Below are 115,343 nucleotides of genomic sequence, written 5' to 3' on the forward strand. Positions count from 1 at the left end.
TGAAATAAACAGCAGCCCTTCTTAGCTGACGAACAGGTACTACCTCATCAATCATACCGAGGCTTTTAGCTTTTGCAGCAGGTATTGCACTACCGGTTAATATGACTTGTGATAAAGCTTTAAAACCACCTATTAACTGAGGCAAACGCACAGTACCGCCCCACCCTGGATGAATACCCAGCATTACTTCAGGCAAACCAATACGTGTGTCTTTGTCATCCGTTGCGATTCGGTAGGTGCAGGCTAAAGCTAACTCATAACCACCGCCCATGCAAAAACCATCGATCATTGCGACACTTGGAATTGATAAAGCTTGCAACCGAGCAAATACAGTTTGTCCTTTCTGCAAAAAATCAACCGCTTGTGAAGAGCTCTCAAATTGTGAAAAAGCGTTAACATCAGCACCCGCAATAAACCCTTTTTCCTTGAGCGAATAAATAATTAATCCCATTGCTTTTTTATCATGCGATATTTCATGCAGCAAGCTGTTTAACTCATCCAGGACTTCTTCATTAATGCTATTAACAGCAGCATCCCTTCTATTTAATCCAAGCCACAGAATGGCGTCTTTATCTCGTTGTAAATCCCAATGTTTATAATTATTCATGTCCTTTCACCTCAGTAACTCGTTCAAGATACATAGCTCCTCCCTGACCACCTCCGATACAAATTGCTGCCATACCTCGCGACTCATTTCTTTGCTCTAAAGATTTAAGAACGTGCAATACAATACGAGCCCCACTGGCACCAATAGGATGACCTAACGCAATTGCTCCTCCATCCCGATTGAGTCGCTCCAGCGATGGCGCTCCAATTGCCTCCTTAAGGCCAAGCTGTGTTTTGCAGTATTCTTCATCGTTCCATGCAGCCAAACACCCTAAGACTTGAGCGGCAAAGGCCTCATTGATTTCCCAACAATCCAAATCTTGTGGCTTTAAATTATGTCTTTCTAATATAGGGGTTGCCGCGTGAACAGGACCCAAACCCATTTGAGAGGGATCTAGAGCAGCCCATTGTGAATCAACTATTCGACCTAATACCGGTAAAGCATATTTTTTTACAGCCTCAGCGCTGGCCAATAGCAACATACAGGCACCATCAGTTATCTGTGAACTGTTGCCTGGGGTGACCATGCCATATTTTTTGTCAAAAAAAGGTTTTAGTTTTGACAATTTTTCCACTGTGGAATCTGCCCTAATCCCATCATCTTGAGGATATATACAACCTTTATAATCTATAATTGGGGCAACTTCAGACATTCTATTTTCAGCATAAGCTTGAGCTATTCTTAAATGGCTTTGAGCTGCGAATTCATCCATTTGCTCTCTTGTGATGTTAAATCGATAAGCTACTTTTTCAGCTGTTTGTCCCATATTCAATCCTACTATAGGATCAGTCAGGCCTCTGAGCAAAGCGATTACCGGTGCCAGATAAGAAGGTTTAAACTTTGTAATTAAAGCCAGCTTTTGCCCCATACTTTTAGCTGCAAACCAGTTTGCAAGCCAGGAAGCCATTTTTTCATTAAATAACAACGGTGCATGACTCATGGCATCTGTTCCACCAGCAAGGACCAAATTACTGCGCCCTGTAGCAATTTGGATTGCGGCATTATCCAATGCCTGCATGCCTGACGCACAATTTCTCATTACAGTAAATGCAGGCACCTTATCACCACATCCCAAACGCAGAGCAACCACGCGAGCGATATTGGCCTCGTCTGGTCCAGGCATAGCGCTACCAATAATGACCTCATCAAGCTCGTCCGGAGAAAATGGTTGACGATTTAGCAAAGTTGTTCCTGCAGCAACTGCCAAATCTGAACCACAGAATGGACCTACTCCTTTTGCTTTAAGAAAAGGCGTTCGACTTCCATCGACAACATAAACGTTACGACCACTTAAATTCGACTGGTGTTTCATTAGTCCTCCTTGTTAGGGCCTCTGCATAAGAATCTATATTAAAATCAACAGATTCAAAGATTAGCAGTATTCTTGATATTTTGGAAATCTTAAGATGATTTTTTGATGACATTAAATTACGTAAATCATTCTGGAGGTGTTTATTCTTTAAGCCTTACTCTGTTAAAGCTTTCTTACGCATACCTTTTCACTTTGCAAATCATTTCTAAGCAAAATCAATTCATCTTTACGACTCTCTATATTAATTTTAGCTAATTCATGAAAAATTGCTTCTGCTGTTAAAAGATCTCCCCTCAATATTCTTTGCACTATTTCATTTACCTCTTTGGTGTAGCCACAATGATTTTTTGCTGAAAAAAATGAACTTTTCTTATTGGATCCTCTAAAGACATAGTTTTCCAATTTTTCACAAATATTCACTATTTCTGGATTGTGCCTGGGCTGGTGGTCAAGTTTTAAACTTGGAACAAGCACGAGATTTATCTTTGATATACTGGAAGGTTGTGTTTTAGGAGAGAAATTATGACTTAATTTTTTTAATTCTCTTTTGAGTGAAAATATCAAGGCATCGAACAAATCATCCTTGCCTTTATAAGGTAGAAGATATTGGTACAGTCCAGAGACTATAACTTGCTGATTTTGTACACGATTTAATAAATCATTTAGCATGTCGGCTATTTTTTCTGTCTGGATTTTTACTGAGAAATTCAGATAGGCAAGTGTATGGTTTTCCAAATCCTTCAGTAGATCTATCTTGGCTAATTCACCTATCTTTTTGTATATTTCGAAAGGATTTGCTACATCTTTTTGATCAACAAATGGAGTGACCTCCGGGTTTGTTCTTTTTTTCTTTAAATAATCTTTTCTAATCGCAGCTAATTCCCCTTCAATTTTTAATTCTTGTAAAATGGTCTTATCTGATAAGATATATGTAAAATCAGAACAATAAATGGATAGATCGTCTGATATTTTGGAAAATACCATAATTAATCCCATACAATATTTCCCAAATTCATCTAAGGTGACGTTTTGATTCTCATGACTTATTGAATAGTTATAAAGAGCGACCATCACACCAAAAATAAACTCCGGTTCAAAATTTTCTCCAAAATCAGAGTTTTCTTTTAATAATTTGAATAAATGGCTTATAAATAGCCTGGCTTTTTCTTTGTTTGATGGACAAATTGTTTCACTTAAATATTCCAATAGAGTGTCATACCACATAATAATCCTTTAAATCCCTTTAATAGGTAGTGTCATAACATAAATACATTTAAAAAAAAATCTGCTGATATTTTTATATGCATTAATGATATTTATTATGCTCAATTTTGAATTTCATCACTTTATGCAATAAGAATTATTGACGCATGTTAAATACCTGATATACTCCGCAACCATTGATTGGAGAGATGGCCGAGTGGTCGAAGGCGCTCCCCTGCTAAGGGAGTATGGGAGAAATCCCATCGAGGGTTCGAATCCCTCTCTCTCCGCCAATCAACGCGCCCGTAGCTCAGTTGGATAGAGTATCTGGCTACGAACCAGGGGGTCGGAGGTTCGAATCCTTCCGGGCGCGCCATTTTTAATCGGTCTATTCCGAAGGCATCGCTTATAAATTCATATAAACCTATTCAGCCGAGAATATTCTTGACAATACGTTCTGTTACTTCATCCGGGAGTAACTTTTGCACTTCACGCGCGAACCTGAGGTTGTTGCTGGCCACAAAAAAGGAAGCTAAACCAGCTAAAGACAGGGGAGACACCCCAACAAAGCCCAACCGCCGATATACATTGGCATCGCCCAAGCTTAATGAAGGGTTTAACTCCCTACCCTCCATGTTATTAACTAGAATAACTTGCTCCGCCCTGGGAAAACGCCTTTGAATCGTCTGACGTTGCTCGCTGCTCATCTCAGTTAACTCCTCAAGCGATAATTTAATCGTCGCTATATTGGCTGGCAATGCATTAAAAATAAGATGCAAATCTTCTGTTGTTCTGTTATTTAAATAGCTATCATTTAAACCAAGATGAATTAATCTGGAGTCTTTAAAGACTTGGAATATAGCTGCTAACTCCTCAGCGGTCATCAACTCCAGACTATTCTCGCCTAAATCAAGATGAGTCACCCCTGTACACTGGAGTGAACAAAACATCGCTGTCATTTGAAACATGTCCAGATGCCCAATGCCATTACGGCATAAATTGAGATGGGTGACGGAGGAGTCTTTTAGAGCATCAAATAGAGTCTCAAAAGCAGCAGCAACCATTAGATGCAATCCATTATCACTTAAATCGAGGTGAGTGACTGGAGAATCTTTTATGGCACTCAACAGGGATGAAAATTCGGCACCTGTCCTTTGATAAAGATCATTATTACGTAAACCAAGATGGCTAATTGAAGATACTTTCAATGCACGGAACATTTCCGACAACACGATCCCCGATTTTTTACCAAGATCATTATTGGTCAAGTCAAGATCAATGATTGGAGTACTACTCCATGCCTTAAATAGTTCGATTAGTTCAGCGTCTTGTCTTTGTCCCAGCCAATTGCAGCTTAAATCAAGCTGAATGATATCTGAATCGCTTAAAGCGGTTAACAAGGTGGCTAATTCCGTCCCGGTCTTTTGGTAAAGCTCATTAGCACTTAAACTAAGACGGCTGATTCCAGAGTCCTTAAGAATCTTAAACAGGGCTACCAATTCAGTTCCAGTCTTTTGCCCAAGGTTATTGAAATGCAAATTAAGATAAGTGACTCCAAAAGCCTTGAGCATACTGAGCAGAACTGCCAAGTCAGTGAATTTTTTCTCACTCAGTCGGTTTTTTGACAAATTGAGTTGGACAATCCACAAGCCTTTTAGTTGACTCAATTTGACAATGATTTTTTTAATGGATGGATTAAATAGTTCAACGCGCATGGATGCTTCTTATATTACTTTGCAAGGCTAAAAAAAGCGAATACGAGCTGATTTACAAAAGCTATGTCTTTTCACCTTAATCTGTCCTAATCTTTCTCGCCGTGCAATATTGTACTATATCACCCATCCATATCCATAATATCTTATGGACTATAATTTTCAAAACTTCAAAGCCGCATAAGCAGTCGTTGAATCAACTAGAAATTTTGTATAATTCATATATAAATAATCGATTTCCTTTCAGTTAATTAATTAGATGAAAAATATTTCAAAAGATATCATTCAAGCTTATATTGCTCTTGTCTTTTAACAGTAGGCAAAATATTCATTAAAAGGCTGCTTATTTTTTAACACTGAAAATTCTGGGTCATAATTAAAAACTTGAGGGTTGAGTATAAAATAATCTAATATCATCAAGTTACTCAACAATGTCTTGTTGTGAGCCAACAATTCAAGGAGCGTTATGATTGTTATCTTCGTCCATGGCTGGAGTGTCACGCATACCAATACTTATGGGGAACTTCCTCAATGGCTTGAAAATCAGAGTAAACAGGGAAAGCTGGATATTCAAGTCGGCAATATTTATCTTGGGCGCTATATTAGTTTTGATGATACGGTGACGGTTGACGATATAGCACGCGCATTTGATCAAGCGGTACGTGATGAAATTGCTGCTAAAGTAAAAGATGGGCAGCGTTTTGCTTGTATCACTCACTCTACTGGTGGACCTATTGTCCGCAAATGGATGGATTTATACTTTAAAAATAATCTTGCAAAATGTCCGTTGAGTCACCTTATCATGCTGGCTCCTGCCAACCACGGTTCTGCTCTTGCTCAACTTGGTAAATCCCGGCTAGGCCGCATAAAGAGTTTTTTTGAAGGCATTGAACCGGGAAAGTGTGTACTTGATTGGCTTGAACTCGGAAGCGATATGAGCTGGCAACTTAATGAAAGCTGGCTTGATTATGATTGTACTGCCAATGGTGTCTATTCCTTTGTACTTACTGGCCAGAAAATTGATCGCCAACTTTATGATGCAGTGAACTCCTACACAGGAGAATCCGGATCCGATGGGGTGGTACGCGTTGCTGCAACAAATATGAATTATAGCTTATTGAAATTACATCAGGAGGGGGATAACGGTGAAAGCCTTGTTGTCGCCAAAATGACACGAACACAGCCAATGGCATTTGGAGTTCTACCTGGACTTTCACATTCCGGTAAAAATATCGGTATCATCCGTAGTATTACTATGGCCAATGCAGCCACTCACCCCACGGCGATATGGGTCTTGCGATGTCTGCAAGTAAAAAGTCGTGACTCCTATAATAAATTAGTAAAAGAGTTGGACAATATTACTAAAGAGACTCAGAAAAATGAGCATAAGGAGTTTGTGAAAACACTTGTCTTTACGCGTGAGTATATAACCAATCGTTACTCTATGATTATTTTCCGGCTTATTGATGACCGCGGCAATCACCTTATCGATTATGATCTTTACCTAACTGCCGGACCTCAATATAGCGAGCAGGCGCTTCCTGCAGGTTTTTTTGTAGATCGTCAGCGAAATCTCAATAATCGAGGTAAACTGACTTATTTTCTTGACTACGATATCATGGAAGGTGGAATTAATACCCCAAAAATGCAGGGTAATCTTGGGTTCCGTGTTAAAGCATATCCTGAATCAAGTGAGCAAGCCCTTGCCTATTACAGGTTACTTGATTTTCATTCATCGCTTGCTGACATTCACAAAATACTTCATCCGAATGAAACCGTAATGGTTGAAATCATGCTGCAAAGACGAGTAGATAAGACAGTTTTCCGTATCAACAACAACCTTACTCCGGCAAAAATCAGTGGAAAGCCAACTGGGAAAAAGATAGATTGATACCTCTTTCGTTTAATGCATTTGCATCATTAATGAGAAAGTCATCTAGCCACAATTTGGGAAAAATATCTTAAATATTGGTAATTTTACTTTCTTTATAAATATCTGAAATTTTTTCACCATCCCAAATATATCTTAAATGGCATCCTTGTATCGGTATAGTGAGCGCGGGAGGTCTTAATACAGCCACACATAAGCCATTTAAATCTCTTACACTTGGATATAGCAAGCCCCATTCCTTCTTTTCACAAATTTTCTTGCCAAATTCCTGACTTTTACTATAACAAGCAGGATCAGGATTAAACAAGTCTTTATAACTTTTATCTGTAATATCTATTAATGGTTTTTTTATATTAGCTACATACTCTCTCATTGAGATGGAGCAAGGTTTTTCATTTGATGCGCTATAAAACCGTTCTCGATGAAAGCAAGTTTCCTTTATTGCTGTCTCAAGAGATGAAGCGGCATAATAAATACCAAAACTGCCATCACTAAATCTTGATTCAAATCCAGTATGTGTAAAAGCAGCCATAATTGGAGTAGATCCAGGACCACCAATCCAATCCTCTTGATCTATCAAATTTATTTTACCTAACTCTGCAAGTATCCTTTCATTGGTTAAGCCTTCAAGTAGCGCTATTTGTTCGAGCTCTTCTGCAGAATCTGCCCAATCGAATAAAGTCACGGGAGGGAATTTAGAAGGTATTAGTCTATGCACTTTATCATTAAAATCTATATAGGAATACATCCTAATAACCTCGCCAAAAGTCCAGAAACTTCCTTACATCTGCAAGACGAACCATCCCCCCTTCCAGCATATATTCTTTGGGTGTTAAACCTTTAAACGGAGGTAAATCGTTTTTACGATTAATCCAAGTTCTGGCTTGTTCCCCATCTTCAAACAATATACGTAAAGACTTATAAATTCCTAAAAGATAGGAGACTCGTTCTTTTTGATCCCTGTTTAGTTTCGCTTTATGGGAAGTGTACGTAGAGCGTGGCATATCCCCCATCAAAATACGGGCTTCACTTTCTTTTAAATCAAAACGTTCTACAAGATTGGTTAAAGACTTCCATACCACCTCATCTGGTATGCTTTGTAAAGACCTTGTATTAGTTTGCATACTAAACTCCTGACTGCTTTCTACTATAGTATAGTCTCCAAAGAGACAACTGTCTACAAAAAGACATATTAAGTGAATTAAATGCTCATTTAATGAAAAATACATTGATCTGACATGCAGAATATGAAATAAATTTCAAAAATCAATTAACAGTGCAACAAGCAAGGGAATAAGGTGCTTTAAAACCATAGTTAAGAGAAAATAATTTCAATATGATTGATACAATACAGAGCGAACCAAAAATAAATTTTACTTATAATTACAAACAACCTGACGACTACCATTTCAGTCTTGATTCAATTCATCTGGCTAAATTTGTTGCAAAACAATTGGAATCCTATCCAGATCTTGGTTCATTAAGAGTATTAGATCTCTGTGCAGGCTGTGGAGTAATTGGAATTGAACTGTCATGGTATCTTCAAGCAATCCGGCAGATTGATTTTATTGAGATCCAGGATATTTATACTGAATGTTTTTATCAAAACATAGCTAACGTTAATCGACCTGAGCTGCAATTTCGCTGGCATCTCTTAAATTATGATGAACTACATAAAAAAAAATGGGAAGACAAATTCGATTTGATTATCAGTAATCCACCCTATTTCCAACCAGGTCACGGAATGCTTTCCCCTTCAAAATTTAAAAATCGGTGCAGATTTTATTTAGATAGCTCTTTTCAGAGTTATATTCAAGCGCTGGGAAATTCACTTGCAAACAGAGGTAAAGCTTATTTTTTATTACGTCCATTAAAACACCATGGTCTTGATTTATTTTCTGACATACAAAAAATCCTGCAGGAAACATCAGTAACAGCAACAAAAATATCGCATATCCGTGGTACAGATATTATTTTATTGGAAAAGCTGAAATGAATAGTAGTATTCTTTATAGGACATTGATTTTGGTCTGCCTTAAAAAATAAAAATATTTTTCAACACAAATTAAGTATATTAAAATTGCATACCAAAGTATTCTTGAATGGTTGTGCCAAAATCCTTTGAGAATCAACTAGAGAAGTAGACAATGAAGTATTTACTGCATCAGAGTTAGATAACCAACAGACGGCATTCCCCTACAGAATAAACCATTCGGATAAAATGGAGTTTTCGATGAAAGAAAATGTGTCCCACCTGCCAAGAGAGCTCAGCCGTATGGTTTTCTGGTCACTTACCTGTTTAAAGAAAGCCATTGCAGAAGTCTATGGAAAAGAAACATATGAAAGAATCGAGCAAATTCGACTATCCATGCAAGACACGATCGGAAGTGAGTCGTTTTCACTTGGGAAAGCTCTTCATAGTCTTCAAATCGAGCTTTCCAAACTTGAGAAAAAACAGTTATATCAAATAGCTCATGGTTTTTCCCTTATGATGGAGCTGATTAATACCTGTGAAAATGCCTACCGCATTTTTCGTATCAACCAAAGAAAAGAACAAGTTTATTCTGATATGCCTCAAGGTATTCATTATGTATTGACAGCACACCCAACAGAGGCTCGTACCAATGAATTTTTAAAGCTTTTCAAAGAAATTCGTGACTATCTTATAGAAGTTCTTAAATCCCCCTATCTGATGAATGAATCTCATCTTGATCAAATGCTTAAAATCTCACTTCAAATTAATATTTCCTATCATGAAAAACCAAGCGTGGAAGACGAGGCTCAATACATCTATCAGTACGCACTCCATCCACTCAACATCAAACTGTATCATTCATTTTTAGCAAAAGGGGTCCCTATTCAATTACGCACCTGGGTAGGAGGTGATAAGGATGGGCACTCTGGTGTTAATGAAAAAATCATGCTTAAAAGCCTAGAGCTTTCTCGTTCTTTTTTTATTGCCTATATTCAGGAATGCTTAGAAGAAGTGCTGGAAATCATTAAGCTTTCAACTGCATTAGGTAAAAACAAATCCTTGGCAGATCAGATTAATCAGCTTGTTAAAAAAGCGTATGGTCTTAAAAAGATACAATCAAAAGATCATGAAAAAATATCGGCGTTCAAAAATGAATTGACTGCTACACAGATAAATGCACTAAAATTTTTAAATTTCGAACCTGAGCAATTCTCCATCATCTCCAGTATTTTTCATCTGTATCCCGCTTTGGTCATGCCTATAGAGCTTAGAGAGGACTCAGCCGTTGTAAAAGAGAGTTTAACAAGCATAAAAAAAACAACAATTACTAAAATGCTTGAACAGGTACACTCTATAACTCATGGGACTGATCCTAAAAACTATATACGCGGTTTTATCCTTAGTATGGTTGAATCAGCCGAGGATATAAAAAATGGAATTAATCTGGTTAAAAAAGTTTTTAAAAGCTATGCCTTGCCAGTTGTGCCCTTGTTTGAAAATCAACTTGCCCTCACTAACGCAGATACAATATTAAATAATTCAATCACTGAGGATATCAGACAGAAGCATCTCAAACAGTGGGAAGGAAACTATGAAGTTATGTTGGGTTACTCCGACTCGTCCAAAGAAAATGGAGTACTGCCCTCTCGGCTTATGATTGCGAAAAGTTTAAAAAACATTCAGTCTACCCTGGAAAATAAAAACCTTCGTCCTATCTTTTTTCATGGTTCGGGCGGTAGTATTGAGCGAGGAGGCGGGGATATCAAAGAACAAACTGCTTCCTGGTCGAAGGAAATGATGTCTAATTATAAAGTCACTGTCCAGGGAGAAATGGTAGCAAGACTCTTTGGTTCCAGTTCCATACTCAAAAGTCAGATTGATAAATTTCTTGATATCTATTCGCAGAAAGGCAAAAGCAATAACAATGATTATCCGGAAGAGTTGTCCTTGTTTTCGACAAGAGTTAGCCAGAAATATAAAACACTTATCCAAAGTGACTGGTTTTGGCAAATAGTAGAACAAGCCTCCCCTTATCATTTTCTGAAAGAATTGAAAATTGGCTCTCGTCCAACCAAACGAAAATCAGGCCCTGATCAACGAAAGCTTCGCGCCATCCCATGGATTCTGTGCTGGACTCAAACACGGCTTCTTTTTCCAACCTGGTGGGGTATAGGTTCCACTTGGTCAGAGCTAAATGGCATTGAAAAAAACAGACTTAAGGCTCTTTATAAAGAAAATGCTCTTTTTGCTGCTTTTGTAAAGCAATTAGGTGTAACCCTCTCCAAGGTTTATCTACCCGTCTGGGAACAGTACCTGCTTCAATTGACTGGCTCTATTGAATACCTAAGGCCTTTTCAATCAGAACTAGAGTCAACTATCCAGTTCTTCTATCAAATAACCGATGAGAAAGATTTCTGTTTTCACCAACCCTGGCTTGGGGAAAGTATTCAATTACGATCAACATTGATTCATCCTTTAAATCTTATTCAGATTGAAGCCATGAAAAGGAAAGACTTACCTCTTTTAAGAAAAACAGTCACAGGCATTTCTTGTGGTATGTTGACAACAGGATAATAGAAGCAAACAGCGTTATTGATGCCACTCTAATAGAGTGGCGATGTTATTGTAAAACTAATGAAATTTGAACTTAAAAGATATCCAGTGCTCGTCATGGCAAGTATTCTGTAAAGAATAGGGATAAGTTGAGAAATATAAAATATACAATAAATGAGTTTCAGTATGAAGATAAAAAATATCCCTTATTATGTCGCTACCCGTGTCGTGAAACGAATACAGTCATGGTTGGGATTGAATACTCTGGGTGCACGAGCAATAGTGACGAATGCAGAGGGACACGTGTTATTGGTAAAACATACCTACCAACCTCATTGGTATTTACCGGGAGGCGGAGTAAAAAAAGGAGAATCAACCAAGGCTGCAGTAATCCGTGAACTGCACGAAGAAGTTGGTCTTGTTGTTGCAGAACAAGACGTGATTTTATTCGGCATTTATCACCACAAATATCTTGGAGTTAATGATTATCCAGTAATTTATATTGTTAAAAACTTTACAAGTCATGTAACTCACTCGGGGGAAATTGAGCAGATAGGATGGTTTTCCCTTGATGCATTACCGGAAATGGTGAGCCCGGGAACCAAACGCAGACTCGGTGAATATTTTGATAACAATCCAATATCAGAAAAGTGGTGATTATTGCAGTTGTCATTGTTGGGTGGGGTGCTGAGAAAATATGGTTATGCTCAATCTCTAATTTGTCCCGTCCCTCTTATCACCCATTTGTAGCTTGTTAAAGCCTCTAGTCCCATGGGTCCTCTTGCATGAACTTTTTGCGTACTAATTCCAATTTCAGCCCCTAATCCGAATTCCCCGCCATCTGTAAACGCAGTAGAAGCGTTGGCATAGACAGCTGCTGCATCCACTTCAGTTAGAAATTTATCAATTGCAGACTCATCTTCTGCAATAACAGCCTCACTATGATGGGAACTGAATTGTTGAATATGATCAATAGCTGCTTTTATATTGGGTACTGTTTTTATTGCTAATTTATAGTCTAGAAATTCATGGCCAAAGTCTTGTGGTTTTGCCTTAATTAAAAGTTGTTCAGGATAATTCTTATCTAAAACATGATATGCATCCTGGTCGGCATAGATAATCACATTCTTTTGAGACAAGGTCTCCACAAGTTCTGGCAAATCTTTTAAACGATCAGCATGAATAATCAAAGTATCCAGCGCATTGCAAACACTTACTCTTCTGGTTTTAGCATTGTTAATAATTTTTTTACCTTTTCCCAAATCTCCACTTTTATCAAAATAGGTATGCACGATACCTGCCCCTGTTTCAATGACAGGTATTTTGGCATTGTCTCTGACAAAATTTATTAAATTCTGGCTCCCTCTTGGAATGCATAAATCAACAAGACCTGTGGCATTTAATAATTGAGTCATCAATGCTCTTTCTGGTGGTAATAAACAAACAATATCTGTGTTTATATTAAAATTCTTTAATGTATTTTTAATTAATAAAAGCAGATAACTGTTAGTAAAATGTGCTTCTTTTCCACCTTTTAAAATACAAACGTTTCCAGATTTAAAGCATAGGCTGAATATATCAATAGTTACATTAGGTCTTGACTCATAAATGACTGCGATGACACCTAAAGGTACTGTGATTTTCTTAATACTCAAACCATTTGGCATTGATTTTTCAAAGAGATTAACTCCTAATGGGTTAGGTAAATTGGCTACTTTTCTCACATCATTCACCAATGACAAAATTCTCTCTTTATTTAACAATAAACGATCATATCTGGGATCTTGCTCAAGCATTAAACTTAAATCTTTTTGATTTTCTTGTATTATGTTTTCAATGTGCTTCTCTAAATTAGCCGCTAATGTTTTCAAAATTATTGTTCGGGTATCACTTTGTATTAAGTTAAGATCAGTAGTTGCTTTTTTAGCGGCCCTTAATTGGTTAGCAATATTAGTATTCATTTTGATACCTATAGAATATGCAATTGATCGTAATGTATAAATGCAGGCTTATTTTGAAGTCTAAGATAGTCCTTTAATCTTAAGAAATCATACCTGGCGATTCCAACTCCTATCTTTTCATTGTTGGAATTAAGGATATCAATTAAATCCCCTTTTTTGCATTCTCCACGAAAATCTTCTATCCCTATTGGTAAAATGCTCATTACACGATTACCATTTCGTAATAAGGTAATTAAATTATCATTAATTACTATAGATGGTAAGGAAGTTCTATGACTAAAAGCAATCCATCTCTTTATACTGGATTTTCTTTTACTAGCAAGAATTATGGTTCCAACTGCTTCCCTATTTAGAATTTTTGGAACAATGGATTCTACATTTACATTTGCGATCACTGTATTGATACCTAAACCAGCCATTTTTCTGGCAGTATCCAGTTTGGATACCATACCACCTCGGCCTAATTTTGATTTTACAGCAGAGACATTGGGCCAACCTGAATTGGGGTCAATTGTATTAATGAGTTTTGATTCAGGATCATTGGGATGAGATGTAAACACACCATCGACATTGGTTAAGAGTATTAGATAATCAGCATTAATTTGAGCTGCAATAAGTCCTGCTAATTCATCATTATCGGTAAACATTAATTCTTCAATGGCTACCGAATCATTTTCATTAACAATAGGGATAATATTTTGATGCTTTAGCAATTCTGTTAATAAACGGGCAATATTTAAATAATGCTGTCTAGTATGGAAGTCTTGTTTGGTAAGTAATAACTGAGATACTAAAATGTTTTCATTTTTAAACAAGCTAGAATAGAGATTCATCAGTTCGGGTTGGCCTATTGAAGCCAAGAGTTGCTTCTCTCCCACTGTATCGCCATATGTTTTTCCCAGAGAGTTCTTAGCTATTTTTCGACCAGAGCCCACAGCCCCAGAGCTTACTAAAATGACCTGATGCCCCAGGTTCTTTAAATAAATAATTTGATTTACAAGATTATTGAGTACGGAATAGATTGGACTTCCGTCGACCGATAAAATACTTTGTGTTCCGACTTTTATAATAATTTTCATTTCATATTTCTAAACAAGCTTTTCTTAATATCAAGAATATCAGTATGCTTTAAATTTGTCTTTCCAATAATCATAAAGATCCCATAATACTTATTCTGGGCAAAAACCATTTTTTTTATCGCTATGGGTATATACTATTTTAGTTACCTTCAAACATGACCACACCAGATTCAAACTAAGGTTTATTAAGGGCATTACAAGATCTGCAACAAGTTCTAATTGATAATTCATTTATAACTTTTCCTTAAAATATTAAATTATGGCATTAAACAGAAGTTTGAAAATCATGGTTTATTGTGTCTATAGCAATTAAATTTATTTAGAGACGATTGGTCTGCCTAAGATGCTAAATCAATTAATAATTGAAGGTATCAAATCAAGTTGAATGGATCGGTAAAACAATACCGATCCAACAGTGTTATTGATATTTTTAGGAATCTAAAATATTTCTAAGCCAGGCTTTTGCCTCAGGGCTAACCTGATCGTCATTTAAAGCGATTTCATATATGACATTTTTTCGTGACGATTCCTCACCATACATATCAACCAGCATTTCATTCCAAAGATCTAATACGCTTGCTGAAGGAGCTTTTCCTACTTGATCAAGAATCCCATAGATTCGGTCTCTCCAGTAAGCATCCATCGCTTTATCCATCCAGGATACGATTTGTGGTGTTAATCCAACCTCATCAAGACCTTTTCCTTCCCCAAAACCCTGTTCAAATTTTTTGGTTCTTAAATGGGCATATTTTTTACCGTAGACCCCATTAACCCAATCCATAATCTTTTTTCCTAAATAAATTCCTATTTTTGAATCTGGATCTTGCTTTAGATTATTTTTTACCTCATCAACCAGCTGGGACCAATTGTTTTCCATAGCTGCTTTTTGCTCAGGCGTGGCATTGGCTTTCATTTCTTTTTCAAACTCAGCGTACTGCTTTAATTCATCCGGCGTGAATATTTCCTTTACCCAGCCATGCTCAAGATGTTCTGTCATTTTATATACCTCTATAAGTTGAATAATGGTTTCCCATGGGATAGATTGATTTTTGTCAACAGAGTCAATGATGCGCCTCAAAGTTTTAGCTCCATCAAGTAAAGTGGATGCTTTTTGTTCTAACACCCGAGCTTGGCTGTTAAAATGATTGAGCGCATTACCTTCTTCAGCGAGTAAGGTTTTGATTTGTGACAACTCAAAACCGAAAAACTTCAAAGCAATAATCTGTTGTAATTTCAATAAATCCTTCTCAGAGTAAACACGGTACCCATTGGCAAGTCGTAATGAAGGCTTTAGCAATCCTATACGGTCATAGTGATGTAACGTTTGCACTGATACACTAGTTAATTGGCTTAAATCTTTTACGAACCATTGTGTCATTGTGTTTCCCCCTTCAAGACAAAGGTAATGCCTATAGCAACAATAGGGTCAAGCAGTTTTTAAAATTTCTTGAATCATTATTTTTCTAACCTACCAAGAGATTAATTATTAAGCAAAAAACTCACAAAAGCTCCTGGTTTGGAACAACATGATAAGCTGGTATGCATAAATCAGTATTATTTCTGCTAACACGCACAATGCTCTCAATCCAATATATATAGGGCTGATAAGACGCAGCCCTTCTCTCAGCTTAATCAAGGTTCTTGTTTGCATAAAACAGCATCCCTTCAATAATGAATTCGAGTAGATCAGGATGCTGCCGCTCATAAAGCTTTCTAAACTCAGGAGTCAAATATCTTTGGCTTAACCCAATATACCCTTCCTTGTTTGGGTTCCAACCTACCCAAGCATGGTGCCTATGGATAATGGCTTGTACTTCTGGAGAAGCAGGCTTAAGTTGATTATTAATAGCCAAAATCAGTGCCTGATTGATATCTTTACCCTCCCGAATAAATCGGTCTTTATCAGCCTGAGTCCATTGACTTGTTTTTTTCTTGTAGTTATTCATCCAATCCTGGCTAACCACGCCTTCTTTAACTAATTCCTTTTCGTATTGTTTTTGCCGCAGTGAATCAAAGCCATAATATAATTCTTCATTAGACATCTTATGCTTACCTTTTAAATGTTGAATGGTTTTATCAATCGTTACAATCAATTGATTTTTTCGATTGATATCGCTTTCCAAAACCTGTTTATGCGCTCTCAATGCTTTGATGTGGTCAAAATCATTTTGCATAAGCAGTTTTTGAATATCATTCAAGGGGAATCCCAGCTCTCTGAAGAATAAAATTTGCTGTAATTTTAAGCACTGCTTTTCTTCATAATAACGATAGCCATTAGCACCTTGATAGGCTGGTTTTAATAAGCCTATTTCATCATACCAATGTAAAGTGCGCACACTTACATTCGATATTTTTGCTAATTGTTTTACCGTATAAGCCATTAAACTGTCCTCTCAAATGATTCCATTTAAAGATAAGTGCTCACGTAACGTAAGGGTCAAGCATTTCATCTTAATTTTTTTGTAAACCATAAAATGAGATCATCATCTAAAGGATAGATCTGCCCTGGAACAGTTGGCTTATAACTATAAGTGACACCTAAACCATCAGGGATATAACCTCGATTGACATAAAGCCGTTGAGCTTGCCCATATCCTCCATCATGGCCGCCATATAAACCAACGCCAATCCCCACAACATCACTTTCGCCTGCTGCTTTTTCTTCAGCGGCTTGCAGTAAAGCAGTCCCCACTCCCTGTTTACGAAAAGAGGGCAATACATTTAAATCCATAATTTCTGGAATTTTTTGATGTGCGAACGGCTGATATTGCGATATCCATTTTAGAGTAACGTAACCAGCAATTTGGTCTTGAGAATAAGCCAACCATACTATCCGAAGAGACTTTCGCTGTTCCTGGTAATAGGCTTCAAACAATGAAGCGGGTTTTTCCCAATTTGCTTTCTGAAATGCATCAACCAGAATGGGGATGTCGGATAGCTCCAGTGTTTTAATGACAATTTCTATTTGAATCATAATATTTTTCCTACTGCAGTATCCCGTGGATCACCTTCATAGCCATCGGGATCATCAAAAGGCATATCGATATAACCATTATTTCGATAAAATTTCAGAGCATCTGGTGACGACTCGACATGCAAACTTTGATAGCCCTGACTTTTGAGCCATTTTTCACATAATGCCAAAAAACGGGTACCGTATTGATGGTTTCTTTTAAGCTCATCGATAACGATAATCCTTAGTGCTGCTCTGTTATGAGACCATAATTGCAGATGAGCATAACCTGTGATTTCGCTTCCTTGAAATAAAACAAAATGAACATGCGCATTATGCTCAAAAGTCCAGGTATAAGGATCAGAAAGCCCTGCTTTGTCAAAAAAATAAAATTGTCTGAAATGACGCACCTTATCCCATTCACGTGTTGTTAGTGCCTTAACCATTCTTAATCCATTAAACCCGGCTTTTTTATCAATTGTTGCAATAAAATCTTCTTTACCCAGGCAATAGGCGGTAATGTCATCCGAATATCGGCGCGCCAACTCTTGTTTTAAACGTGCATAAGCTTCTCTATCTTTCGGGTGCATTCTCATCCAATCCCTAAACTTTAAGTGGCGCTCGATTTCGGGGTTTCCAAGCTCAAAAACATGAGCATGATGCGTTAGTCGATTATCTCCCTTTTGGAAATAACGGCGAAAGGGAATACCGTATTCTCCTTTTGCTTCATAGCCAAGTGCTCGTATGGCAGCATTAGCTCCATCTACTTTGCTAATATCTAATACAACTGGAATCATATCGATGACTGGTTTTGCAACCAAATCAGGTACTGAAGTGGAACCAATATGATGAATTTCAATGCAGTTACTGCCTAACGCTTTTTTAATCCGCTCTGCTTCCTGTTCAAATTGCACAGGCCAATTCGAATCATAAGAAACCACTTTAATGAGACACTGCTCTTGCTTGACTGACATTACTTATTCTCCTTTTTCATTCTGTTGATCTGGCAAAAAACCACCAACTTGAGCATCCCACAAGGTTTTGTACAAACCGCCACGATTCAATAGTTCAGTGTGCGTACCGTCTTCGATAATATGGCCTTTATCGAAGACTAAAATTCGGTCCATATGCAGGAGGGTAGACAAGCGATGAGCAACTACCAGGGTTGTTTTTCCCTGCATTAAATCCCAGAGACTCTCTTGAATATTGGATTCGGTAATGGAATCAAGCTGAGATGTGGCTTCATCCAGCATTAAAATCGGAGCATTTTTTAAGATGGCTCGGGCAATCGCAATGCGCTGGCGCTGACCACCTGATAGTTTAACCCCACGCTCCCCTACCAGGGTTTTATAGCCTTCTGGCAAAAGACTTATGAATTCATGTGAATGAGCTTTCCTGGAGGCTAATATCACTTCCTCATCCGTTGCATCCGTTCTGCCATAGCGTATGTTGTCCATTAAGCTTCGATGAAAAAGAGTTGGGTCTTGAGGAATCATAGCAATAGCTTGCCTTAAACTTTCTTGCGTGACTTCGGCAAGGTTTTGACCATCAATGAGAATCTGTCCATCCACAACCTCATAAAGTCGTAAAATCAGATTCACAAAAGTCGATTTACCACTGCCTGAATAGCCTACTAAACCCACTTTTTGACCTGGTTCAATCGTTACAGACTTATTTTGGAACAGAGAATAACCGCCTTGGTAATGAAATTTTACCTTTGAAAATTCAATTCGTCCTTGGGTAACTACTAATTGAGATGCGTTACTTTTATCTTTAATGTCATGAGGGATCACCAATGCATTCAAACTTTGCCTTGCTTTGCCTAAGGCTTGGTTAAATTGATCCACTTGGTACATGGTGTACCACATCATATGACCCAATTCCATGGACAGTCCGAGAATCAAGGCAAAATCACCAATGCTCACAAGACCTTTACCATACAAATAGATTAAAGTAATCGATGCCAAACCCATCATGACTGCAATCATTCCTCCTTGTGCACAACATAACAAAACAATAAAAAGCTCTTTTCTTTGAAAAGCCTGTTGTACCAAGCGAAAGAAAGTGTTCATACGTTTCACTTCGTAGATTTTTCGTGAAAAGATACGAATGTTGGATTGATTCGCCAGGCTATCTACCAACTGCCCGGAAAGCTGTGATTCAGAACTTGCGTGATCATCAGACAACTGGACTAATCGCGCTGACATCCAAATACTAAATGAGGCAAAGGCGACGAACCAGAGAAACAAAATATAAAAGAACAAGACATTAACAAAATAGGCTGTAATAAATGAAACCACTAATAATGAAGCGCCACGAAGAAAATCTACAGACACACGATGCAAAATAATCTCAAGATTATCAGCAAGGGTCGTGATTTGATCGGCAATTCGCCCGGATAGATTATCCTGAAAAAATTGCGTGCTTCCTCCTAACACATACTCAAATGTTTGGCTAATGATTTGGTTTTTAATGATCGCTTGATATTTATAGTTCAAGTACCCAAGTGTTCGCCAGGTTATATTGTCAAAAACAATAAAGTTCAATACCAATAATCCAGCAATCCAATACAAAGAAGATAGGTCCTGACTTGTTTTTTCAGCCAAAGTGTTAATGAAAGACTTAATCAATAAGCTATTGAATGGTCCCCAAAACCCGGCCAATAGAGCAAACAGGATAAATAATATCACTATGCCTCGATATGGTTTTAAAAAATGCCACATAAAAGAGCCCAAGTGATTGGGCAAACGATTAGTCATGATGCACTACCTCTAATTGTTTCTCATTGAAATGATGTATCTTCCCTTGATGAATCTGATACCTGGTTTCAATGTGAATGGATTCTAAAAAGTCATAGTCATGAGAAATAACCAGCATTGCACCTTGGAATTCACGCAGCACCTGAATGATATGAGTGCGTGTTTCCAAATCTACATTGTTCGTGATCTCATCTAAAATAAGTAGTTTAGGTGGATTTGCAGCAATCAATGCCATCGATAACCTTGCCTTTTCACCACCAGAAAGATTTTTGACCTTAATTTCTACTTCTTCATTTTTGCGAAATAAAAAATCATTTAAATGAGCACGAATTTCTGTATGAAATGCATGGGGCATACTGGAGCGCATTAAATCCAGGACTGTTTCATTGAAGTTCAAATGTTGATAATGTTGATCGATATAGCCTATTGTATTGCAATCAGGCACAGCCCATTCCCCTGTTCTCTTAATTTGACTTTCCCCCAAAATCGCTTTGACAAAGGTCGACTTACCTGATGCATTCTTGCCATATAATGCCGCTCGTTCGCAACCGCTAAGGTGAAAATGAATATTTTCAAGAATCACAACAGCCTCATAGGCAACAGAAGCGTCTTGAATCCTGATTAAGGGTTTATGGTGCCCAAGTCCCTTTAACCTAAATTTGGGCTTAATTACCTCCGGATAGTTTAGAGAAGAAAGCTCCTCGAGTAATTGTTGTTTTTTATAGTTAATGTGACTTAATCGTTTATTGCCTGTTGTAATTGCTGAACCGAGCTTTGTATGAGATCGAATCGTTGGCCATTTGCGTTGGGTTATCTTCTTTTCACCCTGAACACGCGCACGTTTATTACGCTCCTGCTCTTTCATCAAAGCAAGATGTGATTCTTTTTTCTGTCGTACAATCCTTGATAACTCCTGTTCAATCGATGCTTTCTTGTCTTCAAGAATTTGTTGATAATCAAAATAAGTTCCTCTGAATACAGTCACTTGACCTAAATCAATATGCCATAGAGTATCTGTGACTGTATTGATGAGTTCTATATCATGAGAGGCTATAATCAATGTCCCAGGATAATGCTCAAGCATGCGCATTAAAGAACAACGATTACGTCTGTCCAGATGATTTGTGGGCTCATCTAACAACAATACATTAGGCTCATACGACAGTATTTTGCTTAATACTCGGTTTAATCGCTGACCGCCACTTAAATCAGGACAATTTTCAAGCACTTGAGGTAAATGACCAAAGCGAACATCATGGGGTATTTTAATTTCGCCCGCAGGGGCTAAAAAAAGACCACAAAGCATCTTGAGTAGCGTTGATTTTCCTGAGCCATTACGGCCAATCAGTGCAATGCGATCAGCGAAATGGATTTCACCACTAAAGTCTTGAAAACAGGTTTTATGCGGATAGATAAGACTGAGGTCTTTAAATTGAATCGGTTTATGGTTCATGATTTACTCTTAAGCATGTCTGCCAGGACAGTAAAAAACTAAAAGTCACAAAGGACTTTGTTTACTTTGCCCTATAGTTGGGCGCACTTAAGATGTAATTTTCATGACGGCCTAAACCTACCTTTTAACTGGTAAAAAATTACAGGGAATATAAATTAAAATAGTTGAAGATGTCAATATTATATTCAAAATTATTTTTTCCTGGCTTATCTTTTCCTTTTATACTCTATATATAAATGACTTTATCAACCGGGAAATATCACTTGGAAGTGCTTCTATTATAAACCATAATAACTAGTGTCAGGATAGAAAAAATCTGAATTGTTTTCAAAAAACAAGAAGGACTTATGGATAAGAACCTAAAATTAATGTTTCTACTGGTTTATGTAATTAGCCTTGTATTACTTTCAGCATGTTGTTTTGGGGCACCCAATTCAATAGAAAAACAACTTAAAATAATTATTGCAAATAAGGCATATACGCTGTCAGATCTTAAAAAACAGTTTAAAACCATACGTGTTAGCATCCCCTTTAATCCTGCTTATAATAATGTGAAAAAAGTATATTATGCTTTTGATATGAATCAGATTTTAACAAAATTGTTGGCAGTAGATTTACAAAAGAACAATGTAGACCAGGTATTATTAGCTCAAACAGCAGATAACTATATGTCTCAAACCCCCCTGTTGTATTTTACGACAAAAGGTCAAGCCTATCTTGCTTATCAAGAAGCGCCCGAAACAATTTCTGACAAGGACATCACCAAAGATGGTCGCTGGAGTTATATTAATCAACACGGTAAAAAAGATAATCCCGGCCCTTTCTATATTGTATGGGATAATACAAGCACCTACCCTGCCGGTTGGCCATACCAGGTTATTTCGATTCAAATAGTGAATAAAAAAGACCTTGCTTTTTCTCGTTTCTTAAATCCTTTGCATGAATCAGAGTCTATAAAAAATGGTCATCATATTTTTAATAATATGTGCTCCACTTGCCACTCTATATTTTACAAGGGTGCTCAAGGACGCGCACCAGACTTAGGCAAAGTGACGAGCTACTTAACACCTTCTGATATCAGTAAGCTTGTAAAGCATGGACGAGGATACATGCCACCGATAGGCAAAAACCTCTCTACGGAAGAAATTAATGATCTCATTAAATTTTTAATCTGGGTTAACAGACAATCATCCAAACTAAAATGCGAAATTAATGACTAAGGATATAATTTAGGACTTTGTAGCTACCGATGACAAGCAGCAGCAACTCCTGGAATGTGTGTGACTATAGTTGGCAGATTTGGGTAATCGGAACAGAATAATCCTGCTCCGACAATGTCTTAGATTATTTCTCCAACTCATTAATGAGGTTAAACAATTGAATCAGAGCATCATTTTTCGCTCTAAAACTGGCAAAAGTGTTATTCTCTTTACTATCTGCAATATGCTTTGCAAAGGTAATTACACGCTCATCCTTCTCAATCCAACCTACGAACCATCCATGTTGCAAAGGCAATTTTTGGCTTTTATCTTTTGTTAACTGCCGACCAGTTCCTGTTTTTCCATAAAGCTTCCACCCACCAGGCAACTCCTGGATGTACATGATATTTTTAGTCATGATATAAGCTTTTTGACTCACCGGTAGTTTCTTGTAGATTATTTTTTGTAGAAATTGAATTTGCTCTGTGGGTGAGATAGAAAGTGAGCTGGAAAGCCAGGCATGGGTTAAGCCGTTATTTTGACCTCTGTCTCCCGAAACATCCTGATTACCGTAGTGAAATGCGTCGACATACCCTTTAAACCGTTTCATGCCCAATTGTCGAGTTAATGCCTGTGAATACCAAACACAGGAATCTCTGATCCAGGTATGCGGGTTTTGAGGGTACTTCCATACATTCAGATAAAGTTCATATTCTTTTTTGTATGGCCATTCAGGATGCAACTCATCCTTTAATATTCCAGAATCAAAGCCCATGAGGCTAAGGGCAATTTTAAAAGTTGATGCTGGCGAATAGCGTTGATCGCAATCATTGCCCTCACGTTTTAAAACAGTTTGATTTTCTTTTGCTAAAAAACAGGTGCCTTGAGCCCAAGTAGAGACGCAAAATAATAATCCTGTACACAAAAATATAATTATTTTCTTCATAACAACCTCAACATTTTTGAATATATGGATATGCAAACCCATAAGCTAGTTATCGATTTGCACTGCTCAGAGCATCCATTGCGACATTTCGGAATACCGGTGCGGCCAATTCTCCTCCCGAAACTAATGTCTTTCCATTTTTACTGAAATAACCCTCTTCAATCACGACTAATAAAACATAACGCGGATTATCAGCTGGCACATACCCGGCAAACAAAGCAAGATATTTATCATTATTTTCAATTACAGTTCCTGTCTTACCAGCTACAGAAACACCAGGAATAACTGCGAGTTTTCCAGTGCCATTTGTAACAGCATTTTCAAGCATATGATTTATTGAGTTAGTGCTTGTTTCTGAAATAATGGCACTATTTCCCCTGTCAAATGAATGTCCTTTGTTAGCAAGAATGGCATAAGATTTTATTAGCGATTCGATTGTGACAGGGATATTCTCTCCAAGTGCAGCCATTGCCAGTTGTAAATCGTCACTTTGATCCGCTTGCCACCAACTGTTCATGTCAAAACCAAATTCAGTGAGCTTTTTACGGATTACCGGCACTCCAGCCTCTTGAGAAACTCTGATAAGGCATACATTGATAGATTTTGCGATGGCATCTGCTAAGGAAGCTGATTCAACATTGGAATTATAATTTGTAAATGTTTTGCCTGCTATGTAATAAGGTGAATGACAATCATAATTTTTTGTTTCAGAGCTATTCCCAGAGTTGATTGCAGCTGCTGCAATAAAAGGTTTTATAGTAGATCCGGGTGAAAAAATACGTGATTTCCAGCTCTCTAGCCCCTTATTTTTACTTGATTCAGCAAATGCAATGATATTGCCTGTTTGGGGATCAGCTATTGCAATTACTCCAGATTTTGCATGATATTGTTTGACGGCTGTCGTAATTTGTTTCTCCACAATCTGCTGCATTCTGGGATCTAAATGAGAAATATCAACTTCTTTTGCCCTGGAACTCGTCAAAGATCCTGCTGTTGAATAGGCAACGCAGATTGGAGACAGGATAGAAAATCCTGCAAAGACTATCCCTAATAGCAAAGGTCTGGATGCATTGGGTGAATAAGCAGTTAGCATTGAAATTCTCCTTATTATAAATTTGCAGTCTTCGTTTTCTTTGTTCAAAGCCATACCCACCGTGCATGCAATTTCCCGGTTAGATGCCAGAGAGCATTGGGATACTGCCTCTGCCACTTGCAATAGACAGTGACCATAGTCATGTGCCGAAATTTTTTGATGTCCAACCAATACTTCATCACATGACAATTCCTGTAAATCTGCTAAAACACGAAACCATTGAGTTACACCCGGGTTTCCAAAGAAGATAATGCGTATGATTTCGATAAAATAGGCCCATGAACAATCTCCATTACGATGGTGTTGCCCTTCATGAGCAATAGCAATCCTCACATTCATGGCAGAAGAAAATATGGATACTGGCAATACGATGTAGGCTTTATTAAATAGCAATATTGAGAAAGGAACATGGCAGTGGTGAGAAACCTTAATAACTAATTTTCCGGAAGTTCGATATGGGATTGCTTCAGTCAACATCAATTTCAAGCGACCTAAACCTGATAACAAGTGATAACTACGAAACAAGACGATTAAAAAAAACATCACGCTTAAGAGTTGACAGTAGTTCACATTCATTGATGTAAAGGCAGAAGACGATCCATGATTAAATTTTGAAGATTCTGTCTTAAATATGGATTGCTTTGCATACTGTTGCAAAGCATCAAATGATACATAGTTTTGTCGTTCAGGCTTTTGATCAGAGTCTACACAATGAACTATTATTGGTGAAATAATGCAACTGGCCAATAAAAAACGGAGTAATTTCAATTTAAATGATGGTTTATTTGCTAGCCAGGCACGCCCTATAAATAGTGAACTGAGAAGAAGCAGGCAATGAATAGTCAATACGATTTCTATTAATAACATTACATCACCTCTGGCTGTTTTTCACCAGCGTTTAATTGTTTAAGTGCTTCTTCAATGGCTTGAATGTCATCATGCTGTAACTTTCTGGCTAACAAAAGTCTTTGGACAAGTGCTCGGGGCTCCCCATCAAAAACATTGGCAACCATATGATCAATACAAGTGCTTTCATAATCTGACTTTGTAACTATAGGTGTAAAAACATGAGCATAGGAATTTTTTTGACACTCAAGAAATCCCTTTTGTTCCAGCACTTTTAGTACTGTTGCCACGGTTGTATAAGCCAAAGGCCTTTCCTTAGGCAGATGTGAAACAACCTCCTTAATAGTTACCTTATCAAGGCTCCAGATAATATTCATTAATTCAAGCTCTACTTCTGTAAGAAGTCGATCATGAGTTATCGATTTTTTTTTTGCCGACATGTTTCTCTCCAATAACCACATACGCTACTACTATTTTTATAGTAGTATCCTACTATAAAAATAGTAGAGTTAAAATAGTCATGGGGAAAATACTTCTCTACACGTGAGAACAGTTTACTCAAGGCGCAATCGTGTTGATATCTAATATCAACACGATCGGCTTACAGACAATATTTGCTAATTCAGGAGGTTAGTTTATTTTAAGTTTTTGCGATAATCCATTGGTAGAATCACGCTCTGATACCTTGGGGCTAGAACTAAAGAAGCTATAAAGCCCATAACCTAAACCCACAATACTGGATACAACAGTAGTAGCTAATGCCTCTTCAGCCAGACTGTTTCCGGGATCATATTGGCCAGATAATATGGCTATCCCCATTAAAGTTATTAGCGCAGAAGAGGTACCAACTACAGAAGCACCTACCTTTAAAAGGAAGTTGCAATTGGGAATATCTGTATTCTCGTTTTTCAAATTAGTATCAATTTGGCTAAGGCTGTTTATTTCGGAAAGGCTTTCAATTAATGCAATAAAAGGATCTTCATCCAAATGACCTTTGGGGCAAGTAGCTCGAACCAATAAGGAAGAAACAGGTTTATCGGAGTGTGCAAGGATTTCACTTCTATCTCTTTTATATTGAGCATAACTTCTTTCATATTCTTCTAACTCTTTTTCCGTTTCCTCTGTTTTTAAAAGAAAATAATGCCCTTGAAGAGCATCAATAGCCACTTCAAAATCAGGTAAATTGACCTTTGGGTTGACATACTCGGCTACAATTGAGGAAGTAGAACGATCATATATTGTAAGTGGCTGATTGATGACCTTCATCATGGTCATAATTTCAATATAAGATAATTTAACCTGAGGTTTCGCCAAATGTTGACAATATAATGTATACCCTTCTGCGTCCCAATAATTTTTAATTGCCTCTTCATCTGAGGACGAGCCAACAAAATATTTTTCAAAAGGTGAATCCTTATTTATTAAAGTACTTTCAGAGCGATTATAAAAATACTCTAAAAAAGCCTCGTTCGCTTCATATAACGCACCAAATTCCGTTGATTTTAATTCTTCCTTCGACATAAATGAGCGATACTCTTTATAATTTTTAAAAGCACTGAATACCCCTTTCTCACCTTCCAGCATTTCCGCTTTAACTGCTGAATTATTAACAAGTTGAGTTGGGAACCATTCCCTAAGCAGAAATCCTAAAATCAAGCTCTTTTCAAAGAGATAACCAGAGGGTTCAGAAACATCATTTTCCTTATCTAATATAGAAAATAAATTCAATGATTCCGGGTTATGAAAAAATTCAAATAATTGTTCTGCCTTACTATTTCTATTAATGATTGATTTGAAGTGAAATAAATCATCAGGAAGTGGTAAATTATTCGTTAACAGGTAAAGTGCGAAATTATGGAAAAAGCAGTTATCAAAAGCCCCCGAAACATCAACTGCATTTTCTACTCTTTCTTGAAGTGATATTACTTTTTTATCCTTTTTTGTGTGCATAATTTATTCTATCTCTTTGTTATTTGAAACAATTACATTGATTTTTGATTATAAAGAATCATTATTAAGCAAATATTAAGAGATAAAATATAATAATAGATTAAATTGGATACATCTTATCATCTGGAATAGACTTTTTTATACCCGATAATGATCAATAAAAGTGCCAGGATAAATGGTGTCACAAATAACATCATCAAAGGCCATAAATTAGAACCCGCATATAACGCATAAAGCGTATACAACAGCAAAGGTACGCTAAATAATAAAGGGAAACACGCCAATTTTTTCCATCTCCCCGTCCAATTAAAAATAACAATAATTTGCAAAAACCAATACAAAAGAATTAGTAAAAAAAGGAGTTGAATAAACAGGGCATTACCAGAGGAGACAGGAGTTTGTGACTGAGTAAAAACACTGGATTGCTGTTGTTGATTCAGTCTTTGAACCCAGGGGGCTGCTGCTTGATTGTTTCTGCCATTCTCATTTTGCCAGACTGCAGACACAGGAATTGATTTGGTTTGCAAAGTCCTCCAATTGGCATCATAGATTGTGACAGTAATGGAATCAATTTCTGTGGTATTATCGTAAGCTACCCAGGCAATAGCCTCACCTTCTCCGGCTGGGTACGCTTGTGATGGGTTAAATCTGGCGCTATCCATTATTTTTTGCCGCAGATTTTCCCCAATAGCCTGGAATCGCAAAGGTTGGTCACTCTTATATCGAATAAGCACATACAAAGCCTCATCCTGGTTTAATGTAACAGGAGATTTAGGACTGGTTTCGATAAGCTCCACACTCAATGCCATGGATGGAGTTGAATAAATAGCCAGGATCACTAGCCAAAAAAAAGGGTTCATCCTTTGAACCAGATTCATGAATGTGTCCTTCAATTAAATAAACATTTCTCTTTATTATGGCATAACATCAAACATAGTGATTAATTCATCAATTCAATTAAAAATAATTACTCCACATTGACTAAAGTGCTATTCAAGTGCAAACAAAGCTTAATATTGAACCAATTCACGTAATACCACTGTCGCGTAAGCACCAGCCGGCAAGACAAACGAAAGCTCAACTGTACCTTGGTTTATCCTATATTCAATCTGCTCTGCATAAAGGATATTTGCACGCCAGGCTTCTTCCAAACCATTTTTTTCTAACCCATCAAGCCAGGCAGACCACTCTTCATAAACGTCGTTTATTATTTGCAAAGCTGTCCCTTTTACAAGATTCTTACTCCTGCCAGGCAGAGGGCTTGCTGGAGAAACATCTTTGTCACCGATTCGTTGCAATAATTGCTCATCCATGCTTTTATCATTAACAAATATACTGTTTGATCCAACAAGCTGTATGACATCCCCCAATAAGGGCAAATTCCATGATGATTCCTTTACACGGCGAGACAGGATCAAATTATATAGCCATGATCGGGCTGCGGAAAAATACATTCCTTTTAAAAATCTATCCTTTACTTTGCGCCCCTGTACTAGTATTTCCTCTGCTTTAATTAAATTTCCACCATCTCGACCAAAACGCTGCTCACCGAAATAATTTGGAACACCTTTGAATTTAATTTGTTCAATACGATGCACTAGATCACTCTCATCAGAGACATTTCTTAAAGTGATTATAAAATGATTGCCCGATAAAAAACCTGGTTTGAGTTTTTTGTTATGACGTGTGCACTCCAGTATTCTCCAACCTGGTGCTTCAAGTGTTTCTATGCCATCGATTATCTCCCCGGGTGCATGAACACTAAGCCATTGCGTTGTTAATGCCTGTTTGTCTTTTAATCCAGCGTAACTGATAAGTTTTATAGGTTTGTTAATTAGCCTGGCCAATGATTTGACAACTTCTTCCGTGGTTAATCCTCTTTTTTCAATTTTAAGAACTATGTGTTCTCCTTCACCGCTAAACTGTCCTTCAAACAATTCATTCACTTGAAAATCTTCCGGAAACAACTTAAAAGTAGCTGTAGAATTTGGAATACCATAGGCACGTGGCCAATCTAAAGAGTACATCAAGATCTCCTTCAATAAAAAGGGTTCTAAACTAAATCTACAAATTCACTATGATATCAAGAGATTCAGAACTTATTGGTTTAGCTGATACATTATTTATCTTAACATCGTTTGATATAGCGACTATAAAACATTATGATGCAAGATTACCAACAATGATTGGTTTCAATTATTGATTGACTATAATTTAAGTAAGTATTTTTTTGCTACTTCTAATCTTGGTCTAATTTATCCGGATAGAGTTCGATTTTTTATTTTCAGGCTATTAATATGATTGTAAACAGTTCATTTAGACCCCTGTGGTGGCTAAGAAACAAGCATGCGCAAACTTTATATCCTACTTTGGTAAAAAAGCGGCTAAAACCACCAATTGATTTTCATGAGCGTCTGGAGTTACCTGATGGTGATTTTATTGATCTGGCCTGGTCTGTTAATGACTTAAATAAAAATACACCCTTAGTCATATTACTCCATGGTTTGGGTGGAGGTATTAACTCTATTTATGTCAGTGGATTAATGCAAGCGTTTGCCAATGCTGGGTTTCGTTGTGTTTTAATGCATTTTCGCGGAGCCAGTGAAGAACCTAATCGGATTTTGCGTACCTATCATTCCGGCGACACGGCTGATTTTGCCTATTTTCTTGAAATTTTGGCAAATAGAGAGCCTGCGACAAAAAAAGCGGTCGTCGGCATATCTTTGGGGGGCAATGTTCTGCTGAAATGGTTGGGCGAGACAGCATCATCTTTATGGATAGATGCAGCTGTTGCTGTTTCAGTTCCATTTCAATTAAATTCAGTGGCTGACAGGATGAATCAGGGCTTTTCTCGCCTCTATCAAGCTTACTTATTAAGTCGACTACGTCGTATTTTTCTAAAAAAATTAAATCACTTAAATAATTCACCATTTTCAAAAAGTGACTTACTTTCCTTAAAAACCTTCTGGGATTTTGATGAGCGAATTACAGCACCGATTAACGGATTTAAAAATGCCCACGAATACTACCAAAAAGCAAGCTCAAGACAATACCTTAAGAATATCACCACACCAACTTTGATTATTCATGCACAAGATGATCCATTCATGACACCAGATGCCATCCCAGCATCGAAGGAACTATCTTCTCAAACCACTCTGGAATTAAGCGAATATGGAGGGCATGTAGGTTTTATTGCCGGTACAGGAAAAAACTCAAGCCAACCTGTGTATTGGCTTGAACAGCGAATTCCTGAGTTTTTGCTAGAGTATTTGTCTTAAAAATCAATTGGAATGTATTGGTTTTAGCTGTTTTTTGATACAACCAGTCCTACTGTTGCAGCGGCTGCTAAAGCCACAATACCTAATCCAATATTTTTAATTGAGAAAAAGTTATAACGATTCGCTTTTTCTATGTCTATGCTTTCCTTGGATTTATAAAAAACTGGATTATTGTAAATAACCATACCCGCTGGTGTTACCGATTTTCCCGTTATTGCTGTTGCTTCAATTTCTGAATAACCTTCTTCCATCAATTGGGCAATACTCTCATCCAATTTGTTTTTATAAGGCGTTGAAGCAGTGCCTATTTTAAGAAATTTTTCATCAATCTGCCCTTCGTTTTGATTATCATTCCATGTGACTCTTTTTTTCTTATCTGATTGAATGAGTTCTTTTACTTCTTTCTCATTTTGCATGCAAACCTCTCTATTGATAACCAAAATTTGAGCAATTTTAACAAGAAATACTTAAGAAAATATGAACTCAAATGATCATTTAAAAATAGCGGGTAATTCAAAACTCAGGTGAAATAGAGTTGATTAATGGAATTCTATATTGCACTATAACTTGTTGTTTATTAATAAATTTATTTTCAATTAGTATAACCAGGAATCATTGCACGAGATTAAAGCACTTTACCAAAATATTTTATTTACAGATTTACAATGTAACTCGTCGCAACCTTAGGGCATTAACGATGACTGACACGGAAGAAAGTGCCATAGCTCCCGCAGCAATCACTGGATTTAAAAGCAGGCCTGTTAGTGGGTAGAAAATACCTGCTGCTAGCGGAACACCCAGCATATTATAAATAAAAGCAAAGAAGAGATTTTGACGTATGTTATTCATTGTGCTTTCTGATAAATATCTGGCCTTGGCAATACCACTCAAATCTCCATGTAGCAAGGTAACACCAGCACTCTCAATAGCAACATCAGTCCCTGTACCCATAGCAATACCAACGTCTGCTTTTGCCAGTGCAGGAGCATCATTTACTCCATCGCCAGCCATCGCGACAATTAAACCATTTCCTTTTAATTCGCTGACAATACGACCCTTATCTTCAGGCATTATTTCTGCTATGACATTTTTTATGCCCAGAGTAGCTGCCACAGCTTCTGCGGTTTTCTTGCTATCACCAGTCAGCATGTAAATCTCAATACCCTTTTTCTGAAGTGCATGAATGGTTTCTGCGGTAGTAGATTTAATAGGATCTTCTACAACTAAAAACGCTACTGTTTTACCGTCGACTGCCATAAACATAACAGAAGAACCTTTTGCCCGAAATTTATCAGCTTTTTCAAAAAGAGAAGTATCGTCGCTTCCATACTCATGCATTAATTTTGCATTACCGATAGCTACATGATGGCTATTTACTCTACCTACTACCCCCCTCCCGGTTGGCGCTTCAAAATTTTGAACTGAGATAAAAGCTATTTGCATTTCTTGTGCTGCTTTCACAATCGCGCTAGCCAGGGGATGTTCACTGTGATATTCCAGAGAAGCAGCTAATAGCAATGCTTGTCTCTCATCCCAATCTTCGCTGGTTTCAATATGGGTAAGTTTCGGGTGCCCTTCCGTAAGTGTGCCCGTTTTATCTACGATGAGCGTATTTACCTTTTCCATTCGTTCAAGTGCTTCAGCGTTTTTGATTAATACTCCATTTTGCGCGCCTTTTCCCACACCTACCATGATAGACATTGGTGTTGCCAAACCCAACGCACATGGGCAAGCAATAATGAGAACTGATACAGCAGCAATTAAGCCATAACCAAGAGATGGCTGGGGACCTAATAGCCCCCATGTAATAAAAGACAGTACCGCTACCAAAATCACTGCGGGAACAAACCAGGCCGAGACAGTATCCGCCACACGCTGAATTGGAGCACGGCTTCGTTGAGCGTCACTCACCATTTGAACAATACGTGCCAGCATGGTATCTGCACCAACATGCAATGCTTTCATAATGAAGCTACCTGTTTGGTTAATTGTAGCGCCAATAACCTTGTCTCCAATTCCTTTAGCAACAGGCATAGGTTCACCCGTTACCATAGATTCATCTATAAAACTACGTCCTTCTTGTATTTCACCGTCCACAGGTATTTTTTCACCTGGCCGTACACGCAGCGAATCACCGACCTCTACTTGATTGAGTGCTATTTCCTCTTCACTACCGTCTTCCTTGATGCGATGCGCATTTTCTGGTGCTAATTTCAGTAAAGCACGAATGGCACTACCTGTTTGCTCTCGAGCCTTTAATTCAAGTACTTGCCCCAGCAGTACAAGTGTGGCTATCACAGCGGCTGCTTCAAAATACACAGAGACCACCCCTTCCTGACTTCGAAACGCAGCGGGGAATAATCCGGGGAAAAAAACCGCCACCACACTATAAATCCATGCGACACCAATACCCATCGCTATCAAAGTAAACATATTTAATCGGCGTGTTTTGAGTGACTGCCAACCACGCAGGAAAAAAGGCCAACCGCACCATAGCACCACGGGTGTTGCGAACAACAATTGAATCCAATTTGAAATACCTGTCGAAACAAAATGCTGGAATCCATGCCCAGCCATTTCCAAGATTACTACAGGCAAAGTCAATATCAACGCCACCCAAAATCGGTGCTTCATATCAAGGTATTCCGGATTTGTTGCTTCACCAATGGAAATTGCTTCTGGTTCTAATGCCATTCCACAAAGTGGACAAATCCCCGGGGTAGCCTGGCGAACTTCGGGATGCATGGGGCAAGTATAGAAAATTGTTCCATCTGAAATAATTTGCGGTTTATGTGCATTATCTTTCTTGTGGCAACAAAGGTGTTCATTATGAACATGGGAATGACCTTCATGGTGGTTGTGTGCCATTATTCACCTATCCGTAGTTTTATTCTGCCTGGAATTTATAACCATTTAAATTAGCTCATGATACCCTGTTATACTGGTTTATATCTACAAGGTCATAATAAATAATGCATTTCTTACCCTGTAAGAATCAGCTACTTTCAGTTATAATTCATCGTTGACAGAAGAAAAATTTAGCTTGGCAATAAAAAATTACGGAGATCATTGTATTGTGAAAAAAATTCTCATCACGCTAATTGGCTTTTTATTCATGAACACCTGTCATCATTTGCTCTATGCCGATAATTCCCATCATCACACGGTGAAAGATCTTTCAACGCCTTCCTCTAAATTGGAGAATACACCCACAATACAATTGGAAGTCCAGAAGATAATTGATAAAAAGGATAAGAAACTGGTATTTGTCAAACTCACTGATATAAAATCGAATAAACCAATTACTTTCAATGATCTTACTGAGATACATACAAAAAAATTTCATTTACTGATCATTGATAATCATCTTATTGACTATAGTCATGTTCATCCCGCAGAAACTGCTACTCCGGGGATTTATCAATTTGAATGGCAACCCAATTTCAAGAATGCCACCTATCGGGCATGGGCTGATCTGTTACCAACCAATACCAATAAACAGGAGTATGCCACTGCTGATCTAACATCTCCCCAGACAGTAACAAGAACAATGAATCCTATACATCATCGAACAGTATTAGAGAGTACAGTGAATGGATATCAATTCAAATTAACTTTCAATAAAATGCCTCTACTAGCAGGTAAACCTGCGATGGGTGAAATCGATGTGACTGATTCTAAAGGGCATCCAGTCCGTACACTAGAACCAATTATGGGGGCCTATGCACACATTGTCGGCTTTAATGAAGATTTTAAAACCGTTATCCATGTCCACCCCATGGGCAAAGAGCCTGCAAATAGCACTGAACGTGGAGGACCTCAATTACAGTTCCATATTGAGCCTAATAAAGCAGGTTTCATTAAAATGTTTGCCCAGGTGCAAATTGATGGGAAAGTACTCTACGCGCCATTTGCATTCACAGTAAAAAAGGCTTAACGACTAAATTAAGAGCCTGTCTTTTACAGACGCAAATATTATTGTAAGCTCCTGGCTTGTGTTGTGCAAAGCAAACCAGTTCTTTGTACCCGCTTATTCTGTTTTAGGGCAGTATAGTGAGCGGACCCTTCTGCGTTTCACACCAGGTTGACTTTTATCGTAGAGCTCCCAGTTCCATTGGGGTAATTCGCAATTTTTATAGATAAAAAGTTGATTCAAATGTTCAATGAATTGATTTTTATTGCTTATTTCGGGTGATATCTGAATTGTAAATTGGGTTAATGTCTGCTGGCAAATTAAATAATCTTCAAAACTTACACCACTGCTAATCATATGCTGTCGAATAACATCTGCAAAAATGGGAACTATTTCTTGCCCTCTTTTCCCATAACAAACATCACCTAAACGACCTTCAATATTCTTTAACTCAGTAAATACACCATTCGATCTTTCAGTCACCAAAACGTCATCAAGACGGTAACGAATAATTGGTTGAGTAGACCTGTACAAGTCAGTAATAATTGGCACGAATCGCTCTTCATCCAACCATTCCTTTTCAATAATAAGAAACTCTTCATTCATCAATAAGCGATTGGTCTTACGTTCACTAATAGCCAGAAAACCTTCTGTACATTGATAAATTTGTGATATGGTACAACCAAATGCTCTGGTTAAAATCTCTTCTTCATTTGGTTCGAGTACTTCGGCTACAGAAAATATTTTTTTTGGTGTAATTTTTAAAATATCTTGTTGACTAGCAAGCATTAAAAGCACACTGGCTGGAGCTGAAATAATAGTCGGTTGAATGGCATTTAATCTCTGGATATGAGTATCAAAATCAGCAAAAAGATCAAAAAAATGGAATTGTATTGTTCTGCTTTTATTTAAAGTGGTATACAACTGGTTATTTGCTCTTAGAAAAAAAGCAATTCGTTCTCGCGAACGCAAACCGTTTGGCATAGCCTTGGCAAGGATTATTCCGGCCCAGGCATCACGTTCCTGTTCACTTACTAAAAACAAGCCTCTGCTCCCTGAAGTCCCTGAAGATAAACCAACAGCAATATTATTTATCATTGGGGAAAAATCACGTGTATGCTCAGCACGTAAAGCAATTTCCAATGCCTCAGTTTTTTTGACATTTACTGTATTAACATCATCAAAGTGTTCCATCATGATTTTTTTATTAACAATTGGCCATTGTTCCAAAGGAGTTTTTAGATAATCTCTATAGAATGCGGATTGATGCAAACAATTTTTTATAAGTTTTTTAAATTGTTTTGCTTGATGAAGCTTTAATTTTGCCGGGGTAGTAATAGTTTTATTAAGATAAAGTGTATTGAAATAGTGAAATAGAATACGTGCTAACATAATGGGTTCCCAATTCTCGAGCGCAATTGTTGGCAGTGAGAAGGAATAATTTCAATAGTCTTGTTTCTCTGATGTAGTTCGTGCAATTTTTGAATTGTCTTTAAATAGGCACGCTTGTCATGATGAATCAAATAGGTCAAAGCGCTCGGATAAATGAGTTCTTTAAAAGTTTCCTGGTGCCAGCAACTGTCCGCAACCAGGAAAATGTCGCCAGGCGCTTTAAAATATAAGCCGATTTGTCCTTTAGCGTGTCCCGGTAAAGGAATAGCAATCAATGAGTTGTCACCCAATACATCAAAACCATCAGAAAAAGGTAAAAGATGCTCGTCAAGTTGGATTGTTTTTTGAAGTGGTAATAAACGCTCAAAGAAATCTTCAGGTATCAGTCCAGGTAAAAAACCTTTCAATAACGCTTTCAACCCCTTTGTATGCTGAATATCGTCTATCGCATCAGAATGACATATAAAATGAGCATTAGGAAAATCGCATAATCCTCCAATGTGATCAGCATGAAAATGCGAAATCACAATATAATTGATATCTTCGGGTTTTATATGAATTTCTAGCAACTGTTCTTTTAAGGATTTTACAAGTGTCATAGGAGTTAAATGACGATATATAGAGGCTGGAAATTTTTGGGTTAAGCAGGTAAAACGGTCAGAATATCCTGTGTCAAATAAAATATATCCGTGACTTGGGTGTTTTATAAGAGCACAGAAGGATGGATATTCACGCTGTCTGATTTTCCCATTTTTTAAAGTCATGCGTTCGCAATGTTTGCAATAGCCAGCTTCAAATAACTGATACTCTATATGCATGAACAATACCATTCAGCAAATTTCATTATACCCTCATCAATGCTATAAATTGGCTTATACTTTAAATCTTTTTTTGCCTCTTCAATATTTAATGTTTGTCCAAAAGCCAACACTCCGACACCATACTCTGTAATCTTTGGTTCTGTTTTCAGATAAAGCAACCGATGCAAAAACTCAAGAAACTTTGCGACAAATCTTGCGTGATTATAAGGAATGCTTCTGGTTTTTAATGGTTTATTAAGAGCAGAAAACATCCTTGAAATGATATCAATAAAAGTCCGAGGTTCATCATTAGTGATATTATATTTTTTCCCTGAATAGCATTTATCTGCCAAAGCAGCCAAAATCAGGCTTTCCACTACATTCTCTACAAAAGTAATATCAATCAAATGATTACCTGAACCAATGATTGGAAGCACCCCTTGGCGCTCTGCTTTCAATAAACGGGGGAAAATAGCGCGATCATATGGTCCAAAAATTCCTCTGGGACGTATGGTAATCACATCCAGATCATGCTGTAGTTGAGCTTTATCTACGATGGATTCAGCAATTAATTTGGTTTGCACATAATAATTGACCGGTTTTGCTGGTAAAAGTGCATTTTCTTTAATATTGTGCTTCTCGGTAAAATCAAAATAAATACTAGGAGTGGAGACATAAACAAGTCGAGCCTGACTGGGAGTTGCCTGAACGACATTGTGAGTCCCTATGACATTAGCCTGATAAAAATCTTTATATTTTCCCCAGGGGCTTGATAAAGCTGCGCAATGAAATATGAAATCCGCATTTTGACTTATCAAAGACAAAGACTCCAGATCCTTTAAATCGAGTGGAACAAATGTTGCTCCTATTTGGCTTATTATTTCACCCAACTGCAAATTGCGTCCTAATGCAATGACTGCATGGCCTTCCTTAATCAAGCGTCTTGTAAGATTTAAACCTAAACATCCTGTAGCGCCGGTTACAACTGAAATCATACTAATACTCCAGTATCATTCCAGCAGCTGACAATCCAGCGCCAGTACCTAATAAATAAACCAACTGCCCGCGTTCTAAATTATGATTATGGATCAAATGACACAATGCGGAAGGCAGAGAAGCAGCCATTTGATTGCCATGCGTCGTGTAAATATCAACAAATTTTTCACCAGGGATGCCAAGCTTTTTACGTATATGATGCATAGCAAGCAAGCTGGCTTGATGTGGGACAACCCAATCAACATCATTTAGAGTTATACTAGCTTTAGCAAATAACTCCTCTTGCATGGGTCCAATCATTTGGCTGGCCAGTTTGAATACACGCTTTCCATCCATTTTAAATAAACCGTATTTCTTATCGTACTCACTTGCAGGCGGCATGAATGTTCCTCCAGCCTGGACCTGGCAAAAGTCAGCACCAAAACTGTATGTTTTCATATGAGCAGCAAGAATTCGACTATAGTCATTGCTTCTTTCAACAACACAAGCAGCTGCCCCGTCACCAAAAATCGTACAGGTTTCCAAGTCGCTCCAATCCAGGCCAAATGAAGGGATATCACTTGATACAATAAGTATACGATTAAATCTGCCCCCTGAGAGCATATATGATGCCGCATCGAGTGCAGTGAGAAAACTAAGACAGGTACTGTTAATATCAAAACAGGCGATTCCTGAATTATCTAATCCCAATTGTTTTTGAACCAGAACCGCCGTACATGGTATAGGTTGCTCTCCGGCTCCACACGCCCCAATAATGGCATCAATTTCAGCTAAAGTAATTCCTGCTTGTTCCACAGCGTGTAATGCAGCTTGACTTGCCATATAGGAGGTTGTTTCACTGACTCTGGCAAAATGCCTGGAAACTAATCCGGACTTCTTCTGAACACTGCCTTCAGGAAGATTGAGTTTTTTATCCAGATCAGATGAAAACACTATGTTTGCGGGTAAATATTTTCCCATTCCGATGATTTTTGCTGACGACATAGAACTGACTTGTTAAAGGATGGAGCAATTATTGTACTATAAGGCCTATTATAGTCAAAGAGAACTTTTTAAAGGTTGGTTGGTAAATAATTGCCGTGCATTTGTATAAATGATAATCTATCTAATCTTATATGTTATCTAAAATATGCATGAAAATCCTGACTGTACTGGACAGCTATCCTCCCGACTTAAATGGTGGTGCTTATTTTACTCACCGTTTGGCAAAATTCTTACAAGCCAAAGGGCATGAAGTTCTTGTGATATGCCCCTCTCGAAGCCTGAAGCAAGGTTATACAAGCTATGAAGGAGTCAATCTCTATGGAGTACGATCATGGCCAGCCCTTGGTTACAAAAACTTTCGTGTTTGCTGGCCTTTCTTCATCAAGAAGGGTATTTTAAAAGCAATAACAGACTTTAATCCTGATGTCGTTCATTTGCAGGGAAAATTTTTCTTAGGTGGAATTTGCTATCGAGCCTGTCGTAAAAAGGGTATCCCGTTAATGGCTACTAATCATTTTATGCCAGAAAATTTTTTTCATTATACTCACCTTCCCAAGTATTTTGAAAAATGGTTTCATCGCACCACATGGAATATTGTGATTGACATGCTAAATCATGTAAAGATAGTCACTACTCCTACCCACACTGCAGCTAACTTACTTAAAGAAGTACACATACAAAAAGAAATTCATGTTGTTTCTTGTGGAGTGGATCTACAAAAATTTCAACCAAAACAAAATGCCAATCTCATTAGACAACGTTATAAAATCCCTGATAAGCCAATTCTATTGTATGCTGGTCGTTTGGATAAAGAAAAAAATTTATCAATAGCCATAAAAGCATTTTATAAAGCAAGACAATCCATTGATGCTCATTTTGTTTTAACCGGTCGTGGTGCGGAATTACAAAGATTAAAAAAACTGGTTCAGACACTGAATCTCACTGAGCATGTCACTTTTACAGGATATCTATCAGACGCGGAATATCCGCTGGTATATAGTTTAGCAAATTGTTTTGTAAACCCGGGAACTGCTGAATTACAAAGTATTGTTGCCTTGGAAGCAATTGCTTCTGGATTGCCTCTTTTGGCTGCAAAAGCGATGGCTTTACCTGAACTTGTTAAAGAAGGAGTAAATGGTTATCTCTTTGACCCTAATGACGTTGAGACATTGTCTTGTTATATGGTCAAGATTCTTAGTGATAGGACTTTCAGTGAACAAATGGGAAGGGAGAGCAGAAAATTATCTCAAGAGCATGATATCAAACGAACTATCGAACAATATGAAACACTCTATCAATCGATGGTGAGTTAATGAAAGCAGTCGCAAATCGCTACTATGTTCTTTGTCAGGAAAAAGTATTCATAAGAAGTCTGCTTAGTGGCTTTTTTTTGCTTTTTATAAGTTTTCTCATTATGAATTTTGCAGGAAAATATGCTTCACTTATGGCCGGTAATCCGGTAAATGATTTAATTCTTGATAATTTACCTCTGCGTGATGTAACTCTTTTTCATGTTAATGCGGCTATTATCTTTTGGACAATTTTTACTATTTATACCCTGTTAAATCCAGCCTTCATTCCTTTTATCACTAAAAGTGCCGCGCTGTTTATATTGATACGTTGTGCCTTTATTAGTATGACCCATCTCGGTGCACCTCCTAATCAACTGTCTATTCCAGATAATTTTTCATCTCTTGTTTTATTTGATGGAGATTTATTTTTTTCTGGACATGTCGGAGGCCCTTTTTTAATGATGCTTATCTTTTGGAATAAGACAACATTACGTTATATTTGCCTTGCTGCTGCAGTTTTTTTCGCTTATACGGTGCTGATTGGTCATATTCATTATAGTATTGATGTTTTTGCAGCCCCATTTATTACTTATGGAATATTTCATATAGGCCAATTCCTGTTTGCATCAGATTATCAACGACTAAAATCAGAACTGACATCATCAACTGGAAATTGATAACAGTTGCACCATGCTGCAGGATTAACCCGCATGAGAAAGTAATTCGGTAAATATTTGGCTGAGATAATCAATTCCAGCTTATACCTACTCAAATAATCCCAGTAATATTTCAACAGGGTGAGAAGCTTTTAAACCAGTTAATCGTTTGACTTGTGCTCGACATGAATAGCCATCGACTAAAGTATTAGCTAAACCAGTACTGTCTTCAAAATAATTCTTCCATGATAAATCAAACAAGCCATGGGAATTAAATTGATGGATTGACTCATGTCCATAAGCTCCAGCCATACCACAACACCCTGTTTTTTCAGCAACTAGAGTCAAACCAAAAAATTGAAAGACTTTCTGCCACTGCATTAAAGCTTCACTGCAATTTGCCTGTTCTGTGCAATGACTTAGCAATAAATACTGATTAAGTTTTTCATTAGCTTTTATTGGTAACTCGTTGACTTTTTCACTACCCAGTATTTGCGAGAGCCACTCTTGAATCAACAGGATTTTACTAGTGTAATTTTCGTGTAAATATTCAGAATATTCATATCGATAGGTTAATACCATAGCTGGATCTAGTCCTATCATGGTTAATCGATGATCTGATAGCTTTTGAAGCATTAAATCATTTTTTCTGGTAATTTTTGCAAATGACTGAAGCATTCCATTGTCGTGCAGAGTTTTACCATTTTCAAACCAAGGTAATACATAAACCTGGAACCCCAGTTTTTTTATTAACTGACAAGCTTTCAGCACAAGTTCAGCTTCATAAAAACTGGTCACCCAATCCTGTATATAAATTACAGTTTTCTCACTGACAGGTAAATGGTTTAAATCAAGCCATGGAATATTATTTGCCTTTAAGAGTGACTTCAGATTTGGACTACTAAACAAAGGGAGATCAACCAACCCTGTGTATTTATGTAAACAATATTTTACTAATTTATTTGAGAGACAGAAATTAGCTAATTCTGGAAACAGGCTTTGAAAATATCCAACACGTTCACTGTAAGCAATAAGATAATCTTTTATTGAGCGAGAATATCGTGTGTGATAGGTTTGCAAAAATTTTGCTTTAAACGAAGGAACATTGATATTAACCGGACATTGAGAACGACATGCATGGCATCCCAGACATCCTTCTAGCGCAGTATAAACTTCATGGGAAAAATCATATTGGCCGTGATTCCTTTTGTAAGTATTTAATCGCTTTTTCAACGGCCATGTTAATTCTCGCTTTCCTGTCAAAGCACTTAATTGCCTTAACCATTCCCTAACCAAGCTGGCTCTTCCTTTAGGAGAATGAATTCTATCCCTGCTTATTTTATAAGAAGGGCACATCACATCTTGTAATTTATAATCGAAACACGCTCCATTTCCATTGCAGTTTAAAGGTAATTGATAAGAATCTCTATACTGGTAGTTAATTTGACTGTCTACATCTGCTCTGGTTTTTTCCGAACGGATGCTGGCAAGTGAATCATGGCTACCTAAGGGGACAGCAATTTTTCCAGGATTTAATTGGTTGAAAGGATCACAGCTTGATTTAATTTTCCTGAGCTCATTGTAGAGTTCCTCTCCAAAAAATACAGGCACGAATTCACTTCGAAATCCTTTACCGTGCTCGCCCCACAATACCCCACCGTATTTATGGGCAAGTTGCGCCACCTTTTCTATTATTTCGTAATAGATTTCCCTATCTTTTGCATCCATCAAGTTCAATTCAGGGCGAACATGTAAACACCCTACATCAACATGACCAAACATCCCATAACTAACCCCATGAGAATCAAGTAACTCACGAAATTCCTTGACATAGTCAGCCAAATACTCTGGAGGAACAACAGTATCCTCAACACCCGATATGGGTTTTCTTACACCCTTTACTTTACCTAAAAGCCCAACACTGCGCTTTCTTAACTCCCAAAGATTGATAATATCCTCATTATTAGTAACAAAATGAAAATCCGTACCTTTTAAACTTTTCTTCAATAATTGCGCATGGTGTAGTAACACTTTTTCATCGTTTGCCACAAATTCAATCAAATTAATTGCATCAACTTGGATGTTGTTTCCAGAGCTCAGAAAAGATTTCAGAGAATGATAAATAATATCTGTCTTGGCCAATTTCAAAATAGTGCTATCCATTGTTTCAATGGCTTCTGGATCAAATGCCACCAAATGCTTTGCATGCTCAAGAGCATCACTAAATGTAGGATACAAAACAACAAACAGGCATTTGTATTTGGGTATATTCGTTAATTTTAACTTGATTTTAGTGACATAGGCCAAAGTTCCTTCAGAACCTGCGAGAATATAATTGGCATTGAATCTCTTGCCATCATTTGAGTAAATTTTTGCCAAATTGTAACCGGAGACAAATCGATGCAATTTAGGTAATTGCCTATCAATTGTCTCTCGATGTTCCTGGACAGTTTTATCCAATTGCTTATAAAACTGCCCTACCTGCCCAGGCAATTTTTTCATATTATCAAGAAGACTGACATCTATCTCTTCACTGGTATGGACCTCTCCTCCAAGATAGACAGCTGTCAATGCAAGTATGTATTGACTGGTTTTTCCATACAATCTTGAGCCTTTGCCACTGGCATCTGTATTAACCATACCTCCAATGGTAGCGCGATTACTTGGGGATAAAGCAGGTGCAAAGAATTTGTTATAAGGCTTCAGGTATTCATTTAATTGATCAAGAACTACTCCAGCTTCAACCAAAACCCAGTCTTCATCAGAGTTTATCTCCACAATATGATTCATGAAACGAGAACAATCGATGATTATTCCAGCATTTAGTGATTGGCCATTAGTTCCAGTGCCGCCACCCCTGGGGGTGAAAGTTAAATCACGAAATTGCCCACTACTGGCTAATTTAAAAATATGAGATATATCATTTTCACTTTTAGGGAAAATGATGGCTTCAGGAATAATTTGATAAACACTATTATCCGTTGATAAAACAATTCGGCTACTTAAAGCTTCATCAATCTCACCATGAAAATCGGGTATTTTCTCAAGTTGCTGTAAAAATAACCTGATTTTTCTGGGTGTTGCGGTGGAAGAGGTCAAACGCGGGATCATAATTTTTTCCTAGCTTTTCCTCCATTAATCTTCTCATTATAGACTACCAGATAATTAGGGCTAAATCATAAAGACGACTACTATTCAATCAGAAAAAATAGTCTTTTTAGTCTAAATTAAGGATACAGACATCTTTTTAAAGGATTAAAATGATATGAACACAATAACAGAAGATTCTCTGACTGAAGAACAAAAATACATGGTTCAAGTATGGGAAAATCATACCCATTATGAATTTGACACTAAAAATGTTGCAGATACTATGAAAACCATGGAAGACAATCCCTATGTCAATAACATACCTACCATGATAGGCGGATTTGGACAAGAAGAAGTCAAACAATTTTACAGCCAATTGTTTATACCCCAAAAACCAGATGATACTGAGGTTGAACTGATTTCAAGAACAGTAGGGACTCATCAAATTGTAGATGAACTCATTTTTAAATTTACTCATAATATCAGGATGGATTGGATATTAAATGGCATCGAGCCTACTGGAAAACGTGTAGAAATTCCTCTAATTGCGATTGTCAGATTTCATAATAGAAAAATCATAAGCGAACATATTTATTGGGATCAGGCATCCGTTCTTGTACAACTCGGTTTACTCAATTCAGATAAACTACCCATTCATGGAGTAGAAGCCACCAATAAGATAAGGGAACTGATATCACGAAGTCTGACTAAGTAAGAAAAAACGCTTACTTATAACTATAATTATTTTTAAAGAATACAGGGATCGTCATGATAAAAGATTATCTTATAGAAACCATGAATCAGGATGAGGTGAATCTTGCTATAACGTGGGCTGCCCAGGAAGGTTGGAATCCAGGAATTCATGATGCAACATGCTTTTATCAAACTGATCCTCATGGTTTTTTTGCAGGTAAGCTGAATGGAAAAACGATAGCCATTGGTTCTGCTGTTATCTATGATGATTTTTTTGCTTTTTGCGGTTTCTATATTGTTGATAAGTCCTATAGGGATCAAGGTTATGGCTTGGAATTAACCAAAGCAAGGCTAGCTTATATTGGTAACAGAAACGCGGGAATTGATGGTGTGATCAACATGCTGGATAAATATGCCCGCATTGGTTATCAATTAGCACATAATAACGCCAGATATTGTCTTAATAAGACAATAAAACCAATATCATCTGAACCTCATATTGTTCCATTAAATCAAATCGATTTTTCGCAGTTATCATCCTATGACCGCTTACATTTTCCAGCACCTCGTCCTCAATTTTTAAAATGCTGGATAAATCAGCCACAAAGCTTGGCTCTGGCTTATTTAATTGATGGCCAAATTAAGGGTTATGGTGTTATCAGGACCTGTCATAAAGGATTTAAGATTGGGCCACTATTTGCGGGTACTCCGGAAATTGCACACCAACTTTTCAGTAATTTGGTCCCATATGCTAAGGGTCAATTGATATTTCTGGATATTCCAGAGAATAACCCTTTAGCAATTGAGCTGGTCAGTCAATATCAAATGAAGAAGGTATTCGCTACAGCACGTATGTATTTAAAAGGAGAACCCCCGGTTAAAAAAGAAAGTATTTATGGAATTACTACTTTTGAATTAGGATAAACCATGACCCGAGATCTCACTGGATATGGATCAGAACAAATTAATTTGACCTGGCCCAATAAGGCTAAAATCGCTATTAATTTTGTTATTAATTATGAAGAAGGAGCAGAGTTAACTCCACTTAACGGTGATACAAAGGCTGAATTTTACGGAAGTGATTTTCCTTTCGTTCCTAAAGGAAATGCAGAAAGGAATTATAGTATCGAATCTATTTATGAATACGGAAGTCGAGTTGGGATTTGGCGTTTAATCCGTCTTTTTGACAAGCATTCCATCCCCTTGACTTTTTTCGTAACAGGTTATGCTTTAATATTAAATCCTGAATTCTCAGTCTATCTTGCAAGTCATAACCATGAAGTTGCTGGACATGGATGGCGATGGATAGATTATTCAAAAGAAAGTAAGGCAACGGAAAAAAAACACATCTCTCGCTGTATTGATACCTTGCAGGAACTCACTGGACAAAGGCCATTGGGCTGGTACACTGGAAGAAGAAGCCCATTTACCCGCGATCTGCTAACTCAAATTGGTGGGTTTGTTTATGATTCAGATAGTTACGCCGATGAACTCCCCTATTTCATTAACAAGCATCTTGTAATCCCATACTCATTAGACTGTAATGATTTTCGTTTCACAATTTCTCCCGGCTTTGTCACGGCACAGGATTTCTATCAACGTCTTAAAAATACTTTTGATTACATTTATCAAGAAAATCGATTATCTATCATGACTATTGGTTTACATCCGCGATTAAGCGGCAAACCCGATCGTTGCCATGCCCTTAATGAATTTCTAAGCTATATTCGACAATTTCAAAATATATGGATAGCAAAGAGAATAGATATTGCACTGTACTGGTTAACCAAACACACCCAGATTAAGCAGGATTTATGAAATACCCAATCTCATTGTTAGGAAATGTTTTTAATTCAGTCGTTTAGTTTATCTAAGATTCTTCGTTAAAACATTTTTTGCCTTGATCGTGAGGTTTTTCGTAATGCTCTTATAGTCTGATCTTATTAATTTCTGTACTGTTTCATCAAAAGAGCTTAAAATTCATATCTCAAAATCTTTATAATTCACCCCACTATAATTTACAGATTGCCAATATGAGTCATTTACTAGATTTATCCATCCTTAAAAAAAATCGCGACTTTACCTTGCTTTATTTGGGCCAATTCATTTCATTCATAGGCACAATGATTACCAGTGTCGCCCTTCCCTATCAAATTTATCATTTGACCGAATCGACCATGATGGTAGGATTACTCAGCTTGGCACAATTACTGCCTCTACTGATTACTGCATTGCTTGGTGGAGTGTTTGCTGATCGATATAGCCGACGCGGATTACTAATCATTAGTGAATTATTACTTGCTGTTGGTTGTCTTTTTCTGGCTTTCAATTCCAAACTGGTTAATCCAAGTGTTAGCTTGATATTTATAATAGCCTCATTAATGTCCGCCATTACAGGTTTACATAGGCCTGCTTTTGATAGTGTGATACAACAAATCGTGAAACCAGAGGATTACAAGAAAGTAGGCGCTCTTGGCAGCTTCAAATTCAGTTTTTGTATGATTATTGGACCAGCTGCTGCTGGCTTGATTATTGCGCAATATGGTATTGTAATCACTTATCTCATTGATTTATTAACCTTTATCATTTCACTTCTCAATTTGAGCTTAATGCACACCATACCCAAGCCTTTAGCCAAAGAGCATCCATCCATTATAGTTTCTTTGAAAGAAGGTATAGGTTTTGCTTTGCGCCGACAAGAGCTGATGGGTAGTTATTTCGTTGATTTCTTTGCGATGGTTTTTGCTATGCCAAATGCATTGTTGCCTGCTATTGCCCAACAATTTGGAGGAGCTAAAACACTAGGACTACTTTATGCTGCGCCAGCTATAGGGTCGCTGATTATTTCTTTTGTTAGTGGCTGGACCGCAAAAATTACTCATGATGGAAAAGCGATCGCAATTGCTGCTGCTTTGTGGGGAGTGGCAATTATCGGATTTGGTCTCACCACTTCTTTGTGGTTATCTCTCTTGTTTCTTGCTCTTGCAGGAGCATTTGATGCCATTAGTGGTATTTTCAGAAGCAGCTTATGGAATCATACCATCCCGCAAGAATTGAGAGGCCGCCTGTCTGGAATTGAAATGATTAGTTATTTGAGCGGCCCAAGATTGGGTGATACCAGAGCAGGCTTTGTTGCAGCAGGTTTAGGCATACCTGCTGCATTAATATCAGGCGGTATTTTATGTATTATTGGAGTGACTGTATGCTGCTATGCCTTGCCTAAATTTTGGAATTATCATTCAAAGTAATTAACCACTTTACTAATCTCCAATAATAGAGGCTTTTTTATGTTGTTGCTTGGTAGTCTCATCCAAACTGGCCGCTTCCGTTAATGCGGCTACATTTTCCTTGGTAAAAAACCCATCAAAATGGTGACATCTTTCAACATATTCAGTAATTAATATGGAATAAATGGAGTGTTTGGAGAAAATTTGCTTTAAATCAGGTGAATCCTCGCAAGCCCCAAATACTTTAGCTAAAAATTCAATATTTAATTTATCTCGAAGAGTTTCAACGACAAAATCAATATTCTTTTTACCAGAAGAGTGATCCCCATCTTTTACTTCATAAGCAATATGATGCATTCTTCTCCCGTAGTTACGCACAAAGGTTTCTGTGGGCATAGGGAGATTTTCAAAGGAATTCACCATGAACGGAGTGTTGTTAGCAGTAAACACTTTTGCCGGCGACTTGATGTCATGTCCGTGTGGATTTCTATTTACATTGGTAGAGGAGTTCATATCATAGATATTATAAGCACCCCAAAAATAATATTTGGATAAACATAAAAACTCTAAAATAGCATCCTCACGCTCACCAGCCAGGATTCGAGTAGCCATATGGTCAATGCCTTTGATCAAGTCTTTGATCCCATTATCGTGGCTTTCCTGATCTTTCGCGTCCAGCATCGCCTCTTGTTCTTTGGTTAAATAAAATCGTTGTCCCAATTCCAGAGAGTCAAAATCATAAATATTATCATCGGTATACCCAGCGCAATTGTAGGTGAAATCCGATAACCGGGTAAAATGTATATGTTTATTACAATAGAACTTGTTTTCAGTCATATCAGGATTATGAAAATTAAAATCATGGGAAACTAATATGTTACGCGTCTCATCCTTATTCTTGCATTTATAAATCTCACCTACATAACGAGCATTGAATTTAGCTCTTGAGTTGGGATACATCTTGTTTAATCTTGTGATATCGTCTTTAAAATTAGGATCCAGGGGCTCAAGCACCAGAAAAGCAGGAGAATTTTTGGTATTGAGTAAACAATAAATTTTATGTGTGTCACTAATATAACTTCGAGAATATCGATAAGGGGTCATTGAATAGAGTTCTTTAATATATGGAATAGCATCTCCCGTTTGTACCTGAACAACTACCCCACACATATCACCAAATAGATCCTCAAGTCCGGATGATAAACGCCTTTCGTAAATCTTGGTTTTATATTCATTAAAATAGTCTGAATTGACTTTATCCCCTTTGGGATGGTATTCAATTGGATTAATCATCATGTTCTCCCCAATTTGATTCACCGGCACATAATATTTTAAGTATATACCTGCCAATGAATTTTTATTTGAATTAATAACTGTTTCCTCTCTTTCATAGCAAAATAGAGGTATAATAATTTATTTTGAATCCTTACATACTTTCCAATGGAAGCTTTAATCGTATCACTTGGGGTGATTACCCTTGCAGAAATTGGCGATAAAACACAATTACTCGCCTTCCTTCTGGCAGCACAATTTAAAAAGCCATTGCCAATTATTTTGGGAATATTGACTGCTACTTTGATAAATCATTCTTTGGCTGGACTTATCGGGATCTGGATTACCACTTTATTAAAGCCGAATGTTTTGCGTTGGATACTTGGCATATCGTTTATTCTAATGGCAATATGGACGCTGATACCCGATGAAATTGAACAGGATGAGAAAAAAATATCCAAATATCTTGGTGTTTTTGGAGCAACGTTTATCACTTTCTTTCTGTCAGAAACAGGAGATAAAACACAAATTGCAACCATTGCCCTGGCAGCACACTACAGCTCCCCGATCCTGGTTATTGCCGGTTCAACCCTTGGAATGTTGCTTGCTGATTTACCAGCTGTTTATTTTGGAAATTTATTTTCCCATAAAATTCCCATGAAAATAATTCATGCTGTAGCTGCATGCGCTTTTTTAATTATTGGACTCATTACCATCTTGTTTTGACCGACTAGGCAGGATTGCTATTTAACATAAGCATCTAGCCAGTTGGTATATCTTTTTAATCTGTCGATGACAAAGCTTGGTTTCTCCAAAGTATGATATTCATTGGGGTAAATAACTAACTGTGTTGGCACATCTAGCGATTTCAAGGATTGGTATAATTGTTCTGACCCAACACAAGGGACATTAACATCCAAGCCACTGCACAAAAATAATGTAGGTGTTTTTATATTATTCGCTTTAAGAAAAGGGTAGCTTAATTTTAAATACAATTTAGGATTGGTCCAAGGCTTTCCCAATTCCAGCTCGTATTCCGGGGTGTATTGATCGACACCATAACCAGCTAAAATATTCGCTGCTCCAGCACCTGATATAGCCGCCTTGAAACGGCTATCTGTAGCTATGACATAATTGGTTAGCATTCCTCCGTAGCTCCATCCGCCTATTCCCAGACGATTTGGATCGACCATTCCCTTACCTATGACATAATCAACAGAAGCCAAGACGTCTTTTACATCCAAATTACCCCAATCTGCAAAAATTGCTTTGGCATAATGAAATCCCCTTCCGGAACTCCCTCTTGGATTAGGAGCAATAACGACATAATTATTAGCTACCAGCCACTGCATATCAAAGTTAAATTCATGGCTAAATTGATAGACTGGTCCTCCATGCAGATAGACAAAACCAGGAAATAAAATACCCGACTGGTATTCAGCTGGCTTCATTAATAATCCATCAACTCTTGTTCCATCAAAGCTATTGCACTGTATGTCTTCTGCGGGTTGAAATTTAACTTCATCCAATAGCTTTTTATTATGTTGTGTTAAAGGAATTAATCCGGAATTCAAAATAAATAATTCAGAGGGATGTGTATCATCTGTTGTTAACAAAATAATTTTCCCTTTGGCAAGTGAATAATCCATGTCATAGCGTAAGCCGCCTGTCAATTTTTTTATCTGGCCGGAATGAGTGTCTATGCGATTCAAATAGGTGTTTCTGCTTTCTTCTATTAATGCATAAATAAATTTGCCATCTTGAGACCATTTTGGCTTGTAATACCAATTATCCCGAGGTGCAATGATTTTCTCATCTTTAGTATTGATATCAATAATTGCCAATTGATTGGGCGAATAATAGGTCCATTGATGTTCATTACTGCGAAGATAAGCTATTTTTGAACTATCTGGGCTCCATGAAAGATTTGAATCGTAATCAGGATTCATATCACTACCGGAGAAATGAGTGAGTTGGCGCTCTTTTGCCCCAGACTTGGGTTCGATCAAATAAATATCATAATTAAAATGCCTATCCGGATCTTTTCCACGCTTTGTGACAAACGCGATGTATTTTCCATCAGGTGACCAAGCCGGTAAATATTCATCATGATTTCCATCGGTCAGTTGAGTAATAGCCTTACTCTTAAGTTCAACCAAATATAAATGATCTCTTCCCTTACCAAGATAACCGACACCATCAACCTTAAATTGATATCTATCTACAACTATGGGTTGTTCTTCCTCATTAGATGGAACACTCTTCTGAGCTATAAATGCAATCCTGTTAGAATCTGGAGACCATGTAAAATCGCTCACTTCGCCATCAATATGAGTTAATTGATGTTCTTTATTATCCTGGACAGATGCTATCCAAATTTGTGTCGTACCCTCTTTTCCGCCATCGGATAAATAAGCTAACCATTTACCATTAGGACTCCATTTGGGTAGCGAGCTTGATGAATCTTCTGCAAAGGTAATTCGTTGACTGGATTTACTATCCACTGATACTTTCCATACCTCAGTCGTGGAAATGTTATCTTTGGCATTTAATTGGGATACGGTATAGGCAACCCATTTTCCATCTGGTGACAGATCTGGCTCGCTGATATCTTGTATACGATAAAGATCATCAAGCTCTGGCAAACGCTTCCCAGCCCATCCATCATGAAATACAACAAGACAAATAATTAGACCCAGGCATACCCCCTTCATGACAATCATCCTTATTATGCTGAAAAATCAGAGATTTATAGTGCCTTAAAAAGTATAGAATAAATTTGTTATATATGATTTTTCCGGCAATCAGCAAACAAATTTTGAGTGGAATAAGTACAGTCTGGTGTCATTGATTTAGAATCGTAGCTGAAATTCTTCAGAAATAAAAAAATCCCCGTCTGTTCAACGAGGATCATAAAAAGGTTCTAATTTATTTCTGGTATACTTTTTACGGCATGATCCGCTTCTGTTCTTTGAACAAACTCTCTAAAGAAAGTCTGCGCGCTCTTACCTGATCGATTATGCAATGCATTCCAGTCTGAATTATGACCATTAGCATATTGTACATCAGTCTCCATTTTTCTGTCACTTTTGATTTTTTCCCTAGCTTGGACTAAAGCGTCTCTTGCATTAGCCAACCCTGGTTTCGCAAGAGGATCAGCTTTTCGAATGATATCATCCAGATTTGCAATTTCTTCATCAATCTCCGCCTTTTTCTTATGCCGCTCAGAAGCCAGTTCTTTATGGATAGATGCATAATGTGGAATCACAGCATCATCGATACGTTCGCCCCTTATCTCTTTTCTTGACCTAACCACTATGTAATCTTTATATGCTTCAGGAACACTCTTGAATGCACTGCCTGCATTAATTTCCCATTTAGCTAAAGCAACACCGAATTTAATGAAGGGCTTAGCCAACCATCCAAGTATTGTCCCTACTGTGCTGTCTTTATGACCTATTGCTCGACCAATTTCATCACGCTCTAAACGCATATGCCCTACTAAGAAATTAGTAATAGTAGAGAAAGAACGGCTATTAAATAGATTAATTGGCTGTCCAAGTTGATGAAAATGTTGCGCTACCAAGGAAGCCACGCCTGCACCAAGAGAATGACCTTTCAGGGTAATATTTTGTGGCGAAACACCTTGATCTAATAGTCTTTGCACTTGTGCAATACCATCTGCAACCAAATCCTCACTTGATTTGGCTTTGCCTGTACTTTGACCAACACCACGAAGATTAAAACCAATAACATTGGCCTTAAGAGCCTTCGAATCTTCTTTTATATCGTCAATGATATGTTCATAACACATACCATTCCCTACCAAATTGATAATATATTTTTGGTATTTGGGATCAATACTTTCTTGTGACCTATGCCTTACTTCAAATGTATCTAAATGCGCTCCATCATGAGTAATTACATCATGTTTCTCACAAATCAGATCGTCTTCATTATAATTACTTACAGTATCATCACTAATAGCTAAATCATCAAAATTTTCATTTTGTGCTGGCAGCACTAAACCACTAACCCATTCACCAAGCAGTTTATTGGCCCCAATTTTTATTAAATCCCATAATAAAACAGGGGGAAAAACCGTTCGAATTGCAATAAATTTAAACCATTCCCAACCACTATATTTAGGTTTTGGTGCATTATAAATTTTAGCCATGAGTCCAATCCTGTTTACATAAAATTGTTCATATTATATACAGTTAATATTAATTTAACCTTAAGCTGAATATTATAAACTTAAAAAATTGTCTTAATCTGTGAAGTAAAAATAAATAAAGGATGCGTGATCGCTCAATATTCTATCATTATGCTGACTTAGCTTATGAGTTTGAGCCAATCAAAGACGCTGGTGATAATTAACCAATGCTATTATGTTATATGCCATCACAACAATTTGCCTCTGTAATGGCCTTCATTCAACTAAGAAATGATACAAAGCATGATAGTTTGGCTCTATGATTGAATAATGTTGTTTTCTGCCTAAAAGGACCTTCAGCTGTTCCGGGACAGGAATTTCTTTTTTCAATAGTGGTTCTAATACCTCTTCAAATTTGGCCGGGTGCCCTGGTGCCACAATAACCCAGGGTTTGTCCTGATTGATTGTACTTAGACGATGATAAGCTGTGGCGGTATGAGGGCAAATTATATAATGATATTTATTGTAACAATGTAGGATAGCTTGCTTAATTTGCTCATCACTAACAGATTCTGCATTCATCTGTTTTTTACATTCAGAATAATTATTAAATAAAACGAATAAGCGGTCCAAATTGCTTGGCTCACCTACATCCATCGCTGTTGCCAATGTTTTAGTAACCGATTTGGCTTGATAAGCTCCAGTTAACAAAAATTCGCCCAGTGCACTATTAATATTATTAGCTATTAAAATTTGCTCAACCGGAAAACCCAGCATTTTTGCCCAATAACAAGCCGTAACATTCCCCAGGTTTCCGCCTGGAACTATAAAATTAACAGAATGATTATGTCTTAATGCCAATTGAATGCTGGTAAAAGCATAGAAAATAATCTGTGGTAATAATCTGGCTATATTCATGCTATTGGCTGTAGTCAATATTCCTTTATGTTCTCTTTTGGCAAATACCAGCTTCACCAGCTGTTGACATTGATCAAAACTGCCATTAACAGCCAATGCACGAATATTCTCTCCCCAACAAGTAATTTGAGATTGTTGTCTGAAAGTAAGTTTATCTTTAGGAAATAAAATGATTCCTTCCAGATCTCTTTTCCCATCCAAAGCATGAGCAATCGCAGCGCCAGTATCACCAGATGTTGCGACCAGAACTTTGGCGCTCTTGTTTTCTATCAGATGCAATAAACATTCACTGAAAAATTGAGTTCCTAAATCTTTAAAAGACAGGGTTGGGCCATGAAACAACTCCAGTACATAACTTTTCTTAAAAAGATGATGTAACGGAAAGGAGAAGGTGAGGAATTTTTGAAAAAAAGCATTATTTACATCAATTTTACTATCTGAAAAAAATGGCGAGAGTAAATTAACAGAAAAGTCGATTAAATTACCGTATTCATAAAATTTTTTTATTGTTAAATTGGGAAACCTGTCAGGTACAAATAACCCACCATCCCCTGCCAGGCCTGACAGTATCGCTTCGTCTATTGTGGAGACACATTGTCCTCTCGTACTCTTTATTCTAATTTTCATCTGCAGCCTTTGCACCTTCTGATGAAATATTATTAACCAGTAAGTCACTTTCAAAGACAACTTTTGCTTCGCGGTATATTGCTAACAGCTATACTTTAGTCAATCTAATTTAGAAGATAATGGAAGTTTAGTTTATTTTTTAGAAATTTATTAAGATTGACGTGAATGGCATCATGAAAAACGCCAATTCAAACCCAATTTGAATTGTTCTAAAATTGGATGCTTGGCGATTCTGGTCGTTTGATACCTATGATTATTAGAGTCCTTACCCTGTGTATCAAAAGTAAAATCTTGCAACCGATTCCAATCCCACTCTACACGGCAACGCCAATTTTGAGTTAACTCCAACTCGAGACCTGTACCTAATTGAACTCCATTCTTCTTTTTGGTATTTGAAAATCTTCCACTGAATGAGCCAAAAAGGCCACTCTGAGTAATGCTTCCGCTTAGGTTGACATCACTGATAATCCAGCCTACTCGTCCATAGATGATTCCCACAGAAGGCAAATAAATACCAGGGTGTATAGCTAGACCAGACTGCCATTTTTGTTTGAATGCACCATTTAATATTCTTGAATAAAGTTCATTGGAATCAAAAAAGTAGATTTTTCCTTCATTGGAACTACGGTTAAAAAAACCTTCTAAACTAAAATAATAATGTGTCCGGAAAAATTTTTCATAGCCTAAATAAATTTCTCCTCCAACTCCCGAACCATACCAGTCAAAATGATCAAAGTCAGTAAAATTAAGCTCTTGACTGGTTTCATTCCTTTTAAAATTGTAATGGGCTGTGTCTCTAATAACTGAAAATCCAAAATACATATCGGGTCTTAGAAAAAAATTGAGCTGTGTTTTTTCAGCCGCTACAACAAATAAAGGTGTAAAACTGAAAAAGATAAACAACAAGAATGACTGAACAGGCAAACTTAAATACACGAATAATTCCTTTTACTAAGTCAAAAAACAGCTATTATCTTATATGACACGTATCTGTTTTGCATCAGCGATTAAAATACTAATTTTACTTATCCTATGGACAAAACTCTATATTTTTGTGAAAAAACCCGGCCAATGCATGATGCCATGTAGTTTCTTAAAATTTGAAATAATTAAAATTATTTAACATTCCTCTACATATTATTGCTTGCATGTTAACCTTTAAATTATTTTTTCCGTGTAGCGCTTATTTTAAAGCGAACAATTACTGCATCCTGTATTTCATCAGTACTAGCCCATTCACCTTGTCCTACCCCAAATGTACTGCGTTTGATTGTTGAGCTACCTTCAACTAAAGCCTGATCGTTAGAAATTTGCTCCACAACAAACTTCAGAGTAACCGGAGCTGATTTATCTCTTATAGTTAGAATCCCTTCTGCTTCATAGGTTTTATCATCCAATTGATTAAATTTCGAAGCTTTAAATTCTGCATTAGGAAATGTCTTGACGTTGAACCAGTCAGGGGAGGCCAATGTCGTTACGATGTCCTCAAAAGGTGCTGCAATCGAATTCATATCAATAGTGATATCAATTGACCCTGTCTTGTAGTTTGAAGGATCAGCAAAAATTTGACCAGTAAATTTCTTAAATCGCCCTGTAACCGGGGCACCATTTTGAGTACCAGTAAAAGTAATCTCACTTTGTGCTGGCACGATTTCCCATTCAGGGAGTTTACTGGCGTAAATCAATGTATTCACAAAAAATATCAATACCCAAAGGGAAGATTTAATATAGACATTCACTATAACATTCTCCGTAATATATCATCCTTATTAATAAAATGATGTTTTAATGCCGCCGCTGCATGCAGGATTATGGCCATAATTAATGCATAACCCAACCATTCATGAATCAATTGGAACAAAATTCTTCTATTCTCATCGGGCGCAACAAGGTCAGGTAAAACAAATAAACCAAAAAAAGAAGCAGGCAATCCTGCAGCCGAGGTAATTAGCCATCCACTGATGGGCATAGCAAACATGAAAAAATAAAAAGCCCAGTGCATGCTGCGAGCTGCAATTTTCTCTAACAGGGGAATAGCTAATTCCGGTAATTGATTAGTCAAACGCCAAATCAATCTGAAAAAAGCCAAAAACAATACCAGAAATCCGTACTCCTTATGCCAACCATATAATTTTAATTTCTCAAGACTAATAGGGATCCTGACCATGTATAAACCCACTCCCAATAGCCCAATAATTAAAGCGGCCATAATCCAATGGAAAAAAATCGCAACCAGACCAAAGCTGGTTGAAGTATTTTTTAATTGCATAGATTATCCATATTTCTTATCAAGATAGGCTTCTGCTTCTATTTCTATTTCAACATCATCTCCTACTTCTGGTATTAAAGCTTTTATTCCATAATCAGAACGCTTTAATGAAGTGGTAGCACTAAACCCAGCTGTTTCTCTGTCATTTAATAAATTAATTCCTGCTTTATTTAATATCACGTTCAATATGATGGGTTTTGTGACGCCATGCAAAGTAAGCATTCCATATACTTTTGCTTTATTCTTTCCCATTACTTCCACTCTGTTACTAACAAAAGTTGCTGTTGGAAACTGCTTGGTATCAAAAAATAATTTACCTTTCAAATGTTTATCCAACTCGGGTATACCTGTGACGATATCATCGACCTTGATAGTAACATTCACTTTACTCTGCTGCGGGTTATCCTTATCAAGAACAAGTTGACCGCTTGCATACCATTTTCCAGCTTGAGTTGAGAAGCCTAAATGCTTGATCTTCCATAACACATAAGTATGCTGATTATCTAAGGTCAAGGTTTGTGGTTCTGCGTAGACATAAGACGACAATACAAAGACTGCCAATATTGGAGCAATAAAATGCCTGTAAATCCGTTTCATATTCAACTCCCAAATTAAATTAATGTTTTATTTACCCATATCCAATGATCCACCAACAAGTTTTTCGCAAATCCCTTTGGGTAATAAAATAAAAGCATCCTTTTGGCTATCCTTGGTTGAAGACCCAGCACAATCTGAAGTTGCTGTTGAACAATCATTCATCCCTTTTTTAACCACACCATAACATTTCTCCTTACTCAAATCCTCTGCTATTGCTGTGTTTGATGCAATGAGAACTAAAAAAGCACTTATGGCAGATTGTACCAATTTATCCTTCATTGACATGGATAATCTCCTTATTATAGTGAACTTAACCAGATCTCAGCCTATAAATAGATAACTCTTAAGCTTCCCTGGTATTTTTAATAAAGTAAATTTTATTAAATCTTCAATCATCAGCCTTTCTTTAATGAATAAATGAATGCAAATAATCATATGCTTTTTTGGCGTATTCCAAAGGATGTGCTTTTTCCGGATCCTGCTCCGCCTCCACTATCATCCATCCATTATAGCGATGTTTTTGCAGCCCTGCCCATATAGGTATGAAATCAATTGCTCCATCACCAGGCACAGTAAATACCCCTCTTCTTACTGCATCCATAAAGCTGAGTCTCTCCATTTCAACTCGTCTCAAGACCTCAGGGCGAATGTCTTTCAGATGAACATACAAAATACGATCACCGTACTTATCTATTAAATTAACCGGATCTATTCCTGAAAAGGCAGCATGTCCTGTATCAAGTAATAGAGAAACCAACTTTGGACTGGTATTGGTCATTAAAAAATCAATGTCTTTCTCCCAAAACACCCCAGTCCCTGCATGGTAATGATAAACGATCTTCATATTGAAGTCGTAAGCAATTCGGCCTAAGGTATGTAGCCCTTGAATCAATAAACTCCATTGCTCTTGAGTAAATTGAGGGATATGAGCACTTAATATCGGTAAATCAGTGCCTTGAATAGCATGACCGCATTCACAAACATTAATATACGATGCACCTAATGCGCGCATAAAGCTTAAGTGTTCAAGAAATCTTGATACGGTTTTTTCAAAAGCATTGGCCTCAGTAAAATAAGTGCTAAACCATGAACTGGATAATTGTAAACCTCGTTGTTCCAAAGCAGCCTTTAACGTTCTTACATCTCGTGGGTATTTATTCCCCAGCTCAGTGCCAGAATAACCTGCCATAGCCATTTCGTTAATACATTGCTCAAAACTAATGTCTTTACCTAAATTCGGATCATCATCATTGCACCAATTAATTGGTGCGATACCAAGTTGAATACTCATCTTCACTTCCATCTTCAATATTGTCTAACTGTTTCAATTTGCTCTCGCATCATTTGGTAAGCTTTACTCACTGATTCCGATTGAGATACCTCAGCAACTCCAACCCGCCACCAAGTCTTATATCCTTGACTCATGGTCTTTGGTAATACAGGAAGAACAATAACCGTACTATTTTCCTGTTTTTTTGCTGAGTCTAAAGTAGTCCGGAATTGCTCATAGGATTTAACAAAATAAGTAGCTGCCCCCAATCCCTCTGCGTACTTACAAAAATCTATGGGTAAATAATCGCCATTTAAAGCATTAGTAGTTGGCTCCCTATAACGAAATTCATTACCAAAACCCAGACTACCATTCCCTTCCTGTAAATTTCTAATGCACTGAAATCCATGGTTATCAAAAATGAGAATTGTAATTTTCTTGCGTTCCTGGATGGCAGTTAAAAGCTCTGAATGCATCATGACAAAACTGCCATCTCCAACTAAAACATAGACCTCTCCTTCCTGATTTTCTTTTGCAATACGTACTCCTAGACCCGCTGCAACCTCATATCCCATACAGGAATAAGCGTACTCCAAATGATAATCCTTTGCCTTTTTGGATTGCCAAATTCGATGCAAATCACCTGGCAAACTCCCCGCTGCACTAATTATCACATCCTCTTCAGTAACATACTGATTGAGCAGTCCCAAAACAGTAGTTTGGTGTAACCCAGCCTGCTCTGTAGAATAAGACTGAGTCAATTTATCTAACTCTTGAGCCCATTCATTTTGATAATGACGTATTAACTGCTGATAAGAGAGAGAGGTTTGATAATCTGCCAGCTCTTTCCCCAATTGCTCCAAACCAGCTTTAGCATCTCCTTTTAACATAACTCCATTCATTTTCATGGCATCAAGACGTGATACATTAAGATGAATGATTTGGCAGTCCTGGTTTTTAAAAGCCCATTTGGAAGCTGTCGTAAAATCCTGTAATCGAGACCCGATAACCAAAATAACATCAGCCTGAGCTGCCAGAGAATTCGCTATTTCAGATCCAGTAACACCTATTCCACCAACGTTCATGGGGTGTTTCGCTGTCAGGCTACTTTTTCCTGCTTGGGTTTCAGCAACAGGAATGCGATGTTTTAATGCAAACTCTGATAAAGTCTCCGTAGCCAGTGAATAATGTACACCACCACCTGCAATGATTAATGGTTGCTTAGCCGTTCTGATATGCCTTATGGCCTCTGTCAACATTGCATCACTTATCCTCTCTCTCTCAATACGCCATAAGCGCTTTTTAAAAAAAGATTCCTCATATTCATAAGCTTCAGACTGAACGTCTTGAGGCAAACATAAAGTAACAGTACCTGTTTCAACTGGATCGGTTAATACCCTCATAGCATGCATACACGCTGTCATTAACTGTTCAGGTCTGGTTATCCTGTCCCAAAACTTACTTACTGGTTTAAAGCAATCATTAACAGATATGGTGTAGTCATATGGCACCTCCAATTGTTGGAGAACCGGATCTGGTTGCCTGCAACTGAATACATCACCTGGCAACAACAGTAATGGAATTCTATTGGTTGTCGCTGTCGCCGCTGCAGTAATCATATTAGTAGCGCCAGGACCAATTGATGAAGTACAAGCCATTATCCCTAGCCGATTTTTTTGTTTGGCATAGGCGGTTGCTGCGTGAGCCATTCCTTGTTCATTATGTCCCTGATAATAAATTAAACCCTGAGCATCGTATTCCAATGCCTCACCTAATCCGGTTACATTACCATGGCCAAATATTCCAAATACACCATTGATGAAACGGTATTCATTATTATCCAGAACGACATACTGATTAGCTAAAAATCTTAATAGGGCCTGAGCCATAGTTAATTTAATCTTCATTTATTTGACTCTCAAAATCATACTGCAGATAAGGATTACTACTGTTTATGTTGCCATGTTCTTAAATTTGCCCTGCTTGTCCTTGTCCATTCATGGTCTTTTGTGAAGGTAGGCAAGGTATATGCGTTATTATTTAAATGCCGGATAAACCACAGTGTATAAAGTGCATAACCGGGCGCTGTACAATGAGCATGTTCCTGATTATTGGCAATCTGGTAGGTATCATAGTGTTCAATTCGCATCACCTCTTTACCATTTTCGCCAAAAGCATAGCCTTGAGGCTCTGAAAACCTGTAGTGGTAAATTTCAGGTTGTTGATGATAATGTGAAGGATAACTTGACCAACGCCCTTGAAACGTAATAATTTCCCCAACTACCAAATTAGATTCGGGTCTGTTTCGTTTATCAAATACCGTTCTGACAAGTCGATATGAAGTATTTTCAAGAACTCCTTCTCCCCTATTGTCTAACTCAAGCATATTAGATGCATCAAATAAAATCGGAGAAAATAAATTTTCGTTTTCCGTTTCCATTAATAAAATTTCACAATCAGTCAGAGCGATTACTGAACTTACTTCATTCTTTGAGCAGTGCAAGACATAGGGTGATTGAGAAAAATAATCTGTACGTTCAACCTCCTGGCTATAACAGCCATACTGGAAAACAACTTTTCCTGTCATTAAGAGGGCAGCAAATTCATAACTCGAGTTAAATTGGTGGCTTTGCCCCTTATTTAATTTAAGGGAACTAAAACTCATTGCTGTAGGTGAGTCTTGCATCGTTACAATCGAATTTAAACCATCGGCAAATCCACATGGATTTTTAATAAGCAACTGTGTCTTTCGATTTTTACTTAATTTCTCATGCAATTGTGTTAACTGGGAGCTGTTCCATATTTCAGGCTCATGATCATATTCTTGAATAAAATAGTTCAATTCTTCCTTGTATGGAATTGCAGGAGCGCAACCATGACGAGTCACGACCAAGGCGCCACAAGCATTAGCATAGGTTACTGCTTGCTCCCATGATTTTCCTTGCAGCAAACCAGCTAAAAGCCCGGACATAAAACCATCACCTGCTCCCAAAACATTCAATACTTCAACAGGAAAAGATTTTGCCTGTAATAGACCTTTGTCTGCTCCAAAATGAACACGAGCACCCTTCTCTCCTAATTTAACAACTATTGGCGCATCGGTTCGCTGCCTGATATTGATTAATGAAACTTCAATATCATTCGAACCGCCTGCAATACATATTTCCTCTTCAGTCCCAACAATCAAATCGCATAAAGGCAAAATTTGTTGATACACTTGAGTTACATATTCATTCTGGCAATAACGACTTTCCCCATTACCAATCACAGTTAACCGCCAAAGAACAGGTCTATAATCGAGATCAAAAACTATTGTCGTTTCTGCTTTTCGGGCTAAATGAACTACTTCCAGGGTAGTATTTTTCATTGATTCTGTGGATAAACCTGTTCCCGTTATCAATAATGACTTTGCATTTTTTAAATCAGTAAAACTAATTTGATCTGATTTAATCTGCATATCTGCGCAATCATTACGATAAAAAAGCAGAGGGAAATTGGAGGGAGGCTTAATACCCAAAAGTACAAGGCCAGTTAAATGATTATCTGTTTCCAATAATAACTCAATATTAACTCCCTCACGTTCCAGTTCTTCTTTCAGAAACTTACCTAACTCATCTGAGCCAACACAGGAAAACATCTGGCTTTTTAATCCTAATCGGGCAGCTCCAACGGCAATATTTCCTGCACAACCACCCAAATATTTTTTAAAGCTTGCAACATCCTTTAAATCCAATCCTATTTGCTCCGCGTAGAGATCAACTGCTACGCGTCCCATACAAATCAAATCGATTGCTCTATTCTTATCAAAATAAAATCCGGGAAACTGTTTCATAGCGGCCTCAACTCAATACTACTGGCAGATGCGTTTCTAAAGATTGTTTCGCTGCTTTTGCGATGCGCAAGGCTTGTAGTCCATCCAATCCTGAAACGGGACTTGTCTGATTATCATTCCAGGCACTATAAAACGCATTCAGTTCTGCCAGATAAGCTTGATGATAACGCTCAAGGAAAAAATATTGAGGTTTTGCGCCATCCGTTCCATTAGCCGAGTATCGAGATACCGTATGCTCAAACTGATTTTCAGCCAATAACATACCACCTGAACCGAATACTTCTATCCTTTGATCATACCCATAGATTGCTTGACGGCTGTTATCTATGACACCAAATGCGCCATTAGCGAACCGTAGTTGAATGATTGCTGTATCTACATCATCAAACTGCTCAAAATCAGGATTAATTAGAACAGCCCCTGTTGCATAAACCTCCACAACCTCGGATTGCATTAAAAAACGTGCCATATCAAAATCATGAATAGACATGTCCATAAATATTCCACCAGATGTCGCGCAATATTCTTTGGATGGACAAGCCGGATCACGAGAAGTAATTCGAAGAATATGAGGAGTGCCAATTTCACCAAACTGCACTCTTTTCTGAATGTTGGCAAAACCTGGATCAAATCGACGATTGAATCCAAGTTGCAATAAAGTATTATTGTTTTTGATTATGTTTAATGTTTTCTCTATCTCTTCTTCATTCAAACCAATTGGTTTTTCACAAAAAATCGCTTTCTCATGAATACTCGCTGTAATAATTTGTTCGAGATGTAAATGAGATGGTGACGCGATCAAGATGGCATCCAAGTCAGGGTGGCATAGCACATCTTCTGATTGAGTAGACGCGATTGCAATCCCTAATTTTTCTGCCCAATTCCTATCGATCTGGGGATCTGCTATGGCCACTAATTCAAATTGCGGTAAATGAAATAGAATATTTTCTGCGTGCAGTCTACCAATTCTTCCCGCACCTACTATCCCAATTCGACATATTTTCTTTTTCATGATTAATCCATAATTAAATTAAATTTTGCTATTTTTATATTTTTCGATACTGGTTGACCTATATCTCTTACTTTTTTTCCAGAGCTTAAATTTTCTTCCAGTTTTTCCAACGATACTGATGTAGTTTCCGGGACAAAATAATAAATAAACCAGCATGCCAACAAGCAAAAGGTAGCGAACATAGCAAAGGTAACTGTTTGACCTGAGAATTGATAAATGGGAAGAAACAAAAGTGATACAACAAAATTAGCGCCCCATTGAAACATAGTAGCAATGCTCATTGCCAAACCACGCACTGATAAGGGGTATATTTCGGATATTAAAACCCAGAACAGAGACCCCAGGCTAATACAATACCCCATCACATAAAATGATAAACCACCTAAAATCCAGAATTTATTGACAAATAAAGAGTGGCACGATAGTAAGCTAACAAAATATAAGCTAATTGATGCGATCAAAGTACCACTGATTAACAAAAACCTTCTGCCTAATTTATCAACATAAAAAAGGGTAACCACTGTAAAAATAAAATTGACCAGACCCAAAAAAAAGGTAGCGAGAATTGCATTTTTAACTGGAGAAAACCCAAATGATTCAAAGACAACAGGTCCATAATACATCAAAGCATTGATCCCGGAAAATTGCTGGAATAGTCCTAAACCAACTCCTAATAAGAGAACAAAAACAATTGGTTTTTTAAACATCTGGATATAGGCTGGTGCAGGATTAACTAAATTATTACTAATTTCAGTCAATTCCTGCTGAATATTATACCCAACTGGCCTAATTTGCTTTAAGGTCTTTAAAGTAGCATCAGCTCCATATTTAATCATTATCCAGCGGGGTGAATGAGGGACAAAATACATTCCTGAAAATAAAACGAGAGCAGGTAGACTTCCTATCCAAAATAAATATCTCCAACTCATTAAAGAATAGTCATGGAGAAAATAGCCAATTAAATAGGCGATAGCCTGACCAAACGTGATGGTTAGTCCATTAATCAATACTAAAGTTCCCCTCTGATGAGGCGGCGCGATTTCTGCAATGAATAAAGGAGCAATATAGGAGGCAATACCTATGCAAATGCCGATAATAAATCGACCGAGTAATATCGAAACGAAGCCGGGAGCCAAAGCACACAAACTACTCCCCAGTATAAAGCCTAAAGCTACAACTTTTAATAAGGATCGTCTGCTTAACTTATCTGCGACAAGACCACTTATGGGTATTCCCAATATACATCCCAATAAACTACTGCTGACAACTTGCGCCCATTGCCAGTCTGTTAATGCCAATTGGGAGATAACCTGATCTTTCACATCAGCTATGACGCTGGAATCAAATCCGAATAAAAAACCGCCAAATCCGGCAATTACCGCGATCAGGAATACAAATGCGTTCATTCCCTTGTTCATGTAACTATCTGTCCCTAATGAAAATTCTGTTCGTGCATGATGTTATCACGGCCAGGTTGCAAGAAAAATATCAAAGTGTAAATTATTGAAGATAAAATAATACTTTACCCCGATAATGGAGGTTTGCTGATTAAACAAACACTTTTTGGCGTGAAGAGGACACGCTTAGCCAACGTCCCAATTTAAATCACCATAAGTAGTTAATTCATGGAACAAAGGGCGCAACACCCTATGCCACGCAAATTCTTGCTGCACTGCAATCACAAGTTACAAGAATTAATTATACTTGAGATGCAGTGGTTTCTAAATTTGGTAGTTTTTTGCAATATTGCTGCAAAAGGCAAGGACCCTAAAATCCTACCTATCTGCCGTTTGAACACAAAAATAATTATCGTCACTCAACTAGCAACGTACTTATGGGCGCAAATCGACATCACAGTATTCCACATCCATTTCATTAGGGCTATGAAATGAATCCGATACCTGAAAAGCCTCTTGTGGCCTGTAATTAAAAAATCCCACCTCTGAAGCAGTGGCAATTACAGGAGTTTGAGCCTCTTTATAACAGGATGAAAATTGATCTTTTGTAGAGCTAGGTTTATTTTGTAAGTATCTTATATGTTGCGTTAGCTCCTGAACAATTTGCAGATCACTTTCTATAGGTGATTTAATTGTATTCAGGATTTTAATGGCTTGTTGATAGGTAGCTATTGCATCTGAAATCTTTTGATTTTGTATATAAGATTTGGCTAAATTTAGAACTTGCATTGCCATGCCGCGATAAGAGCTATCACTAGGCGTTACATTTACAAAAATCGGATTAAAAATAACTCGATCAACTCCAGAGACTGAATTAGGGGTTGGGGGTTCTGCTGCCAAAGACAATTGCGATAACATATTTTCTAAGCTACGATCAATTTGTTGTATTTCACTAATCGATATATTTTCAAACTGCTCAAAAAGTGCTTGCTCCTTCTGCCTTGCAACTTGCCCCTCTCCGAGCAGATATTCATGATTCATAAATTTTGCGGAGTTTAAATAAGACTTTGTTGATAGTTTTTTTTCATAAAAAATATGAAATTGTTTGAAATTAGCAACTGGATCCCCAATTTGTTGTTCTTCAAATGTTTTATTTTGAATCAATCCAAATGCTTTTAGTGCATTAGCCATTGCCTCATCCCCAGCAGATTGATTCATCAGCTCATAACACGCATCAGATAAATCAATATATAACTCTGTTAGAAGTCGGTAAGAGTCATCTTTGAGTGGGGTTTCTGTGAGGTGATTTATCGCCGCTTCATAATGTCTACCGGCGCTTAAATAATCTCTTCTATTAAAATACAGGTTCGCCAGATCATAATGTACATTAACTATTGCATTAATATCCTCAGGAGTTTTATTGGAAATTTGTAAAAATAAATCAATTGCTCTTAGATACTCGGTCATTGCTTCTTTTATGCAATATCTCTTTTCAAGCTCTTTGGCAGAGGCGACTTTCTGTCTGGCATGTATTCTCTTTACTTCATCCATCATTGACTCCTTTAATGCGAATTCAGACCCATATATAAAGACAACTTATTGTAAAATAATCCAACCCCCTTAAAACAAATAGGAATTTTCTTAATTGTCTGAAATTAAAAAAGAATTGGTTGTGAGCCGGAAAGTTGAATTAATATGATTATCTCTTTTTATCAGCAATCAGTATCGAAGTCACCTGAATTGCTGTATTTAATTTATGAGACCTATAACAGGACAAATCACTCCTACCTCTTTAAAAGCATTGATGACATCCTGCTTATTATATTGCCTGTCAATTGCCGCTTGGATAACACCACAAGAAGCTGCTTCAAATGAAGTCCCTGATGTCCAATATTTTATATTGGCATCTACCATCACTTGAAATGCCTTTCTCACTGACCAGTTCGGTTGATGGGCTAAAAGATAAAAAGCCCTGTTAAAGATCCCGCTGGTCAGATGAACATCCAAGTCATCATGATAATCATCGAAATGCTCAATAGAATGACCATCTTTCGTTGGATAGTCCATGTAGCGAATTGGCTCACCACTTATAGTAGCCTCACGCCCTATAGACCAATCTTCACCATCCCAATACCATGGAAAATCTTTACGCAAGTAATCCTGCATAGCAATCGATGCCATATCCGAGAATGCTTCATTGATTCCTCCGGATTGCCCATTATAGACCAGGTTAGAATGCAATCTGGTAAAATTATGAGACAACTCATGCGATAAAGTGCTCTGTGCCGGTGCTGTTAATTGAGTATCGCCATCACCAATCACAATTTGTTGATGCATTAAGTACAATCCTTTTATTTTAATAGAAGGCACAGCAAAGGCATTATCAAAATTTTTAATATGGGTATAGGCTCGCAAAGGCAAGTCGTCACCTAAAGGTTTTTCAACGCCATAATACTCTTTGTACATTTCCAGTGTGACTCCGGCAAAATACATAGCATCATTAATTGAAGAAAAACTGTAGTTTGCAGGTGATGTATCTCCATCATTAATATTGATATATTGTGATTCTTTGCTACAGGGGTAGGAAAATGCTGGTATATTTTTATAGATTTCCACAATGCTTAGAACGGGGAAGGATCTCTTGTCCAAATCAGTATACGCAGCATTAATGACCCTTACCTCAGGGCTTTCTACAACACAATTTTTCCCCTTGATCGTTACCTCAAATTTGCCGAGAGAAGGAATATCCTTCATCGAATCCCCATGTTGAAACAATCCCGACCGATAGGGAAGAATGAATACATTACCACCTAAGCCCTGACCAACTTTCTTATGTGTTAAATCATCCCAGCTTTTTAAAATCTCACCAGAATTGGCATCGATAATATAATTCGGAGCGGAGACAAAATGTAATGGATCATTTGCATACATTGATAAATGATAAGCTAGATAAGCTTTTTTATGTGAATCCAGATAAATGATTTTTTTTATATTTTTGTATACGATCGAATTGTTATTATATTTTATTATCTGGCTTTCAATATCAGCAGCACTTAATTTCCCATCAGTCTGATGAACATCCTTTTCAATTTCAGACACATCGACACCGGTCAGAAAAATTTTTGACTTGCTGGTCTTATGAAGGATTAGCTCATGACCCCAAACAGGAATATTTCTATAATAAACCTGGTAACGAATATCGTTATAATCACGATTGCCCTCATGATCAACTGGTTTCAGCTGATAATTTAACGACGTGATTTTATTAGTAATTGACATAAATCCTTTTTTATCTTGCAAGATACTAAAATTGTATTTTTTTAAATTGTTATCGCCCGCCTGCCAAATAATATTTTCTGAAGCAGCTTGCAAATTAACACTTGCCATAGAAACAGCTAATAATGAAACTATCCGTGTGTTCATATTTTTTCCCTGTCTTTGACTATTGTTGTGTCTTACAGCGTTTATTTATATTCACTGACTCCTGATATGTGTTCGCATACTGCATCAGCCATAGCAGACGCGGCTTGACTGCTTTCCCTAAACCAAAGCTCAGGCTCTATCATTTCCAACTCACTCAAACACAATTTATTATTGTTATCCCACATGACATCAACACGTGCATACACAGGTAACTCATCGCATTGAGCTATGACATTCTCAACAAACTCCCTTTCTTCTTGAGATGCCTCATAAGGATGTACAGTCCCACCGAAATCATCCTGTACTCTAAAATCGCCAGATTTTGCTTTTTTTAGTATAGAATGGCTATATCTACCCCCAAATACCATAAAAGAGACTTCTCCTTTATTTACAATGTTCTCCTGAAATTCCTGGAGTAACATCGACTCATTGTTAATTAATGATTCAAATACATCTTGATAATGATCCGCGGAATCCTGATCAAATAAATATGTATGGCGTGCTCCGCCTGCAATTGCAGGTTTTAGTATCGCTTTCTTCCATCCCGATTCCTTCATTAAATTATTTAAGATATTTAGCCTCCCCCTTTTTAAAAATAAAGTAGGAGGGATATTAATTCCTTTTTGCTGCATATCACTCAAATAATGTTTATCAATATTCCACTGAATAATAGAAATCGGATTTATAAATTGAATTCTTTTTGAGCAATCATTTAGCCAGAGATGAAACTCGTCATAACGATGAAAATAATCCCAGGTGGCACGAAACAGTGCATATCTAGTCTCTGACCAATTATATTGTCGATTATCCCAATGAGTTCGTTTAACTTTTAATCCCTTTTGCTCCAGAGCTTCGGTTAATAATCTATCTTCTGTTAGCACATTTTGAATGTAGGGAGTAATATCGGCCGGGTCTATAAAATCCTTCTGTGTTAGTAGGACAATATCGCACTTGTTAGAGGTCATGATAGAAACAATCCGTATCAAATGATACAAGAATACTTATCTTTTTAAACTAAATCTATATACCCCCATCGCAAATCAACCAGCTAATTTAATCAAATTAACAATGATTGCATTTTGAAGACTCTTTGTTTAATCTCTGGCTGCGTGTGTATTGGAAATCACTTATTTAAGGACATGATGAATGTTTAAAAATGCTATAGTAAGAACACCATCTTCTACAATGATCAATGGACTAACCACATCGGCTGATTTGGGGAAACCCAATTATGAGCTTGCATTAATACAGCATCAAAATTATATCAAAGCACTATCAACATGTGGTCTTGAAGTGACAGTGCTTCCAGATCTAGAACAATTCCCGGATGCTTGTTTTGTAGAAGACGTGTCATTATTAACTGAACAATTTGCTGTCTTGACATGCCCTGGCGCAGAGTCCAGGCGAGATGAAGTTCAGGAAATTGAACCCAGCATTCAAGCATTCTTTAAAGACAGGATTTTCAGAATAAGCACGCCTGGCAGACTTGAGGCTGGAGATGTGCTTAGAATAGACAATCATTTTTTTATTGGTCTCTCAGAAAGAACTAACAAAGAGGGGGCTGAGCAACTAATTTATTTACTGAATCAGCATGGCTATACAGCCTCAGTAATTCAGCTAAAAAAATTTCTGCATCTTAAAACAGGAGTGAGTTACCTGAATAATGATTATGTATTGGTTAGTGGAGAATTAATCAATCATCAAGCATTTGGTCATTTAAAACAAATAGTAGTAAGTCATGAAGAAGCGTACGCAGCTAATTGCATTATGATTAATGAGACTGTGTTATTACCCAAAGGGTGTCCTAAAATAACCCATCGTTTATCCGAACTGGGGTTTTCAATTATTGAATTGGATATGAGCGAATTTAGAAAGTTGGATGGTGGTTTAAGCTGCTTGTCGTTGAGATTTTAATGAAAAGCCGCTTATCTGTTTTAAGTCTTGCCTTAATCACTGTTTGCTCGGTTGATAGCATTAGAAATCTTCCAGCAGCCGCTTTAGCGGGGAACCAGCTGTTTTATTACTTTGCATTGGCCTTGCTATTCTTTCTTCTCCCTTGCGCCATTGTTGCAGTTTGGTTCTCCAGGCAATCAGAACAAGGTGTGTATGGGTGGGTAAAACAAGGACTAGGGAATCAGTGGGCATTCATCGCCATTTGGTTTCAATGTATTCAGAATGTTTTAATTTACCCTACCTTATTGAGTTTTATTGCTGGCACCCTGCTCTACAGCATCTCCCCTGATTTAGTTCAAAACAAAAGTATGCTTTTTCTAATTATTATTTTTTTGATTTGGAGTTTAACCTGGATTAATTTAAAAGGAATTCATCTCTCAAGTCGTTTTAACTCTTATTGCTCCATAACGGGATTAATTCTTCCTTTTATTATTATCCTGTTCGTGGGATTGTACTGGTGGATTACGCAGGTTAAACCTGGTACCACAGTTCTACCACCAGCCGAACCTTATTCCTGGACTTCGCTTACTGCAATTATTTTGTCATTTTGCGGTATTGAATTAGCCGCGGTTCACGCACGGGACAGTAAACAAGGGGCTTTCCCTAAAGCCATAGCTATTTCAGTTATTACAATCTTTCTGACGATGTTATTTGGTTCGATCGTATTGGCTATGATCATTCCCCCAGAACAATTAAATTTTATCAGCAGCATTCCCCAGCTCATACAATTATTTTTTAATAAAATTGGTTATGGATATTTTGCCTTTATTATTAATGGATTGATCGCAATAGGTTGTATAGGTGCAGCAAATAACTGGCTCATTGCACCTATAAAAGGATTAGAATTTGCAATAAACGAAGGGTTCTTAAATAGGCAACTCAGTCAAGTGAATAAACATAACGCACCTTTCAGATTGTTAGTCGCACAAGCTTTCTGTGTATCGATTATTAGTGCTTTATTTCTTATCGTACCTTCGATTAATGCATCTTACTGGATCATGTTGAATGCAGCGACACAAATTAATTTATTAATGTACCTCTTGCTCTTCATTAGCGCTATCAAAATAGTTTCCTCAAAACCGATTTTAAGTAAGCTAAATATAATGATTCCCGCTTACCTGGGGTTGGCAGGCAGTGGCATTACCTTAATTGTAAGTTTGACGCCACCGCCATCACTCGCCATTAGCTCCAAATTGATTTATGCATTGCTTGGCGCAATTTTCCTGGTCATAATGACCTTGATTCCTATTTGGAGGAGACCTAGAGTTCTTACATGAAAAGAAATATCCAATCCTGATTTGCAAATTCAGACGCAAGTTTCATACTCTCAGCTATAATTGAGATATTAATCATTAGTTATTGTAAAATCAGGTTAAATTTTAGCAGGAATTCAGTACTCATCGGAGATGATGATGAAATTGACACGGAATATGATTGCTCAGGCTGTCCAGGCTAAAATAATTACAGAGGAACAGGCCAAGAACCTCATTGAATTCATAAAAAATCTTCCCGAACAAACTCCAGGATTTAACTTAACCAATGTCCTTTATTATTTTGGAGGACTTATAGCTATTGGTGCAATGACTTTGTTTATGAATCTTGGATGGGAACTGTTTGGAGGCTGGGGTATTTTCTATTTGTCAATTTGTTATGCCCTACTCGGCCTAGGCCTTTGCAGTCAATTCAATGGGAAAGGATATGTCATTCCTGCTGGCATTTGCGCTACTTTTGTCATTTGCCTTACTCCTTTGGCAATCTATGGCTTACAAAAAGGAATGGGCTGGTGGCCAGATGACAGCGTTTATCATGACTATCATGTTTATATCAAATGGCATTGGATCTTCATGGAGTTGGGTACGCTAATGGTAGGTACTATCCTGGCCTGGATATATCGGTATCCTTTTATGATTATGCCAATTGCGGTCACTCTTTGGTATATGTCCATGGATATAGCAGCCATGTTGGGTGACGGTCAATTTGATTTTGAGCTAAGGGCAATGGTTTCAATGTACTTTGGCTTAATTACTATATTGATTGCCTTTTGGGTTGATGTTCGATCCAGTCAATCAGCAGATTATGCTTTTTGGCTGTATATATTCGGTGTCATGGCTTTTTGGTTCGGTTTAAGCTGCCAATCCTCCGACAGTGAAATATCCAAATTTATCTATATGTGCATTAACCTCTTCATGATTCTGACTGGAGTCATTTTAAACAGAAAAGTATTCGTTATTTTTGGTGCGTTAGGATGTTCTTATTATCTGGGTCATCTGGCATTTCAGGTGTTTAAATTCAGTATGCTTTTCCCTGTTGCTTTGACTGCCATAGGTTTTGGTATCATTTATTTAGGAATAATCTGGCAAAAAAATGAAGCGAAACTTACTAAAGAGCTTCGATCCATACTTCCCAAACCATTAAGAGACTTATTGGAAGCAAGGGACAGTATGGATTAATGAAATATTTTCTCACGTCCTATCACATTCTATTACTCTTTAGATAAATTGTAGGTAACTCTTTACTTTCAACTACCTGAAGTAGAAGATAGATGAGTTCATCATTATTTTCTTTCAAAAGGACTTGAGGAGTAATTATGTTAACTTTATCACTTGCCAAATGTATTAATGCAACAAAGAATGGGGCATTCGCTATCAAAGATTTGGATTTATCAGGCCCTCTATCTTATGAAGATGTATTATTTTTAGCTGAATATCTAAAAGTCACACCCTTAACAGATCTTGACTTGTCAATGGCCATCACTAGGGAAAACTCTAAAGCGCTATGGGATTTAAGTCAGGTTATTGCTAAAAATTCACAGCTACAAAAACTAACATTTGAAGTGCAACTGGACTTCGATTTCTATTTTAAACATAACCTGCCAATTGGTTGGTTAGATTTTATAGACGATTATCGGTTAAAAAAAATAGCGGCGCCACTCCATGAGGCATTGGTTAACATGCTAAAAAACAAACCTGCTCTAAATAAGCTAACTATAGACTTTTTAGTGATGGAAACTCCTTTTCACAATAAACATCTCAACCAGTTAGCACGATCTATCAATAAAATCCCGCTTAATTATTTGAATTTGGGCCTTTCAGTGACCAAAGAAACACAAGTCCCGCTATTTAAGACGAAAGAACCGAATCAAACTCTTGAGTTCCTAATCCTTCGTGGTTTTAATTCAGGTAGAAATACCTTGAAATATTTACCCCAAACAGCAGCCTTAAAAATGTTAGCTATTGATGACATGCAATTCGAAGAACATGATTTGAAGTTGCTGGCTAATATTATGAAATCCAACTCGTCACTGGTTGCTTTAATCCTTGGTAAAACTAATCTTGGACAAGTCAATTCGCCAGACGTACTCACCTGGCTCAGTGCATGCCCCAATTTAAATAGTCTTATACTCATTGACAATAATCTAAGCAGGCTTAATGTGGATAGTTTATGCGAATTATTAGCGAATAATCTCCAGGCTTTGAAAAAACTGGATCTGTCCAAAAATGCTTATATGGGTGACGACGCGATAAAGATTGCCAAAGCGTTAACTTTCAATACTCATATTGAAACATTGGTGCTGGATGATAACTATATTGAAAATGAGGGGCTACAAGCCTTCATCGATCTGGTAAAAAACAATAAAAATATAACGTCTCTATCTATTTCAAACACCTGTCGATATACACCTTCTAACGAAATAATTCACAGTCTATGTGATTTATTACGTGATCCTGGATGTCAATTAAAAGAACTAAAATTTAACCAGGATATTACTTTGGCACAGTACCTTATGCTGCAACATGCCCTAAACTCTAACAAAACACTAGAATACATTGATTTCAATTTTAGAAATCAGAATATTCTTGAGGCAATTCTTGGGAAAAATAATTCCGGTAATTTGAATGAAAATGAGTTTTCAAGTGACAATCCTAAAGAAGAAAAAGCCCCAAATACTTTGAATACGGATCCTACTAGCAAAAGTGCTCCATTATTTTTTATTTCCCCAAAGAGTCGGCAAGAAGAGAATAAAAATGAACTTTCTTCTTTACCGAGTCATAGTGTCCATCTCCATTAGGGATAATACACATTACACTCAATTATAATTTCTCACTAGCGATGTACACAGTTGGCGCTGAGCAATCTGCGAGGCCCAACCAACCTTACCTCTTTATATTCGAATAAATACATTACGTTTATATAAAATCAAAACAACCAGAAAATTCAGGAAAAGAAAACAGATAGAATACAGCAATGCTGCATTGTGATTACTGAATCCTCCAAAAAAATAATCTTTGAGATAGGATATCAATACCATTTTAGAGCCATCAGGTGTTGTTATTTTAAAAGCATATTGCAGTTTTAAAAGAAGGACATGAAATACAAAAGCAAATAATGCATTCATGCCAAATACTTTAAAAAAAACGGACCATTTTTTAACCCCAAATCTATCAATCAGCAAATAGCAAAAGGCAAAGGCAAGCAGAGCCAGGCCGCTGGTCCAGAGTACGTAAGAGCTAGTCCATAAATTTTTATTAATAGGAAAACTCATATTCCATAACCATCCCAATAACAAAAATAGCAAGCCAATCCCTGCTAATAGATAAAATTTCTTGAATTGATTGCATGGACTAATTAGTAAACTACCGGCCAGGACACCTGATAAAGTAGTGGCAATAGATGTAAAAGTACTTAAAAAACCTTCGGGATCATACGTTTTTTCATATAAGTGGGAAGCTGAAAAAAATAACTGGTCAAAGTATGAAACCCAACTTCCGTCTTTGGTTAATTGATTTGCTCCATATCCTGGGACAGGTACTTGAGTCATAATAATCCAATATCCTAATAAAAGAACAAGAAAAATAAAAAATTGAGTTTTAATTGAAGTATTCAGATAAATGAAAGCGGAAATTAAATAACAAACAGCGATTCGCTGCAGAATCCCATATATCCTTATGCTATCAAATTCAATAGGATGGGGAAAAACATTCAAAAATAATCCTAAAAGAAACAAAACAACACTTCTCTCTATGATGGCAGAATATAATGAGGTTTTTGCTTTTCGTTCCATTTGGTTTTTCAGGCTTATAACACTCGTTAAGCCAACGATAAACAAGAAAAATGGGAAAACCAAATCCGCCAAAGTACAACCATTCCAGTCCACATGCTCAAAAATCGGATAGGGATCAATAGCTGCCTGACCATTAACGAAAATCATCAATACAATAGTCATCCCGCGAAATACATCAAGGGATAAAAGGCGTTGGGGTTTTAAAGGAACAGTATTCATGCGCTATTTAAAATGGATTTATAAAAAACTGAGCCCCATTATCTTACCACGAGTGGCAAATTGTAATATCAAAAATAAAAATTAAATTTCTAAAATCTATATGAAAATCTCTTTTAAACTTGTATGTTAGTCATGATTGACTTAACTTGAAGTTGAATTAATGTTTAGTAAAAAAGAACGTACATTATTATTTGCCAATAATTTGTGGTACTTGTCAGAAGGAATGTTAGGCCCGCTCTTCGGTATTTTTTGCGAAAGGTTCAACTCGTCTCCCTTAGACATATCATGGGTATGGTCTTTGTATTTAATTTCAGTTGGAATTGTGGTAATTGGCTTGGGTTATATTTCAGATTTTATTCATAAAGAAAAATTGCTGGTTGCGGGGTATGCACTCCAAACCATATTTACCTTTTGTTACATCTTTATAACAAGTAAAAAGCAACTGGCTTTATTGCAAATTGGCCTTGGAATATCAGGTGGGCTCTCTACTACAACCTGGTATGCTCTGTATGCCCGCTATGAAGATAAAACGCATGAAGGACTCACTTGGGGTTTGGCCAATGGGTTATCAAGTATTTACACTGGGATCGCCTTGTTATGTGGTGGTCTAATTATTGCCAAAACATCATTTGATGTTTTGTTTATCATCATGGGATGTATTCAATTTCTAGCAACTATTTATGTCAGTAAGCTCATCTTTATCGAACACCCCAAAATTATCAGGCGTTTTAGAAATCCTAATTTGGCTAAAAATTAATTTTAAAATCTGAAAGCCATGTTGAAATGTCAAATCAAATGAACATTTTTTGATGTAGATTGATGCTAAATTCATCAAGAAATACTGGAATCAAAATAACTTGTCTGTTAATGTCCGCTTTTATTAAAGATATCACGTATTAAATTGTTATAAGGATATGATTATGTTTGAGTCTTTTCGAAAATGTTTGTCTGCCATTTCTATGCGAGCTCCGTATGCCTCGACACCGGGACATCGTAACGCTCAACGCGCTAATGCCGGATCCGAAGTATTGGGCACAACGCTTGAAACATTTGATCCTGCCGCATCAATTCCAACAAAACTCGCTCAAACTTTAATCTCAATTTATTCCCTATTCAGATTTGATACTCATGTTTCTGAAAAACTGATCCATCTTTTGCAAGGTAGTATAGCGGCAACACAAATGGGTCTTGGTATTGCTTTGCTTTTTACTGGAACAGAGTGTGAGGAATATACGGATGCTGATCTATGCAAGGCAATATTTCTATTACAATTACTATACAGAGGAACCTTGCTAGTGGGCTGGGCCCCTAGTGAATTTTCCAAGGATCCCTATGCTGAGCCTAAAGTTGTATCAGAAGACAAAGCGGAATCTGAAGAAGAGAACGAAGATGAAGAGTCAAGAAACTCGGCCTCAGTTTAATTTTAAATCCCTTGCTCCGATTAGGACAAGGGCTCACTTATATATTATCAAATATGCGTCAACTAACCATCTGAATAGTAATATCCCGCGCATCAGATAAACCACGGTCATCTACCACCCTTACCACATATTTACCAGGTTTCGCCTGCCAGAGATAAGGTTCATCCGATTTTGTTTCAGCTACAAAACTTTCATTGATAAACCAGTATAAATGTGCAATTCCAGCATCTGTTACCGCAGTTAATGGGATTATCTTGTTTGATTGGGTATTAGCATGGACAATATAACTTACCCCTGCCTGGGGAGATGTAATTTGGGGGCTAATACCACTATTTCCCGACAAAGCGCAACCTGGTTCAAAAAATGGCGGGGTATGGCGTTGAATCCCTGCCCTCCTGAATATTCTTAATAAATCGGAGGGCCAAAACTCATACACTTCAAAACGAGTATTTTCATCGATGTGACAAGTACGAAGCCCCGTCTTCCCGTTAATTGCTACCTCTCGAAAAATTGTATCCGTTTTAATAGGGGATTTACCTGGAATAAACCAGGTCCATTCTGTATCCGTACAATATCGACCAGGAAGCATACCTGAGGCTTTGCATACTTCTATTTTTTCCAAATGCATGTGTTCAGGGTATTTTTCAACTCGAGCTATTGGTCCTCTTTCATGTTTTATTGCATTAATCAATTCAAAAAATAAAGGCGCAGCAATTTCTTTACCTATAAAAGCCGGATTTGCCTGATTATCAAAATTTCCTATCCAAACTGCCAATACATAAGGACCAAAAACTCCAACTGTCCAGGCATCTCTGTATCCTGATGAAGTTCCTGTTTTCCAGGCAATTGGTAATTGTAAACTGCCATCATTATTCGACTCTTTCATTGGAGTATTTTTTAGCATATCGAAAACTAAAAAGCTTGCTTCTGCGCTAAGCAAGTGTCGACCTTTTTGTCGCGGAACCCCTTTTAATGAATTGATTGGATACCAGACCCCATCATTAATCAGCATAGCATATAAACCGACTAACTCTTTCATAGTGAGTTCAACACCACCCAAATTAAGAGACAAGCCATAATATGATTCAGAACGCAACTGAGTTATATGCGCCTGTTCAAGTAATTTATGTAATGTTGGATTAGTTAATTGATTGGAAAGCTCGATGGCCGGGATATTACGACTAAGTACCAAAGCATCTTTTGCTTTGATGGGCCCCATAAAATCATAATCGAAGTTTTCCGGATTATAACCATTAAAACTCTGTGGTACATCCTTTAAAACTGTATTGGGGTGAATTAAACCTTGATCGAGTGCTAATCCATAAATAAATGGTTTCAGAGTTGAGCCAGGCGACCTTTTGGTTTCTACACCATTGATTTGTCCACTTATCTTGTTATTAAAAAAATCAGCAGATCCCATCAACGCTTTAATACTCATAGTACGGCTATCCACAAGTAAAACCGCCGCGTTGTGAACACCAAACATTTTTTTTCTTGCTAAATAATGCCTTGTAATTCGCTCAACTATTAACTGAAGCCTGTAATCCAAAGTTGTTGAAATACTTTGTGATAAACCAGGATTTTCCTTCAGTACCATATTTACAAAATGAGGAGCCAGGAAGGGTAGGTTTTGATTGGTTTGCATAACTAAAGGCAGTCCAAACAGAGGCTGCTTCTCCTGGTCTTGCGGATGCTGCTTCAGCCATCTGGCAAATAAGCGATTTCTTATTTTTTTTAATTCACTGTTTTTTGATGTCCTTTTTACTGGATTTTGAGGGATAATGCTTAAAGTTAGTGCCTCTGGTAAACCAAGTTTACTAACAGGCTTATTAAAATAAATTAAGCTCGCCGCCCCTACTCCCTCTATATTTCCACCATAAGGCGCCAAATTGAAATAAGCCTCAAGAATTTTATCTTTATCATAATGACGCTCTATTTGTAACGCCCTAATAACTTGCCATAATTTTCCAGAAATTTTCTTGGAGTTAATTCCAAAACGAATTCGTGCCACCTGCATTGTGATTGTTGAAGCCCCGATTCTGCGCGATTTAACCACATAAGTTTGCCAGATGGCTTTCACCATGGAAAAAGGGTTCACTCCTTTATGCCAGAGAAAATACTGATCTTCTTGTAAAAGTGTGGCCTCCATTAACTCCTTGGGTATTTGAGATAACGGTACATAAAGTCTGTATTTGTCATCGTCACTTAAAATTAATCTTAATAATTGTTGATTATCATCATATACCGCTTTAGAAAAATTGAATTCTTCTAATAAAGAAGGCTTGGGAGAAAAAAATAATAATAAAAACCCACTGACAAATAGCGAACCCAGGATTATGCTAAGATATTTTATTACTTTTCTCATTGCCCACAACAGGGATGATATAAAGGTTAAATTATATTCAAATTAATATTGAAATGCATTAGAATTGGCAAAGGATAGACTAATAATTAATAATTTATTGCGGGGGGTGTATGCTTTACCGCACCCTCATTACCAGATCCTAAAATAAACTTAGACCAACCAGGACTCCATATCACCATGAACAAAAACCCATTCTCCCTAATTATGAATGTATTGTGTTCAATATTTTCAACTCTATTCGGTAAAATAAAATGGAATCGCCCGACCTGGTTAGTTTATTTAAAACACAAATCAAAAAACTCTCCCCAAATATTTTGGGGAACAACTCTATTATTTATCGTGTTATTGGGTGCAGGAGCATATGGTGCTTATTGGTATAATAATTTGCCAAAACCAACTTATACTACTGCATCCATCACAATACCGGACATCACACCTAATGAGGAAAACCTTGTTCCCAATAATCTCATTATTGATTTCGGCATTAGAAATAATGAATTTATCCCACAATCAGTTGCTCCCATTAATTTAATTGGCAAAGAAATTGATGAAGGGATAGAAATGGCACCGCAAATTGCGGGCAAATGGAGCTGGAATAGTGATAGCCAATTAATTTTTATTCCCGCTGAAGATTGGCCTGCAGGGCAAAAATATACTATTCATTTTGCAAAAAATTTTTTTGCACCCAATGCGAATATTGAAAGTTATGATTTATCCTTTACGACAAAGCCCTTTCAGGCCACAATCCGCGAGTTCAAATTTTACCAAGATCCCGTCAATGCAGAAACAAGGCAGGCTGTAGCCACTATAGAGTTCAACTATCCAGTAAATCCAAAAAATCTTGAAAAAAATACTTCCGTTGTATTCCAAACCATTAAAAATGGAAAAGCAGACCTCACTGCAGAATCCGTTCCTTTTTCTTATACTTATGATAATAATAAACGAATTGCCTATCTTCATTCGGCAAATATCAAAATAGAAGATGTATCGCGTTATTTACTTTTAACTTTGAATAAAAACGTTAGTTCTTCAACTGATTCAGCAATTCTTGGGCAGTCAATTAGTAAAAATTTGCTAATACCCGATGCAAGTAACTTTCTAAAAATAGTTTCAACATCGGCTAATATAGTCCGTAATGATAAAGACAGGCCCGAACAGGTACTTAGTATTGAGACCAGTTTGGGTGTTAATGAAAGTGAATTTAATAAATCAGTACATGTCTATTTGCTCCCGCAGAATTATCCTGCTACCGCTGCAGAACCAGAAAAATCCAATTACGAATGGCAAAATCCAGGTGAAGTAACGAATAACATTTTGTCTCTGTCGACTCCATTACCCAAAGAGGTGATCCCTTCGGAACAAAATTATACTACGTTGCATGGCTTCAAATTTAAAGCTCAAACTCCCAGATACCTGTATATCAAGATTGATAAAGGAATGAAGGGTTTTGGTGGTTTTAAATTAAGCAATGATTACACGGCTATCGTTCCAGTACCAGAATACCCCAAAGAAATCAGTTTCTTGCATAAGGGCTCTTTGTTAGCACTGAGTGGTGAGAAAAAACTGTCAGTTCTGATACGCGGAGTGCCTGCAGTTAAGTATGAATTCGCGCGTGTGTTGCCTGATAATGTCAATCAGCTGGTTACGCAAACCCAAGGCGATTTCAGCAATCCTTATTTTATTAATCCCTCTTTTAATCAACAAAACATCAGTCAAATTTTCTCGGAAATCCAGCAGTATGACTCCACTGATTTAACCAGACAGCAATACACATCCCTGGATCTGGGAAAATATTTAGCATCTGAAGCCAATGCCTCAGGACCGCAAGGATTGTTCTTATTACAAGCAACAGGTTGGGATGTAGCCAATCAGTATGCTCTCGATGTTAAGGCCAGTCGTTTGATATTGATTACGGATCTGGGGATGGTGGTAAAAGACAATAATGATGGGAGCCATGATGTCTTTATTAGCTCCATTACACAAGGACTCCCAGTTGCAGGGGCAACAGTTACGATTTTAGGTAAAAATGGCTTGCCCATTTTATCTCGTGTTACAGATGAACAAGGGCGAGCAAATTTTCCTACTCTGAAAGATTTTATTGAAGACAGAGAACCAACTGTGTATTTGGCAAACCTGAATAATGATGTGTCTTTTATTCCATTCAATAACTACAACAGGCAATTGAATTTTTCAAAATTTGATATTGGAGGAATCTATACCAATGATCAGGATTTGCAGAACTTAACAGCTTATTTATTTTCTGATAGAGGAATATATAGGCCCGGAGACACAGTGCATGTTGGAATGATTGTAAAACGAGCCTTTGCAGAACCACAACCTTCTGGTCTGCCATTACAAGCCACTGTAGTAGATGCCAGGGGAACTACTATCAAAGACCAAAAAGTAACATTAAATGACACCGGTTATATAGAGCTTGATTTTACTACCAGTGCCAATTCTCCCACTGGTCAGTATATGGTTTATTTATACTTGGTAAAAGATAACCACCCGCAAAATCTTCTCGGTTCAACCAGTGTTCGTATTTCCGAATTCCAACCCGACAGAATGCGTATTACTTCCAGCTTTGAACCCAAACCTTTTGATGGCTGGAGCTCACCCACTGACCTGAAAGCAAAGGTAGATCTTTGGAACTTGTATGGTGCCCCAGCTGCCAATAGAAGAGTAAGCGGCAAAATTTTATTAACTCCTCAGCGAGTGCAATTTGACAACTATCCTGATTATATTTTTGCGGATCCACTGTATGATCCGAAAAAACCCCCAAAAGTTTTTACAGAAAATCTGGCAGAAGCAACAACTAACGAGAATGGGCAGGCTGAATTTAGCCTGAATCTTGAACGTTTTGAAAAGGCAACTTATCAATTAACTTTTTTTGCTGAAGGCTTTGAGCCTGGTAGTGGGCGAAGTGTTACTGCACAAACTAAAACATTGGTCAGCCCTTTACCCTATTTCATTGGCTATAAAGCTGATGGCGATTTGCATTTTATTAAACAGAACAGTGTCAGAAATGTTAATTATATTGCAATTAATCCACAGTTGGGTAAAGAAGACGTAAAAAATTTAAAGATACAATTAATTTCCCTGCGCCCCGTCACAACTCTGGTTAAAAAAGCCGATGGCACTTATCAATATCAATCCACAATACAATCTACAGTCATCAATACCAATCCATTCGAAATTAAAGAATCTGGCATTAACTACAGCCTGCCAACGAATACTATTGGTGATTACTCCCTCAACGTATTAGATAAGGATGATAGTATTCTTAGCCAACTGCAATTTAGCGTAGTTGGTACTAGCCAGGCTCCTCTCGCTAAAAATGCAGAATTATCTATCAAACTTAATAAAGAGGAATATCAAGCTAATGAAGATATAGAAATCCAAATCACTGCTCCTTATACTGGCTCAGGCTTGATCACTATTGAAAGAGATAAAGTCTATGCTGTGCATTGGTTTAAGACAGAAGCCCAAAACTCTGTACAAACCATCCGCATACCTGCTGATTTCCAGGGTAATGGATATGTGAATGTGGCTTTTATTCGTGATTGGGAGTCTCCTGAGCTCTTCATTAGCCCATTAAGTTATAGTGTTGCTCCATTCAATGTGAACCATGATAAACACGATATAAAAATTGGACTAAAAACACCTGAATTAGCCCGTCCCGGAGAATCTTTTACGATTGATTATCACACAGACAAACCCGGTAAGATCATCGTATTTGCAGTGGATGAAGGAATATTGCAGGTTGCCAATTATACTACACCCGATCCACTCAGTTTCTTTTTCCAGAAACGAGCACTAGAAGTGTTAACCCAACAAACAGTTGATCAGATTTTACCCAAGTTCATCCAGGATAGAGAAATATCTGCTGTTGGAGGTGATGAGGGTGAAGCGGCTTTAGCGAGTCGCCTCAATCCATTCAAGAGAAAGACTGATTTACCAGTTGTTTACTGGTCAGGTATTCTTGACTCAGACAGTACTGACAGGCAATTATCTTATCAAATACCTGATTATTTTAACGGGTCCATTCGGGTAATCGCTGTGGCAGTCGCTAATGACTCTGTGGGATCTCGCGAAGTTTCAGCAGAGGTTCGCGGTGATTTTATTATAAGTCCCAATGTGCCCACTTTCGTTGCGCCTGGAGATGAATTTGAAATATCAACCACTGTGGCAAATAATATTAAAGATTCAGGAGAACACGCTCAAGTTGAAGTAGAACTTACCGCATCACCAGAGATTGAAGTAATCGGTAGTGCGAAAGAGTCTCTGGAAATCAGCGAAGGCAATGAGCAAACTGTGTATTTTAAATTGCGCGCTAAATCACTGTTAGGATCAGCAAGGATTACTATCACTGCCAAATCAGGAGATAAATCAAGCAAGATGGATAGTACGCTCAGCGTCAGGCCTGCCAATCCTTTCACAACATACATTAATAGTGGCAAATCACAAGATTCTCAAAAATCGTTAGAGGTTATCCAGACATTATATCCGGAGCATCGCAAGGTAGAAGCGACTATATCTACCAGTCCATTAGTTCTAATCTTTGGATTACAAAGATATTTGGATAATTTCCCATATGGTTGTACGGAGCAATTGACAAGCAAGGCCCTGCCCTGGCTGGTTATGAACAGTTTACCCTGGTTTAGTTCGGAAAGTGGCCCAATTCACGAAAAAATTAATACCACAATTCAAATGTTAAGCCAAAGACAAATGTCTAATGGTGGGTTTAGCTATTGGCCTGGTCTAAGTGACAATTCAGCGAATAGTTTTGCATCAGTTTATGCCATGCATTTCTTAACTGAAGCAAGAGCACAAGGATTCAACGTCCCCGGAGAGATGTTCTACAATGGCATTAATTACCTTAAAGAATTGGCTAGTCATAATCCCACAGATGCAGACTCAGCAAGAATTCAAGCCTATGCCATCTATATTTTAACCCGTAATGAATTAGTCACTACAAATTATTTAGCCAATTTACAATTGTATTTACAGCAAGATTCTTCAAAAAACTGGCTAAAAGACATCACAGCAGTTTACATTGCAGCCACCTATCAATTATTAAAAAGTTATAGTGAAGCGAATCAATTGATTGGCCAATATCAACCAGCAACAAATAATGCATTTACGACTGATTTTTATGATCGCAATATCGCCGATGCGCAATATCTCTATCTTGTTGCAAAACATTTTCCTAATTTACTGCCTCAAGTAAGCGACAATATACTCATGAATTTGGTAAAAGCGATAAATAATGATGAAATCAATACAGTCTTATCAGGATTTTCTAGCCTGGCTTTGGGCGCTTACCCACAAAATGAATCAGCAGAGCAATCTGATAAGCTGTCCATAACAGAGGCATTGGCAAACAATCAGCAGAGAAACATCCCTGCCGATCAAAATAATTATCAAAAATTAAATATTGATGAAACTGTCAAAACAATCCGCTTTAATAATCCTGACAAACAAACATTCTTTTATCAGCTTGTTCAGTCAGGGTTTGATAAAATAATACCGACAGAACCTTTAAAGCAAGGCATAGAAATCTACAGAGAATATCGAGATGAGAAAGGCAATGTCATTGATTCAGCGGTTTTGGGCGAAGAAATTGAAGTACACCTGCAAGTCCGATCATTAGATAATAATTATCTGAGCAACATTGCCATTGAAGATCTCTTGCCAGGTGGGTTTGAGGTCGTTAGAGACTCAGTAAAAACGGACAATATGGATTATGCCGATGTCCGGGAAGACAGAGTTAACTTCTTCGGCTGGGTAGATTTAACTGCAAAAGAATTAGTTTATAAAATAAAAGCGACTAACGTTGGTAAATACATAGTTCCACCAGCCTACGCAGAAGCCATGTATAACCCAAATACGAAGGCAAGAGGTTCTTCATCAGTCATTACAGTGTCTAGAGAAGAAGATTAATTGCTGGCAAGCAAAGTCAGATTTTGATTCTTGACTTTGCTTGCTAATAAATATTAATTGCCCTCATATTTGCTCATGCCGACAAATGAAGGAGATACTTATCATAGCTTGAGGATGAGATAAAACTATTTAGGGAGGAATCTATTTTGTAGCAAACACTGTTGGATCTTAAAGAATAGATTCCTCAGCCCGGCATGGTAATGGCTTAAGTTTTACATTATATAATCAAAGTATGGTTTTGCCCTGCCGCAGGGGGGATAAAGACTAATAAAATGAACATTGTTGCTGGATACTTTCCAACTCTCGTTGCTTCAACTCCAGCTCCTGCCTACTTAAATCCAATTGCTTTTCAAGCTGTAGAGATTTTAGCCTGAGAGCAATATGCTCCTTAAAAAATAACCAATCATCTTTATAATCTAAATAGCGAAGATTACGATAGGCTTCAGCTTCACTTTGGCTAAATTGGTTATCAACCATATCTGGTAACTTATTAGCATCATCCAAAGCATTGCTAATGCCACAACCCAATAAAAAATTGGCCGACATCAAAGCATCCCCAACCAAGCAAAACACACCTCCCTTGGGAAGGAGCAAAGCGAATTTATCAGCAATTTCAATATCTGTTTTAAAAACAGAAGCTAAACCAGGGGCGCTCATCTTAAAATCCGTATTGTTAAATAATAATTGCAATACCAAGTCAAACCATTGTTTTAACTCTTTTTTATTATTATCCTTGAGAATGGATTCAGGAATTTCCCCAGTGAGATAAACAGCTCCATTCTTTTTTGAATATTTCAAATAAATTAAAGGTGGATAATCATGCGTCCAGCCCATGGCCTTTAACGGAGTAATCTTATCTAAAGGGATGAAGCTGGTTCCCTCAGTTGGGCTTAACACCGGATTAGCTATCATCGCCAAAGGCGGATTATTGATCGACAGATACATCACACCAAAAGCATTGTGATCAGGATTATCTAACTTTTCATAACCAATTGCGAACTCTGGATTTTGCGAATTCCACAACTGAGTAAATGATTTTGATGTTTTTCCGGATGCGTCAACCAGCAAATCAAAACTGTGATTTTGTATGCTACCATTATGATCCAAGGTTAACTTCTGATTCTCAGCATCAACCTTGGCAATTTGCGTGTCTCCCAGGTGAAAAATGAGCTGCTGCTCTGCATTATTGAATTTTACAGTATAAGGATCTTCTTCGTCCTGAAAAGTAAAACCACCTTTGTCATAAATATATTTCAACTTACTATACTGATAACGCTGCAACTCTGCGATAGGAATTACAGTGCGCTCTTTTTCAATTAATTCAAAAAAAGCTAAATCCAATTGATCTTCTGCACTCAATTGCAAGTTGGATTCATCGATGGGACGGATTAATTTACAGATAAAATTATCTTTGAATTCCAAGGAATACCCTTTGCTTGCCAGTTGACTTAGAGCAAAAAAATCTCTGATGGTATCATCCTTTAAGAATACCCCTTGTTTGCGACTAAAAACATCATCTTCAGATCGGCGGTCAATTAATTCAACGGAATACCCTTTAACTAATAATGCAAGTGCACTAGCCAAGCCAGCCGGCCCCATACCAATGATATATGCTTTCTTTCCCATAGGTTGGACTCTACTACTTAAATAAATGACAAATTTTAGCATTTAATTGTTAAGAAATTATTAGGTGAGCATTTCTATTGCCAGTGTTCCGCTGTGCAGGATAAAACTCAGATTGACTCTCTTTTTATATAGGAAGAGTAGCATGTTGATTATTAATTTTTCTGAACTCTGAGCTGGGGGGGGTCCAATCTGGAACCCCTAATTTAGGTTCCCAAATCGAAACGAATTACATCCATAATTCCTTTTTGACAAATATCGCAAAATGATGCGTGAGATTCCATAATACAATTCAAGCCTGGTTTATGACTTGCACCCTGATGAGATGGTGAATCTCCATAGCCGCCACGATATGCCCCATATTGCGGAGGGGTTGACTGCCAGTCACTATAGGGGGTAGGAATAGACATTTGTGGATTGACTAACTCATTCCATTTTAATCCGGAATAGCTTGGAGTAGTCAGAAAAGTGATGTTTTGTGACCACGGTTCCTTCATCTCAGGGGCAAATTCCAACTCAGTCCGTCCACCACCTTCATATTCTTCATTGAGTCCAAAAAAATGACCCAATTCATGTATCAGAATGTAGGTAAAATAAGTTGAATTATCAGCAGGTATTGCTGTGTGTGATTTGTAATTACCTACACCCCAGTACTGACTATTATTAACTAATACTATTGGATAATCGTAAGGTGCTGACGCCAATCCCTGACGAAACTTGTTTTCTCGTGTAGGATATACTATATGATACCATCGTCCAAAATTATCCCAGTATGGATAATATAAACCCAGAAAAGAATCAAATTCTGGTACTGGTAAACCTAAGTCTTCAGCGACTCCCAAACGCTTATGAGATGGATTAAAGACTGCATAAAAATCCATATAATCGATACCAGGAAACTGTTGACTTTGTAATGCCTGCACAGTTTTAATCGCTCGATTCCAAAATTTCATCTTCTCACTTTGAGTATACCCTTCAGCATATATATTCACTCTTAAAGAGGGAGTTTTCACTGCGGGTAATAGTTGCCTCACTTCCAAATCATTGAAATGACGATTATCTCTTGTTAATTCACTAGCAATGATATTTTTCTCAACAACCTTTTCCATTAAACCTGTTTGCGGGTTTTCTGCATAAAGTTCAAAGATCATATCATGGGAGGGTACGGGGAAACGCAAATTAATAGCACGTGCCAGCTTGCGATATTCCTTACCAGTACCAATCGCATCATAATAGACCGTATCACCACCGAATCTGCTTTTTAAAACTCCCAAATAACTCCCCCATTTGGGTTTGTGAATACTTCGTGATAATAATGCCGGTGTTCCAGAGGACTCTATTATTACTGTACCAACCTGATAAGAATCTGTTTCTTCAAACCAATCGGTTTGGATTCTTAATACATCAATCCCTGAATTTTCCTGCACAATCTTCAAAGAATCAGGATTGATGTAATGAAACTTTAAATTTGGGTAATGACTGTCTCTGGGCACTTTATAGCGGTCCCAATAGGGATTGGCGTATGCCAGATGGGAAACCAAAAAAATAAAGCAAATGATAAAAAATCTTATCATGGGTGTGACCTCCTTGTATTCCAGAACTACTATCCCATACTAACTTGTAGATTTTCCTACAAATGTTAACCGAGTTTAATGAACACTCTTTTATCTATCGAACTTGATATTTCGTCAGATTGAACGAAAGCGTGTTAATTTTTGGGTATCGTAACAACGACTCACAAAAAATCATGATTTATAAGACAAAAGAGTAGAATTACGCATGTCACCTATCCATGGAGGATTATCACCTAATAAAACAGACGGATCAAAACCTAATGATTCGATTCTAACCCACTCTTTATCCAAATATTTCAATTGATCATTTAACGCTTTGTTATCTGTTTTATTTGTTGCATCATAGCAACGATCAAAAGGATCGTAGGTATAGGGATTGCAAACTACCGCCTCCATTTTATCCATTATCCCAATTTTGTTATACCAATCATCAATCAACATTGGACCTTCTGGTTTGGCAGCGGGATCGAGCACATAAATGGTACCCATGTAGTTGACAACAGCTGACACATGATACCACCAACTTACTGTTCCCTCAGAAGAGTATGGTGTTTGCATTTCCAAATCACCAAAAACAAAAATTTTTGCTGGAATAACAAAATGTTCACTATCCAGTTTAATTCTGGACAGTGCTGCTCTGGCAAAGCAACCATCATCAGGATAAAGCCAACTGATTCTTCTTTGAAAATCAGGTTTATCAGGTGAATACAAAAAACGAGTGTCTCGTATCAGGTTAAACATGTTAGTCATCTCGTCATAACTGCTAACCTTTGGCACGGTTGAGTAATCTATTTTCTGTAAAGAGACTTTCTTTGAATAAGGAGTTCCCCTGGCAATTAACATCTTCAGTTCATTTTGTGGTTTGTTATTTATGATACGCTTCACTGCATCCTGATAAGATTCTCCTGGAAGCCGTTTTTGTGAGGCAGTTGCGTTTGCCAAGCCGCAACAAATCAAAAAAGGAAATAATGATAAAATAATAGCTATTTTTTTCATAGCAATCCTTGAGTATTTATAATTGGTTGATATTTTACCAATTTTTGTCGTCCTTGACATTATTTATAATTAGCATGAACTGATTGAAAAGACTAGTCTATTAGTCATCTGAACTATCTGTAGTCAAAACATAATGACTTATATTTTTAATCAGGGTAAGCATTCAAAATGCTGAATTTAATTGAACTGACCTTACAATAAGTATCTCATAATAATGATCTATAATTCAGATATACATCAATTTATAGATTAAAGGCTAGTCATGGCTAGTGATACCCCTTTTTCGGACTTAAGAGAAAAAATGTTAAATCTCTATGATCAAGCAGAAAGGAACCAATTCCGTGAACCTGTATTTAGAGACCAATTTCAGGGTGCTAAGCTTGATGATGTTACTATTTCTCGAGCAAGTGTAAAATTTCAATCTCAGAAGACCAGCGCGCTCATTTACAAGATTTATTTTTAGCTTATTTAGAAGATCAAGCATCCAGCATTTATAAAGAATATTATGATAAAAAATTTGGCTCAGGATCTAATAACGCCACCAGCTCATTGCTTGAACAATTTGAGTCAAAAAAAGATACAACCCTTGAAAAAATTCGAGCGGTTTTGGATAAATGTGTAACAGAAAACAAAGAAGAGGATTATTGGTTTACTAATGCTGTAAGAGGAATCCTTGTAACTAACGCTTTTGCTATTTCCGAAAGCTCAAGTGAATCCTACCAATCAGAATTAGAACAGAGAATCAGCAAACTAATTCCACCTCCTGGCAATACAAATGAGGAAAAATAACAAAAGATTTACAGCCCCTAGTTGTTAGATGAAATAGGTATGACTTAGACACCAATTCATATTAACCTAAACTTACTATTTATACGGTCTTTGTAATTAGTTATATTGCAGAGTATCCGATTTATCAAAATAATATCCTGTCACCAAGTTGAAACCACTTTTATTACAGTACTTCTTTATTTTTTGTTTTCTACAGTTATAGTGGGTTGAATTTGCTCATCATCGTGTATGATACCCTCAGTATCATTAGTACCTTTTTCAATTAAAGTGGTATCTTCCCCAGACATTTTTGCTATCTTGGCTATATTCATTTTCGATGATTGCTTTTTGCTAAACATGCCATAGGGATTTGCTGAATGAACAGGGAAATTAGTTTTAATCGAATCATCAACATGTATCCTTTTGGCTTCGATACACGACATCACTGTATGATAAGCCATATTAAAATCAGGATTATTTGTATGCCAATTATACTGTTTGTCTTTACCATCATTGTAATAAGTATATTCAGGAATTACTCGTTTCTGGAAATTACAGGCTAATTGATGAATATCGTCTCTGGTTAACTCGACTTTTTGACTTGGATCCATATTAACGATCGCAATATCAGTATCAGAACTTAAGCCTAGCCCATTTTTACGTACTACTGCAAGCAACCCTGGTTTTGACTGGATTGGGATAACTTCACTCCAAAACCCCATATTGGAACTCGGCAAGGAACTTAATATACTATTGATTTCAAACATAAATTTCCTCATATCATGTTGGCCGTTCCAACCATTTTGAGGTGTTCTGGGATCCGGACTATAATTTTCGTCTGTAAAACCAATCGTTATATTTTTCTGGGCGAGTTTTTCTTGGAATGCTTTGCAAACAACTGTATCGCCACAATTAATTTGATTTTGCAAAGTCTCCAGATAAGGAACGAGCAATCGCTCTTGCGATTGTTTATCATGCTGTAAACTGTTATAGATGCTTCCAGCTTTTTCTTTTTGGATATTCTCTATAGCCATTTCGGTTAATACCTCCATAGCTACTTTGTTGTCGGGATATTTTTTATCAAAGATTATATGAGTACGTTGTGCATAATAGGTTTGGTCCAGAGCGTGAACCCTTCTGAATACAGGTTTTGCCAATAAATCACCTGTTTCATCACCTGATAGAGCATACCACCCGCCGCTTGATGTTAAAGCACAGAAAGCTATTTTTTCACGCATTCTTGTTTCTACTTCTTTGATTGTTGATTCATTACCGCTTAGAATCTCATTTTGAATATCTTTCACAAAAGAATAGCGCAGGACTGACTCTAAAGCTTCGTCATAATCATAGCTCCTTTCATGTTTAAATTTTTCTTGCGCACCGTGCAAAGTGTGATGATTTGCCAAACGATGTTCTGCCATTTCTTCCAATATTGTCATGGCTAAGGAGTTATGATCATGATTACCGGAGAAAGCAATACATCCGCCTTTGGCATGGGGATGCAATTTCTTTTGTTTATCCAGGAATACTACTTGAGCCTTAACTCCCTCCTCCTCCTTACACCATCCGGGTAAACCACCATAACCATCTCTTTGCGCATAATAGGTACCGCGAGTAATATGGGTTGGCCCTTTTTCTGGAAGCAACAAACCATCAACCACATCGGTAAGCTTCTGACTCCCACTGAAAAGAAGTTCATCCAATATAACGGGTTTAGGTTTATTAAACTGCTCTGCAAGATCATAAATATAAGCATAAATTTGTTTGCGTAATTCTGGATTTAAATAGCCTACAGCATCAATGCGAACACCCTCAAAGCCATAATCAATCATGTACTTATAAATATAAGGCTTCCAAAATTGTTCAATAATTTCATCTCGGATTTGAGGGTCACTGTAGTCAAACGCGATAGCATCCTTAAAATCAGGATGGACATCCTTTTGAAACCATTCAGGATGTTCTTTTCTATGCCGTGAATCGGCGGCAACGTGATTTAAAACCAAATCAAACATCGGTACCAAACCATTATTGCGGGCTTCTGATGTGAACTTCTGCATTGCTTCCATATCCAGCTGCTTTTTCAACTTAGGATCAACATTGGGAGGGAGCGGGTTAAAATAAGGACTTATCAAATCACAATCTGTCATAGCATATAGACTTCTTGTCACCTCATTATAAGCTCTGACGCCAATTGTCTTATCACGCTTAAATAAACCCTGAACATCCCCTGCTGTTTGTACAGGATTTATCCATACAGCATTAAATCCCATGGCCTGTAATTGAGGAAGATAGTCAATCATTTCCTCTATGCTTCCAAATTGAGTAGGAAACATGTTATAACAGCGTAAAATCCCATTACCATCCAGGATTACACTTTCTTCACGTTCTGTTTTATTGACTATCTCTAATTTTGATTCTGCCATAATAATATGCCCATATCATTATCTTTTAGATAAAATATAGTACATATCTCAGGATTATGCCTCTTGAGCTTAAAAAGCAAGCAAACATAGCTGTTGTATAATCAATAGGGAAAGTTATCTTGTAATTTTTCTCATCTTTGAATGTTTTTGAGCGTCTAAATTGATATTGACAGTTTTTAAATAAATCAAATTGTGTTAAAATATTACCGTATTTATATCACCAATTATTAACAAATATTGGTGTCAAGACTTAGACTTTATTCTCTAACATGTCTTGAACTTAAAAATTTTGTGGAGGATTTATGGGTAGCTCCTATAATGATTGGCTGAAATCGTCATATAGCGAATTAAAGAAAATAAACATCATCGAAAATCTGATAAAAGAAAACAATTTTGCCAGGGCAAAAATGCTCTTAAATAATCTTGATCTCACTACCCTCATTAAATACACCGAATTAAGTAAAACAATTACAGATTTTTGTGAAGAAGCAGAGCAAGCTGATATTTGGCGGACTCATCTGCAAAATTTTAATGAAGAACATTTTTCATTTGAAGAATACCCGCCACTCACAGTGTCCCAATTAGTAAAAGGGATCTATTTTTATGGACAAGCAGCTGAATGCCGGGAAGAAGAAGGTAAACCATTTGGTGATAATGAATTGGAGTTTCTTAAAAAGAGCGCTTATCAACACTGTTTTTATGCTTATAACTCTTTATCAACCTGGGCTTATGAAAAATACAAAATGGGTTTGAATGATTATTCTTTGTTAACCTTGCACTATGCTCAAAAGGCCTGTCAATATCATTGGACTCCAGGATATTTATTATTTTATAAGACTTGTTTAAATTTAGCCATTTTATCGAACGCCCCTTCTTTATCTTACCAGGAGGCATTAGAAGCGCTCTTGATTGCCCGAAAGTTATCTGAGCACCAATATTCTATAAGTGCTATCAATAATGCCTACTTTGGCAAGGGCCTGATTCATGGCAATAAAACGCAGATAGAGTCTTGGGATAAAGCAATATCAGAAACTATTGCCAAAGGCAAAATCCCCTCTACTCTGCTTAATAAAATTTACGATAAAGCATCTGAAAAAGCCAAAGGGATATTGGATGAGTTCACAGTCGAAGTAAAAGATATGCCAGAAGAAGAAAAATTGGAAAATGAAGTAGCTCCTACTTTGTCTATTTAACGCTATAATAACAAGCGATTCGACTGATAAAAGTGGAGTTGTAACCAACAATTCGATTTTTCTCAGTTTTGTAGTTTAATAATTTTCTACGGTGATCGATTCTATGGGATATCATTTTTTAACAGAAGGAAATGGGATTATTGCATGTTATGACATGTACCCAACTCAGTTTCATTCTATTAAGGACATGATTAATTATTTGCCTGTCTTAAAGCAGATGGGGTTTAATGCCTTATGGATTAATCCCATGCAAATGCCCGGTGACATTAGCGGCTTTTTTAAAACGGATAAAAATAATGGTGTAAAAACAGGAAATGAGGTCACTAGAAGCTTATATGCCATGAGTCACCCGTTATTATTTAATCCTCAATTCAGTTTGGGCTCCCCTGAAGACCCCATGGGGACAACCCAACGATTAAACTCAGAAGCTTTACAGTTATTCACTCAAAATGCAAGGAACCTCGGAATAGTTCCAATGTTTGATCTGGTTTTAAATCATGTCGCCATTGATTCTCCCTTGTGTCAGGATAAGCCTCATTGGTTCAAAGGAGTTCATGAAGACTTCAAAGATGTTCGCGGCTTCAATTACGATGATGAAAGCATAAGAAAAGAAATAATAACCGAATTTTGGCAACCTTATATCAAACGTTACATGATCGAGTACGGTTTTGATGGTGTTCGAGTCGATGCTGTAGGTTATGTACATCCTGCAGTAAGAAGTGAAATATATGCCTATATTCACTCTCTTGCTGCTGAATATGGTAAACCAAAGCCGGTTATCCTTGATGAAGCTTTATTTAGTAAACGACCACTTGCGGATGAAGTAAATTATTTGAAATTACCCGGCATAGGCCCAACTCACATCACTACAGAAGCTTATAATGTTGAATTTGATCTTGCCAGCGCTGATCTGCCTTATGAAATAACATTGGAAGAGCAGTTAAAGGCGAGTGTAGTCTTCCAACAAAAAGATGGAACATGGCGTGAAAACACGAAGGGGGGCTGCATTAATTTTTGTGGGAATCATGACTATCGCTCATTGGCGATGACTATTTTATTTCAAATGGCCAAAAAAAGACTGGAATCTGACGCTTTTTATAATGACTTAATGTCTTCCTATCAAGACTTGTACTTTAAGTTTAACGCCGAGCAAGAAAAACCACATGAACTCAAGGAGCCTTTGAAAACAACCTTACTTTACTCTTATGTTGATCAAATCAAAAAGGAGTTGGAAGATAATAAAGATGAAACAACACAAGAATTTAAAACTCTGGTATTAGAAAAACTGGCTTTATCCGCTCTTACAGCCAGTGGCGGATGGTTTTTATTATCTGGTGATGAAACATGCGATATCACTGCAAAAACAGTATTTCAGAGAAAAGGTGCTGTTGATAAATCTTATTACCCACAACGTGAACATCGTATTTTTAGTGAAAAACCAGTTATTGCTCACAAAATTTTAGAAAAAATGGCAGAAGAGAATTTCTTCATAGAAAACTCGGAAAATAAGTGGATGCAGGAACTTTACAGAAGTTTATCAAGTTTTCCTGAAATGCAAAAACGTCTTTTAGTATCTCATATTGATAATATTAAACACCAAATAAATGCCGGCATAGATCATGTACAAGAAAAATTTTCCAGGCTACTTGCCAGTGAAAATTTAAATATAGGTTTCACATCTCAAGATTTTTTAGAGAATCCAAGAACCCACGAAAATGGATGGCTTGGATTACAGAATAATTTTCTATTTATCAAACAATTAAATACATTATTAAAAAGACTACCTGCATCACTACCCGGATTCTCCAGTGAGTTGGTTCGACTCCCTGAAAAACCGCATCTCATTATTATCGTAAGAAAAAATGGTAATGAATTAAATGCTCCAATTGATGTTGTTGTTGTTAACCTTGAACAGGAAAAACGACAAACATTAACTAAAGAAGATTTTCAATTAATTGCCAAAAACTATTGTAATCAATATTTTTCTAAAAATAGACCGAGTGTTTGCGATAGTTTACGCGAAAAATTATATTCCCATGTTTTAAAATCTGCTGTAAATAATCGAGTCCATACAGACACCAGTATTAAACTGAATGGAATCCATTTATTTGAGTTTAAAGAAACTTCGTTAAACACTTTTTTTACAATTGAAAAAGAAAAAAACTATTCTCATGGAAATGAAGACAATACTGCTTTGACTGGAAATACAATCTCGCATTAGAGACCTTTCGATGCAATCAGGTTAATTGCATCTACCAAAGCTATTCCTTCCAACTGCTGCACCCTTGCTTTTAAGGTTTGAGCAGTATCTCCTTCTAAAACAGGGCATTTTTTTTGCAAAATAACAGGACCCGCATCTACCTCTTCGGTGACAAAATGGATAGTACAACCTGTTTCCTTTAGGCCGGAATCAAGAACAGCTTGATGTACATCCATATCCATTTTCCCTGCAAATGCTGGCAATAAAGAGGGATGTACATTAATTACCTGATTATTCCATTTATTTACGAAATCCGCCGACAAAATTCTCATGTACCCAATCAAAACAATCAAATCAATCTGATGGTTGATCAGTATGTCACTTACTTTTTTATCAAAATCAATTCTGTTTAATCCCTCAGGATTGACAAACTGTGCATTCAAACCCAACGATTTGGCTCTTTCCAGAATAATGGCATCGGGTTTATTACTAATAACAAGCTCTATCTTTGCCTTAAGAGTTCCCTCATTGATTGCATCAACAAGAGCCAACATATTGGTTCCACGAGTCGATCCTAATATTCCTAAACGAATCATAAGGCACGCAACCTACGCATTACTTCAACGCGTGTATTAATTAAAGGCGATGTGCCAATATCTTTTCTGTGAAATAAAGGGCCTTTTATATTTTTTATCTGTTGTTCAGCAATTTCTTCTGCCTCACTGATAGTATTCGCTATACCGACATAAGCGGCTGTCCTCGAACCTGTGGCATAGAGTTTGCCATTCTTAAAATTCACTGCAGCCAAATATAGAGTATCTTTAGGTTCGACAGCAGAAATATCAATTTCAACATGGCGCAATGGATTATCAGGATAACCATCAGGGACAGCGTATTTACAAACTGTGGCTTGATTCAAAAAGCGAACGGATTCTTTTTGTAAATTGCCGTTAGCCATCGCAACACATAATTTAACAAAATCAGATTCCAACAAGCTAAGCACGTTAAGAGCCTCAGGATCTCCAAAGCGAGCATTAAACTCAATCACATACACCCCATGTGCGGTGGCCATAAATCCGCCATAAAGTATTCCTATGTATTTATCAGACATTTCCGTCATAAGCGCTTTGATTACTGATTGATTAATTTCAAAAGCAGCACGAACATCCTCTGGAGACAAAAATGGCAAGCTGTGATCTGCCGCTGAATAACTCCCCATACCACCTGTATTAGGACCCTCATCATGCTCATAAGCTCGTTTATGATCTTGCACAATAGGCATTGGAACTAATGAGATGCCATCAGAAAAACACATAAATGAAAATTCTTGACCTATTAATTTTTCTTCAATGACTAAAGACTGATTATGAGTAAAAATTTCTTTACAATAGTTTAAAGCCTCTTCAAATGACAACAGATGTTCTCCACCTACTTTTACACCCTTGCCCGCCATTAAACCATTGGCCTTAACAACGTAATTATTTTCACCTAACTCTGATAAAAACTCCCCTATTCCCTCTAAACTGGTAAATACTTTATACTTAGGCAAACCTGGAATACCGTATTTTTCCATCAACTCTCTGGCGAACGCTTTACTGGTTTCAATTTTAGCCAAATTTTTCCTGGGGCCTATAACAGGAATTCCACAATCCCACAAAGCATCAGCAACAGCATGTTCCAAAGGCGCTTCTGGACCAATAATGGCCAAATTAATTTCCCATTCTTTTGCTTGCTGGTTAACTTGCTCAGGGTCTGTAATATCACCTACCCAATAATCTGAGGTGAGTCTTTGGATACCAGGATTACGAGTTGTTCCAAAGCAATAAATCTTTGGTTTATTCTCTGATTTACTCAATGCTGTAGCTATTGCATGCTCACGCGCACCTGAACCAACAATAAGGATATTGATCAAGACATCTCTCCTATCTCTGTTTCTTGGTCATTCTCGGTTAATCTTTTTTTCTCCAACAATTTAATTTTTTCTTCAGTAATCTGTCCACAAATGTATTTACCATCCATACAAGCCATACAAGGCTTGCTCATGTCATATTGCCCCCTGCGAGACACAGCCTCTATAAGGTTTTCCTGAGTTTGGTATAATAATTTATCCACCCCTAGAAATTGACGGATTTCCTCTTCCGTTTTATGGGCTGCTATCAATTTTTTACGCGATGGGATATCAATCCCGTAGAAACAAGGGTTTTTAATTGGTGGACAGGTTGATACAAAATATATTTCTGATGCACCATATTCTCGTATCATTCTGACTATTTCGCGTGAGGTAGTTCCCCTTACGATACTGTCATCAACGATTAATACCTTTTTTTTATTAATTTCCGTTTTCTGAGGAGTTAATTTATAACGAACCTGTCTTGATCGCGACTCCTGATTAGGCATAATAAAAGTACGTCCAATAAAAGGATTTTTATATAAACCTTCGGAATAACGTATTCCCAACTCATTTGCAAAAGCTAATGCGGCAGTATTTGCTGTTGAAGGGGCTGGAATCACCACATCAGGTAGTGTATCTGGAAATCTCTTTTTCCAGCTTTTAGCTAAATTTTGCCCCATACGTAATCTGGCTCGATAAACGCTCACATCGTCTAATGTGGCATCTGGTCTGGCGAAGTAAACGTATTCAAATATACAAGGGGTAAATTTTTTTGATGAAAGCACTTTTCTGTACAATTGTCCTTGCTGATTCACGTAAGCAACTTCACCGGGCTGCAAATCACCCTTGGGCTCAAAACCTAAAGCATAAAAAGGGGTGGTTTCTGAAGCAAAAATATAATCTTTACTACCATTTTCATGGACTCGCTCACCCCAAACTAAAGGACGGATACCATGCGGATCCCTAAATGCAACCAAACCTTTGCCAATTACTAAACTCACAACAGAATAGGAACCCTGAACTCGTTGATGTATTTCATTAACTGCCATACATAGTAATTGAAAGAATTGCTCTTCATCATGATCGGAATAAGATCCCTTGGCTAAATAGTCTGCCAGAAGTAATAAAAGTGCCTCAGAATCAAGAGTAGAGTTTAAATGCCTATGCTGTTTTCCGCATAAATCATCAACCAACTCTCCATAATTCACTAAATTTCCATTATGAGCCAAAGCTATACCGCGAGGGCTCCCTATCCAAAGAGGCTGAACATCCGCTTCACTATAACCTCCGGCCGTGGGATAACGCACATGAGCAATGCCGATATTCCCCTTCAGTTTAAGAATATCTTCAGAGAAAATAGACTCTCTGACCAGTCCAAGTCCATGTTTGAAGTAAAAACGATCAGCTCCGGTTAAAATACCTGAGGCATCTTGCCCCCGGTGCTGTAAATGAATCAAGCTATCATAAAGCTCAGCAGCAACGGGTTCATGACTGTAAATTCCTACAATGCCACACATAAGCCTTTCCCCCGGCTAAAAATTAACCTAACCAACGTTGTATATTATGCAAAATCCTATCATTTACTGGCCCAGGATTACTGTCATACACAAACGATTCACCTGTAATCATTTCATATAATTGGATATATCTTGATGCTAAAGTAACAATTAACTCCTGTGGTGCTTGAGGTAATACTTCATCCTTATAAGGATCGCAGTGATCAACAAACCACAAGCGCAAAAATTCTTTATCTATATTCTCAGGCTCCTTACCGGCATCAAATCGCTCTTGATAACCGTTAAATAACCAATAACGACTGGAATCTGGAGTATGAATTTCATCCACTAATACAATTCTTCCTTCCGCATCACGGCCAAATTCATATTTGGTATCCACCAAAATCAAACCATGTTGCTGTGCTACTTCCATTCCATGTTGAAATAACTTTAAAGCATAACTGCTGGTTTCATCCCAATCTTCTTGGGTCATCCAGCCTTCTGCGACGATTTCGTGTGGGCTAATCGGCCTGTCATGGAGCGTCTCTTTAGTAGTGGGGGTTATCACTGGGCTCTCAAGTTTTTGATTTTTTCTTAATCCATCAGGAAACGTTATACCACAGTACTCACGAACTCCTTTTTGGTATTGCGTCCATAAAGACGTACTTGTACTCCCCGAAATATACCCACGAACAACAAATTCAATAGGGAATATTTTGCATTTTTTGGCTATCGCCACATTGGGATCAGGTACGGCAATTAAATGGTTAGGCACAATCGATTGCGTGTTTTTAAACCACCATGCTGAAGTCAAATTCAATACTTGTCCTTTATAAGGTACAGCAGCAAGGCATCGATCAAAGGCACTTTGTCTATCTGTAGTTACCAAAATCAATTGATCGCCGAGATCATAGGTATCCCTTACTTTCCCTTTATACTTTTTGCCGAAAGGTAAAGAGGTTTCGGTTAAGCAAAAAGGCAACGCAGCAAGAAGATCCTCTTGACTAGGGACATTGGTATTCATAGCAGATATGAGCATTAGGGTTAAAGATAATATTAGTAGCTAAAATGGATTCTGCCAATTCTTGTATTTTAACATTTTCACTGCTAAACATCCACAAAACACCATGGTGTATGGCATCAACGCCATCAATTGAGAAATGATCCCGAAGCATTTGCAGCTTCTGTTGCCCGATCATATCGTCTTTTGATTTAACCAAAAAAGCCTTGGCTGCTGATGAAAATATATGCTCAGACGTTACCAAATACTCTTTCCGATCATTATATAAAACCCCTGTCTGCTTTATTTTTTCGATTGTTTCAGGAAAATTTGTATCGACATGCCAATACATCATACGATTAACTGTGACTGGTATACCTAACTGTCTTAGCGTATTTTGTACTGTTAAAGCAGCATTATCGGTAATAATCAATTTAACAATCAACTCATGGGCATTGTCTTTTTTGTCATAAGGAATTATTTTAACTGGCTCCGGTTGATAAGATAATGTTTGCTGCTTGAATGTTTTTTTCTCCTTAATATATTCTTTCATTGAATGGAATATAGGATCTCCCGCAAATGTACGTTCAGGGTGAGGCATTATGGCCATGACATTACCCGCTTTATTAATAATAGCGGCAATATTCCGTAGAGAACCATTAGGATTAACGGGGAAATTATCATCTCTGTTTCCCTGCGCATCACAATATTGAAACGCATTTAAACCTTCTTCTTCAATTTCTTGCAATAATTTAACAGGCATCACAAAACGCCCTTCAGCATGGGCAGCAGGAATTGATAATACAGAATCCTTTGATAAATAGCGGGTGAATGCATTTTGCCTCACTCGGTCACCGGTTCGCATATGAATCCAGCTGTTATAAAATCCTGTTCCTAAAATTTTTCCATCCTGAATTCGCTTATTCTCAGTCAGAGCCATACCAATTTGATAGTTTTTTAAACCAGGAACGAGGCCTGTTTCAACAAGGATCTGTGCTCCATTGCAAATACCAAGAACAGGTTTTCCCAATTCACTCTGCAATTTTATTTCTTTCATTACCGGATCAAGGGCTGCAATAATTCCTGCTCTTGATCTATCCTCATATGAAAAACCACCAATAATAATATAACCATCCATTTCTCGCAGTTTTTGTGATGAATCATTCCACAGAAACTCAACTGGAGTCATACCTGCTCGTTGCACCGCAAGCATTGTCTCACGTTCGCAATTGGAGCCTGGAAACTGAACAACTGCAATCTTCATCACAATAATCTCACTTCTGGTTTTCCTGATACGACTTTTCCTACTTCATAAACAGGGAAATTAGGGAATTCTTTTAGCGCTGTATAAATTTCAGAAACAACACCAGGGGAAGCTATCATTACTAATCCTATTCCCATATTAAAAGTACGATACATTTCCTGATCATCCAGTTTCCCCAATGCTTTTAGCACATTAAAGATCGGCAACACCGGACATGAATTCTTATTGATTTCAACGGAACAATGATTAGGTAATACTCGCGGAATGTTTTCCAGTACACCTCCGCCAGTAATATGAGCCATTCCCTTGATAGGGATTTTGTTATTCAACAGGTGTAGAACAGGATTTGTATAATTGATATGAGGTACCAGTAAAGCCTCACCAACTGTAGCATCCAACTCGTCAAGTTGGGATTCTACAGTATATCCACCTAGTTCAAACAAAAGTTTTCTGGCAAGTGAATATCCATTGGTATGTAAGCCACTGGAAGGAAATGCCAAGACTGAATCGCCTGGAGTTATATCTTTTCCTAGTATGGCTTCATCCTTTTCCACTACACCAGTGATAATACCTACCAAATCATGCTCTCCCTTCAGATAGGTATCAGGCATTTCAGCCGTCTCACCACCGACCAGGGAAATATTATTTTCGAGGCAAGCTTGCGTCATGCCAATAATAATTTCTTCAATATATTCAGGTTTCAATCGATCAGTTGCTATATAGTCCAAAAGTGTTAATGGCCTTGCACCCAACACAATAATATCGTTGGTGGTCGCACTGACCAAATCAATTCCGATTGTATCAAATTTTTGCATCATCCGAGCAACTATTGTCTTCGTGCCTACGCCATCAATGCTTTGAACCATGACGGGGTGTTTGAATTTTTCCATAAAAGGCTTCAAATCATACATTGCGCCAAAACTACCGATTCCTGTCAGGACTTGAGGCGAAAATGTTTTTTCAACATTACGTTTAATGCGTGCGACAGCTTCATTTCCCGCCTCGATATCGACACCCGCTGATTTGTAATTGATAGTAGACATTATAATAGCCTCTCTCTTAAGCCATTTTCCCAAGCCTGCCTCGCTTCTTCGACAGGCAAGTTGATAACCGAATTCATCTGTAAAACTGGCTGCTCTGTAGTATGTCCGATAACCATGTAAGGGACTTGATATTGAGTAACCAGTTTGTCAAAAGCGGCTTTATGTTGTTTATCGATTTCAAGAATAAAACCGCCTGTCTCTCCAAATAAAAGTTTGTCCGCAGATAACTCTCCATTAATCTGTACAGCAACTCCCAGGGAGTTCTTAAAACTCATCTCAGCAAGAGCAACAGCAACCCCTCCCTCTGAGACATCATGAGCAGCGTTAACCAACCCATGCTGAATTGCCGATGAAACAGCATGGATTTCTCTATTAAACAAGCTTAAATCCGGTTTTGGAACATTAGAACCCAATTCATTATGGAGTTGATAATAAACGCTACCACCACATTCGTCTTTACGCTCTCCAATCAATATCAATAGGCTATCACTTTTCTTAAAATCAAAGGTAATAGCAAAATCAATATCTGGAAGCGTTCCCAGGCAACTAATCATGGGGCTGGGAGGAATAGCCCCTTTCACTGATTCATTATACAATGAGACATTCCCGGCAATGACAGGCAAAGTTGATTGGGGATGATCTTTCAGATGAACAGCGGCACAGGCATCACTAATTCCTCGCACAGAATCAACAAATTCGCGCATTTGTTCTGGCTTTTCCGGATTACCAAAACACAAGCAATCTGTTATTGCGACTGGAGTAGCTCCAACTGCAGTGATGTTCCGTACCGATTCGACAACCGCGTTAACAGCTCCCCAATAGGCATCAATTTTGTTATAGCGGGGATTTTGATCTAAAGACAAGGCAATACCTGTTTTACGAATTTCCTCAGGATACTTCGATTCATTAAATGGTTGTAATACTCCAGCATCAGCCCATCCTGCTTGTATGAGGGTGCGACCCTGCACTTGCTTGTCATACATTTCAAAAATAGGTTCCTTGCTCGCTATATTCTCATGGGCCAATAACTGCAACAAAATTTGATTATAATCATCTGGTGGGAGAAAAACTGGTTCTGTGTTTTGCTTCTGCGAAGAGGCATGTGGCCTGTTATAAACAATGCCTTTCGTGACATCAGGGACTTTAGCTCTCACAAGTTCTCGCCCTTTGTAATTCACCACGTATAATCCATCGGTACGAATTTTGCCGATAACTGCAGCGCATGCCCCTTCAGAAACCTGTGGTAACGCGAAGGTTTCATTATAGTGTTTCAGGATAGTATCTACTAAATCAGGGGGAACAACCCACATAAAACGCTCCTGAGTTTCAGAGCATAGAATGACTGAAGGCATTAATCCTGGCATTCCTGTGGGTACCTTGTCCAGATCAATTTCGGCGCCATAAGAACCGCCGGCTTCAGCCAACTCGATACTTGCGCAGGCCACGCCACCTGCTCCTAAATCTTTAAAGCCTACCTTGTCAATTAAATTCTTTTCTCTTAGTAATTGAAATAATGAATAATTAGCTTTAAGGAGATGTCTCTGTAAAAAAGCATTGGGCTCTTGAACAGCTCCCTTATTCTTTTCTTGTGAATCTTCTTCCAATACTGTTGAGGCAAAGCTCGCGCCGCCAAACCCACTATTATCAGTTGGCTTACCTACTAAAATAAAAACATAGTTCTCAGCTTCGGGCGGAGCATAAGAATGTATAATATGATCCTCTCTTACTATCCCCAGAGTGACTACAGTAACCAAACAATTTTCATTGTAGGCCGGATCATAGTACACATCACCAGCTATATTCGGTATTCCCAAAGGATTGCCATACCCGGCAATACCTGAAACCACCCCTTCCTGTATCCAGTGAGTACGTGCACGTTTGATATCTCCGAAACGCAAACTGTCTGCTACTGCTATAACTTCCCCACCCATACAACAGACATCACGGACATTACCACCAACTCCGGTAGCTGCGCCTTCATAGGGAACAATTTGAGATGGGTGATTATGTGATTCATGACTGACAATAACGCCATATCTATAACCATTTTTATCTTGGGCTACAGATACTATACCTGCATCCTCCTTGGCGCCCAGTATCACGTGAGGGCCTGAGGTATTGAATTGCTTTAAATGAATACGGCTGCTTTTATAAGAACAATGTTCTGATCCTTGAATAGACCAAAGTACACACTCTGAAATAGTCGGGGGTCTTTTGAGGAATTCATTCTGTATAGTCAACGCCTCATCTACAGAAAGATTTAAATTATAATCGCGCAGTAATTTTTCAATTTCTCCACGATTCAAAGAAGAAAAATCAAGGGTTTCAGTAAGATTTTGCATGAATCTCTATACCAGATAGAATTAATCTCTGATTGATCAGTAAAGGACTAATCTCTCCCCAAAGCAGTAGATATTGTATATTTTTACACGGGGTATAAGCAATGAAAAACCAATAATTAAGATAAATTAAGTTGTGGTTCTAATTTTGGAATTTAACTTATTACCCACTCAATCTGCTTTTTCAAATCAATATTTATCTCAGAAAGCTCTTCCAGCTCATGGTTAGTGTACGGGTTATCATTTGGGCTATTCAGTTGGTGAAGCTGAATGCGTTTATCTCGCTCCTGATGAAGCCAGGCAATTTGGGGAGCAAACAAATGGAGCATGCCTTCCACCCACTGATCTAATACTTGCCAATAAGGATCGTCTATTAATGTCATCTTGTAAGATTTCAGGAAATATGGAATATGCTCAGCACCATACCAAATTTCTGATGTTACCCAACGATTGACTGTAAATAATCGTATCGGTTGCCCAAACTGATTCATACCTATCGCAACAAGGTGAGTCATGGGATTATCTATGTATTTATCCCAATCCTCTAAAGGAGCTGGTTTAATACGCTTCGGTATATGTTTATATCGCAAAAAACAATGAAAATGACCATGTTCATTACTTTCGAAATTTTCTCTATGGCAATGATAAAAATATTGTGAGCCAGTACTACGATCAATCCTGTCTCCCTTAGGATAGTGACTCATGCGTTCATGCTTTCGCTTTTTTCTAAGCGTGTAGTGCAGAATATTTTTACCTTTACTGGATGTCATTTTTTGTTGGGCTTCAAGAACTTGTGAAGCATAACCAAGAAATTTCTTTTTATACCAGCTGGACAATATGGGTAAGTTAAAATCTGATTGACTATTCATAATTACTTAAAAAATAAACCGTAATAAAAAGAGGTAGTTAACACTACCTCTTTATAGAAAATATTACTTATTAATCACCACTGCAACCACCGCAGCCACCACAACCGCCACAGCCTTTGCAACCGTTGCAGCCCTTGCATCCTTTACAACCAGTACAGCTAGAAGTTGTTGTATTTGAAGTATCATCAGCATAAGCTACGGAAACCATAGGTGCTGTTGATAAAGCAGCTAACAGAGTGGCTACTGCCATTGTTGATTTTTTCATAGTATTACTTCCTTGATAGTTAATGGATTTTTTATTTACCCATTAAGATATTAGCAAACAAATCAAAATTTTTCTTCTTTTTTCACAAAAATTAATTGATTATTTTTTAATAAAATTGATTTTTTATATGCCTATAAACACGGGTTTGATAAATTCTTGCTTATACAAGCAACTCTCAGAGCAAAGAATCAAATTCATGCTTTTCAATATTTTGGGTACAGTTTGAATTTGATTTATTTATCAAATATTAACCATACCCAAATTATTAAGAACAAATTTCGGTAGCAAATTGTCTATTATTTCAACTCAAATGGCGCGCTTGCTCGAGCAATTGAAGCATTTTTGATAGCGAAATCAAACCAACCGAAGTCATTTGAGTAATAGGCTCTCCCGATGTATTAAAAAATATCATCGTTGGCGTTCCATAAATACCAAAAGCTTTTTTTATAGAATCAACCTCTGCATTCTTATCACTGATATCCACTTTAATGCTAACCCAATCAGACATAGCTTTTTGAATTTCTGGTTGATTGAATACTTTGGTATCCATTTCCTGACAGTCACCGCACCAATCCGCTGAGAAATCAAGAAATACTGCTTTTCTAACTTTTTTAGCCTGCTCCAATTGCAGTTGAAGAGCGTTTAAGGTATTAATCTTGATAAATGGGCTATTTTCTACAGACGCTTGTTTTATTTTTACTGAAGGTATTGCGGTGTTGTAAAAAATAATACCTCCTGAAATCAAAGCAAGAATACCCAATCCCTGAGCCAAATAACCACGCCAATTGTTTTGTGATTTTAAAGCACCTAAACTGATGCTGGCGACCATGAGTAATCCTGCCCACAAAATGTGCGTAATGGTCTGATTCAGAATCCGGGATAACATCCATATGGCAATTCCCAACATGATAAAACCAAACAATTGTTTTATTTTAAGCATCCAGGAACCTGCTTTTGGGAGTAAAGTACCATAACCCGCACCAACAATCAGCAGAGGAACCCCCATCCCCAATGCCATAACAAATAAAATCAATCCGCCCATTATGACCTGGCCATTTTGACCAATATAACTTAAAACACCAATTAAAGGAGCGGTAACACAAGGAGAAACAATTAAAGTGGATAAAACTCCCATTATTCCAACAGAAAGATAACTTCTCTGCTTCCCTAATTGATTGTTTTTATTTAACCGATTCCCAAGGCTTGTAGGAAACTTCAATTCAAAAAAGCCAAACATTGAAAGAGCCATGGCTACAAACACAACACTGAATAAAGTGATTACTACTGGACGTTGCATTACAGTCTGGATTGTACTTCCCATATACCCGGCAAGCATCCCTGCTCCTGCATAGGTGATAGCCATTCCAGTCACATAACTCAGTGATAATTTAAAGGCTTTTCCTGTAGAAATAGAATTTTGTCCTACAATAATTCCTGATAAAATAGGAACCATCGGTAGAACACAGGGCGTAAAAGCCAACAAAATACCTAATCCGAAAAAAGCACTCAAATAAACAAAAGCACTATTTCCTGTAATAAAATGCATCACAGTATCCGGGTTAGAACTTTCAAAGCCAGGAGTATATGACCACGCCGCCTGAGTAAAAAATATCAGTAATAAAATCATGAACGAATCAATTAATTTTCTCATTTTAATGTCCCAATAAGTAATAAATAACAACGATAGATACTTGTATCAGAGTACAAGTAACCTACACTGGACCTCTTGCATAGCCAGGGCTGGCAAGAAGCCTACTGAGAAAGTTGACAAATTTACTCTAGTGGGCAATCGGTGGTTTAAAAATTGGGGATACAGGCGATTTGTATTTTGATTGAATAACTAAAAAATAAAGGATAAATGTCAACAAGGATAAGACATTACCGAGAGATAACTCCTCTTCAGAAATAATATAATAGGCACTGGACGAGCAATAATTCATCAATGCCGTCCTCTGAGGGCATTCCGTTATAGAATGTATATATTGGGTATTACTCTGAGTCTGCTGATTATTGTTATGAAACACTGCTGGTTTTATCATTAACAAAACCACGCTGCATAGTATCAGGTAATGAATTACTCTGTATTTAAGTTTCATAATAACTATAGTATCTTTTTAAGAGAGGTCTGTACAGTAGTTGCTAATTATCAACATCAACTTATGACTATTTTATAATATTACCAATAAGTTGCTTTAACCCAGCTCCTTCCTGGATAAAAATAAAATAAACCTATCTAATAAACGTGTAGTAAAGAATCGTTTTAAACCAATTAAAAAATAAGCTGGAAAAGTTACAGGGTACTTGGGTTTTGGTTTCCTTGACTCCACGGCATGAACCAGTTTTTTTATCACTGCATCAGTATCCCGAGTGAAAAACGAGTCTGCCTTCTTCTGTTTAAAATTGCTCAGCATATTTCTGTATTGATTCTTGAAATAACTTTTTTCCATTGGTATTTGTTGTAAAGATAAGTCCACCGCATTATCACGAAATCGGCTATTTATAGGGCCAGGCTCTATTGTTATGACATTAATACCTGAACCAGACAATTCCAGTCGAAGTGTGTCACTTAAGCCCTCCAATGCATATTTGGAGGCATTATAAGCACCGCGAAATGGCATGCTAACTACGCCAAGTATAGAGCTGATATTGATTATGCGTCCTTGTCCTTGTTCCCTCATTACAGGAATAACCAAATTGGTCAAATCTTGCAAACCAAATACGTTCGTTTCAAATTGTTGGCGAAGAATATCCCGAGAAATATCCTCAAGAGCACCTACCTGACCGTATCCTGCATTATTAATCAATACATCCAGGTGACCCGACGTCATAATTAACAACTGCGCAAATGCACTTTGGATTGAAATAGGGTTACTTACATCCAACAAGAGAGCCTCAACCCCTTTATTTAGTAATTTTTGGACATCCTCTGTTTTTCTGCAGGATGCAATCACTCTATGTCCTCTATTTTTCAAAGCAAAAACAGCATCAAAACCTATCCCACTGGAGCATCCTGTGATCAAAATAACTTTTGTATTCATCGCCATGACCTATGCCTAATTTTTAACTATCGTACTAAGCTATCTATCGAATTACCACTATTATGATAATTATTTGTTCAATTTTTGACTTATATTTCACTTTTTCCTAAAAATCATTTGCTAAACTTTTAATATGGAAATGACAGTTTAGAGGTCAAAATGAAAGGCAAGTTAACAGGTAAAGACAAATTAATAGTGGATGAGTTTGAAGAACTGGGAGAACAGGAATCCGATATCGATGAATTTGATCTTCTTGAAGGTGATGAGAAATTGCCTGGCGACTCAGAGCTTGACAAAACTACATCTATTTATCCTCCCGAAACCAGCTGGGAAGTGAATAAAGGGATGAACAGTTCTCGTTTGCATAAACTATACAGTTTATTCTTTGACAAAAGTTCCGCCTTTTATCTTGGCGATGATGTTAGTGTATTGGAAGACAAGCCTTTAACAGGTGCCTATGGTTTTCAGAGTAAAAAAAATGATCAACAAATTTTTTTATTCAGACCGGATTCTGATTATGTTGCAGGATATCACGTTGATGCAAAATCAGACGCTGGATGGGTAAATGACAAACTCGATCGTCGTTTATCTGAGATTAGTGAATTTTGTAGTAAGGCCACTCAACCTGCAACGTTTATACTTCCTTTTGTTGAAATGCCCACTGACATTACCAAAGGGGTTCAACACCAGGTATTGTTAACTATTAGCTACGATCCAAAAAGTAAACAACTCACTCCCACTGTCTATGACTCCATTGGACGAGATACCTACTCTGAATCGTTATCATCCTATTTTAAAGGCAAATATAGAACAACTTGCGATGAAATTTTGACCCAAAGTATTGAAAAAGCTATTAAGAGCACTGATTTTACTCTTGGTAAATTTACACGAGCTGCTTATAACCATCAAAACCGCCTCACCGAAGGCAATTGCGGGTCTTATACCTTCAGGACGATTAAAGAGGTTATTTCATCCTCAGCACAAGGTACTGAAGTAAAAATTCCTGGCTCAGGATATATTACTTCTAACAGTTATTTAACAAGTCAGCACGTACAAGACATTGAAAGTTGCATTAAATATAGAAATTTGGGGGTTGTTGATATCGAAAGTGCTTTGACTGAAGGTAAAACATTACCGGTACAGCTTTCTGAATTTATTGTTGCCTTGGAAGATTATGGGAAATTACGAAGTCAACAATCTGAAAAAAGCATGTTGAATTTTATTGGCTACAGCAAGACAGCAAAATTGACCGCTGTTGAGCTGCTAATAGGCATTTTAAATGATATCAAAGGCAAAAATGAAATCAGTGAATCTCAATATGATAAATTAGTAAAGGAAGTCGATTGTTTAATGGATTCATCTTTAGGAAAGTTGGTACAATTTCACCTTAAAAATTTAGGCGCTGAATCACTACAAAAACTGGTACTTCCGTGTGTCAAGTTTGATGATACGATAGATGATTTTGTGACTATCGAAAAAGACGAACTATTCGATGTACCCGATATTACAGGGGAAGAGCTTGCCTCTAAAAAAGGGATTGAGCAAGGTGCTCTGGATAAAGAGGCTTTACTAAAACAAAAACAGATTAAAACGGATTTGTTAGACCTTCGCGAAGAAGATAAAACCGGTCTGAAAAAACCATTGCATGGTGGCATTAAGGTAAAATAGTGTGAATTGAATTCAACTATGTGATTAATAGGCAGAAGGTTTTTTAATGCGCTGATAATTTCTTAAACTTTAAAAAATAAGCGAGCCATGCTGTCATCAATTATTGAATTTAAGTTGAATAATTAATCATTTCATTATTAAGTTCTTACATAATCATTAAATTTAATTCATGGTGGCTCGGTATTTGGCAATTACAACGGAAAGTGTTAGAATTAATTGGCCATATTGTATCCTAATAAGTCATGTTATTGGATTATGGTGTGAATATTAAATTTACAAAGCGTTGGGTGGAGTGCGGTAAACATGAAATCTGTTGATGAAATAGACTCTCTTTTGCAGTCAGCCAAAACAAGTGAAAAAGACAGTTCAGAGCAAATTGTTCCACCAAATGATGAGATTGAAGATGGATTTTATCTCATAGATGATAGTAACCATGATGAAGACCTTGACTTTAGTGATTTTCCATGGCTGGATCCTGACCATCCATTATTTTTTCCGGCAACACAGGCAAATAATTCGAAAGGATCGACACGATGGGATGCGGTAAATAAATTTTCTGTAGAAAATTGGTATCCTCATTTAAGAAAACATACCTTCAAGTCACACTTTATTACACTAAACTATAATGATATTCACTATTTAATGGGAAACATTCCTCCAGACTACGATAGCAGTAAACTGGAAAGTATTTTCAATAAAATCCTTTCAGAATTTAACAATAAAGAAGTCTTCATGAGATTGTCCACCAGGAGCCCCAAGGATTCCAAATTTCTCTTTGAAGAAGCTTCTACCATAATGAGTAAGGATTTTGTGTATTGGAATGAAAATGACAATAAACATCAGCAATTGGTGTCATTTGTTGCTTCAATGCTCAAGGCAATGAAAATTAAAAGTGGTAGAAAAATAATTGAAACAATAGCACAAAGCCCTAGAGTTTATAATGATTTGCTTGCGCTCGTTAGTTCAAGCAATCAATCAGATTGTACGACAAACGTTATTTTGCGCGAATGGCATGACATTCGTCCAGACCATGAGTTTAGAGTTTTTGTATCCAGACGCCATCGTAAAGAAAGTATTGTTACAGCGATATCACAATATTTTCATTTTTTATATTTTGATAAAAGCCCTGCAGATTGTTTCAATTTTCTAGATGAAGAGGATAAGAAAGCTGTTATTAAAAAATTTGAAAATTATGTTCTCAAATCTGTAGATCCAGATGTTGCAAAATTTTTAAATTTTTCAAGCGAACAAGATGATGACGAATCATCAGATTGCATTCGTGAATACATTGTTGATTTAGCCTTGATTCCAGTCAGTCAATATCACGGCGAAATAACAGATGAGAACATAATTGAAATAGGGGCAAATACTTATGTAATGGTAGTCATAGAGCTGAATCCATTTGCACCAGCAGCAACAGGAAGTGGTTTATTCAATTGGAAAAATGACTTAATGATGCTTTGGGGGAAAGCATCCTGTGACTATCCCGTCTTTAAGTATCGTACAACACCAAGAGAAGATTTACAGTCAGTATCATTGCTGCCGTCAAATTATGAGTCTGTTATCAAAAGTGCCTTGATCAAACGATTGGAAACCTCCTACTCAAACTCAGCAAGTCAAAAAGAAAGATTTTTTTCATCCACTAAACCTGTTACTGAATCCTCTGGATCAGCCCTGCTTGATATGGTTACAAAACCGTGATAGGCAAGATTTAGTAAAAACCTGGGCGGGAGACCAATTCTATTTCATGTTTGTAAAGGTGCGCGACTGCCCAAGCATTTAAAAAAGCGATGGCTTCCTCTGGGCTTTCCATAGCAAGTGTATTGCTGGCTTTCAACCCCTCCCCCAAGCTTGCATTATGAATGGAGGAGGCACTGGCACGCAGGTGTTGATTAGCTTTTGTGCAGGAATTAATTGACGAGGTAATTGCAGATTTAGCACGATTTATATTACCGGATTGTTGTGCCCACATCGCATAACGAAAAAAAGCTTCAGCTAGCATCATATAAGCATAACTGCCATATTGATTTAAGTTTGCCTTACAAAGCTTAATTGCCTCCGTTAAAATTTGTTCTGCTTCATCTGCAGAAGCAACCTTATCTAATTTTTGATATAAAAATTGGATATAACGCTGGCTTGCATGGATCGACCCAAATTTCATTGCCTGATTTAACCAGTAGAGCTCTGAGTCAGAAAAGGACTTTTCTTTTGCTGCTAATGCTTTTTGGGAAAGATGAAAATAATAAGCGCCACGTAGTAGATTAAAATGATTGATTTCTCCACCGTCATGAGTAAAAAAAGATTTAGGTACTGGTTTATCTCTGGTGAGAACTAATCCAAAAGTCGAGTAGAGCTTTTTCCAAAGCTCATCATATTCACTTTTCTCACAAAGCGCAGCAAAATAAGCAGAAAATTTAGCTATTCTGATAATAAAAGACAGTGATTGCAATGAAATTTGAGAGAAAAACTTTCTCTCATCAAAATCTTGGCTCCCTAAAGAGGAGATAAACATCCAATCACCAAGATTTGGCTGTGATTGCAAATCACGTAAACTATTTTTTCTCTCGATAGCACATTGCAATTTTTTAAGCCCTCAACATCTTTGCCAAATAACAAGCATGGCAATATATTAACATATTGTACATAATATTGCACACATGACTTAATACAATTTTTATATACCTCCTAAAATACATAACAAGCAACTTAAGTAAAAAAGCAATTTTGCAATATTATGAGACAATTTGTTATATTATTAATCTATAATTTGAATATTATCTGCGATAAAAGGAATTTATCATGAAAATAGTAAGTGCTTATGTCCTGAGATTATTCGCTATTCTGAACTTAACTTTTCTATTGTTCATTACTATATCATTTACTAATGTAGCAAGTGCCAGCAACACTAATGCTGATCAATATCTTTCCGGAAATACTCAACTTGCTTACTTCATTGGGGTTCACAGCTACCCTGGTAACTACTACTGGCGCGGCCCCGTATATTACAAAAACGCTTACTGGACAAAATGGAGATATATTGGTTATGGTTGCCAGAAAAGCTGCCTGATAGACCGATGGAGTGGTCGAGTCATTCGCTGTGCCAAACGTTGTTTTTAACCAAATTCATATAAACAGGGCTTGTATGAAGCAGAGTTCATCTAATTCTCTTATTTATTGTTCAAACAACTTGGCGTGAATACCTCTTCCCAGTAACTGGAGGAAGATTTTCCATGTCTATTCCAAAAATGGGGGAGCAATTTACTTTTATACAAATTTGAGGAACTTGGATTGCTGCTTGCTGTTGATTCTGGAAGCTGAGAGCTTTTGACTGTAGCAATAGACTGCCTATTGAATCTGTACTTGATAATACTATAGGTTTTTTCGAAATACTCAGGGAGCGTTCTTGGCGTTGCTTTTTGTTCTTTGACTATCAATCCTACCAAATTAGCGCGTTGTTCAAGTTGGTTTTGCATGTTAACTTGTATTTGTTTTAATTGTTTTCCAGTGAATCTAACCTCTTCCATCAGCTGTATCAGATGTCCTCTACGCTCCATCATTTTTTTTGGTATTTGTTGCTTATTTTTCAATAATTCAGAAATGACATCAATCACTCCTGGAGTGGCTTCTGTTCTTAAATGACTAATTTTTTTATTCAGATGTTTTAATTGCTTTTTTAAAAGAACTTCCTTGTCCTTTAAGGATTCAAGCGATTCATCCAAAGCTCCAATGGCATGATAGGTAAAAAATAAAGGAGTAAAATCACTCTCACCCTGATGCGTATTCATAAAATGGCGCAAAGCGCCATGATTCCCTATTGGTGAACTTAATTGACATAGTTGATTATAATTATTTCTTACGCTTACAGGTAAGCCATCGATTAACTGTTTGTCTGCAATTAATTGCAAATTAACAAATACCAAAAGAAAGCCTTCATAACAATGATGTCTTAAGAGTAAATCCGATATATTTATCCAGCGTCTGAACGCATTTAATTGAGCGTCAGGGCAAGATTTATGCTGTTGAATGTCATTTTTAAGAAAAAATTCCAGCTCTTGCCTTAATTTGAAATAGCTTTGTTGCCTGGAATTCGATTTTTCTTTTCGTTCAAATCCTGAAATATCATTAAAATCATCCAGAGTAA

The 115,343-nt window shown here is 37.3% G+C and carries 90 protein-coding genes and 2 tRNA genes (2 of these 92 only partly in view); 29 read left to right on the forward strand and 63 right to left on the reverse strand.

Going from position 1 to position 115,343, the window contains the following annotated elements:
- From LPG_RS08000 to lem11, 3 genes are all read right to left on the reverse strand, one after another.
- Nucleotides 1-607 carry the start of a 3-hydroxyacyl-CoA dehydrogenase NAD-binding domain-containing protein gene (locus LPG_RS08000; protein WP_010947325.1) on the reverse strand. 1,412 nt of this gene lie to the left of the window's left edge, so the window shows 607 of its 2,019 coding nt (coding positions 1-607); it begins with the start codon at nucleotides 605-607; its stop codon lies off the left edge, out of view.
- Nucleotides 600-1,919: an acetyl-CoA C-acetyltransferase gene (locus LPG_RS08005; RefSeq protein WP_010947326.1), complete on the reverse strand. Its 1,320-nt coding sequence runs from the start codon at nucleotides 1,917-1,919 to the stop codon at nucleotides 600-602. Before LPG_RS08005 ends, LPG_RS08000 begins: the two co-directional genes overlap by 8 nt.
- 162 nt (nucleotides 1,920-2,081) lie before the next feature.
- On the reverse strand, nucleotides 2,082-3,143 hold the full coding sequence (gene lem11 / locus LPG_RS08010; protein ID WP_010947327.1) for a Dot/Icm T4SS effector Lem11: 1,062 nt from the start codon (nucleotides 3,141-3,143) through the stop codon (nucleotides 2,082-2,084).
- A gap of 182 nt (nucleotides 3,144-3,325) precedes the next feature.
- Between lem11 and LPG_RS08015 the strand changes: the two genes are divergently transcribed.
- Nucleotides 3,326-3,415 (forward strand) — tRNA-Ser (locus LPG_RS08015).
- A 6-nt stretch (nucleotides 3,416-3,421) separates the two neighbouring features.
- A tRNA-Arg gene (locus LPG_RS08020) sits at nucleotides 3,422-3,498 on the forward strand.
- A 52-nt stretch (nucleotides 3,499-3,550) separates the two neighbouring features.
- Here LPG_RS08020 and legL2 read toward each other — a convergent pair.
- Nucleotides 3,551-4,837: a Dot/Icm T4SS effector LegL2 gene (gene legL2 / locus LPG_RS08025; RefSeq protein WP_010947329.1), complete on the reverse strand. Its 1,287-nt coding sequence runs from the start codon at nucleotides 4,835-4,837 to the stop codon at nucleotides 3,551-3,553.
- A gap of 463 nt (nucleotides 4,838-5,300) precedes the next feature.
- On the opposite strand from legL2, the gene plaB reads away from it, so the two are divergent.
- Nucleotides 5,301-6,725, forward strand: coding sequence for a phospholipase PlaB (gene plaB / locus LPG_RS08030; protein WP_010947330.1), 1,425 nt, complete (start codon nucleotides 5,301-5,303; stop codon nucleotides 6,723-6,725).
- Nucleotides 6,726-6,795: 70 nt separating this feature from the next.
- Here plaB and LPG_RS08035 read toward each other — a convergent pair whose 3' ends face one another.
- Nucleotides 6,796-7,473 carry an RES family NAD+ phosphorylase gene (locus LPG_RS08035; protein WP_010947331.1) on the reverse strand — a complete coding sequence of 226 codons (678 nt, stop codon included), beginning with the start codon at nucleotides 7,471-7,473 and terminating at the stop codon, nucleotides 6,796-6,798.
- Between the two features lies 1 nt (nucleotide 7,474).
- Nucleotides 7,475-7,849: an antitoxin Xre-like helix-turn-helix domain-containing protein gene (locus LPG_RS08040; RefSeq protein ID WP_011213883.1), complete on the reverse strand. Its 375-nt coding sequence runs from the start codon at nucleotides 7,847-7,849 to the stop codon at nucleotides 7,475-7,477.
- A gap of 212 nt (nucleotides 7,850-8,061) precedes the next feature.
- Between LPG_RS08040 and LPG_RS08045 the strand changes: the two genes are divergently transcribed.
- The 3 genes from LPG_RS08045 to LPG_RS08055 all read left to right on the forward strand — a co-directional run bounded on the left by LPG_RS08045 (nucleotide 8,062) and on the right by LPG_RS08055 (nucleotide 11,910).
- Entirely contained in the window at nucleotides 8,062-8,721 is a 660-nt protein-coding gene (locus LPG_RS08045) for a methyltransferase (protein ID WP_010947333.1), read from the forward strand.
- A gap of 237 nt (nucleotides 8,722-8,958) precedes the next feature.
- Nucleotides 8,959-11,274 carry a phosphoenolpyruvate carboxylase gene (locus LPG_RS08050; protein WP_015444460.1) on the forward strand — a complete coding sequence of 772 codons (2,316 nt, stop codon included), beginning with the start codon at nucleotides 8,959-8,961 and terminating at the stop codon, nucleotides 11,272-11,274.
- Nucleotides 11,275-11,427: 153 nt separating this feature from the next.
- Nucleotides 11,428-11,910 carry an NUDIX domain-containing protein gene (locus tag LPG_RS08055; RefSeq protein ID WP_010947335.1) on the forward strand — a complete coding sequence of 161 codons (483 nt, stop codon included), beginning with the start codon at nucleotides 11,428-11,430 and terminating at the stop codon, nucleotides 11,908-11,910.
- Between the two features lie 50 nt (nucleotides 11,911-11,960).
- Here the strand turns inward: LPG_RS08055 and LPG_RS08060 are convergent, their stop codons facing one another.
- The 8 genes from LPG_RS08060 to LPG_RS08095 all read right to left on the reverse strand — a co-directional run bounded on the left by LPG_RS08060 (nucleotide 11,961) and on the right by LPG_RS08095 (nucleotide 21,458).
- A complete protein-coding gene (locus LPG_RS08060) occupies nucleotides 11,961-13,214 on the reverse strand; it encodes a glutamate-5-semialdehyde dehydrogenase (protein ID WP_010947336.1) in 1,254 nt (417 codons plus the stop codon).
- 8 nt (nucleotides 13,215-13,222) lie between these two features.
- On the reverse strand, nucleotides 13,223-14,293 hold the full coding sequence (proB, locus tag LPG_RS08065) for a glutamate 5-kinase (protein ID WP_010947337.1): 1,071 nt from the start codon (nucleotides 14,291-14,293) through the stop codon (nucleotides 13,223-13,225).
- Between the two features lie 430 nt (nucleotides 14,294-14,723).
- Nucleotides 14,724-15,671: a MerR family transcriptional regulator gene (locus LPG_RS08070; RefSeq protein WP_010947338.1), complete on the reverse strand. Its 948-nt coding sequence runs from the start codon at nucleotides 15,669-15,671 to the stop codon at nucleotides 14,724-14,726.
- A gap of 250 nt (nucleotides 15,672-15,921) precedes the next feature.
- A complete protein-coding gene (locus tag LPG_RS08075) occupies nucleotides 15,922-16,674 on the reverse strand; it encodes a MerR family transcriptional regulator (RefSeq protein WP_010947339.1) in 753 nt (250 codons plus the stop codon).
- Nucleotides 16,675-16,739: 65 nt separating this feature from the next.
- Nucleotides 16,740-17,267, reverse strand: a complete 528-nt coding sequence (locus tag LPG_RS08080; RefSeq protein WP_010947340.1) for a GNAT family N-acetyltransferase — start codon at nucleotides 17,265-17,267, stop codon at nucleotides 16,740-16,742.
- Complete coding sequence (locus LPG_RS08085) at nucleotides 17,264-18,220, reverse strand: GNAT family N-acetyltransferase (RefSeq protein ID WP_010947341.1); 957 nt, start codon at nucleotides 18,218-18,220, stop codon at nucleotides 17,264-17,266. The genes LPG_RS08080 and LPG_RS08085 overlap by 4 nt, the downstream gene beginning before the upstream one ends.
- A 3-nt stretch (nucleotides 18,221-18,223) precedes the next feature.
- Entirely contained in the window at nucleotides 18,224-20,005 is a 1,782-nt protein-coding gene (locus LPG_RS08090) for an ABC transporter ATP-binding protein (protein ID WP_010947342.1), read from the reverse strand.
- Nucleotides 19,998-21,458 carry an ATP-binding cassette domain-containing protein gene (locus tag LPG_RS08095; protein ID WP_010947343.1) on the reverse strand — a complete coding sequence of 487 codons (1,461 nt, stop codon included), beginning with the start codon at nucleotides 21,456-21,458 and terminating at the stop codon, nucleotides 19,998-20,000. The genes LPG_RS08090 and LPG_RS08095 overlap by 8 nt, the downstream gene beginning before the upstream one ends.
- Before the next feature lie 347 nt (nucleotides 21,459-21,805).
- Between LPG_RS08095 and LPG_RS08100 the strand changes: the two genes are divergently transcribed.
- The gene (locus tag LPG_RS08100) at nucleotides 21,806-22,678 is read left to right on the forward strand and encodes a c-type cytochrome (protein WP_010947344.1); all 873 of its coding nucleotides are present in this window, start codon (nucleotides 21,806-21,808) and stop codon (nucleotides 22,676-22,678) included.
- Nucleotides 22,679-22,802: 124 nt separating this feature from the next.
- On the opposite strand, the gene blaOXA is transcribed toward LPG_RS08100, so the two are convergent.
- The 6 genes from blaOXA to truD all read right to left on the reverse strand — a co-directional run bounded on the left by blaOXA (nucleotide 22,803) and on the right by truD (nucleotide 29,519).
- Nucleotides 22,803-23,603 carry a class D beta-lactamase gene (gene blaOXA, locus LPG_RS08105; protein ID WP_015444455.1) on the reverse strand — a complete coding sequence of 267 codons (801 nt, stop codon included), beginning with the start codon at nucleotides 23,601-23,603 and terminating at the stop codon, nucleotides 22,803-22,805.
- Between the two features lie 49 nt (nucleotides 23,604-23,652).
- Nucleotides 23,653-25,563: a M56 family metallopeptidase gene (locus LPG_RS08110; RefSeq protein ID WP_010947346.1), complete on the reverse strand. Its 1,911-nt coding sequence runs from the start codon at nucleotides 25,561-25,563 to the stop codon at nucleotides 23,653-23,655.
- Nucleotides 25,563-25,982: a BlaI/MecI/CopY family transcriptional regulator gene (locus tag LPG_RS08115; protein ID WP_015444454.1), complete on the reverse strand. Its 420-nt coding sequence runs from the start codon at nucleotides 25,980-25,982 to the stop codon at nucleotides 25,563-25,565. The genes LPG_RS08110 and LPG_RS08115 overlap by 1 nt, the downstream gene beginning before the upstream one ends.
- A 190-nt stretch (nucleotides 25,983-26,172) precedes the next feature.
- Nucleotides 26,173-27,492: a Dot/Icm T4SS effector Ceg23 gene (gene ceg23, locus LPG_RS08120; protein ID WP_010947348.1), complete on the reverse strand. Its 1,320-nt coding sequence runs from the start codon at nucleotides 27,490-27,492 to the stop codon at nucleotides 26,173-26,175.
- Nucleotides 27,493-27,611: 119 nt separating this feature from the next.
- Nucleotides 27,612-28,370 (reverse strand): hypothetical protein, encoded by a 759-nt coding sequence (locus tag LPG_RS08125; RefSeq protein WP_015444453.1) that lies wholly within the window; start codon nucleotides 28,368-28,370, stop codon nucleotides 27,612-27,614.
- A gap of 132 nt (nucleotides 28,371-28,502) precedes the next feature.
- Nucleotides 28,503-29,519 carry a tRNA pseudouridine(13) synthase TruD gene (truD, locus tag LPG_RS08130; protein ID WP_015444452.1) on the reverse strand — a complete coding sequence of 339 codons (1,017 nt, stop codon included), beginning with the start codon at nucleotides 29,517-29,519 and terminating at the stop codon, nucleotides 28,503-28,505.
- A 270-nt stretch (nucleotides 29,520-29,789) separates the two neighbouring features.
- On the opposite strand from truD, the gene LPG_RS08135 reads away from it, so the two are divergent.
- Entirely contained in the window at nucleotides 29,790-30,773 is a 984-nt protein-coding gene (locus tag LPG_RS08135) for a hydrolase (RefSeq protein WP_010947351.1), read from the forward strand.
- Nucleotides 30,774-30,796: 23 nt separating this feature from the next.
- Here LPG_RS08135 and lem12 read toward each other — a convergent pair whose 3' ends face one another.
- A complete protein-coding gene (gene lem12, locus LPG_RS08140) occupies nucleotides 30,797-31,189 on the reverse strand; it encodes a Dot/Icm T4SS effector Lem12 (protein ID WP_010947352.1) in 393 nt (130 codons plus the stop codon).
- A 244-nt stretch (nucleotides 31,190-31,433) separates the two neighbouring features.
- Nucleotides 31,434-33,641, reverse strand: coding sequence for a copper-transporting P-type ATPase (locus LPG_RS08145; protein WP_010947353.1), 2,208 nt, complete (start codon nucleotides 33,639-33,641; stop codon nucleotides 31,434-31,436).
- 208 nt (nucleotides 33,642-33,849) lie between these two features.
- Between LPG_RS08145 and LPG_RS08150 the strand changes: the two genes are divergently transcribed.
- Complete coding sequence (locus LPG_RS08150) at nucleotides 33,850-34,710, forward strand: hypothetical protein (RefSeq protein WP_016356921.1); 861 nt, start codon at nucleotides 33,850-33,852, stop codon at nucleotides 34,708-34,710.
- 93 nt (nucleotides 34,711-34,803) lie between these two features.
- Here the strand turns inward: LPG_RS08150 and LPG_RS08155 are convergent, their stop codons facing one another.
- Genes LPG_RS08155 through LPG_RS08170 form a run of 4 tightly spaced genes read right to left on the reverse strand, consistent with a single transcriptional unit; the run spans nucleotide 34,804 to nucleotide 38,858 of the window.
- On the reverse strand, nucleotides 34,804-36,078 hold the full coding sequence (locus LPG_RS08155; protein ID WP_015444450.1) for a F390 synthetase-related protein: 1,275 nt from the start codon (nucleotides 36,076-36,078) through the stop codon (nucleotides 34,804-34,806).
- The gene (locus LPG_RS08160; protein ID WP_010947356.1) at nucleotides 36,072-36,908 is read right to left on the reverse strand and encodes an MBL fold metallo-hydrolase; all 837 of its coding nucleotides are present in this window, start codon (nucleotides 36,906-36,908) and stop codon (nucleotides 36,072-36,074) included. The genes LPG_RS08155 and LPG_RS08160 overlap by 7 nt, the downstream gene beginning before the upstream one ends.
- Nucleotides 36,887-37,873: an NAD-dependent epimerase/dehydratase family protein gene (locus tag LPG_RS08165; RefSeq protein ID WP_010947357.1), complete on the reverse strand. Its 987-nt coding sequence runs from the start codon at nucleotides 37,871-37,873 to the stop codon at nucleotides 36,887-36,889. Before LPG_RS08165 ends, LPG_RS08160 begins: the two co-directional genes overlap by 22 nt.
- A 1-nt stretch (nucleotide 37,874) precedes the next feature.
- Nucleotides 37,875-38,858, reverse strand: a complete 984-nt coding sequence (locus LPG_RS08170; protein WP_010947358.1) for a beta-ketoacyl-ACP synthase III — start codon at nucleotides 38,856-38,858, stop codon at nucleotides 37,875-37,877.
- 149 nt (nucleotides 38,859-39,007) lie between these two features.
- Here LPG_RS08170 and LPG_RS08175 point away from each other — a divergent pair, with 149 nt between their 5' ends.
- Both LPG_RS08175 and LPG_RS08180 read left to right on the forward strand, forming a co-directional pair.
- A complete protein-coding gene (locus LPG_RS08175) occupies nucleotides 39,008-40,171 on the forward strand; it encodes a glycosyltransferase family 4 protein (RefSeq protein ID WP_015444448.1) in 1,164 nt (387 codons plus the stop codon).
- The gene (locus LPG_RS08180; RefSeq protein WP_010947360.1) at nucleotides 40,171-40,827 is read left to right on the forward strand and encodes a phosphatase PAP2-related protein; all 657 of its coding nucleotides are present in this window, start codon (nucleotides 40,171-40,173) and stop codon (nucleotides 40,825-40,827) included. The genes LPG_RS08175 and LPG_RS08180 overlap by 1 nt, the downstream gene beginning before the upstream one ends.
- An 87-nt stretch (nucleotides 40,828-40,914) precedes the next feature.
- Here LPG_RS08180 and LPG_RS08185 read toward each other — a convergent pair whose 3' ends face one another.
- Nucleotides 40,915-43,917, reverse strand: coding sequence for an FAD-binding and (Fe-S)-binding domain-containing protein (locus LPG_RS08185; RefSeq protein ID WP_010947361.1), 3,003 nt, complete (start codon nucleotides 43,915-43,917; stop codon nucleotides 40,915-40,917).
- A 154-nt stretch (nucleotides 43,918-44,071) separates the two neighbouring features.
- Between LPG_RS08185 and LPG_RS08190 the strand changes: the two genes are divergently transcribed.
- The 4 genes from LPG_RS08190 (at nucleotide 44,072) to LPG_RS08205 (ending at nucleotide 47,837) form a co-directional block, all read left to right on the forward strand.
- Complete coding sequence (locus LPG_RS08190; protein WP_010947362.1) at nucleotides 44,072-44,611, forward strand: DeoR family transcriptional regulator; 540 nt, start codon at nucleotides 44,072-44,074, stop codon at nucleotides 44,609-44,611.
- Nucleotides 44,612-44,664: 53 nt separating this feature from the next.
- Nucleotides 44,665-45,513 (forward strand): GNAT family N-acetyltransferase, encoded by an 849-nt coding sequence (locus LPG_RS08195; RefSeq protein ID WP_010947363.1) that lies wholly within the window; start codon nucleotides 44,665-44,667, stop codon nucleotides 45,511-45,513.
- 3 nt (nucleotides 45,514-45,516) lie between these two features.
- Nucleotides 45,517-46,407, forward strand: coding sequence for a polysaccharide deacetylase family protein (locus tag LPG_RS08200; protein WP_010947364.1), 891 nt, complete (start codon nucleotides 45,517-45,519; stop codon nucleotides 46,405-46,407).
- Nucleotides 46,408-46,622: 215 nt separating this feature from the next.
- A complete protein-coding gene (locus tag LPG_RS08205) occupies nucleotides 46,623-47,837 on the forward strand; it encodes an MFS transporter (protein WP_011213919.1) in 1,215 nt (404 codons plus the stop codon).
- Nucleotides 47,838-47,849: 12 nt separating this feature from the next.
- On the opposite strand, the gene LPG_RS08210 is transcribed toward LPG_RS08205, so the two are convergent.
- Nucleotides 47,850-49,166: a lpg1639 family Dot/Icm T4SS effector gene (locus LPG_RS08210; protein WP_010947366.1), complete on the reverse strand. Its 1,317-nt coding sequence runs from the start codon at nucleotides 49,164-49,166 to the stop codon at nucleotides 47,850-47,852.
- A 90-nt stretch (nucleotides 49,167-49,256) separates the two neighbouring features.
- On the opposite strand from LPG_RS08210, the gene LPG_RS08215 reads away from it, so the two are divergent.
- Nucleotides 49,257-49,814 (forward strand): TMEM165/GDT1 family protein, encoded by a 558-nt coding sequence (locus tag LPG_RS08215; protein WP_010947367.1) that lies wholly within the window; start codon nucleotides 49,257-49,259, stop codon nucleotides 49,812-49,814.
- A 17-nt stretch (nucleotides 49,815-49,831) separates the two neighbouring features.
- Here LPG_RS08215 and LPG_RS08220 read toward each other — a convergent pair whose 3' ends face one another.
- The 16 genes from LPG_RS08220 to LPG_RS08295 all read right to left on the reverse strand — a co-directional run bounded on the left by LPG_RS08220 (nucleotide 49,832) and on the right by LPG_RS08295 (nucleotide 69,554).
- Complete coding sequence (locus tag LPG_RS08220) at nucleotides 49,832-51,802, reverse strand: S9 family peptidase (RefSeq protein ID WP_015444445.1); 1,971 nt, start codon at nucleotides 51,800-51,802, stop codon at nucleotides 49,832-49,834.
- A gap of 209 nt (nucleotides 51,803-52,011) precedes the next feature.
- Nucleotides 52,012-53,265 carry a Dot/Icm T4SS effector SidB gene (sidB, locus tag LPG_RS08225; RefSeq protein WP_010947369.1) on the reverse strand — a complete coding sequence of 418 codons (1,254 nt, stop codon included), beginning with the start codon at nucleotides 53,263-53,265 and terminating at the stop codon, nucleotides 52,012-52,014.
- A 255-nt stretch (nucleotides 53,266-53,520) separates the two neighbouring features.
- The gene (gene thrC / locus LPG_RS08230; RefSeq protein ID WP_010947370.1) at nucleotides 53,521-54,789 is read right to left on the reverse strand and encodes a threonine synthase; all 1,269 of its coding nucleotides are present in this window, start codon (nucleotides 54,787-54,789) and stop codon (nucleotides 53,521-53,523) included.
- 171 nt (nucleotides 54,790-54,960) lie between these two features.
- A complete protein-coding gene (locus LPG_RS08235; protein ID WP_010947371.1) occupies nucleotides 54,961-55,725 on the reverse strand; it encodes an outer membrane protein in 765 nt (254 codons plus the stop codon).
- A gap of 227 nt (nucleotides 55,726-55,952) precedes the next feature.
- A complete protein-coding gene (locus LPG_RS08240; RefSeq protein ID WP_010947372.1) occupies nucleotides 55,953-56,528 on the reverse strand; it encodes a YceI family protein in 576 nt (191 codons plus the stop codon).
- Entirely contained in the window at nucleotides 56,528-57,058 is a 531-nt protein-coding gene (locus tag LPG_RS08245) for a cytochrome b (protein ID WP_010947373.1), read from the reverse strand. The genes LPG_RS08240 and LPG_RS08245 overlap by 1 nt, the downstream gene beginning before the upstream one ends.
- A 3-nt stretch (nucleotides 57,059-57,061) precedes the next feature.
- The gene (locus tag LPG_RS08250; RefSeq protein ID WP_015444444.1) at nucleotides 57,062-57,655 is read right to left on the reverse strand and encodes a YceI family protein; all 594 of its coding nucleotides are present in this window, start codon (nucleotides 57,653-57,655) and stop codon (nucleotides 57,062-57,064) included.
- A gap of 27 nt (nucleotides 57,656-57,682) precedes the next feature.
- Entirely contained in the window at nucleotides 57,683-57,940 is a 258-nt protein-coding gene (locus LPG_RS08255) for a BufA1 family periplasmic bufferin-type metallophore (protein ID WP_010947375.1), read from the reverse strand.
- Nucleotides 57,941-58,061: 121 nt separating this feature from the next.
- Nucleotides 58,062-58,958 (reverse strand): myo-inosose-2 dehydratase, encoded by an 897-nt coding sequence (gene iolE, locus LPG_RS08260; RefSeq protein WP_016356924.1) that lies wholly within the window; start codon nucleotides 58,956-58,958, stop codon nucleotides 58,062-58,064.
- 2 nt (nucleotides 58,959-58,960) lie between these two features.
- Complete coding sequence (gene iolD / locus LPG_RS08265) at nucleotides 58,961-60,832, reverse strand: 3D-(3,5/4)-trihydroxycyclohexane-1,2-dione acylhydrolase (decyclizing) (RefSeq protein WP_010947377.1); 1,872 nt, start codon at nucleotides 60,830-60,832, stop codon at nucleotides 58,961-58,963.
- A gap of 38 nt (nucleotides 60,833-60,870) precedes the next feature.
- Nucleotides 60,871-62,757, reverse strand: coding sequence for a 5-dehydro-2-deoxygluconokinase (gene iolC, locus LPG_RS08270; protein WP_010947378.1), 1,887 nt, complete (start codon nucleotides 62,755-62,757; stop codon nucleotides 60,871-60,873).
- Between the two features lie 7 nt (nucleotides 62,758-62,764).
- The gene (gene iolG / locus LPG_RS08275; RefSeq protein ID WP_010947379.1) at nucleotides 62,765-63,769 is read right to left on the reverse strand and encodes an inositol 2-dehydrogenase; all 1,005 of its coding nucleotides are present in this window, start codon (nucleotides 63,767-63,769) and stop codon (nucleotides 62,765-62,767) included.
- A gap of 2 nt (nucleotides 63,770-63,771) precedes the next feature.
- The gene (locus tag LPG_RS08280; protein ID WP_010947380.1) at nucleotides 63,772-65,187 is read right to left on the reverse strand and encodes a sugar porter family MFS transporter; all 1,416 of its coding nucleotides are present in this window, start codon (nucleotides 65,185-65,187) and stop codon (nucleotides 63,772-63,774) included.
- A 414-nt stretch (nucleotides 65,188-65,601) separates the two neighbouring features.
- A complete protein-coding gene (locus LPG_RS08285) occupies nucleotides 65,602-66,720 on the reverse strand; it encodes a lpg1654 family Dot/Icm T4SS effector (protein WP_010947381.1) in 1,119 nt (372 codons plus the stop codon).
- Nucleotides 66,721-66,915: 195 nt separating this feature from the next.
- A complete protein-coding gene (locus LPG_RS08290) occupies nucleotides 66,916-68,589 on the reverse strand; it encodes a M4 family metallopeptidase (RefSeq protein WP_010947382.1) in 1,674 nt (557 codons plus the stop codon).
- A gap of 41 nt (nucleotides 68,590-68,630) precedes the next feature.
- A complete protein-coding gene (locus tag LPG_RS08295) occupies nucleotides 68,631-69,554 on the reverse strand; it encodes an ATP-grasp domain-containing protein (RefSeq protein ID WP_015444439.1) in 924 nt (307 codons plus the stop codon).
- 181 nt (nucleotides 69,555-69,735) lie between these two features.
- On the opposite strand from LPG_RS08295, the gene LPG_RS08300 reads away from it, so the two are divergent.
- The 4 genes from LPG_RS08300 to legL3 all read left to right on the forward strand — a co-directional run bounded on the left by LPG_RS08300 (nucleotide 69,736) and on the right by legL3 (nucleotide 74,611).
- Complete coding sequence (locus LPG_RS08300) at nucleotides 69,736-70,503, forward strand: dimethylarginine dimethylaminohydrolase family protein (protein ID WP_010947384.1); 768 nt, start codon at nucleotides 69,736-69,738, stop codon at nucleotides 70,501-70,503.
- Entirely contained in the window at nucleotides 70,503-71,819 is a 1,317-nt protein-coding gene (locus LPG_RS08305; RefSeq protein ID WP_015444438.1) for an APC family permease, read from the forward strand. The genes LPG_RS08300 and LPG_RS08305 overlap by 1 nt, the downstream gene beginning before the upstream one ends.
- 135 nt (nucleotides 71,820-71,954) lie before the next feature.
- Complete coding sequence (locus LPG_RS08310; RefSeq protein ID WP_015444437.1) at nucleotides 71,955-72,992, forward strand: hypothetical protein; 1,038 nt, start codon at nucleotides 71,955-71,957, stop codon at nucleotides 72,990-72,992.
- Between the two features lie 137 nt (nucleotides 72,993-73,129).
- Nucleotides 73,130-74,611 carry a Dot/Icm T4SS effector LegL3 gene (gene legL3, locus LPG_RS08315; RefSeq protein ID WP_010947387.1) on the forward strand — a complete coding sequence of 494 codons (1,482 nt, stop codon included), beginning with the start codon at nucleotides 73,130-73,132 and terminating at the stop codon, nucleotides 74,609-74,611.
- 93 nt (nucleotides 74,612-74,704) lie between these two features.
- On the opposite strand, the gene LPG_RS08320 is transcribed toward legL3, so the two are convergent.
- Nucleotides 74,705-75,823, reverse strand: a complete 1,119-nt coding sequence (locus LPG_RS08320; RefSeq protein WP_010947388.1) for a lpg1661 family Dot/Icm T4SS effector — start codon at nucleotides 75,821-75,823, stop codon at nucleotides 74,705-74,707.
- Between the two features lie 160 nt (nucleotides 75,824-75,983).
- Here LPG_RS08320 and LPG_RS08325 point away from each other — a divergent pair, with 160 nt between their 5' ends.
- Entirely contained in the window at nucleotides 75,984-76,580 is a 597-nt protein-coding gene (locus LPG_RS08325) for an MFS transporter (RefSeq protein ID WP_010947389.1), read from the forward strand.
- A gap of 163 nt (nucleotides 76,581-76,743) precedes the next feature.
- The gene (locus LPG_RS08330; RefSeq protein ID WP_015444435.1) at nucleotides 76,744-77,244 is read left to right on the forward strand and encodes a hypothetical protein; all 501 of its coding nucleotides are present in this window, start codon (nucleotides 76,744-76,746) and stop codon (nucleotides 77,242-77,244) included.
- Between the two features lie 58 nt (nucleotides 77,245-77,302).
- Here LPG_RS08330 and pbpC read toward each other — a convergent pair whose 3' ends face one another.
- Nucleotides 77,303-79,609: a penicillin-binding protein 1C gene (pbpC, locus tag LPG_RS08335; protein WP_015444434.1), complete on the reverse strand. Its 2,307-nt coding sequence runs from the start codon at nucleotides 79,607-79,609 to the stop codon at nucleotides 77,303-77,305.
- Nucleotides 79,610-79,786: 177 nt separating this feature from the next.
- Here pbpC and LPG_RS08340 point away from each other — a divergent pair, with 177 nt between their 5' ends.
- Complete coding sequence (locus tag LPG_RS08340) at nucleotides 79,787-85,552, forward strand: alpha-2-macroglobulin (protein WP_010947392.1); 5,766 nt, start codon at nucleotides 79,787-79,789, stop codon at nucleotides 85,550-85,552.
- A 264-nt stretch (nucleotides 85,553-85,816) separates the two neighbouring features.
- Here LPG_RS08340 and LPG_RS08345 read toward each other — a convergent pair whose 3' ends face one another.
- The 3 genes from LPG_RS08345 to LPG_RS08355 form a co-directional block, all read right to left on the reverse strand.
- Nucleotides 85,817-87,220: a lpg1666 family Dot/Icm T4SS effector gene (locus LPG_RS08345; RefSeq protein WP_010947393.1), complete on the reverse strand. Its 1,404-nt coding sequence runs from the start codon at nucleotides 87,218-87,220 to the stop codon at nucleotides 85,817-85,819.
- A gap of 161 nt (nucleotides 87,221-87,381) precedes the next feature.
- Entirely contained in the window at nucleotides 87,382-88,773 is a 1,392-nt protein-coding gene (locus tag LPG_RS08350; protein ID WP_010947394.1) for a lpg1667 family Dot/Icm T4SS effector, read from the reverse strand.
- Nucleotides 88,774-88,920: 147 nt separating this feature from the next.
- Nucleotides 88,921-89,745 carry a protein-glutamine glutaminase family protein gene (locus LPG_RS08355; RefSeq protein WP_015444431.1) on the reverse strand — a complete coding sequence of 275 codons (825 nt, stop codon included), beginning with the start codon at nucleotides 89,743-89,745 and terminating at the stop codon, nucleotides 88,921-88,923.
- Between the two features lie 606 nt (nucleotides 89,746-90,351).
- On the opposite strand from LPG_RS08355, the gene LPG_RS15355 reads away from it, so the two are divergent.
- Nucleotides 90,352-90,534, forward strand: coding sequence for a hypothetical protein (locus LPG_RS15355; RefSeq protein ID WP_223804291.1), 183 nt, complete (start codon nucleotides 90,352-90,354; stop codon nucleotides 90,532-90,534).
- Between the two features lie 176 nt (nucleotides 90,535-90,710).
- On the opposite strand, the gene LPG_RS08365 is transcribed toward LPG_RS15355, so the two are convergent.
- Nucleotides 90,711-92,936, reverse strand: a complete 2,226-nt coding sequence (locus LPG_RS08365; RefSeq protein WP_010947396.1) for an alpha-amylase — start codon at nucleotides 92,934-92,936, stop codon at nucleotides 90,711-90,713.
- A 302-nt stretch (nucleotides 92,937-93,238) separates the two neighbouring features.
- On the opposite strand from LPG_RS08365, the gene LPG_RS08370 reads away from it, so the two are divergent.
- The gene (locus LPG_RS08370) at nucleotides 93,239-94,129 is read left to right on the forward strand and encodes a lpg1670 family Dot/Icm T4SS effector (RefSeq protein ID WP_010947397.1); all 891 of its coding nucleotides are present in this window, start codon (nucleotides 93,239-93,241) and stop codon (nucleotides 94,127-94,129) included.
- A gap of 103 nt (nucleotides 94,130-94,232) precedes the next feature.
- Nucleotides 94,233-96,350, forward strand: coding sequence for an alpha-amylase family protein (locus LPG_RS08375; protein ID WP_011946654.1), 2,118 nt, complete (start codon nucleotides 94,233-94,235; stop codon nucleotides 96,348-96,350).
- Here the strand turns inward: LPG_RS08375 and purN are convergent.
- The 11 genes from purN to LPG_RS08435 all read right to left on the reverse strand — a co-directional run bounded on the left by purN (nucleotide 96,347) and on the right by LPG_RS08435 (nucleotide 109,540).
- Nucleotides 96,347-96,925 (reverse strand): phosphoribosylglycinamide formyltransferase, encoded by a 579-nt coding sequence (purN, locus tag LPG_RS08380; protein WP_010947399.1) that lies wholly within the window; start codon nucleotides 96,923-96,925, stop codon nucleotides 96,347-96,349. The genes LPG_RS08375 and purN overlap by 4 nt on opposite strands.
- Nucleotides 96,922-98,241 carry a phosphoribosylamine--glycine ligase gene (purD, locus tag LPG_RS08385; protein WP_010947400.1) on the reverse strand — a complete coding sequence of 440 codons (1,320 nt, stop codon included), beginning with the start codon at nucleotides 98,239-98,241 and terminating at the stop codon, nucleotides 96,922-96,924. Before purD ends, purN begins: the two co-directional genes overlap by 4 nt.
- A complete protein-coding gene (purF, locus tag LPG_RS08390) occupies nucleotides 98,238-99,737 on the reverse strand; it encodes an amidophosphoribosyltransferase (RefSeq protein WP_010947401.1) in 1,500 nt (499 codons plus the stop codon). The genes purD and purF overlap by 4 nt, the downstream gene beginning before the upstream one ends.
- A gap of 22 nt (nucleotides 99,738-99,759) precedes the next feature.
- On the reverse strand, nucleotides 99,760-100,740 hold the full coding sequence (locus LPG_RS08395; RefSeq protein WP_011946655.1) for a phosphoribosylaminoimidazolesuccinocarboxamide synthase: 981 nt from the start codon (nucleotides 100,738-100,740) through the stop codon (nucleotides 99,760-99,762).
- Nucleotides 100,721-101,980 carry a phosphoribosylformylglycinamidine synthase I gene (purQ, locus tag LPG_RS08400; RefSeq protein ID WP_011946656.1) on the reverse strand — a complete coding sequence of 420 codons (1,260 nt, stop codon included), beginning with the start codon at nucleotides 101,978-101,980 and terminating at the stop codon, nucleotides 100,721-100,723. Before purQ ends, LPG_RS08395 begins: the two co-directional genes overlap by 20 nt.
- Entirely contained in the window at nucleotides 101,980-103,023 is a 1,044-nt protein-coding gene (purM, locus tag LPG_RS08405) for a phosphoribosylformylglycinamidine cyclo-ligase (protein WP_011946657.1), read from the reverse strand. Before purM ends, purQ begins: the two co-directional genes overlap by 1 nt.
- Nucleotides 103,023-105,365, reverse strand: coding sequence for a phosphoribosylformylglycinamidine synthase subunit PurL (purL, locus tag LPG_RS08410; protein WP_010947405.1), 2,343 nt, complete (start codon nucleotides 105,363-105,365; stop codon nucleotides 103,023-103,025). The genes purM and purL overlap by 1 nt, the downstream gene beginning before the upstream one ends.
- A 152-nt stretch (nucleotides 105,366-105,517) precedes the next feature.
- Nucleotides 105,518-106,231 (reverse strand): DUF6969 family protein, encoded by a 714-nt coding sequence (locus tag LPG_RS08415; protein WP_010947406.1) that lies wholly within the window; start codon nucleotides 106,229-106,231, stop codon nucleotides 105,518-105,520.
- 70 nt (nucleotides 106,232-106,301) lie between these two features.
- The gene (locus LPG_RS08420; RefSeq protein WP_011213959.1) at nucleotides 106,302-106,496 is read right to left on the reverse strand and encodes a hypothetical protein; all 195 of its coding nucleotides are present in this window, start codon (nucleotides 106,494-106,496) and stop codon (nucleotides 106,302-106,304) included.
- A 301-nt stretch (nucleotides 106,497-106,797) separates the two neighbouring features.
- A complete protein-coding gene (dsbD, locus tag LPG_RS08425) occupies nucleotides 106,798-108,147 on the reverse strand; it encodes a protein-disulfide reductase DsbD (RefSeq protein ID WP_013101506.1) in 1,350 nt (449 codons plus the stop codon).
- 541 nt (nucleotides 108,148-108,688) lie between these two features.
- Nucleotides 108,689-109,540, reverse strand: coding sequence for an SDR family NAD(P)-dependent oxidoreductase (locus LPG_RS08435; RefSeq protein WP_010947409.1), 852 nt, complete (start codon nucleotides 109,538-109,540; stop codon nucleotides 108,689-108,691).
- 153 nt (nucleotides 109,541-109,693) lie between these two features.
- On the opposite strand from LPG_RS08435, the gene ravZ reads away from it, so the two are divergent.
- Nucleotides 109,694-111,202 (forward strand): Dot/Icm T4SS effector RavZ, encoded by a 1,509-nt coding sequence (gene ravZ, locus LPG_RS08440; RefSeq protein ID WP_010947410.1) that lies wholly within the window; start codon nucleotides 109,694-109,696, stop codon nucleotides 111,200-111,202.
- A 303-nt stretch (nucleotides 111,203-111,505) separates the two neighbouring features.
- Nucleotides 111,506-112,903: a lpg1684 family Dot/Icm T4SS effector gene (locus LPG_RS08445; RefSeq protein ID WP_010947411.1), complete on the forward strand. Its 1,398-nt coding sequence runs from the start codon at nucleotides 111,506-111,508 to the stop codon at nucleotides 112,901-112,903.
- A gap of 10 nt (nucleotides 112,904-112,913) precedes the next feature.
- Here LPG_RS08445 and LPG_RS08450 read toward each other — a convergent pair whose 3' ends face one another.
- Entirely contained in the window at nucleotides 112,914-113,783 is an 870-nt protein-coding gene (locus LPG_RS08450) for a lpg1685 family Dot/Icm T4SS effector (RefSeq protein ID WP_010947412.1), read from the reverse strand.
- A gap of 218 nt (nucleotides 113,784-114,001) precedes the next feature.
- Here LPG_RS08450 and LPG_RS08455 point away from each other — a divergent pair, with 218 nt between their 5' ends.
- On the forward strand, nucleotides 114,002-114,319 hold the full coding sequence (locus LPG_RS08455) for a hypothetical protein (RefSeq protein WP_010947413.1): 318 nt from the start codon (nucleotides 114,002-114,004) through the stop codon (nucleotides 114,317-114,319).
- A gap of 50 nt (nucleotides 114,320-114,369) precedes the next feature.
- Here LPG_RS08455 and mavA read toward each other — a convergent pair whose 3' ends face one another.
- Nucleotides 114,370-115,343, reverse strand: partial view of a Dot/Icm T4SS effector MavA gene (gene mavA / locus LPG_RS08460; RefSeq protein WP_010947414.1) — the 3' portion only. 229 nt of this gene lie beyond the right edge of the window; 974 of the gene's 1,203 nt are visible here — the last part of the coding sequence; the start codon falls outside the window, past its right edge; its stop codon occupies nucleotides 114,370-114,372.

The sequence above is a fragment of the Legionella pneumophila subsp. pneumophila str. Philadelphia 1 genome, assembly GCF_000008485.1.
GTDB lineage: Bacteria > Pseudomonadota > Gammaproteobacteria > Legionellales > Legionellaceae > Legionella > Legionella pneumophila.

What these genes read in the sequence shown, in the direction of transcription:
- LPG_RS08005 (WP_010947326.1), bottom strand. Translation starts at nt 1,919, where the DNA reads ATGAAACACCAGTCGAATTTAAGTGGTCGTAACGTTTATGTTGTCGAT.
- lem11 (WP_010947327.1), bottom strand. Translation starts at nt 3,143, where the DNA reads ATGTGGTATGACACTCTATTGGAATATTTAAGTGAAACAATTTGTCCA.
- legL2 (WP_010947329.1), bottom strand. Translation starts at nt 4,837, where the DNA reads ATGCGCGTTGAACTATTTAATCCATCCATTAAAAAAATCATTGTCAAA.
- plaB (WP_010947330.1), top strand. Translation starts at nt 5,301, where the DNA reads ATGATTGTTATCTTCGTCCATGGCTGGAGTGTCACGCATACCAATACT.
- LPG_RS08035 (WP_010947331.1), bottom strand. Translation starts at nt 7,473, where the DNA reads ATGTATTCCTATATAGATTTTAATGATAAAGTGCATAGACTAATACCT.
- LPG_RS08040 (WP_011213883.1), bottom strand. Translation starts at nt 7,849, where the DNA reads ATGCAAACTAATACAAGGTCTTTACAAAGCATACCAGATGAGGTGGTA.
- LPG_RS08045 (WP_010947333.1), top strand. Translation starts at nt 8,062, where the DNA reads ATGATTGATACAATACAGAGCGAACCAAAAATAAATTTTACTTATAAT.
- LPG_RS08050 (WP_015444460.1), top strand. Translation starts at nt 8,959, where the DNA reads ATGAAAGAAAATGTGTCCCACCTGCCAAGAGAGCTCAGCCGTATGGTT.
- LPG_RS08055 (WP_010947335.1), top strand. Translation starts at nt 11,428, where the DNA reads ATGAGTTTCAGTATGAAGATAAAAAATATCCCTTATTATGTCGCTACC.
- LPG_RS08060 (WP_010947336.1), bottom strand. Translation starts at nt 13,214, where the DNA reads ATGAATACTAATATTGCTAACCAATTAAGGGCCGCTAAAAAAGCAACT.
- proB (WP_010947337.1), bottom strand. Translation starts at nt 14,293, where the DNA reads ATGAAAATTATTATAAAAGTCGGAACACAAAGTATTTTATCGGTCGAC.
- LPG_RS08070 (WP_010947338.1), bottom strand. Translation starts at nt 15,671, where the DNA reads ATGACACAATGGTTCGTAAAAGATTTAAGCCAATTAACTAGTGTATCA.
- LPG_RS08075 (WP_010947339.1), bottom strand. Translation starts at nt 16,674, where the DNA reads ATGGCTTATACGGTAAAACAATTAGCAAAAATATCGAATGTAAGTGTG.
- LPG_RS08080 (WP_010947340.1), bottom strand. Translation starts at nt 17,267, where the DNA reads ATGATTCAAATAGAAATTGTCATTAAAACACTGGAGCTATCCGACATC.
- LPG_RS08085 (WP_010947341.1), bottom strand. Translation starts at nt 18,220, where the DNA reads ATGTCAGTCAAGCAAGAGCAGTGTCTCATTAAAGTGGTTTCTTATGAT.
- LPG_RS08090 (WP_010947342.1), bottom strand. Translation starts at nt 20,005, where the DNA reads ATGACTAATCGTTTGCCCAATCACTTGGGCTCTTTTATGTGGCATTTT.
- LPG_RS08095 (WP_010947343.1), bottom strand. Translation starts at nt 21,458, where the DNA reads ATGAACCATAAACCGATTCAATTTAAAGACCTCAGTCTTATCTATCCG.
- LPG_RS08100 (WP_010947344.1), top strand. Translation starts at nt 21,806, where the DNA reads ATGGATAAGAACCTAAAATTAATGTTTCTACTGGTTTATGTAATTAGC.
- blaOXA (WP_015444455.1), bottom strand. Translation starts at nt 23,603, where the DNA reads ATGAAGAAAATAATTATATTTTTGTGTACAGGATTATTATTTTGCGTC.
- LPG_RS08110 (WP_010947346.1), bottom strand. Translation starts at nt 25,563, where the DNA reads ATGTTATTAATAGAAATCGTATTGACTATTCATTGCCTGCTTCTTCTC.
- LPG_RS08115 (WP_015444454.1), bottom strand. Translation starts at nt 25,982, where the DNA reads ATGTCGGCAAAAAAAAAATCGATAACTCATGATCGACTTCTTACAGAA.
- ceg23 (WP_010947348.1), bottom strand. Translation starts at nt 27,492, where the DNA reads ATGCACACAAAAAAGGATAAAAAAGTAATATCACTTCAAGAAAGAGTA.
- LPG_RS08125 (WP_015444453.1), bottom strand. Translation starts at nt 28,370, where the DNA reads ATGAATCTGGTTCAAAGGATGAACCCTTTTTTTTGGCTAGTGATCCTG.
- truD (WP_015444452.1), bottom strand. Translation starts at nt 29,519, where the DNA reads ATGTACTCTTTAGATTGGCCACGTGCCTATGGTATTCCAAATTCTACA.
- LPG_RS08135 (WP_010947351.1), top strand. Translation starts at nt 29,790, where the DNA reads ATGATTGTAAACAGTTCATTTAGACCCCTGTGGTGGCTAAGAAACAAG.
- lem12 (WP_010947352.1), bottom strand. Translation starts at nt 31,189, where the DNA reads ATGCAAAATGAGAAAGAAGTAAAAGAACTCATTCAATCAGATAAGAAA.
- LPG_RS08145 (WP_010947353.1), bottom strand. Translation starts at nt 33,641, where the DNA reads ATGGCACACAACCACCATGAAGGTCATTCCCATGTTCATAATGAACAC.
- LPG_RS08155 (WP_015444450.1), bottom strand. Translation starts at nt 36,078, where the DNA reads ATGTTAGCACGTATTCTATTTCACTATTTCAATACACTTTATCTTAAT.
- LPG_RS08160 (WP_010947356.1), bottom strand. Translation starts at nt 36,908, where the DNA reads ATGGTATTGTTCATGCATATAGAGTATCAGTTATTTGAAGCTGGCTAT.
- LPG_RS08165 (WP_010947357.1), bottom strand. Translation starts at nt 37,873, where the DNA reads ATGATTTCAGTTGTAACCGGCGCTACAGGATGTTTAGGTTTAAATCTT.
- LPG_RS08170 (WP_010947358.1), bottom strand. Translation starts at nt 38,858, where the DNA reads ATGTCGTCAGCAAAAATCATCGGAATGGGAAAATATTTACCCGCAAAC.
- LPG_RS08175 (WP_015444448.1), top strand. Translation starts at nt 39,008, where the DNA reads ATGAAAATCCTGACTGTACTGGACAGCTATCCTCCCGACTTAAATGGT.
- LPG_RS08180 (WP_010947360.1), top strand. Translation starts at nt 40,171, where the DNA reads ATGAAAGCAGTCGCAAATCGCTACTATGTTCTTTGTCAGGAAAAAGTA.
- LPG_RS08185 (WP_010947361.1), bottom strand. Translation starts at nt 43,917, where the DNA reads ATGATCCCGCGTTTGACCTCTTCCACCGCAACACCCAGAAAAATCAGG.
- LPG_RS08190 (WP_010947362.1), top strand. Translation starts at nt 44,072, where the DNA reads ATGAACACAATAACAGAAGATTCTCTGACTGAAGAACAAAAATACATG.
- LPG_RS08195 (WP_010947363.1), top strand. Translation starts at nt 44,665, where the DNA reads ATGATAAAAGATTATCTTATAGAAACCATGAATCAGGATGAGGTGAAT.
- LPG_RS08200 (WP_010947364.1), top strand. Translation starts at nt 45,517, where the DNA reads ATGACCCGAGATCTCACTGGATATGGATCAGAACAAATTAATTTGACC.
- LPG_RS08205 (WP_011213919.1), top strand. Translation starts at nt 46,623, where the DNA reads ATGAGTCATTTACTAGATTTATCCATCCTTAAAAAAAATCGCGACTTT.
- LPG_RS08215 (WP_010947367.1), top strand. Translation starts at nt 49,257, where the DNA reads ATGGAAGCTTTAATCGTATCACTTGGGGTGATTACCCTTGCAGAAATT.
- LPG_RS08220 (WP_015444445.1), bottom strand. Translation starts at nt 51,802, where the DNA reads ATGAAGGGGGTATGCCTGGGTCTAATTATTTGTCTTGTTGTATTTCAT.
- sidB (WP_010947369.1), bottom strand. Translation starts at nt 53,265, where the DNA reads ATGGCTAAAATTTATAATGCACCAAAACCTAAATATAGTGGTTGGGAA.
- thrC (WP_010947370.1), bottom strand. Translation starts at nt 54,789, where the DNA reads ATGAAAATTAGAATAAAGAGTACGAGAGGACAATGTGTCTCCACAATA.
- LPG_RS08245 (WP_010947373.1), bottom strand. Translation starts at nt 57,058, where the DNA reads ATGCAATTAAAAAATACTTCAACCAGCTTTGGTCTGGTTGCGATTTTT.
- LPG_RS08250 (WP_015444444.1), bottom strand. Translation starts at nt 57,655, where the DNA reads ATGAAACGGATTTACAGGCATTTTATTGCTCCAATATTGGCAGTCTTT.
- LPG_RS08255 (WP_010947375.1), bottom strand. Translation starts at nt 57,940, where the DNA reads ATGTCAATGAAGGATAAATTGGTACAATCTGCCATAAGTGCTTTTTTA.
- iolE (WP_016356924.1), bottom strand. Translation starts at nt 58,958, where the DNA reads ATGGAAGTGAAGATGAGTATTCAACTTGGTATCGCACCAATTAATTGG.
- iolD (WP_010947377.1), bottom strand. Translation starts at nt 60,832, where the DNA reads ATGAAGATTAAATTAACTATGGCTCAGGCCCTATTAAGATTTTTAGCT.
- iolC (WP_010947378.1), bottom strand. Translation starts at nt 62,757, where the DNA reads ATGAAACAGTTTCCCGGATTTTATTTTGATAAGAATAGAGCAATCGAT.
- iolG (WP_010947379.1), bottom strand. Translation starts at nt 63,769, where the DNA reads ATGAAAAAGAAAATATGTCGAATTGGGATAGTAGGTGCGGGAAGAATT.
- LPG_RS08280 (WP_010947380.1), bottom strand. Translation starts at nt 65,187, where the DNA reads ATGAACAAGGGAATGAACGCATTTGTATTCCTGATCGCGGTAATTGCC.
- LPG_RS08285 (WP_010947381.1), bottom strand. Translation starts at nt 66,720, where the DNA reads ATGATGGATGAAGTAAAGAGAATACATGCCAGACAGAAAGTCGCCTCT.
- LPG_RS08290 (WP_010947382.1), bottom strand. Translation starts at nt 68,589, where the DNA reads ATGAACACACGGATAGTTTCATTATTAGCTGTTTCTATGGCAAGTGTT.
- LPG_RS08295 (WP_015444439.1), bottom strand. Translation starts at nt 69,554, where the DNA reads ATGACCTCTAACAAGTGCGATATTGTCCTACTAACACAGAAGGATTTT.
- LPG_RS08300 (WP_010947384.1), top strand. Translation starts at nt 69,736, where the DNA reads ATGTTTAAAAATGCTATAGTAAGAACACCATCTTCTACAATGATCAAT.
- LPG_RS08305 (WP_015444438.1), top strand. Translation starts at nt 70,503, where the DNA reads ATGAAAAGCCGCTTATCTGTTTTAAGTCTTGCCTTAATCACTGTTTGC.
- LPG_RS08310 (WP_015444437.1), top strand. Translation starts at nt 71,955, where the DNA reads ATGAAATTGACACGGAATATGATTGCTCAGGCTGTCCAGGCTAAAATA.
- legL3 (WP_010947387.1), top strand. Translation starts at nt 73,130, where the DNA reads ATGTTAACTTTATCACTTGCCAAATGTATTAATGCAACAAAGAATGGG.
- LPG_RS08320 (WP_010947388.1), bottom strand. Translation starts at nt 75,823, where the DNA reads ATGAATACTGTTCCTTTAAAACCCCAACGCCTTTTATCCCTTGATGTA.
- LPG_RS08325 (WP_010947389.1), top strand. Translation starts at nt 75,984, where the DNA reads ATGTTTAGTAAAAAAGAACGTACATTATTATTTGCCAATAATTTGTGG.
- LPG_RS08330 (WP_015444435.1), top strand. Translation starts at nt 76,744, where the DNA reads ATGTTTGAGTCTTTTCGAAAATGTTTGTCTGCCATTTCTATGCGAGCT.
- pbpC (WP_015444434.1), bottom strand. Translation starts at nt 79,609, where the DNA reads ATGAGAAAAGTAATAAAATATCTTAGCATAATCCTGGGTTCGCTATTT.
- LPG_RS08340 (WP_010947392.1), top strand. Translation starts at nt 79,787, where the DNA reads ATGAACAAAAACCCATTCTCCCTAATTATGAATGTATTGTGTTCAATA.
- LPG_RS08345 (WP_010947393.1), bottom strand. Translation starts at nt 87,220, where the DNA reads ATGCTAAAATTTGTCATTTATTTAAGTAGTAGAGTCCAACCTATGGGA.
- LPG_RS08355 (WP_015444431.1), bottom strand. Translation starts at nt 89,745, where the DNA reads ATGAAAAAAATAGCTATTATTTTATCATTATTTCCTTTTTTGATTTGT.
- LPG_RS08365 (WP_010947396.1), bottom strand. Translation starts at nt 92,936, where the DNA reads ATGGCAGAATCAAAATTAGAGATAGTCAATAAAACAGAACGTGAAGAA.
- LPG_RS08370 (WP_010947397.1), top strand. Translation starts at nt 93,239, where the DNA reads ATGGGTAGCTCCTATAATGATTGGCTGAAATCGTCATATAGCGAATTA.
- LPG_RS08375 (WP_011946654.1), top strand. Translation starts at nt 94,233, where the DNA reads ATGGGATATCATTTTTTAACAGAAGGAAATGGGATTATTGCATGTTAT.
- purN (WP_010947399.1), bottom strand. Translation starts at nt 96,925, where the DNA reads ATGATTCGTTTAGGAATATTAGGATCGACTCGTGGAACCAATATGTTG.
- purF (WP_010947401.1), bottom strand. Translation starts at nt 99,737, where the DNA reads ATGTGTGGCATTGTAGGAATTTACAGTCATGAACCCGTTGCTGCTGAG.
- LPG_RS08395 (WP_011946655.1), bottom strand. Translation starts at nt 100,740, where the DNA reads ATGAATACCAATGTCCCTAGTCAAGAGGATCTTCTTGCTGCGTTGCCT.
- purQ (WP_011946656.1), bottom strand. Translation starts at nt 101,980, where the DNA reads ATGAAGATTGCAGTTGTTCAGTTTCCAGGCTCCAATTGCGAACGTGAG.
- purM (WP_011946657.1), bottom strand. Translation starts at nt 103,023, where the DNA reads ATGTCTACTATCAATTACAAATCAGCGGGTGTCGATATCGAGGCGGGA.
- purL (WP_010947405.1), bottom strand. Translation starts at nt 105,365, where the DNA reads ATGCAAAATCTTACTGAAACCCTTGATTTTTCTTCTTTGAATCGTGGA.
- LPG_RS08415 (WP_010947406.1), bottom strand. Translation starts at nt 106,231, where the DNA reads ATGAATAGTCAATCAGATTTTAACTTACCCATATTGTCCAGCTGGTAT.
- LPG_RS08420 (WP_011213959.1), bottom strand. Translation starts at nt 106,496, where the DNA reads ATGAAAAAATCAACAATGGCAGTAGCCACTCTGTTAGCTGCTTTATCA.
- dsbD (WP_013101506.1), bottom strand. Translation starts at nt 108,147, where the DNA reads ATGAGAAAATTAATTGATTCGTTCATGATTTTATTACTGATATTTTTT.
- LPG_RS08435 (WP_010947409.1), bottom strand. Translation starts at nt 109,540, where the DNA reads ATGGCGATGAATACAAAAGTTATTTTGATCACAGGATGCTCCAGTGGG.
- ravZ (WP_010947410.1), top strand. Translation starts at nt 109,694, where the DNA reads ATGAAAGGCAAGTTAACAGGTAAAGACAAATTAATAGTGGATGAGTTT.
- LPG_RS08445 (WP_010947411.1), top strand. Translation starts at nt 111,506, where the DNA reads ATGAAATCTGTTGATGAAATAGACTCTCTTTTGCAGTCAGCCAAAACA.
- LPG_RS08455 (WP_010947413.1), top strand. Translation starts at nt 114,002, where the DNA reads ATGAAAATAGTAAGTGCTTATGTCCTGAGATTATTCGCTATTCTGAAC.